116 protein-coding genes (2 of these 116 running past the window's edge) are annotated in these 112,898 nt (G+C 72.8%); 40 read left to right on the forward strand and 76 right to left on the reverse strand.

Annotated elements, in window-relative coordinates:
- From AAFN69_RS23340 to AAFN69_RS23390, 11 genes are all read left to right on the forward strand, one after another.
- On the forward strand, positions 1–822 hold the 3' portion of the coding sequence (locus tag AAFN69_RS23340; RefSeq protein WP_347730643.1) for a peptidase M23. The gene continues 354 nt to the left of window position 1, outside the view; 822 of the gene's 1,176 nt are visible here — the last part of the coding sequence; its start codon lies beyond the left edge, outside the window; its stop codon occupies positions 820–822.
- A 1,537-nt stretch (positions 823–2,359) separates the two neighbouring features.
- Positions 2,360–3,178 (forward strand): hypothetical protein, encoded by an 819-nt coding sequence (locus tag AAFN69_RS23345; protein ID WP_347730644.1) that lies wholly within the window; start codon positions 2,360–2,362, stop codon positions 3,176–3,178.
- An 89-nt stretch (positions 3,179–3,267) separates the two neighbouring features.
- Positions 3,268–3,600 (forward strand): SH3 domain-containing protein, encoded by a 333-nt coding sequence (locus AAFN69_RS23350; RefSeq protein WP_347730645.1) that lies wholly within the window; start codon positions 3,268–3,270, stop codon positions 3,598–3,600.
- A gap of 262 nt (positions 3,601–3,862) precedes the next feature.
- Entirely contained in the window at positions 3,863–4,393 is a 531-nt protein-coding gene (locus AAFN69_RS23355) for a hypothetical protein (RefSeq protein WP_347730646.1), read from the forward strand.
- A 365-nt stretch (positions 4,394–4,758) separates the two neighbouring features.
- On the forward strand, positions 4,759–5,592 hold the full coding sequence (trpA, locus tag AAFN69_RS23360) for a tryptophan synthase subunit alpha (RefSeq protein WP_347730647.1): 834 nt from the start codon (positions 4,759–4,761) through the stop codon (positions 5,590–5,592).
- A 59-nt stretch (positions 5,593–5,651) separates the two neighbouring features.
- Positions 5,652–6,392, forward strand: a complete 741-nt coding sequence (locus AAFN69_RS23365) for an HNH endonuclease family protein (RefSeq protein WP_347730648.1) — start codon at positions 5,652–5,654, stop codon at positions 6,390–6,392.
- A gap of 318 nt (positions 6,393–6,710) precedes the next feature.
- Positions 6,711–7,544, forward strand: a complete 834-nt coding sequence (locus AAFN69_RS23370; RefSeq protein ID WP_347730649.1) for a helix-turn-helix domain-containing protein — start codon at positions 6,711–6,713, stop codon at positions 7,542–7,544.
- A 276-nt stretch (positions 7,545–7,820) separates the two neighbouring features.
- Complete coding sequence (locus AAFN69_RS23375) at positions 7,821–8,585, forward strand: hypothetical protein (RefSeq protein ID WP_347730650.1); 765 nt, start codon at positions 7,821–7,823, stop codon at positions 8,583–8,585.
- Positions 8,582–8,800, forward strand: coding sequence for a hypothetical protein (locus AAFN69_RS23380; protein ID WP_347730651.1), 219 nt, complete (start codon positions 8,582–8,584; stop codon positions 8,798–8,800). The genes AAFN69_RS23375 and AAFN69_RS23380 overlap by 4 nt, the downstream gene beginning before the upstream one ends.
- A 284-nt stretch (positions 8,801–9,084) precedes the next feature.
- The gene (locus AAFN69_RS23385) at positions 9,085–10,329 is read left to right on the forward strand and encodes an MFS transporter (RefSeq protein WP_347730652.1); all 1,245 of its coding nucleotides are present in this window, start codon (positions 9,085–9,087) and stop codon (positions 10,327–10,329) included.
- A 270-nt stretch (positions 10,330–10,599) separates the two neighbouring features.
- Positions 10,600–11,406: a hypothetical protein gene (locus AAFN69_RS23390; protein WP_347730653.1), complete on the forward strand. Its 807-nt coding sequence runs from the start codon at positions 10,600–10,602 to the stop codon at positions 11,404–11,406.
- A gap of 74 nt (positions 11,407–11,480) precedes the next feature.
- Here the strand turns inward: AAFN69_RS23390 and AAFN69_RS23395 are convergent, their stop codons facing one another.
- The 14 genes from AAFN69_RS23395 to AAFN69_RS23460 form a co-directional block, all read right to left on the reverse strand.
- On the reverse strand, positions 11,481–11,699 hold the full coding sequence (locus AAFN69_RS23395) for a hypothetical protein (RefSeq protein WP_347730654.1): 219 nt from the start codon (positions 11,697–11,699) through the stop codon (positions 11,481–11,483).
- 447 nt (positions 11,700–12,146) lie between these two features.
- The gene (locus AAFN69_RS23400) at positions 12,147–12,758 is read right to left on the reverse strand and encodes a cell envelope biogenesis protein OmpA (RefSeq protein ID WP_347730655.1); all 612 of its coding nucleotides are present in this window, start codon (positions 12,756–12,758) and stop codon (positions 12,147–12,149) included.
- Complete coding sequence (locus AAFN69_RS23405; RefSeq protein ID WP_347730656.1) at positions 12,755–13,093, reverse strand: hypothetical protein; 339 nt, start codon at positions 13,091–13,093, stop codon at positions 12,755–12,757. The genes AAFN69_RS23400 and AAFN69_RS23405 overlap by 4 nt, the downstream gene beginning before the upstream one ends.
- Positions 13,094–13,138: 45 nt before the next feature.
- Positions 13,139–13,441 carry a hypothetical protein gene (locus tag AAFN69_RS23410; RefSeq protein WP_347730657.1) on the reverse strand — a complete coding sequence of 101 codons (303 nt, stop codon included), beginning with the start codon at positions 13,439–13,441 and terminating at the stop codon, positions 13,139–13,141.
- Positions 13,438–13,641, reverse strand: a complete 204-nt coding sequence (locus AAFN69_RS23415) for a hypothetical protein (RefSeq protein ID WP_347730658.1) — start codon at positions 13,639–13,641, stop codon at positions 13,438–13,440. The genes AAFN69_RS23410 and AAFN69_RS23415 overlap by 4 nt, the downstream gene beginning before the upstream one ends.
- Positions 13,642–13,939: 298 nt before the next feature.
- Entirely contained in the window at positions 13,940–15,157 is a 1,218-nt protein-coding gene (locus AAFN69_RS23420) for a phosphoadenosine phosphosulfate reductase family protein (RefSeq protein WP_347730659.1), read from the reverse strand.
- Positions 15,158–15,196: 39 nt separating this feature from the next.
- Positions 15,197–15,988: a hypothetical protein gene (locus tag AAFN69_RS23425; protein ID WP_347730660.1), complete on the reverse strand. Its 792-nt coding sequence runs from the start codon at positions 15,986–15,988 to the stop codon at positions 15,197–15,199.
- A complete protein-coding gene (locus tag AAFN69_RS23430; RefSeq protein WP_347730661.1) occupies positions 15,988–16,263 on the reverse strand; it encodes a hypothetical protein in 276 nt (91 codons plus the stop codon). Before AAFN69_RS23430 ends, AAFN69_RS23425 begins: the two co-directional genes overlap by 1 nt.
- A gap of 566 nt (positions 16,264–16,829) precedes the next feature.
- Positions 16,830–17,795, reverse strand: coding sequence for an AAA family ATPase (locus tag AAFN69_RS23435; protein WP_347730662.1), 966 nt, complete (start codon positions 17,793–17,795; stop codon positions 16,830–16,832).
- 174 nt (positions 17,796–17,969) lie between these two features.
- Positions 17,970–18,680, reverse strand: coding sequence for a hypothetical protein (locus AAFN69_RS23440; RefSeq protein ID WP_347730663.1), 711 nt, complete (start codon positions 18,678–18,680; stop codon positions 17,970–17,972).
- A gap of 276 nt (positions 18,681–18,956) precedes the next feature.
- A complete protein-coding gene (locus AAFN69_RS23445) occupies positions 18,957–19,673 on the reverse strand; it encodes a VWA domain-containing protein (RefSeq protein WP_347730664.1) in 717 nt (238 codons plus the stop codon).
- Between the two features lie 39 nt (positions 19,674–19,712).
- Positions 19,713–20,393 (reverse strand): DUF6884 domain-containing protein, encoded by a 681-nt coding sequence (locus tag AAFN69_RS23450; protein WP_347730665.1) that lies wholly within the window; start codon positions 20,391–20,393, stop codon positions 19,713–19,715.
- Positions 20,394–20,446: 53 nt separating this feature from the next.
- Positions 20,447–20,881, reverse strand: coding sequence for a hypothetical protein (locus AAFN69_RS23455; protein ID WP_347730666.1), 435 nt, complete (start codon positions 20,879–20,881; stop codon positions 20,447–20,449).
- Positions 20,882–21,225: 344 nt separating this feature from the next.
- Positions 21,226–21,696 carry a hypothetical protein gene (locus AAFN69_RS23460; protein WP_347730667.1) on the reverse strand — a complete coding sequence of 157 codons (471 nt, stop codon included), beginning with the start codon at positions 21,694–21,696 and terminating at the stop codon, positions 21,226–21,228.
- A gap of 653 nt (positions 21,697–22,349) precedes the next feature.
- Here AAFN69_RS23460 and AAFN69_RS23465 point away from each other — a divergent pair.
- Both AAFN69_RS23465 and AAFN69_RS23470 read left to right on the forward strand, forming a co-directional pair.
- Positions 22,350–23,549, forward strand: coding sequence for an RNA ligase (locus AAFN69_RS23465; RefSeq protein WP_347730668.1), 1,200 nt, complete (start codon positions 22,350–22,352; stop codon positions 23,547–23,549).
- Between the two features lie 109 nt (positions 23,550–23,658).
- The gene (locus tag AAFN69_RS23470) at positions 23,659–24,174 is read left to right on the forward strand and encodes a hypothetical protein (RefSeq protein ID WP_347730669.1); all 516 of its coding nucleotides are present in this window, start codon (positions 23,659–23,661) and stop codon (positions 24,172–24,174) included.
- A gap of 664 nt (positions 24,175–24,838) precedes the next feature.
- Here AAFN69_RS23470 and AAFN69_RS23475 read toward each other — a convergent pair.
- From AAFN69_RS23475 to AAFN69_RS23505, 7 genes are all read right to left on the reverse strand, one after another.
- Complete coding sequence (locus AAFN69_RS23475; RefSeq protein ID WP_347730670.1) at positions 24,839–25,819, reverse strand: hypothetical protein; 981 nt, start codon at positions 25,817–25,819, stop codon at positions 24,839–24,841.
- On the reverse strand, positions 25,816–26,280 hold the full coding sequence (locus AAFN69_RS23480) for a hypothetical protein (RefSeq protein ID WP_347730671.1): 465 nt from the start codon (positions 26,278–26,280) through the stop codon (positions 25,816–25,818). Before AAFN69_RS23480 ends, AAFN69_RS23475 begins: the two co-directional genes overlap by 4 nt.
- Before the next feature lie 22 nt (positions 26,281–26,302).
- Positions 26,303–27,532 (reverse strand): hypothetical protein, encoded by a 1,230-nt coding sequence (locus AAFN69_RS23485; protein ID WP_347730672.1) that lies wholly within the window; start codon positions 27,530–27,532, stop codon positions 26,303–26,305.
- Positions 27,525–29,054 (reverse strand): DUF2637 domain-containing protein, encoded by a 1,530-nt coding sequence (locus AAFN69_RS23490; protein WP_347730862.1) that lies wholly within the window; start codon positions 29,052–29,054, stop codon positions 27,525–27,527. The genes AAFN69_RS23485 and AAFN69_RS23490 overlap by 8 nt, the downstream gene beginning before the upstream one ends.
- A gap of 233 nt (positions 29,055–29,287) precedes the next feature.
- Positions 29,288–29,461, reverse strand: a complete 174-nt coding sequence (locus AAFN69_RS23495) for a hypothetical protein (RefSeq protein WP_347730673.1) — start codon at positions 29,459–29,461, stop codon at positions 29,288–29,290.
- Complete coding sequence (locus AAFN69_RS23500) at positions 29,458–29,961, reverse strand: hypothetical protein (RefSeq protein WP_347730674.1); 504 nt, start codon at positions 29,959–29,961, stop codon at positions 29,458–29,460. The genes AAFN69_RS23495 and AAFN69_RS23500 overlap by 4 nt, the downstream gene beginning before the upstream one ends.
- Positions 29,961–30,131, reverse strand: a complete 171-nt coding sequence (locus AAFN69_RS23505; RefSeq protein ID WP_347730675.1) for a hypothetical protein — start codon at positions 30,129–30,131, stop codon at positions 29,961–29,963. The genes AAFN69_RS23500 and AAFN69_RS23505 overlap by 1 nt, the downstream gene beginning before the upstream one ends.
- A 568-nt stretch (positions 30,132–30,699) precedes the next feature.
- Between AAFN69_RS23505 and AAFN69_RS23510 the strand changes: the two genes are divergently transcribed.
- From AAFN69_RS23510 to AAFN69_RS23530, 5 genes are all read left to right on the forward strand, one after another.
- Positions 30,700–31,479, forward strand: coding sequence for a GntR family transcriptional regulator (locus AAFN69_RS23510; RefSeq protein WP_347730676.1), 780 nt, complete (start codon positions 30,700–30,702; stop codon positions 31,477–31,479).
- 3 nt (positions 31,480–31,482) lie between these two features.
- Positions 31,483–32,124 carry a GNAT family N-acetyltransferase gene (locus tag AAFN69_RS23515; protein ID WP_347730677.1) on the forward strand — a complete coding sequence of 214 codons (642 nt, stop codon included), beginning with the start codon at positions 31,483–31,485 and terminating at the stop codon, positions 32,122–32,124.
- Positions 32,125–32,202: 78 nt separating this feature from the next.
- The gene (locus AAFN69_RS23520; RefSeq protein ID WP_347730678.1) at positions 32,203–32,898 is read left to right on the forward strand and encodes a SpoIIE family protein phosphatase; all 696 of its coding nucleotides are present in this window, start codon (positions 32,203–32,205) and stop codon (positions 32,896–32,898) included.
- Positions 32,899–33,435: 537 nt separating this feature from the next.
- Positions 33,436–33,795 (forward strand): hypothetical protein, encoded by a 360-nt coding sequence (locus tag AAFN69_RS23525; protein WP_347730679.1) that lies wholly within the window; start codon positions 33,436–33,438, stop codon positions 33,793–33,795.
- Positions 33,792–34,562, forward strand: a complete 771-nt coding sequence (locus tag AAFN69_RS23530) for a DUF6624 domain-containing protein (RefSeq protein ID WP_347730680.1) — start codon at positions 33,792–33,794, stop codon at positions 34,560–34,562. Before AAFN69_RS23525 ends, AAFN69_RS23530 begins: the two co-directional genes overlap by 4 nt.
- Positions 34,563–34,683: 121 nt before the next feature.
- On the opposite strand, the gene AAFN69_RS23535 is transcribed toward AAFN69_RS23530, so the two are convergent.
- From AAFN69_RS23535 to AAFN69_RS23545, 3 genes are all read right to left on the reverse strand, one after another.
- A complete protein-coding gene (locus AAFN69_RS23535; protein WP_347730681.1) occupies positions 34,684–35,004 on the reverse strand; it encodes a hypothetical protein in 321 nt (106 codons plus the stop codon).
- A 65-nt stretch (positions 35,005–35,069) separates the two neighbouring features.
- Entirely contained in the window at positions 35,070–35,543 is a 474-nt protein-coding gene (locus AAFN69_RS23540; RefSeq protein WP_347730682.1) for a GNAT family N-acetyltransferase, read from the reverse strand.
- Positions 35,540–36,973, reverse strand: a complete 1,434-nt coding sequence (locus AAFN69_RS23545; protein WP_347730683.1) for a hypothetical protein — start codon at positions 36,971–36,973, stop codon at positions 35,540–35,542. The genes AAFN69_RS23540 and AAFN69_RS23545 overlap by 4 nt, the downstream gene beginning before the upstream one ends.
- A gap of 178 nt (positions 36,974–37,151) precedes the next feature.
- Between AAFN69_RS23545 and AAFN69_RS23550 the strand changes: the two genes are divergently transcribed.
- Entirely contained in the window at positions 37,152–37,658 is a 507-nt protein-coding gene (locus AAFN69_RS23550) for an NUDIX domain-containing protein (RefSeq protein ID WP_347730684.1), read from the forward strand.
- Here the strand turns inward: AAFN69_RS23550 and AAFN69_RS23555 are convergent.
- Complete coding sequence (locus AAFN69_RS23555) at positions 37,618–38,319, reverse strand: PIG-L deacetylase family protein (protein ID WP_347730685.1); 702 nt, start codon at positions 38,317–38,319, stop codon at positions 37,618–37,620. The two genes, AAFN69_RS23550 and AAFN69_RS23555, sit on opposite strands and share 41 nt — an antisense overlap.
- A 98-nt stretch (positions 38,320–38,417) precedes the next feature.
- Here AAFN69_RS23555 and AAFN69_RS23560 point away from each other — a divergent pair, with 98 nt between their 5' ends.
- Positions 38,418–39,470: a hypothetical protein gene (locus AAFN69_RS23560; RefSeq protein ID WP_347730686.1), complete on the forward strand. Its 1,053-nt coding sequence runs from the start codon at positions 38,418–38,420 to the stop codon at positions 39,468–39,470.
- Between the two features lie 29 nt (positions 39,471–39,499).
- Here AAFN69_RS23560 and AAFN69_RS23565 read toward each other — a convergent pair whose 3' ends face one another.
- The 6 genes from AAFN69_RS23565 to AAFN69_RS23590 are packed head-to-tail and all read right to left on the reverse strand — an operon-like array spanning position 39,500 to position 45,624.
- The gene (locus AAFN69_RS23565) at positions 39,500–40,411 is read right to left on the reverse strand and encodes an aldo/keto reductase (protein ID WP_347730687.1); all 912 of its coding nucleotides are present in this window, start codon (positions 40,409–40,411) and stop codon (positions 39,500–39,502) included.
- Positions 40,412–40,458: 47 nt separating this feature from the next.
- Complete coding sequence (locus AAFN69_RS23570; RefSeq protein WP_347730688.1) at positions 40,459–41,373, reverse strand: NAD-dependent epimerase/dehydratase family protein; 915 nt, start codon at positions 41,371–41,373, stop codon at positions 40,459–40,461.
- A gap of 22 nt (positions 41,374–41,395) precedes the next feature.
- Entirely contained in the window at positions 41,396–42,025 is a 630-nt protein-coding gene (locus AAFN69_RS23575; protein ID WP_347730689.1) for a hypothetical protein, read from the reverse strand.
- A complete protein-coding gene (locus tag AAFN69_RS23580; protein WP_347730690.1) occupies positions 42,012–43,592 on the reverse strand; it encodes a class I adenylate-forming enzyme family protein in 1,581 nt (526 codons plus the stop codon). Before AAFN69_RS23580 ends, AAFN69_RS23575 begins: the two co-directional genes overlap by 14 nt.
- Positions 43,589–44,719: a hypothetical protein gene (locus AAFN69_RS23585; protein WP_347730691.1), complete on the reverse strand. Its 1,131-nt coding sequence runs from the start codon at positions 44,717–44,719 to the stop codon at positions 43,589–43,591. Before AAFN69_RS23585 ends, AAFN69_RS23580 begins: the two co-directional genes overlap by 4 nt.
- Positions 44,716–45,624 carry an NAD(P)H-hydrate dehydratase gene (locus AAFN69_RS23590; protein WP_347730692.1) on the reverse strand — a complete coding sequence of 303 codons (909 nt, stop codon included), beginning with the start codon at positions 45,622–45,624 and terminating at the stop codon, positions 44,716–44,718. The genes AAFN69_RS23585 and AAFN69_RS23590 overlap by 4 nt, the downstream gene beginning before the upstream one ends.
- Positions 45,625–45,804: 180 nt before the next feature.
- Here AAFN69_RS23590 and trpD point away from each other — a divergent pair, with 180 nt between their 5' ends.
- Positions 45,805–46,863, forward strand: a complete 1,059-nt coding sequence (gene trpD / locus AAFN69_RS23595; protein ID WP_347730693.1) for an anthranilate phosphoribosyltransferase — start codon at positions 45,805–45,807, stop codon at positions 46,861–46,863.
- An 8-nt stretch (positions 46,864–46,871) separates the two neighbouring features.
- On the opposite strand, the gene AAFN69_RS23600 is transcribed toward trpD, so the two are convergent.
- The gene (locus tag AAFN69_RS23600; protein WP_347730694.1) at positions 46,872–47,747 is read right to left on the reverse strand and encodes a nucleoside-diphosphate kinase; all 876 of its coding nucleotides are present in this window, start codon (positions 47,745–47,747) and stop codon (positions 46,872–46,874) included.
- Between the two features lie 555 nt (positions 47,748–48,302).
- Here AAFN69_RS23600 and AAFN69_RS23605 point away from each other — a divergent pair.
- From AAFN69_RS23605 to AAFN69_RS23615, 3 genes are all read left to right on the forward strand, one after another.
- Positions 48,303–49,691: a tetratricopeptide repeat protein gene (locus AAFN69_RS23605; RefSeq protein ID WP_347730695.1), complete on the forward strand. Its 1,389-nt coding sequence runs from the start codon at positions 48,303–48,305 to the stop codon at positions 49,689–49,691.
- 62 nt (positions 49,692–49,753) lie between these two features.
- Positions 49,754–50,737, forward strand: a complete 984-nt coding sequence (locus tag AAFN69_RS23610) for a tetratricopeptide repeat protein (RefSeq protein ID WP_347730696.1) — start codon at positions 49,754–49,756, stop codon at positions 50,735–50,737.
- A 78-nt stretch (positions 50,738–50,815) separates the two neighbouring features.
- On the forward strand, positions 50,816–51,925 hold the full coding sequence (locus AAFN69_RS23615) for an NUDIX hydrolase (protein ID WP_347730697.1): 1,110 nt from the start codon (positions 50,816–50,818) through the stop codon (positions 51,923–51,925).
- 220 nt (positions 51,926–52,145) lie between these two features.
- Here the strand turns inward: AAFN69_RS23615 and AAFN69_RS23620 are convergent, their stop codons facing one another.
- The 25 genes from AAFN69_RS23620 to AAFN69_RS23740 form a co-directional block, all read right to left on the reverse strand.
- Complete coding sequence (locus tag AAFN69_RS23620) at positions 52,146–52,430, reverse strand: DUF6087 family protein (protein ID WP_347730698.1); 285 nt, start codon at positions 52,428–52,430, stop codon at positions 52,146–52,148.
- Positions 52,431–52,702: 272 nt separating this feature from the next.
- Positions 52,703–53,446, reverse strand: coding sequence for a type I-E CRISPR-associated protein Cas6/Cse3/CasE (locus AAFN69_RS23625; RefSeq protein WP_347730700.1), 744 nt, complete (start codon positions 53,444–53,446; stop codon positions 52,703–52,705).
- Positions 53,443–54,210 carry a type I-E CRISPR-associated protein Cas5/CasD gene (gene cas5e, locus AAFN69_RS23630; protein ID WP_347730701.1) on the reverse strand — a complete coding sequence of 256 codons (768 nt, stop codon included), beginning with the start codon at positions 54,208–54,210 and terminating at the stop codon, positions 53,443–53,445. The genes AAFN69_RS23625 and cas5e overlap by 4 nt, the downstream gene beginning before the upstream one ends.
- Positions 54,207–55,469, reverse strand: a complete 1,263-nt coding sequence (locus tag AAFN69_RS23635; protein WP_347730702.1) for a type I-E CRISPR-associated protein Cas7/Cse4/CasC — start codon at positions 55,467–55,469, stop codon at positions 54,207–54,209. The genes cas5e and AAFN69_RS23635 overlap by 4 nt, the downstream gene beginning before the upstream one ends.
- 22 nt (positions 55,470–55,491) lie before the next feature.
- The gene (locus AAFN69_RS23640) at positions 55,492–57,570 is read right to left on the reverse strand and encodes a type I-E CRISPR-associated protein Cse1/CasA (protein ID WP_347730703.1); all 2,079 of its coding nucleotides are present in this window, start codon (positions 57,568–57,570) and stop codon (positions 55,492–55,494) included.
- Positions 57,570–59,231 (reverse strand): helicase, encoded by a 1,662-nt coding sequence (locus tag AAFN69_RS23645; protein ID WP_347730704.1) that lies wholly within the window; start codon positions 59,229–59,231, stop codon positions 57,570–57,572. Before AAFN69_RS23645 ends, AAFN69_RS23640 begins: the two co-directional genes overlap by 1 nt.
- A 213-nt stretch (positions 59,232–59,444) precedes the next feature.
- Complete coding sequence (locus AAFN69_RS23650) at positions 59,445–61,190, reverse strand: MFS transporter (RefSeq protein WP_347730705.1); 1,746 nt, start codon at positions 61,188–61,190, stop codon at positions 59,445–59,447.
- Positions 61,187–61,984, reverse strand: a complete 798-nt coding sequence (locus AAFN69_RS23655; RefSeq protein WP_347730706.1) for a hypothetical protein — start codon at positions 61,982–61,984, stop codon at positions 61,187–61,189. Before AAFN69_RS23655 ends, AAFN69_RS23650 begins: the two co-directional genes overlap by 4 nt.
- Before the next feature lie 206 nt (positions 61,985–62,190).
- Positions 62,191–63,444 (reverse strand): tetratricopeptide repeat protein, encoded by a 1,254-nt coding sequence (locus AAFN69_RS23660; protein ID WP_347730707.1) that lies wholly within the window; start codon positions 63,442–63,444, stop codon positions 62,191–62,193.
- Positions 63,445–63,531: 87 nt separating this feature from the next.
- Entirely contained in the window at positions 63,532–64,515 is a 984-nt protein-coding gene (locus tag AAFN69_RS23665; RefSeq protein WP_347730708.1) for an endonuclease/exonuclease/phosphatase family protein, read from the reverse strand.
- Positions 64,516–64,624: 109 nt separating this feature from the next.
- Positions 64,625–65,500, reverse strand: coding sequence for an endonuclease/exonuclease/phosphatase family protein (locus tag AAFN69_RS23670; protein ID WP_347730709.1), 876 nt, complete (start codon positions 65,498–65,500; stop codon positions 64,625–64,627).
- On the reverse strand, positions 65,497–66,729 hold the full coding sequence (locus AAFN69_RS23675) for a hypothetical protein (protein ID WP_347730710.1): 1,233 nt from the start codon (positions 66,727–66,729) through the stop codon (positions 65,497–65,499). Before AAFN69_RS23675 ends, AAFN69_RS23670 begins: the two co-directional genes overlap by 4 nt.
- A complete protein-coding gene (locus AAFN69_RS23680) occupies positions 66,726–67,031 on the reverse strand; it encodes a hypothetical protein (protein ID WP_347730711.1) in 306 nt (101 codons plus the stop codon). Before AAFN69_RS23680 ends, AAFN69_RS23675 begins: the two co-directional genes overlap by 4 nt.
- Positions 67,032–67,092: 61 nt before the next feature.
- Complete coding sequence (locus AAFN69_RS23685) at positions 67,093–68,949, reverse strand: glycoside hydrolase family 15 protein (RefSeq protein ID WP_347730712.1); 1,857 nt, start codon at positions 68,947–68,949, stop codon at positions 67,093–67,095.
- A gap of 39 nt (positions 68,950–68,988) precedes the next feature.
- Complete coding sequence (locus AAFN69_RS23690) at positions 68,989–69,813, reverse strand: hypothetical protein (RefSeq protein ID WP_347730713.1); 825 nt, start codon at positions 69,811–69,813, stop codon at positions 68,989–68,991.
- Between the two features lie 17 nt (positions 69,814–69,830).
- Positions 69,831–70,685 carry a hypothetical protein gene (locus tag AAFN69_RS23695; RefSeq protein ID WP_347730714.1) on the reverse strand — a complete coding sequence of 285 codons (855 nt, stop codon included), beginning with the start codon at positions 70,683–70,685 and terminating at the stop codon, positions 69,831–69,833.
- A complete protein-coding gene (locus AAFN69_RS23700; RefSeq protein WP_347730715.1) occupies positions 70,682–71,116 on the reverse strand; it encodes an STAS domain-containing protein in 435 nt (144 codons plus the stop codon). The genes AAFN69_RS23695 and AAFN69_RS23700 overlap by 4 nt, the downstream gene beginning before the upstream one ends.
- A gap of 531 nt (positions 71,117–71,647) precedes the next feature.
- Positions 71,648–72,082 carry an NUDIX hydrolase gene (locus AAFN69_RS23705; protein ID WP_347730716.1) on the reverse strand — a complete coding sequence of 145 codons (435 nt, stop codon included), beginning with the start codon at positions 72,080–72,082 and terminating at the stop codon, positions 71,648–71,650.
- Entirely contained in the window at positions 72,079–73,245 is a 1,167-nt protein-coding gene (locus tag AAFN69_RS23710) for a GntR family transcriptional regulator (protein ID WP_347730717.1), read from the reverse strand. The genes AAFN69_RS23705 and AAFN69_RS23710 overlap by 4 nt, the downstream gene beginning before the upstream one ends.
- A gap of 121 nt (positions 73,246–73,366) precedes the next feature.
- The gene (locus AAFN69_RS23715) at positions 73,367–73,909 is read right to left on the reverse strand and encodes a hypothetical protein (protein ID WP_347730718.1); all 543 of its coding nucleotides are present in this window, start codon (positions 73,907–73,909) and stop codon (positions 73,367–73,369) included.
- Positions 73,906–74,700, reverse strand: a complete 795-nt coding sequence (locus tag AAFN69_RS23720; protein WP_347730719.1) for a hypothetical protein — start codon at positions 74,698–74,700, stop codon at positions 73,906–73,908. The genes AAFN69_RS23715 and AAFN69_RS23720 overlap by 4 nt, the downstream gene beginning before the upstream one ends.
- A 47-nt stretch (positions 74,701–74,747) precedes the next feature.
- On the reverse strand, positions 74,748–75,227 hold the full coding sequence (locus AAFN69_RS23725) for a LuxR C-terminal-related transcriptional regulator (RefSeq protein ID WP_347730720.1): 480 nt from the start codon (positions 75,225–75,227) through the stop codon (positions 74,748–74,750).
- A 33-nt stretch (positions 75,228–75,260) separates the two neighbouring features.
- Complete coding sequence (locus AAFN69_RS23730; protein WP_347730721.1) at positions 75,261–76,088, reverse strand: SAM-dependent methyltransferase; 828 nt, start codon at positions 76,086–76,088, stop codon at positions 75,261–75,263.
- Positions 76,089–76,195: 107 nt separating this feature from the next.
- Positions 76,196–76,693: a hypothetical protein gene (locus AAFN69_RS23735; RefSeq protein WP_347730722.1), complete on the reverse strand. Its 498-nt coding sequence runs from the start codon at positions 76,691–76,693 to the stop codon at positions 76,196–76,198.
- Positions 76,690–77,031: a hypothetical protein gene (locus AAFN69_RS23740; protein WP_347730723.1), complete on the reverse strand. Its 342-nt coding sequence runs from the start codon at positions 77,029–77,031 to the stop codon at positions 76,690–76,692. Before AAFN69_RS23740 ends, AAFN69_RS23735 begins: the two co-directional genes overlap by 4 nt.
- A 426-nt stretch (positions 77,032–77,457) precedes the next feature.
- Here AAFN69_RS23740 and AAFN69_RS23745 point away from each other — a divergent pair, with 426 nt between their 5' ends.
- Positions 77,458–78,684, forward strand: a complete 1,227-nt coding sequence (locus AAFN69_RS23745; RefSeq protein ID WP_347730724.1) for an acyl-CoA dehydrogenase family protein — start codon at positions 77,458–77,460, stop codon at positions 78,682–78,684.
- On the opposite strand, the gene AAFN69_RS23750 is transcribed toward AAFN69_RS23745, so the two are convergent.
- From AAFN69_RS23750 to AAFN69_RS23800, 11 genes are all read right to left on the reverse strand, one after another.
- Positions 78,622–79,323: a GAF domain-containing protein gene (locus tag AAFN69_RS23750; RefSeq protein WP_347730725.1), complete on the reverse strand. Its 702-nt coding sequence runs from the start codon at positions 79,321–79,323 to the stop codon at positions 78,622–78,624. The genes AAFN69_RS23745 and AAFN69_RS23750 overlap by 63 nt on opposite strands.
- Positions 79,324–79,347: 24 nt before the next feature.
- Positions 79,348–79,878, reverse strand: a complete 531-nt coding sequence (locus AAFN69_RS23755) for an ATP/GTP-binding protein (RefSeq protein WP_347730863.1) — start codon at positions 79,876–79,878, stop codon at positions 79,348–79,350.
- 40 nt (positions 79,879–79,918) lie between these two features.
- The gene (locus AAFN69_RS23760; RefSeq protein ID WP_347730726.1) at positions 79,919–80,296 is read right to left on the reverse strand and encodes a DUF742 domain-containing protein; all 378 of its coding nucleotides are present in this window, start codon (positions 80,294–80,296) and stop codon (positions 79,919–79,921) included.
- The gene (locus AAFN69_RS23765; RefSeq protein ID WP_347730727.1) at positions 80,293–80,709 is read right to left on the reverse strand and encodes a roadblock/LC7 domain-containing protein; all 417 of its coding nucleotides are present in this window, start codon (positions 80,707–80,709) and stop codon (positions 80,293–80,295) included. The genes AAFN69_RS23760 and AAFN69_RS23765 overlap by 4 nt, the downstream gene beginning before the upstream one ends.
- A complete protein-coding gene (locus AAFN69_RS23770) occupies positions 80,706–82,196 on the reverse strand; it encodes an ATP-binding protein (RefSeq protein WP_347730728.1) in 1,491 nt (496 codons plus the stop codon). The genes AAFN69_RS23765 and AAFN69_RS23770 overlap by 4 nt, the downstream gene beginning before the upstream one ends.
- A 351-nt stretch (positions 82,197–82,547) precedes the next feature.
- The gene (locus AAFN69_RS23775) at positions 82,548–84,059 is read right to left on the reverse strand and encodes a hypothetical protein (protein WP_347730729.1); all 1,512 of its coding nucleotides are present in this window, start codon (positions 84,057–84,059) and stop codon (positions 82,548–82,550) included.
- Positions 84,060–84,172: 113 nt separating this feature from the next.
- Complete coding sequence (locus AAFN69_RS23780) at positions 84,173–84,760, reverse strand: DUF6624 domain-containing protein (RefSeq protein WP_347730730.1); 588 nt, start codon at positions 84,758–84,760, stop codon at positions 84,173–84,175.
- A 525-nt stretch (positions 84,761–85,285) separates the two neighbouring features.
- A complete protein-coding gene (locus tag AAFN69_RS23785; RefSeq protein WP_347730864.1) occupies positions 85,286–85,486 on the reverse strand; it encodes a DUF5999 family protein in 201 nt (66 codons plus the stop codon).
- Between the two features lie 8 nt (positions 85,487–85,494).
- Positions 85,495–85,857, reverse strand: a complete 363-nt coding sequence (locus AAFN69_RS23790; protein ID WP_347730731.1) for a hypothetical protein — start codon at positions 85,855–85,857, stop codon at positions 85,495–85,497.
- A 148-nt stretch (positions 85,858–86,005) separates the two neighbouring features.
- Positions 86,006–86,866 (reverse strand): ATP-binding protein, encoded by an 861-nt coding sequence (locus AAFN69_RS23795; RefSeq protein WP_347730732.1) that lies wholly within the window; start codon positions 86,864–86,866, stop codon positions 86,006–86,008.
- Between the two features lie 92 nt (positions 86,867–86,958).
- Positions 86,959–87,474 carry a hypothetical protein gene (locus AAFN69_RS23800; protein ID WP_347730734.1) on the reverse strand — a complete coding sequence of 172 codons (516 nt, stop codon included), beginning with the start codon at positions 87,472–87,474 and terminating at the stop codon, positions 86,959–86,961.
- Between the two features lie 204 nt (positions 87,475–87,678).
- On the opposite strand from AAFN69_RS23800, the gene AAFN69_RS23805 reads away from it, so the two are divergent.
- The gene (locus tag AAFN69_RS23805; protein WP_347730735.1) at positions 87,679–89,061 is read left to right on the forward strand and encodes a Tat pathway signal protein; all 1,383 of its coding nucleotides are present in this window, start codon (positions 87,679–87,681) and stop codon (positions 89,059–89,061) included.
- 101 nt (positions 89,062–89,162) lie between these two features.
- Here AAFN69_RS23805 and AAFN69_RS23810 read toward each other — a convergent pair whose 3' ends face one another.
- Complete coding sequence (locus AAFN69_RS23810; protein ID WP_347730736.1) at positions 89,163–89,618, reverse strand: hypothetical protein; 456 nt, start codon at positions 89,616–89,618, stop codon at positions 89,163–89,165.
- 163 nt (positions 89,619–89,781) lie between these two features.
- Between AAFN69_RS23810 and AAFN69_RS23815 the strand changes: the two genes are divergently transcribed.
- From AAFN69_RS23815 to AAFN69_RS23855, 9 genes are all read left to right on the forward strand, one after another.
- Complete coding sequence (locus AAFN69_RS23815) at positions 89,782–90,879, forward strand: hypothetical protein (protein ID WP_347730737.1); 1,098 nt, start codon at positions 89,782–89,784, stop codon at positions 90,877–90,879.
- 21 nt (positions 90,880–90,900) lie between these two features.
- Positions 90,901–91,566: a YdcF family protein gene (locus AAFN69_RS23820; protein WP_347730738.1), complete on the forward strand. Its 666-nt coding sequence runs from the start codon at positions 90,901–90,903 to the stop codon at positions 91,564–91,566.
- Between the two features lie 398 nt (positions 91,567–91,964).
- Positions 91,965–92,858, forward strand: coding sequence for a helix-turn-helix transcriptional regulator (locus AAFN69_RS23825; RefSeq protein ID WP_347730739.1), 894 nt, complete (start codon positions 91,965–91,967; stop codon positions 92,856–92,858).
- 8 nt (positions 92,859–92,866) lie between these two features.
- Positions 92,867–93,064 carry a DUF397 domain-containing protein gene (locus AAFN69_RS23830; protein WP_347730740.1) on the forward strand — a complete coding sequence of 66 codons (198 nt, stop codon included), beginning with the start codon at positions 92,867–92,869 and terminating at the stop codon, positions 93,062–93,064.
- Positions 93,065–93,253: 189 nt separating this feature from the next.
- Positions 93,254–94,633, forward strand: coding sequence for a helix-turn-helix transcriptional regulator (locus AAFN69_RS23835; protein ID WP_347730741.1), 1,380 nt, complete (start codon positions 93,254–93,256; stop codon positions 94,631–94,633).
- A complete protein-coding gene (locus AAFN69_RS23840) occupies positions 94,630–95,526 on the forward strand; it encodes an aminoglycoside phosphotransferase family protein (RefSeq protein ID WP_347730742.1) in 897 nt (298 codons plus the stop codon). Before AAFN69_RS23835 ends, AAFN69_RS23840 begins: the two co-directional genes overlap by 4 nt.
- A gap of 461 nt (positions 95,527–95,987) precedes the next feature.
- The gene (locus tag AAFN69_RS23845) at positions 95,988–96,668 is read left to right on the forward strand and encodes a hypothetical protein (protein WP_347730743.1); all 681 of its coding nucleotides are present in this window, start codon (positions 95,988–95,990) and stop codon (positions 96,666–96,668) included.
- Positions 96,669–96,675: 7 nt separating this feature from the next.
- A complete protein-coding gene (locus tag AAFN69_RS23850; protein WP_347730744.1) occupies positions 96,676–98,208 on the forward strand; it encodes a DNA polymerase Y family protein in 1,533 nt (510 codons plus the stop codon).
- Positions 98,201–101,347 carry an error-prone DNA polymerase gene (locus AAFN69_RS23855; RefSeq protein ID WP_347730745.1) on the forward strand — a complete coding sequence of 1,049 codons (3,147 nt, stop codon included), beginning with the start codon at positions 98,201–98,203 and terminating at the stop codon, positions 101,345–101,347. The genes AAFN69_RS23850 and AAFN69_RS23855 overlap by 8 nt, the downstream gene beginning before the upstream one ends.
- 111 nt (positions 101,348–101,458) lie before the next feature.
- Here AAFN69_RS23855 and AAFN69_RS23860 read toward each other — a convergent pair whose 3' ends face one another.
- The gene (locus tag AAFN69_RS23860) at positions 101,459–101,899 is read right to left on the reverse strand and encodes an ankyrin repeat domain-containing protein (RefSeq protein ID WP_347730746.1); all 441 of its coding nucleotides are present in this window, start codon (positions 101,897–101,899) and stop codon (positions 101,459–101,461) included.
- A 37-nt stretch (positions 101,900–101,936) separates the two neighbouring features.
- Positions 101,937–102,215, reverse strand: coding sequence for a hypothetical protein (locus tag AAFN69_RS23865; protein ID WP_347730747.1), 279 nt, complete (start codon positions 102,213–102,215; stop codon positions 101,937–101,939).
- Between the two features lie 268 nt (positions 102,216–102,483).
- Here AAFN69_RS23865 and AAFN69_RS23870 point away from each other — a divergent pair, with 268 nt between their 5' ends.
- The 5 genes from AAFN69_RS23870 (at position 102,484) to AAFN69_RS23890 (ending at position 106,417) form a co-directional block, all read left to right on the forward strand.
- Positions 102,484–103,095, forward strand: a complete 612-nt coding sequence (locus tag AAFN69_RS23870; RefSeq protein WP_347730748.1) for a hypothetical protein — start codon at positions 102,484–102,486, stop codon at positions 103,093–103,095.
- Positions 103,092–103,343, forward strand: coding sequence for a hypothetical protein (locus AAFN69_RS23875; protein ID WP_347730749.1), 252 nt, complete (start codon positions 103,092–103,094; stop codon positions 103,341–103,343). Before AAFN69_RS23870 ends, AAFN69_RS23875 begins: the two co-directional genes overlap by 4 nt.
- Before the next feature lie 88 nt (positions 103,344–103,431).
- The gene (locus AAFN69_RS23880; protein WP_347730750.1) at positions 103,432–104,316 is read left to right on the forward strand and encodes a radical SAM protein; all 885 of its coding nucleotides are present in this window, start codon (positions 103,432–103,434) and stop codon (positions 104,314–104,316) included.
- A gap of 23 nt (positions 104,317–104,339) precedes the next feature.
- Positions 104,340–105,482, forward strand: coding sequence for a 50S ribosomal protein L11 methyltransferase (locus tag AAFN69_RS23885; protein ID WP_347730751.1), 1,143 nt, complete (start codon positions 104,340–104,342; stop codon positions 105,480–105,482).
- A 563-nt stretch (positions 105,483–106,045) separates the two neighbouring features.
- Positions 106,046–106,417 carry a hypothetical protein gene (locus AAFN69_RS23890; RefSeq protein WP_347730752.1) on the forward strand — a complete coding sequence of 124 codons (372 nt, stop codon included), beginning with the start codon at positions 106,046–106,048 and terminating at the stop codon, positions 106,415–106,417.
- A 454-nt stretch (positions 106,418–106,871) separates the two neighbouring features.
- Here AAFN69_RS23890 and AAFN69_RS23895 read toward each other — a convergent pair whose 3' ends face one another.
- From AAFN69_RS23895 to AAFN69_RS23915, 5 genes are all read right to left on the reverse strand, one after another.
- Positions 106,872–109,082 carry a hypothetical protein gene (locus AAFN69_RS23895; protein ID WP_347730753.1) on the reverse strand — a complete coding sequence of 737 codons (2,211 nt, stop codon included), beginning with the start codon at positions 109,080–109,082 and terminating at the stop codon, positions 106,872–106,874.
- Positions 109,083–109,404: 322 nt separating this feature from the next.
- Positions 109,405–111,363: an ATP-binding cassette domain-containing protein gene (locus AAFN69_RS23900; protein WP_347730754.1), complete on the reverse strand. Its 1,959-nt coding sequence runs from the start codon at positions 111,361–111,363 to the stop codon at positions 109,405–109,407.
- Positions 111,364–111,520: 157 nt separating this feature from the next.
- A complete protein-coding gene (locus AAFN69_RS23905) occupies positions 111,521–111,946 on the reverse strand; it encodes a lasso peptide biosynthesis B2 protein (RefSeq protein ID WP_347730755.1) in 426 nt (141 codons plus the stop codon).
- The gene (locus tag AAFN69_RS23910; RefSeq protein WP_347730756.1) at positions 111,934–112,194 is read right to left on the reverse strand and encodes a hypothetical protein; all 261 of its coding nucleotides are present in this window, start codon (positions 112,192–112,194) and stop codon (positions 111,934–111,936) included. Before AAFN69_RS23910 ends, AAFN69_RS23905 begins: the two co-directional genes overlap by 13 nt.
- Before the next feature lie 47 nt (positions 112,195–112,241).
- A protein-coding gene (locus tag AAFN69_RS23915) for an asparagine synthase-related protein (RefSeq protein ID WP_347730757.1) crosses the window boundary here: on the reverse strand, positions 112,242–112,898 show its 3' end. 1,098 nt of this gene lie beyond the right edge of the window; 657 of the gene's 1,755 nt are visible here — the last part of the coding sequence; its start codon lies off the right edge, out of view — the gene reads right to left on this strand; its stop codon occupies positions 112,242–112,244.

Genomic DNA, 112,898 nt, shown 5'->3' on the forward strand with positions numbered 1-112,898 from the left:
AACCGCGGTCACCTCGACAGCGTGGGCCTGTTCCAGCAACGGCCCTCCATGGGCTGGGGAACCAAAGCGCAGATCATGACCGTCAGCTTCGCCGCCGAGTCCTTCTACCTCGGCCGCGGCACCAACCAGGGCCTGACCGACATCAAGGGCTGGGACAAAATGCCGCTCGGCCAAGCCGCCCAGAAGGTGCAGAAGTCGGCCCACCCCACCCTGTACTCCGGCCATGAGACCACGATGCGCAAGCTCGCCAAGGACGCCGGCATCAACCTTGAGCGCGGTGGCTCCACCACGCCCGCCGGAAGCGACACCAGCACGCCGGTCACCAGCGACAACACCGACTGCGGCGTGACCCAGCCCGGCACCGGAGGCAGCGCGGGCGGCAGCGCTGGCGGAAAGTTCACCGACGGCAAGCAGACCTGGAAGCTCAACAACCCCCGCTCGGTCGAGGACGCCATCGCCTGGGCCAGGAAGAACTCCGGCCCCGGATCCTCCGCCGACTGGTATCGCAGGTGCCTCGCCTTCACCGCGATCGTCTACGGCTGGAACTTCAGCGGCGTGAACTACGCCATCGACCACTACACCGTCGTACCGAAGTCGATGCGCCACGACCGCGACCGCAATCCGCCCGCGGGCGCGCTGATGTACTGGGACACCGGCAGCCGGGCCGGCCACATCGCCGTCTACCTCGGCGACGGCAAGGTCGCGAGCAACGACATCACCAGACCGGGCTACATCGACATCGTCGACGCCGAGGCGTTCGAGACGAAATGGCGTGCGCGCTACATCGGCTGGACCCCGCCGCACTTCCCCAGGGCCGGATAGCCGCCGCCGTGTGACGAGGATTCGTAGTTGGCACAAAAGAGGGGTAGTTGGCACCGGCGAGCCTCGGGCTCGTAAGTCTGCTGGTCAGCGGCTCGACGGGCTCACGCGCGCGAACCCTACCTGTACGTAAGTGCCAACTATCTCTCTGAACTCGGCGCCATTCCCAGGACGCCTATCTGGCACATGTGCTGGTCAGCGCGCTGACGCGGTGCCGACTACGAGTCCTCGTCACACGCCGGCCCAGGGGCCGCCCGCCCCGGCGGGCGGCCCCTCCTCCCACATTCCCGGGACCACCGCGCGCACCCGCCCCCCGGAGTACGACCAAGGACCCGCCATGCCCACCAGTCACGCTCTGTGGCACCGCCCCCGAAGACCCGCCGTCCGTACGGCACCCCGCTACCGCGACGTTCTGGCCACCCCCTGCGTCACCCGGCTCCTGGTGGGCGCGGTCATCGGCCATCTCCCCGTCGCAATGGCCCGCTGGCGATGCTGCCACCGTTCCCACCACAGCCGTAGGCGTCGCGACCGCCGGGGCAAGCCCTGCGAGCGCGGTTCCGGCGGCTTGGCCCAGGCCCAGAGAGGCGACCAGCCAGGCCGACCTTGGCGAGTGCGTGCGACGGGACGAGAGCGTCGAGTGCGTGGAAGCCGGTGACCAGGAGCGGTGCGAGGAACAGTCCGGTCAGCACCGCGGCCGTGACCGCAAGGGCCGCGGAGGGGTCGGCGAGCATCGGGAGCGAGCCGGGGAACAAGCCGGCGCCGATGAGCAGCAGGTGGCGCGAGGGTGACCTCGGCCAGGTGCGGCGGCCGAAGAGCAGCCCGCCGGTCACGCTGCCTGCCGCGAGCGCTGCGGGGATCAGCGTGGCCAGGTGGTCGGCGTGTTGACGCTCGGATGCCAGAGAGCGCCGTAACGTTCAGTGCTTCCAGAGTGATGCCCGCGCCGAACTGAGCGCCGCTTTCAGCTGCCTCCTGCTCTGGTCTCGATGACACCACCTCACACCGACCGCATCACGACGGCATTCTGCCCCCGTACGGACTTCCCTCGCGCTAGCGTGAATCCGGAGCCCGGCGCACATCCCCCGTGTGTGCGCCGGGCCGTTTTGCGTCCCCGGGCGAGCAACGCGATGCGGGAGCGAGCGGGCGCCGGTCCAAGGCGCTGTGCAGGGCCGGCTTCGCGGCGGTTGACCCGCCGGCAGCATCGTTACGACAGGGCGAGAGCCCTCCGGCGCGCGAACGCCCGGCGGTCGCCTCGGCGCACGCCCGTCCCGGGCCGGGCATACGAGCTCTGGCAATCCCCAGTCCTCGAACTCGGGGCGTCCGGCCGGCGTGACCGGCCGGCGGACTTAGCTTCCGCACAGTCAGTGCGAGGTGCCGCCTCTGTCCACAGCTGCCGTCCTGCGTATCCCGCGAGGCCCGCGAATTCCGGATCTCTGTCCACAGGCCAGCAGATCCAGGATCGGTTCACCAGCAGGTACTTCGCCTCGGCGCAGCGTGCGCCCGACGGTCGAGCCTGCCGTGAATCAGTGGAGGCTCTCAACTCATGCGTCAGACCCGACCGCGCCGGCTGCGCCGCATCGTGGCGACTGCCGCGCTCGTCGCCGCCTCGGGAGCGCTGGCCGCCCCGGCCGCGCTCGCCGTGACCGGCGCACCGGCGCCCACGGTGTCCGCCTCGGCGGCCGACGAGACGGCACCTCCCGCCCAGGACGGGGCCCCGGAGGAAGTGACACCGTCTCCGGACCCGCCCGCGGATCCGGGCACCGATCCCGCCGTCCCGCCGACCACGGACCCGACCGAACCGGGAACGGACCCGACGGATCCGCCGGACCCCACGGACCCGCCGGACCCGACGGATCCGCCGGACCCGACGGATCCGCCGGACCCCACGGACCCGCCGGACCCCACGGACCCGCCGGACCCGACCGATCCGCCGGACCCCACGGACCCGCCGGACCCGACCGATCCCCCGGACCCCACGGACCCCCCGGACCCGACCGATCCCCCGGACCCGACCGATCCGCCGGACCCCACGGACCCCCCGGACCCCACGGACCCGGGCACCGATCCGGGCTCTGAACCGACCCCGGAGCCCACGCCGAGCACCGACGGCACCGGGGGCGCGGGTGGCGACTCGGACAAGAACGACACCGACAAGGACACCGAGTCGCCCAAGGGCGGGGTCACGGAGCAGATCAGCGCCAGCGACACCGTCACGCCCGCCGGCCGCCTCGCCCACACGGGCGCGGACGGCAACACCACGGTGGCTCTCGCCGCCGGGGGCCTGCTCGCTGCGGGCCTGGCGGCCGTGGGCGCCGTCGGCTACGGCAAGCGCCGCGCCGACCGCACCACCACACCGTCCTGAGCACCTCGCTCTGACGCGAGCCCGACCCGGTGGCCCGCCAACTGCGGGCCACCGGGCAGCCATCCCGAACCGAAAGGACCTCGAAAGCCATGGCCGCACTCAAACGCATCGCCGCCGTCGCCCTGTCCGTCTCCCTCCTGACAGGCGGCGCCCTCGTCCTGGCCCCGTCCGCCTCGGCCGACAGCAACTGCTCCACCTACGACCAGGGCGCCGAAGCCAAGAACGGCATCAACTTCCGCACCGGGCCCTCGACCTCGTACGCGAGCAAGGGCCTGCTCTACAAAGCGGACCGCCTCGCCCTCTACTGCAAGAGCGGCTCCTGGTACAAGGCCAAACTCGTCAAGCGGTCCAAGAGCGGCCTGAAGGCCGGGACCACCGGCTGGGTCCGCCAGGACATGATCAGGCTCCACCTCGCCGGATAGCCGGCTCTTCCCGGCCGCTGCGCGAGCCACGCCCGAGCCCCTCTCCTCTCACGAGGCACGTGGGCGGCGCGCTGCGCCCCTGCCGGACCGGCGCAGCGGCCGAGGAACCGGGGCCGGGCGGAAAGACCACACAGCTCGCCGGCCAGAGCGCCCCACTGCACACGCCGATCGGCGGGCACGCCCGCCCACTGCCCCGCCGCCTTCCTGGCGGGGCGGCCGCGAACGGCCCGCCGACCTGACCCACCTTCTGGAGGAATCCACCATGCTCAAGCGCATCACCATCCCTCTGCTCGCCGTCGCTGTCGCCGGCACCACGCTCGCCACCGCCGGCACGGCTTCCGCAGCCAGCTACAAGTGCAAGACCAGCAGCAGCGGCTCCTACGACGACCCGTCGTACAGCGGGCCCGACAGCGACAACTGGGAATTCGACGTCAAGCTGTGCTCGAAGAGGTCCGGGGGCTACATCTACACCACGGCCACGGTCTACTGGGACGGTCCCTATTCGAGTGGCACGAACAATGACTTCACCTTCAACAAGGCGAGGTTCCACCTCGACACGAAGAAGAGCGTGAGCGGCCCGGACCCCGCCGTGAAGTCCGCCAACTACACCGGACTCGAAGCCGCGCTCGAGAACAGCAGCGCCGCGGGCAACGGTGCCTACAAGACGGGCACGCTGAAGTACAAGGCCGGATCGGGCCGCTACTACGCCGACGGCTACATCCAGCTGGACTGGTCGGGCGACGGCAAGGACTACAAGGCGCCCATCCACTTCGCCGCATCCCCCACGGTGTAGGAGCCGCGTCCGTACCGGCAGACCGTCTTCCCCACCGCGGTCGCAGAATCCTCCCGGGACCTCCCGTGCCCCCTGCTCCCGTCGGTGCTGTCCAACCCGCCGCCGGGACACGGGAGTGAAATCCGCCGGTGAACCGCTCCTGCCGCCCCAGGAGCGACGGCGCGGCTGAGGAAGCTCGCCCGTTCGCGGGTGACGGCCGGCGGACCCCGGTCGGGCTGACCACGAAGAAGGAATCCCGTGGTCAGCCCGACCCGGAATCCGCAGTCGCTGCACGCGGCCGGGGCCGATCCTGCTCCCCCTGCTCGCCCTTGCACAGCTACGCCGGGCGACCACCACCCCCACTCCGCCGCGAAAGGCGCTCCGCGATGACCACCCTGACCCCCGCCGCCACCGAACTGACGGCGCTGCTCGCCCACCGCCGGAGCCCGGCCCTCGGCGCCTTCCTGCCCGCCGGCTTCCCCAACTGGACAGCAGGGATAGAGACCCTGCGCGCCTTCACCCGCCACGGAGCCGACTTCCTCGAGATAGGCGTCCCGACGCCCACACCGACCCTGGACGGACCGGACATCACCCAGGCCTACACACACGCTCTCAGCCAGGGCGCGGGGATGGCGCACGTCCTGTCCACCGTCCGTCTCGCCGCCTCCAGCACCGGCGTCCCCGTGATCGTGATGAGCTACTGGGCGCCGGTCCGCGAGTTCGGCGCCACCCGCTTCGCCCAGGACCTCGCCCGGGCCGGAGCCGCCGGAGCGATGATTCCCGACCTTCCCCTACCGGAAGCCGCCGAATGGATCAGCGCCGCACACCACGCGGGGCTCCACACACCGCAGTTCGTCCCCCGCAGCGTCACAGACACGCAACTGGACGACCGTGCAACCGCCGCCTCCGGGTGGCTCTACGCCCCGGCCGTCTCCGCGCCCACCGGCTACCGGGGAGACCTGGACCTGTGCGCTTTCCGCGCCTTCACCGCACAGCTGCGCACGCGCTCCCCGCTCCCGGTCGTGGGCGGAGTCGGCATCTCCACACCCCGTCTCGCCTCGCAGGTCGCTCCGTTCGTGGACGCCGTGGTGATCGGCTCCCCGCTCATCCGCCCCCTGCTCGACCGCTCCGCCGGCGGTCTCGAAGGCGCGCTCGAACAGATCCGGTCCTTCGCGCATGCCCTGCACACGCCCGCGCCGCAGCACGCGGACCCCGCGTGATCCCCCGCGTGCGGGCGCCGCAGCGGACGCCCGCCCGATCAAGAAGAGGCACCGCCGAGTTGAACACCCCCACCCGCGGCACGGCCGTGACCCTCCTCGTGCTCGCCACCGCACTCACCGGATGCTCGCTTCCCGCCGACGACAGCACGAGATCCGCCGCTGGCGGCCCGGCATCGGCCGCCACCGCGCAGAACACCCTGGACCGCCTCACGGTCAAGAATCCCGGCGCGATGTCCGGATACGACCGCGAGGGCGCGTTCGGCCCGGCCTGGTCGGACACCACGACCGCTCCCGGGTCGAAAAACGCCTGCGACACCCGCAACGACATCCTGCACCGCGACTTGGACCGTATCCGCCTCAAGGGCACGTCCCGGTGCGTGATCGCCGCCGGTGTCCTCGCCGACCCCTACACCGGCAAACGAATCTCCTTCGTCCGCGGACCGCAGAGCGCGAGGGTCCAGATCGACCACGTCGTCGCGCTCGCGGCCGGCTGGCGCACCGGCGCCGCCCGCCTCACTCAGGAGGGACGACGGGCGCTGAGCAACGACCCCCTCAATCTGGTGGCCGCCGACGGTCCCACCAACGCGGCCAAGTCCGACGCGGACGCCGCCGCATGGCTGCCGCCCCGCGCATCCTTCCGCTGCGCCTACGTCGCACGGCAGATCGCGGTCAAGGCCAAGTACGGGCTGTGGATCACGCCGCCCGAGAAAGCCGCCATGACCCGGGTCCTGGCTGGCTGCCCCTCCCAGCCGCTGCCCGGCGACACCAGCGAAGGCGTCGTCCTGCCGGATCCGACGTAACCAGGAGAAGCCGTGCAGCAACGAAACGTTCCGCCCGTCAGGAATCAGAGGCCCGTGCGCCGCCCCCGGGCCGAGCCCCTGTCTCCACCCCCGGAATGGCGGGCCCAGTACCTCTTCGTGGAACCCCGATACGACAGCACGGCGTCCACGCCGGACGACGACGAAGACGACGAGGCCGGAGTACCGGACCTCGCGGGGGGGCCGGTCATCCGGCCCCGCCGGCGATACCGACCCTGATCCCGCCGGCCGGGAAGCCGCGCAACGGCATCCGGCTCCCTACCCGTCCGGCGCGCCGCACCTGACCCGGAGGCTCCATACATGCCCAGCACCGTTCCGCCGAGGCCCTCCTCGTCCGCGCCCTGGTCCCCGCCCGCGAACCCGCTGGTCCACACCGCCGTTCACGGCGCGCGCCGGCACCCGCAGTCCGCGGGCCGCGGCTTCCGCGTCCTGCGCGCGCTCCTGCGGCTGGGCCCCCGCGATGAACACCAGCTCGCCGACATCGCCCGCGCCGCCGGGCTGCAACCCTCACACGCCTCCAAGCTCCTCAAGGCCGCCACCCGGGAGCACCTGGTGGAACACGGCATCCGCCGGGGCACCTACCGACTCGCCCCCGCGGCCGAACCCCTCGCACCCTCGCGCACCAGCCCCACCACGCACAGACCGGTCCGCCGCATCCTCGAACACCTTCAGGAGGAGACCGGACTCGCCGTCGCCTGGCACGAACCGCACTACCGGCCCGGAACCGGCCTGCACCTCACCCTCGTCGACCTGCTCTGCCCCAGCCCCGAACTCCGCACCCCCGCCAAGCAGCAGGACCCTGACCCCAGGACCACCGCCGCCGGACGCGCAGCCCTCACCTACACGCCCGCCGAACTCGCCGTCACCGCCGACGACCACTCCCTCCACCTGCCGCCCGGCATCCAGGACACCATCCGCTCCACCCGGATCGCGCTGCGCCGAACCCCCGGCACCTGCACCCTGGCCACCCCCGTCCTGCGCGCGCAGCACCTGGTCGCCGTCCTCAGCCTCACCGGCCCCGACCAACTGTTCCACGACCCTTTGAGGGCCCAGGAGTTCGCCGTCCTGCTGCGCCGGTCGGCCGGCCGCGCCACCGGCCCGCACCGCGAGCCGTCCACCCGCCAAGCCGCCTGAAAGAGAGGTAGCCGCCGTGACCTCACCCCGGCTCCTCGCGAACGGCGCCAGCACCGACCACCCCGCGCCCGGGCTCCCGTTCGTCGACGACACCCACCTCGGCACCCGTGAGCTCCAGGGCTCACCCACACCCCGCCTTCTCCGGAGCCCGGACCCGGCCTGCCGCGGACTGGTGTGGACCGTTCACACCCATCCGCACCTCGGCCGCACCGTCTGCTGTACGAAGCGGGCCCGCACGGCACCGGACCGTGGGACTGGAGCCCGCACCGGCCCCTGGTGGCCCGGGCAGGCGGGTACTGGTGGGACGGCTCTCGCTGGTACCGGCCGGCCCAGCTGTGGGACGAGGCCGCTGACGCGTTCGAGCAGCAGCCCGTGCCCGCCGCGTCCACCGTCACCGCAGCGGACCTGATCGACGATCCCCGGGCCGACCCGGACCGCGGTCTCCTGCACCAGGTGTCCGACCTCCCCGGCCCGAGCACACCGGGCGACGGCCCGCAGTGGCTTCACGACCTGGCCCGCTGGGCGGCCCGCCGCCCAGCGGGCCCGCCGTCCGAGCGGTGCGTGGTCACGGTGGCCGCACCCGAACTGGCCGGAGACCGCCTGATCGGCACCCCCGGCCTCGCCCAGGCCGCCGCCATCAGCCCCTCGGCGTTGCGCGCCTACATCAGCCGCGGGCAGGGCGAGGTACCCGAACCCCAGGCGATCGTCACCGGCCGGCCCATGTGGTCCAGGCCCGTCGCCGAGAACTGGGCCTCCCACCGCTCCCGCCCCGCGGCCGCCCGCTGGCCGTCCCGCCGCAGGCGCCCGCTCCTGTTGCCGGACGCCAAGCGAACCCGCGACCACCTCGGCCCGTCCTGCTCGCCGGGCTGTGGGAGGACCCCGAGAGGCGTGCACGCTGGGCCCTTCGGCACCGCACACGGGAGGCCGTCCAGGAAGTCGCCGACGACCTCGCCCACCTGGCTGCGGACCGGCTGCCCGGCCCTCCGCCCACCCCTGTCCTCGCGGAGGTCCTCACGCAGGCGGCCCTCGCCGGCCTCATGACCGGCACCGCTCCGTCGGCCGCGACCGCCGAACTGTTCGGCTGGCTGTCCCGGAACCACCCTGGCGAGGCCGAGGATGCGCTCACCGCCTTCGCGGAGCACGCCGAGCTGCGGTTCGGCGTCCCGCGTGCCGAAGCCGGCCGGCTGCTCCGCGCCGAACAGCAGCACGCCGGTGTGACCCCGCTGCGGGGAGCGGCGCACCCCGGACATGGTTGAAGCGCGAACCATGTCCGGGGTGCGCCGACCCGGCCGCCGGGGCCCCGCCATGCGTCCTACGTTCACTTCATCCCCGAACCCGGGGTGTCGGCCCAACTGAAGAGGAGACGCTCATGCGCCCCCGTCGCAACAGCACCCGATCCGTCCGGCCCCGCTCCGTGCGCCCGTAGGGTCACGAGCACACGAGCACCACTCGAAGGCGGCCGCACCCCCGGGTACGGCCGCCTTCGGGCTGTCCGCCCCCGTTCACGACGACCGCAGGCCGGGCCTGCAGAGGGACCCGCATGGCCATCCACGCACCCACCAGCGCCACCGCCGCTCCACCCGCGCGCTCGGCACGCTCCGTCGTCCGGATTCTGATCGCCGCCTCCCTCATGGTGAAGGCCGTCGGATTCGGCTGGGACTTCCTCGGCTACTACGTCGCCGACGGGACGGGGCACGGCACCACCGCGGCCGGCGCTGCACTCACGGCGTTCGGGATCGGCTGGTGCCTGGGCCAGGCGTCGGCCGGCTGGCTGACCGACCGTCTCGGCCAGCGCACCGCCCTGGTCGTCCTGATGACCCTCTCCGCGCTCGCGTGCCTGGCCCTCGCCGTCGTCACCTCCCTCCCCGCGCTGCTGGCCGTCTCCGTGTGCCTGGGCCTGACGATGGAAGTCCACCAGCCCGCCGTGTCGGCCGCCATCAACGAGACGATCCCCACCGAGGCGGGGCGCACCCGCGCCCAGGCATGGCTGTACTGGGCGGCCAACGTCGGAATCGCCGTCTGCGCCGCCGCCGGCGGCTACTTCGCCCACCACCACGGCTACCGGATCCTTTTCGTCGCCAACGCCCTGGGCTGCCTGGCCTTCGCGGTCGTCGCCCGCCGCGTCCTCGCCCCCAGACCGCCCAGCCGCGACACCCAGCCGGTCAGCTACCGGCAGGTCCTGCGCGACCCATCCCTGCGCTGGATCACCGCCGTCGCCGTCTGCTCAATGATCTGCGCCTGGGGGCTCGTCTCCGTCATACCCCTGCTGATGACGGACGACGGCCTCCCCGCCACGGCCTACGGCACGGCGATGGCCGCCAACACCGTCGCCGTCCTTCTCCTCACCCCGCCCCTGATGCGCCTGCTCATCGGCCGCGGCGACACCGTCCGCTTCCCCTACGTTCCCGTCCTCGCCACCGGCGCCGCCATCCTCGGCCTCGGCATCACCATCGCCGCCTTCCAGCACACCGCGATGGGCTACGCGATCGCCGCCGTCGTCCTGGTCCCCGGCGAAATCTGCTACAGCGTCGCCATCGGCGCCTACATCTCCACCGCCGCCCCGCCCGCGGCCACCGGCCGCTACCAGGCCGTCGTCAGCGGAGCGACCGCCCTCGCCTCCCTCCCGCCCCTCGGAATCGCCCTGGCGCTCGACGCCGGCGGCCGCCCGCTGGTCGCCGTTCTCCTCGCGTTCAGCGCAGCCCTCGCCGTGGCCCTGTGCCACCCCCTCGCCCGCACTCTCAACAACCCCAGCACCCACCACCCCGACACCTGGAGCCGACCATGACCGCGAAGTTCACGAACCTGCCCTGGCCCGCCCCCGCACCCAGGCCCGCCCCCGCCGAACAGCACCCGGACCCGGGCACACCGGACCCCGACCGCGCCGAAGAGCATCCCGGCGCACCGGGCGCGCCCGGCGCCGACCGCGTCAACCGGTGGAACGCAGGAGGCTCCACACCGCCCCGCCATCCCGCCGGACAAACGCACGGGGTGACGTGACCAACGATCCGGACTGACCAGCAACTCGCCCACGAGCAAACGAGACGTGAGGACGACCATGAGCAACACGCCGACACCGGAGGCCGACACCGCCGCCGCACCGGCGCGCCCCCGATTCCTCCTGCGGGAGATGCGGTCAAGCTGCGCCACCCAGCGGATATGGAAGTGGACAATCCCGGCGTTCGCCGGCAGGCTCCCCGACGGCCGCACATACAACACCTGCCCCTCGGCCGGCATCTGCAAGGACCTCTGCTACGCCCGATCGGGCACGTTCCGCTTCTCCAATGTCCTGCGCCTGCACCAGAGCAACCTGCAGTACGTGCTCGACGAACCGGAGAAGTGGGAGGAGCAGATGTCCGCGGAGCTCCAGCACGCACGCTACCGGCCGCGGGACTCCCGCGCCCACGTGCGTGTCCATGACAGTGGCGACTATTTCAGCGTGGAGTACCTGGACGCGTGGATGCGTATCATGCGCAGCGCGCCGGAGGTGGTCTTCTACTCGTACACCAAGGAAGTCGCGCTCTTCGAAGAGCGCGTACGGCCGGCCCCGCCGGACAACTTCCACTGGCGCTACTCCTACGGCGGCACCCAGGACGAACTCATAGCCCCGGGCCACAACCACGTAGACGTCTTCCCCGACGAGGAATCGCTGGCCGACGCCGGCTACACCTCTCAGGCGCCGTCCGACCTGCGAGGAGCCTACGGGCCCGAAACCCTGGGCATCCCCGCGAACAACATCGCCCATCTGAAGAAGAAGCAGGGCGCCAGCACCTTCCGGGCGCTGCAGAGGGCGGCCAACGCCGAGAAACGGGAACGCCGCAGCAAGCGGACCGGACCGTCCTCCCGCCGGCCGAAGGCGGACTGAACCACGGCGCCGCAGGGCCGGGAGCCAGAAACACGCCCGGCCCTGCGCGGCGCACCGGGCAGCGGCGGTCCTCTCTACCCGCCCGCCGACGGTTCCCGGGAAGTGCAGTCGGGGCAGAGGTCACGGGAGGGCCGGTAGCGGCGGCTCCAGCCGCGTTCGGTACGCAGGAGTCGGCGGAGTTCGGCATGGGTCCAGACCCGGATGGGCCATGTGCCCTCGGCCCCGCAACGGTTGTCGCACTCGCTCGGGTCGGTTCCGTCGCAGCGGATGACGAGATAGCTGTCAGCGGTCATCGGCGGCCTCGTCGTCCGGGGCGAAACCGGCCCCGCAGGATTCGGGGCAGGCGTACGCGCGGGGCTCCGGCGGGCCCGTGGAACGCGCAGGTCTTCCGTCCCTGCGCAGCCGGGTTGCTCCAGTGGTGGGTGACGTGCTCGGTGGTGGTGGACCGTCCGGCCCGGGTGCGGCGGCGGTGAGGACACCGGTAGCGGACGACGGTCAGGGCGATGGGCTGGTCACTCACAGGCGGCTCCTGGGCTCGGGGCGGGCGGGTGCTTGGCTGATCCGGTCGGGAACGGGCAGGCCGCGGTCGGGGTGCGCTTCTGTGGGACCGCGGGCGAACCGGGCGGATCCGGGGGAGCGCTGAGCGGGGTTCCGGTTGGCTGATTGTCGTCGGCACCGCTCGCCTCCTGCCACGGGCCCCGTGGCAGGAGGCGATGGAGAGGGCACCGGGGACAGGGTGGTCACAGGTCCAGCGCGCGCATCCGCCGGGTGTGCACCTCGTCGAGGTGGTGCCGAGGGCTGCGGCGCAGCGGCCGGATACGCAGGACGGGGACGTCGAGGTCGATGCCGAGGAGCTGTCCGGGCTGCTGCGGGTTCTGCTTGACCCGGTAGTGCCGTCTGTGGATCATCCAGGAATCCCACGCGTCGGCGGGCCGGCCCGAACGGATCTCGTGGTGGGGGTCGGGCAGCATCCGCGGGCAGGGGCAGGCTGGATCCGAACATGGCTTTCCTGCAGGGTGGTTGACGCTCGCCGCGGTGGTGCGGTACTCGGCGACGGCGCCGCTGAGCATCGGGCACGCGCGTGCGGAGTACGCGAGGCATTCGGGGTGGAGACCGGGTTCGGGGGCCGCACCGGCCTGAAAGTCCATGGGCCGAACGGTGAGGCAGAGGCGTTCATCGAGTTGCTGACCGCATATCTGGCACAGCGCCCGCAGCAGCGCCAGCGACCGGCGCCGGGGGTTGATGGCCCCGAACACGGCGTGCCCCGCGTGCTCGTAGGAGATGAACGGGACCACGAGGCCGCCGGCCTGGGGACGTTCCCGGCAGCGCACGGGCACGGGAGGCTGGCTCACGGGCGCGCCGTCCCTTCTGCCGGGGCGCGAAGCACCATGCGCTGTGCTGCGGAGTCCCAGTCGCATTCGGCGTAGAGCCGGTTGAGGTCCGTGAAGGGCGGGACGCCGGCTGCTGCCTCGGCGTCGCTGGGGAGAATGAGGAACCCGTACTCCCAGCACTCGGCGTCGCCGGGCCACTGGCCGGTCCAGACGGTGTTGCCGCAGGCGGTTCCCGGATGACGGCAGTCCGAGAGCTGTCGGCCGGTTACCGCGCAGCGCGCGACGTCGCAGCGCGGGCGGTGGTAACTGCCGGGGCGTACAGAGCAGTCGGCGCAGACGGCGGGATTGTCGGGCATGACTCCTCGAAGGGGATCGGGGAAGGGGGAACTGGGGAAGCGGGCTCAGCTCTGGTGCCCGGCGGTGTTGCGCGGCAGCCGGTCTGCCAGGTCGGTGGCCCAGGCGGTGAAGGCGGTGGGCGGGCGAAACCGGGCGGACGTCATCACCGACCACAGCTCGTCCGTGGTCACCAGGACCCGGGGAACGGCAGACGAAGCGAGCGGCGGGCGGAAGGCCAGGGCGCGGGCGACGTCGCGCAGGAACCACCGCAGCACGCCGTCGTGCACGCGCACCCGCAGGTACGCGGTTTCCCAGACGATGGTCGTGGTCCTGTGGCTGCGCCTGCCGGGCACGGGACGGCTGCTCACGAGGTGACGTCGCTGGTGAGGCCCTCGCCGTTGAACGGCCGGTCGACGGCAACCGGGTCGGGCAGCAGGCCGCTCGCGTCGTCGTGTTCGAGATCAATGGTGCTGGTGATGCTGCCGGAGGAGAGGACCACCGGCCAGCGGGAGTCGGATCCCTGCGCCGGGTCCAGGAGCCCGGAGAGTTCGGGGTCTAAGTCGCTCATTCCGGCGAGTGGGAGCAGAGCTGTGGGCGAAGGCGCGAGGGTCAAGAGGGAAGAGCCTTTCGTGAGGCGAGGCGGGCGGTTGGGCGGTGGACTATCCGCTGCTGGGTAGGCGGCGAACCGGTGGGCGTCTGGCGGTGGGTGCGCCGGTGGCAGGGGAGGAGCGTCACCGGGGTCGGGGCACCGGGTGGTGTCCGGTGGGCGCCTGCGGGGGCACTCGCCCACGTGACCGGGGCGAGGGGCGGGGTTGGCTGGGGAGCCGGAATGAGCATGTTGGGGCGGCGCTTCTTTCGGGCGGGCGTCAGGCGGCCAGGGCCAGTCGGCGGAGGTAGTCGGTCGCCGCGTCGTCGCCGAGGTGGTGGCGGATCGCGTCGCCCCGGCGCCAGGTGATGGGCCCTTCGGCTGCCTCCAGCCGGGCGGCTTCCTCGACGACCTGGGCGAGGCTGAACTGATTCTTGAACCGGTGCCCGATCCGCCCCTCCAGGTCGACGTACGTCTTGGGGGTCGGGAGCCCGAGGACCCAGCACAGCCGGACGGCCCTCACCAACACGTCGAAGGACGCCAGGATGCAGAAGATGCAGCTCAGGCGGGGAATGAGGGTGTCGTACACCGGGTGGTAGTCGAGCGCGTTGTCCGCGATCTCCTTCCAGATTGCGGTTTCGGAGAGATGGAACACCGGATGCCACGTCAGTACGAGGCGGCGGCTGCTGCTGGCGCGGTGGTCGATGGCGAGTTCGTGCTTCTGGCGACGCGAAAACGATTCAGAGGCCCGGATGCCCAGGCAGTTGACGAGCAGCGCCTGTTCGTCGAGGCCGAGTTCGTCGACGATCTGGGTGAAGACCTTGGCGGCTTCGTCCCGCTTGAGGGTGGAGGTGCACAACCGGTTCTGGGCGTCGGGCCACAGGCCCCGCTTCTCGACCATGCCGAGGAACCCAACGGGTGCCTTGACCACGATGAAGCGCACACCGTACCGCTCCGCCTGCTGCCGGGCGAGGTCGAGCACTCCCGGCCATTCCGCGTCCTGGCCGATGTCGGCGTGGACCACGACGACCTTGTCGAGACAGCCGACGGAATCTGCCCACCGCACCACACGGTCCACGGTCACGATCGAGTCCTTGCCGCCGCTGCTCTGCACCAGAAGGGCGTGAGCGGCCCGGATCAGCGTCTTGGGCATGGCGGACAGTTCGGCCAGCAGCGCGGTCTCGGCGGCCCGCCGGGCACCCTTGGTACGTGGCTGTCCGGAACCGGCCAGTTGCCGGGTTCGGGCGAGTGCGGTGCCGAGGGTGGTGTCGGCCCGCTCGGTTGCCGTGAAGGCGCGACGCCACCGGACCGTGGCCGGGGTGACCTGTGCGGCCCGGGAGGTGTACTCGGCTTCGGCGCGGGCGAGTTCGCGCACCGCTTCCTCGACGCGGGAGCTGGGAGCGGCCCGCAGGGCGAGGCGGAGCCGGCGGCAGTTGCTCTCTGCGCTGGCCGAGAGCCGGATGAGCTCGAGAAGGCCCAGACGGGCCGGGAGGTCCATGACAGCAGGTCCTTGAGGCGGGAAGGGAGGTGTTCGGCGTCAGGCGGTGAAGGCGCAGTCGTTGCGGTCGGCGAGCCAGGTGACGAGGGAGAGCGCCAGGCGGGCGCTCGCCTGCAAGACGTCGAGGCCGCCGGGAGGGCGCCTCTCGACGACGACGCCGCTGTGGATGAGCCGGGCGGTCCAGGGCTTGCTGTGCATCCAGGACGGATGCCGGGCGCTGTAGGTGTAGCCGTCCGGGTTCCAGACCTCGCGGAAGAACTGCGCCTCCACGCCCCGGCACCGGTAGACGACGTAGGTGTTGTCCAGCGAATCGGTCTCGACTCCGGCGCTCAGCCCGTATGAGGCGAGCGCGGCGATCAGATGGTCGCTGGCCGGTGTGTCGTCGGCCTCGGGCAGGCCCACCAGGCGGCGGCCGAGGTTGGTGATGTGCGGGTGCAGCTCACGGTTCCCGGTCCGCTCGCCGTGCCGGGTGAGCTGGACGGCCAGTCCCTCACGGAGCAGTGAGGCGAGGATCCGGTCCTGGACCATGGTGTCGATCCGGCCGGGTTCGGTGGATGTGAGCACGCTGAGGAGTGCGGTGGCCTTGGCGGGGCTGAGCAGCGCGTACCGGCCCTTGGGTGTGATGCGGTAGCGGATGAGCAGAGGACCGTCGTCGGCGGCCGGCGCGGTCGTGAACCACCCCCGCTGGCGCAGGACGTTCAGCGAACGGGTGGGCACTCCAGGCGGGAGCAGACCGTCCGCAGCGCGCAGGGCCGCGAGCAGCCAGGCGCGCTGGCGGAGGTTGGGTACGGGGGCGTCCGGGTCGGGGGCGAGGAAGGTGGGCACGGTCATCACACTCCGGAGTCCAGCGCGACCCGCGGGTGCTTGCCACGCTCGGAGGCCCGGCCGAGCCCGGTGAGGCCCGTGTCCACCCCGTCGTCGAAGTCGTGAGTCTGGGCGCGGCCGCCGTAGTGGAGCGTGGCATCGTCGCTGCGCCAGCTCTCCTCGAAGCTGAGGCTGAAGGTCACGGCGTCGGGCAGGCCGGTGCCGGTGCGGGCGAAGTGTTCCTTGAGTTCGGGGATCAGTGACCTCCCGGGTAGGGGCGAGGGGTGGCTGCACCACCCCATCCATCAATTATTGTACCCCAAAAGGGGGTGTGAATAAAGTGAAAGACATCTTCAAGGGTGTGTCGGGGGTCGGTCGCTGGTGAGGGCCTCGCCGGGCCGGAGGGAGCTGCCGGCCTCGATGAAGTGCTGCCGTGAGAGGGAGGATTCGGTGTCGTAGTCCCCGTAGGAGCCGAAGCGGTGTCGCACCCGTCGCACAGTGCGGAGCCCTCGGCCTGGTCATCGGTGAGAGGTCCGGCGGAGGTGTTGCACAGTCCGGCGGGCCAGGGGAATGCGAGCTTCCGCAGCGACCAGGTGAGTTCGTCGTGCACGTCGGTGTCCGACAGGTGGTGGCCGGCGAGGACGGTCAGGGGGCGAGCGGAGAGGGCCGCCAGGAAAGCGAAGGGGCGGGTCGCGCGTGGGGCGCAGGGGTGTCGTTCATGGTGCTCCGCGAGTCGTGGCTGCGGTGGTACGCGGCCTGGCCCGGATGGTCGCACGGGTCCTCTGCTGAACGGTGGGGGCGGGTGCCCGCGGGTTACGGGCCGGTGCCCTGCCCCGGCGGGCCGTTGCGGCGGCCCGCCGGGCGGAGCTCAGACGGTGTGAGTGTCCTGTCGGGCCGTTGTCTTCAGGGCCCTGCCGCGCCGGATGATGTAGTCGTCCAGGCGGATGAGGCTCTCGGCGTCGTCGTCGGTCATCAGGACGTCTTCGAGACAGCGTCGCCGTACCGTGTTCCGCAGCTGGATGAGTTCGGCGTACGTCGTTTCGTGGCGGCGGGCCTGGGCGACCAGCTCCGCGACCGGCTCCGGCGGGGTGGCGGGCTCGCCGTCCTCCAGCCAGGTCCGGACCCGGGCTGTGAACTCAGGCCCGGGCCGGGGCACGACGGTTCCCGACAGCTCGGGGGAGAGCGCCTTGACGACCACGAGCGTGTTGTCGGAGTCCATGGCGCCGACGAAGTTGAACTCGTATTCGGCGCCGTCGCGGTGTTCGGGGCGGCCGCCGAAACGGCGCATCGCGTGACGGCCCTGCTCGTCGGCTTCCAGGTGGTAGTCCGTCTTGGTGCGCAGCGTCGCGATGACGTGCCCCGGGTAGGCGAACAAGGCGTCCCACATGCGGCGTTCACGCGGCCGGACCTCGTCCCAGCCGGACTTGGCGCCGCCGGAGCCGCGCTTGGACGCGTCCCCGACCTGTTCGAGGATGCCGCCGTGACCCGACCAGAACAGCGTGTAGGTGTCGACGACGACGGTTGCGTACTCCTGGGCCGCGCATTCGGCCAGTGCGGCGACCAGGGTCTCCGGTGAGCAGTAGGTGAGCGGGGGGCAGGTGTGGAAGTCGAACCGGCCGGCGTACTGGGAGGCGTGGCCGTGAACCGATTCGATGACGGCAGTGGACGGGCCGAGCCCGGTGGCCATTTCCAGGGCGGTGTACGTCTTTCCCGAACCACTGGGCCCCAGGAGAACGATCCGGCCCGGGGACCGTGTCTTGACCGCGCGGGTGAAAGAGAATTCCGGGTGACGCGAGCGCGAAGCGAGGCTCGCGCCTTCCTGTGGATGCGCCATGGTGTCCGTCAAGCTTCCTCCGGGAACACCTCGGTGGATACAGGGCGGAGGTCCGGTGACTCTCGCGGAGGGCGCCGAAGCGCCCTCCGCGAGGCCGGAACCAACCCCTTCTGACGTCTATAATAATACCACAGGTACATCAGAGAATTGCAGGTGGGAGACGGTTCCCGTCAGCTACGGGAGGTCTCGCCCCTGAGACTCGGCCGCCTTGCGGGCGTAGTAGTTGTCCCCGGGCAGGAGCCGGAAGGGCTCGCCCTCGGCGGTGTACCCGTCCGGCCTGCGGCCGGCGTACCGCCGGGCCTGCCTTTCGGGGGCGTCCTCCTTCCACTTCTCCAGGGTTTCCAGCCACCAGAAGGGCCGTCCGAGCTCGTCCGTTCCATCCTGTTCGGGTGCGCGGCCGTAGCTGCGGGAGGAGGTGAAGCTGACTTCGCTGCCGAAGCCGGCGATCGACCAGGCGTGGGGCACGTAGTAGCGGTACCGCCCGCCTGTTCCGGGGCTGACGCTGAAGGGCTTCCGGCCGGAGTCGGGGTCGGGTTGTTCAGCCCGGTTCGGGTCGACCGTCGGCTTGACGGGAGACCATCTTCCGGGGCCCTTCTTCTGGATCTCCTCGACGGGGTTCCCGTCTTCGTCCATGTAGCCCACGGCCTTCAGCAGGGCGACGACCACGCTCCGCGGGTATCGCGGGGTTTTGTCGTCAGCCTCCGGTGTTTCGACCTTCATGGCCTTGGCGACCGACGGCAGCGGCGGCAGTGCTTCCTCTGCTCCACCGTCCTTGGGGCTCTTGCCTTTGCCCTTGCCTTTGTGCCAGTTCTGAGCGGTCGTGCGGTTCACGCCGGCAAGTTTCGCGATGTCGGTCAGATTCAGCAGTTCGTCTGTGCGGGCCATGACGGCTCCCTTGATACTAAAATTCAACGTATGACGGATGTTACGTCAAAGTAAATGCGGCAGGATGGTGATGGGACGCAAAAAGCCCCGGGATCCTCCCGGGGCCTTCCGAGAAGCGCGCCGGATACTCCGGCGGCGCTTGGTGTGATGGAACAGATGGACTCGGGGCGGGCCCGCAGCCGCTTCCCCTCCGGAATCAGACGGGCACCGCGGGCAGCGGAGGCCCGCCTGGGGCCAGGGCCCGCTGCGCGTCACCGCGAGCGGGCCCGGACACGCTCAGGTCAGGCGCTGCTGGCGGGCCAGGAGCCAGGGGATGAACTTCCCGGTGATGCCGTCGTAGAGCTCCTCGTCCGCGATGTGCTCGGGGTCGTCGGCCTGGAAGAGCGAGACGTTGTCCGCCTTCAGCACAAGGGTGTGCAGGAAGTCCACCTCCTTGCCGAAGGCGACGAAGGCCACGAACACGGGCTCGTCCCGCCCGGCGATCTCCTCCAGGAGCGCGACGACCTTGGCGCGGTCGTCCGGGTTGCCGTCGGTCTGGAAGACGATCAGCGCGGGCGCCGGGGATCCGGAGCCCTGGTGGTCTTCGATGACCGTGGACAGAGCCGTGCCGTAGTTGGTGCGGCCCATGCGCCCGAGCGTGTTGTGCGCCCGCTCGATCCGGCCCGCGTAGTCGTCGACCCGGACGGTGACGGAGCCGTCCACTCCGGTGGAGAAGAACGTCACGGGCACCGAGCCGTCGTCGTCGAGCCCCTGAGCCAGGCCGAGGGCCCTTTCGGCGAGGTACTGGACGGTGCCGTCGCTGTAGTACCGGCGCATGGAGCCCGAGCGGTCCAGTACCAGGTACACCGCAGCCCGCTGCCCGGAATGGCCCGACTTCCGCAGGCTGTACGCGGCCTTCTTGGTCAGATCGGCAACCGAGGCACGAGCCGGGGCCGGGGACTGCGCGGCGGGCTCAGGGCGGGAGTCCGAGCGGGCGAAAGGATTCTTGAACATGTGTACTGCTCCTTGTACGGGGCCGGAACGGCCGGATGGTTACTGAACGGTGCGCGAGGCGGCCTGTGGACGGAGTCCTGCCGCGGGGTGTGGGCGGGCGGGCCGGTACAGGTTGGCGAAGAAGGCCAGGTGCTCACCGATCCCCCGGCCTGCGAGTGGGTGTTCAAGCCCCGGCCAAACGGTGCGCGCCAGGTCCGCGTACGCCTTGCCGGCGAAAACCGTCACGTGCGCGGCACTCACCCCGAGGAGATGAGCCTGGACTGCCAGCACTCTCGGTGACACGGTGCCGTCCTGCCCGGCGCGCAGGTCGTAGTGCAGGACCCGGTCGTCCTCACGGAGCAGCCCGAACTTCGCCGAGAGGATCAGCAGGAGGGACGCGCCGTCCGCGGCCACCGCGTCTGCGGCCCGACGGGCCGCGACATGGTACGGGCCCACGTACATCTCACCGGCCGGTGCGACGGCTGCATCGGCCTTTCTTCGGGAGCAGGGAACCACCAGGACCTGCGGCAACTGCTCCTGGCGGGCCCGGCGGAGGCCGACGCCGGTGATGCGGTGACGAGCGGCGCGGGTCAGCGGGCCGGGGCCGGCGGGAACCGCGCCGGACAGTGAGCGGATGAGCCCCAGCCCGACCAGCGCCCGCACGTCGGGCGCGGGCACGGACGGGGGGAGGTGCCCCTCGGAGTGGACCGCGGCGGCGTGCAGGCCCGCGCGCTGCGCCAAAGTGAGCGGAACTCCGCCGCCGGGCTGTGAAAGGGGCATGCCCGGTGAGAAGATCACGGGCGCCGCCCCCCGTCGACGACGGCGACAGGCATGGGCAGGCCGTAGTGGTGGGCCAATGCCTCGATCGCGTCATGACGGCTCGCGTAGCCGCGCCCCACTTCTGCAACCGCAGCGTCGGTGACGATCAGGGTTGAGGTCGGAGAGGGCCCGTGCGAGGCGAGGGCCACCTCGCCGCCCACGGCCTGTGGTGAGAAGCCGTCGAAGGTCACCGCGCGGCGGAACGCGTCGAGCGGGCCGACACGTCGCACCCACGCTGTGCACTGCGGCTCATCCGGCATCACCGCGACTGCGGAGACCCGATGCCGGACGCGCCGGATCTCGGTGAACTCGCTTCCTCGGAGCGCGTCTTCGGCCGACGCCAGCGCGGAGTCCCACTGTCTGCGCGCGTTGGTGCCGCGCCTCGGCAGGGTGAGCCCGCCGTTGTGCACCCGCAGTATCTGGACCTGCGGTCCGTCGGCACGCAGGAGGAATCCGCTCGCGGAATCGCTCTCGGGTTCCGGGCTGCACAGGCCGGTGCGCTCGGTCAGAAGAGTGCGCGCGAGCCGGATATCCCACCGCTCCGCGCGGGCGGACGGCGTGTACGAACTCGCGGAGAGGACTGAACGGGGCAGGGCTCCTCCAGAAGGCCGGCGGTGCCGGGGCGGCAGTCAGCTCGGAAAGCCCCTGCGGCCCCGGTGTTCGGGGAGGTGAATGGCGTCCTTACCAGGCGAGATAGCGCCAGATGGTGAGTAAAATATAATCCAAAGGCTGCATGTGCGTCAAATTAGAGACCTCACGTCGAGGGGAGATCCTCTTCGGTCGCTGCGCGGGAGAGTTCGACCACCGTGACCTCGCGCAGTGCTGTGCCGACGGACGTGTGACGCATCCGATCCAGATGAGACCTGGCCTCGTCGGCGTCGAGCATTCCACCCGGCCTCCGCCCGTCGATCTCGTAGAAGTGAGCCGCCACGCGGCAGCCAGGACCGGCGGAGAGGTGAGGTGCGGGCCGTCCCGCGGCGGGCAGGTCCCGCTCGCTGACGATGCGGCACCGCTCTTCGCGGACATGCTCGGTCAACTCGACGCGCGACACCCACGGCCGCTCCCGGGCCAGGTTCATGTGCTCCCGGGTCAGGTCGGGGCACTCAAGGCGGTGGCTCGTGTACTCGTGGACCTCGGCGCCGCCGGACCGGCGGAAGACCGACACCGACCACATCACCCGCCGCGCAGGGCACGGGCCGCCTTCGGGTGGCGGGGTGCCGGTCATGGGGCCGGCGCCGTCTGCGCCCGGCGGGGGCGCGAGGGGGCGGCAACGGAACCGGCGCCCCGGGGGCGGCACCATGAGCACCGCGCGTGCCGCTCGGCGGGCGCTGCCGGGCCGGTGGCCGCGATGCGGTACAGGCGGGAGCATCCGGAGCAGGTGACCCATCCCAGGGTGTTGAAGCCGCGCTCGGTGATCACGTAGCGGGACGTCGCGCTCGTCCGTGTCACGAGACCGCGCCGCACCAGGGTGTCGAGTACGCGGGCCGTGTACCTGGCGGAGCGCAGGTGCCAGCTGCAATCGGGGTGCCAGACGCCGCCGTTGAGGCGGGCCAGGGCGTCGAGGGCTGTCAGCTGGTGACGTCCGAGCGGGCGCGGCAAAGGGCCTCCAGAAGGTCGGGCTGTCGGCGGCTCGCAGGCCGTCAGGGGCCGAGCACGCCAGTGTGGTGTCTTTAGATTGATTCACACCACCATTTCAGGTAACATTAGTGGTGTCAACGGGTGAGGGTGACGCCCTCACCGACGGCCCAGCCGCGACAGACCGCGGCCCCGGGCGACCCGCAGAACGTCCGCCCGGGCCGCCGATCCGGCCCCACCGTTCTCACCGCCCCGGCACCCGCGCCGGTGGCCGTGCTTTCCCCGTGCCGACCAAAGGATTCCGTGCCGAGCCTGAACACGCTCTTCGCGCCCGACGACCTCGCCCGCGCTCTCGCCGACGGGCACGTCACCGCCACCCCGCACCCCGAACTGCCGCTCACGATCTACACCTACACGCGGACCTGCCAGTACACGGGCGCTTGGACGCCCGTCACTCTCCGCTGCCGTGGCCTGATCGTGGACGACATCACCGGCGAGGTCTGCGGCTGGCCGTTCGAGAAGTTCTTCAACGCCGACGAGCACGGGCTGGGCCGCCCCTACGCCCCGCCGCTGCCGGACGAGCCCTTCCGCATCTACGACAAGGTCGACGGCTCGCTCGGCCTCGTCTTCCACTACGCCGGGAAGTGGCGCGCGGCGTCCCAGGGCTCTTTCACGTCCGAGCAGGCCATCTGGGCACAGCGGTGGATCGACACCCACGACACCAGCACCCTGGTACCCGGCACCAGCTACCTGGTCGAGCTGGTGTATCCGGGCAATCGGATCGTCGTCCACTACGGCGACCGCCGGGACATGATCCTGCTCGGTGCCTACGACCGTGACGGCACCGACCTCGAACTCCACCGCGTCGCCGCTCACTGGAACGGCATCGGCAGCGTGGTGCGCACCTGGCCCGCGATGCCGCTGGCCGACCTCCTCAAGCACGCCGAGGCTGACGAACTGCCCGACGGCACCACGGTCTCCGGCGTCCAGTCCGAGGGCTACATCCTGCGCTTCGCCTCCGGCGTCCGCACGAAGGCCAAGCTCACCGACTACGTCCGGCTGCACAAGAGGCTCAGCTGCCTCGGCCCGCAGCGCGTGTGGAAGGACTACGGCCTTCAGAAGTTCGCGCACCTGCCGTCGAAGAAGGTCGCCAAGGCGTTCTCCTGCGACGTCTCCGAGGCACGGTGGGACCGCGAGGGCCCCGGGCCGCTGGACGCCATGCTTCAGGACGTCCCCGACGAACTCGACGCCTGGGTGCGCGGCGTCATTACCCAGCTGGAAGACCAGGCCAGCACCGTGTACCGCGCCATCGACCGGGCTTTCGCCGCGCACGCCCACCTGAGCGGTGACCGCCGGGCTTTCGCCCGGGCCGTTACCCGCATCGAGGACGCGACGATCCGCGCCGGAGTCTTCCACCGCCTCGACGGCCGGGCGGCGGACCTCACCGTCTGGCACTCCCTCAGGCCCCGGGCCGGGACGTTCGCGGAGCCCGGCAGCAACTGACCTCCCGCAGGGCGGCGGGTCACTGTCCACAGCCCGTCCCACGGACAGTCGAAACCGCCGCCCCGCTCAGCCAGACCCGTCCAGCACACGAAAGCGAGACCACCCCGCAATGACCCGCACCGTCCGCCGCCTCACGATGACCGCGACCGCTGTCACCGCCGCTCTGCTGCTGTCGTCCTGCACGTCCAGCGAGACGAAGCCGCTGGAGCACGGCACCGTGAAGGAGAAGAACCACGACCCCGCCTACACCACCCCGGTCTACAAGAAGCAGTACCGCGAAACCAACTGCCGCAACGACACGACGAACATGCTGACCCTCAGCGCGGGCGAGCAGCTGCAGGGCAAGAGCTCCGGCGGCACCGGCGGGCGGTCCTCCAGCAACAAGGGAGGGAAGAGCAAGAAGAGTTCACGCAACGAGGTCGACCCGGGCACGGCCAACGGCGGATCGGGCGGTCGCGGGGGCAGCCGCCGGGTCTGCGACCGCGAGTACCTCGGGCGGGTGAAGACCGGTGAGCGCAAGCACCCGGAGGTCTGGGAGGTCCTGATCACCAAGGGCGACCGCTCCCGCTGGCTGCCCGTGTCCGAGGAGCGCTGGAACGAGATCACGGTCGGCGACGACATCTGAGGCGTGGCGAACGCGCGCTCACGAGCGCCGGATTCCGCCCACAGGCGGGGCTCGGCGCTCCGTGCTCTCTCGGAGCCACCGCAGCCGGGCCCACCACCCGCCCCGTAACCACCACCTCCCGACCGCAGCGCGTTGGCGGGCTGACGCGGGGACACCACGGTGTCCGCGTCAGCCCGCCAACGCGCGCGAGAGGCTCCACAGGACGAGAAGAGCGACAGCAGTCGCCGCAATGACGTCACCCGTCGAGGGCCGCCACGACGTGGCGCGCACCATTGCGGCATCCAGCGCGATGCGCTGGACGCTCTCGCCGGCGGGGTAGTCGCCGTCGTGCCGCCGACGGCGGTGACGCGCACCGTGCCTGTGCGCCCCGAAGCGGAACGTGTAGGGCCTCGACGACGTGGCGCACCGCCGGCAGTTGTACGTGTACGGCACGGCCGCCTCCGGGTCCGATCGTGAGTTCCTCGGATGGTAGAGGCGAGCCGCGCGCCCAGGTGCGGGACAGGGCGTTTCCCGCCGTTCCTGAAAACCGCTCCCCCAGTGGGCTGCCGTGGTGTCGACGGCGTGGAGACGAGCGTGTCGAACGGGCGTAGACGGCGGACAGATAGACGGTAGATGCGCAGGTAGACAGGGGTGTCGACGGTATCTGCGGCCTTACGGGGAAGGGTCAGGCGGCGGTCTCGGGGGAGGAGGCCGTGACCGTGTGGAGAGGCGCCCGGGCGGGGGCGTCCCCGGCGCCCTCCACGAGGGCCTGTGCGGGGGGCGCCGGGGAGAGGGTGTTGTCGCTGCTGGGGACGGCCCCGCCGGGGCCGGGAACGGGGGGCCCGGCCGGGGCAGGGCCGAGGGGCTCGGCGAGGGCCTCCAGAGCCTCGTCGAGGGAGGTCCCGAACGCCTCCCGCAGCTCACCGGCCCGAACTCCCCATGTGGGGCCTTTCCCCTTGGCGCGCAGGGTCCTGCTCACGGGTATTCCGGCGGCGATGCACCACTCCCTCAACCGGGTCTGGTCCCAGGGTCCGAAGCCGTGGGCCTCGGCCTGCAGCCGCTCCAGGAGTTCGGCGATGTGCACGCCCTTGTAATCGGGTTCGGCGTCCCGGACAGCGGCCACCACGAACAGGACGAGCTGGCGGGCGAACCGCTGCTCCGCGGATTCCGGCCCCTGCTCCCCCGCAGACATTTCATGATCGTTTTGGGTGGCGGCCTCCGGGACCGGGGGAGCGACCATCCACGCCACGGCGATCCACACCGCGGCGAGGACGATCCCGCCCACTGGTGCGATCGGCGCGATACGGGGCCAGGCGAGCCACCAGAACAGCCAGAGGAGACCCGCCAGGACGACGAGAGCGACGGTGACGATCATGCAGCCCAGGCCGACCCTCTCGACCGCGTCCCCGGCGGCTACCCTCCTGCCTGCCGCAGTGCCGGGGACGCCCTCCCCGGCGGCGGAGCCCGCGTCGGCCGGACCGGTGCCCTTCTCCTGGGCGGGCGGCGGGGCGCCGAGGCCCATAGCCGCCCGCCAGCCGAGCGTGACGACCCGCGCCAGCCGGCGCAGGAGAACCGAGACGATCAACCGCGACCCGGTCAGCAGCAGCCGCAGCGCCTGCCCGCTGCCGGAGAAGGGGATACCGAGCTGCCGGAGAAGGGCTTTCACGCGAGCTTCTCCAGCACCGAGCCGATGACCTGGAAGAGGATTCCCCAGAACGCGCCCGCGACGCCCCACGCGACACCGGCCCCCATACCGAAGAACGCCGGGGGCACCCGCTTCTCCCATTCGGGCAGGAACGCCATGATCGTCAGGACGAGCGCGATCCCCGCCGGCGTCATCCCGCCGACGATGTTCGGGTCGGTGAGCGCCGAGGCCGCCAGGCCGTGCGCCCCCTCCGCGATCATCCGCCAGGTTCCCCCGGCGAGGATGAAGAGGATTCCCGTCACGGCCGCGAGCGCGGCAAGGTGCCGCCGGTCGGTGAAGACCGGCTTGGTGTACTTCGAGCGGTTGCGGATGGCGATGACCAGGACGATGAATCCGGCGACGGCGAGGGACGAGAGACCGACAGCGCCCAGGCCCTGTGTCAGACCGCTCCCGAGGGCGGGGGCGCTGAGGACGGTGTTCATGGGGGTCACTGGGTGGTGCCTTTCATATGACGGGGCCGTTGGTGTAGAGCGCGCAGACGAGGAGAGAGGTGGCGAGGGGGACACGGGCCAGCCAGCGCTTGAGGAGACCGCCCTCGCGGGTGCGCCACACCAGCCAGCCCGAAGCGCCGCACAGCGTGAGCCCGACGATGAGCAGCGAGACGTCGGCCTGGGTGAGGCCGGTGTGGCGGGCGATCGCGCCGGACGTGTACGGCAGGAACTCCTCACCGAGGCGGCGGCCGAGTTCGGCCGTGAAGAACACCGTGCCGAGCCGGCCCCACCGGCCGAACGGGACGTACGGCGCGAGGAGTTCACTGCCCGCGACCTTCCACGCGGTGAACCCGCCGGCGAGCGCCAGACCCGCGCCGATCAGCCCGCTCGCCGCGGCGGTGGCGGCGGGCGGGAACTGGGACAGGTACGTGTTGAGGCCGATGACGCTGCCGGCGGCCGCGGCTGTGCCGTTGAAGGTGAGAACGCGCCAGAACCGGCTCGGCCGCCACCGCAGCACGGGCTCGGGACGGGCACGCAGTGTGGGCTGCGGCCTTGGCTCGCCGACGGACTGCGGACGGGTTGCGGCTGCGTCGTCGTGCTCGTCGCCGGGACCTGGACCATCGGAGCTGTCGCTCTTCTGGACCTGGATGAGGACCGGCCCGCCGTCCGCGGGGACGGTGAGGATATGGCCGGTGTGGGTGTCCAGGTCCGCGTTCTGGTCCCGGTAGAGGCGGTCCCACCAGCCGGGCCTGGCGTCACGGACCGCGCCTGCGGTGCGAGGCTCGGTGCGTGCCCCCCTCGGGGCGGTGCGCCACCAGTCCGTACTCGTCGGCGGGGCGGTCGGCGGGGGCGGTGCGGCGGGCTCCGCTCCGCTCCCCTGGGCAGGAGCCTTGACCACTTCCGGGGCGCTGACCTGCGCATCTACACCGTCGACAGGGTCGTCGACAGTCTCATCCGCAGAGGCTGAGGCATCCGCTTCAGCCGGTGTGCTCGCACTGGTCGGCGGGACCTCCGCCGGGAGAGCCCCGGGGGGCTCGGGCCTCGGCATCGGCACCTCGGCGGGCAGCGGCACATGGTACGGATCGTCGTCTGCGCTGGTCACGGTCCCTCCTTCCTCGAAGGCGCCGGTGATCTGCTCGCCTTCGAGGGCGAGGTGGATCAGCATGCGGATGAACTGCTCGTCGTGGTCGTCGCAGGCCAGGGCCCGCACTGGGTGCGGACGCCCGCGGTCCGGATCAGTCACTGGGCGCGGCGTCGGCGGTGCCAGCCGCCTCTTTGAGCGCTTTGGTCAGCCAGGCCGGGGACCGGCCGATGCTCCGCGCGAAGGAGCTCTGGGTCAGGCCTGGTTCCGCCTTCTTGGCCAGGCGCCACTGAGCCGCGGCCCTGGCCCTCTCCCGCTGCGGGCCCGGCGAGGCGACGGTGGCGTGAACCGATCCCGGCTTCCCCCGCGCTGTGGCGTGCGCCCGACGGGAGCGGCGTGAACTCCCCGGGCGCGCTTTCACGCCCGGGGCGTCGTTCACGCGAGGCGCTTCACGGTCACCGCGATCTTTCACGGACACGGTTCGCACCGGATTCACGGTGCGCGTGTTCACGGTCTGCGTTTCACGCCCGGACGGCCGGTTCACGGTCATCGCCACCCGGTGGTTCACGCCCCAGCCGGGCGGGTTCACGTTCACGCCTTCACGCGTGAACGACGCTCCTTTCACGATCCGCGTGAACGCTTTCACGCTATGGGTGACCTGCGCGTTCACGCTGCTCATGCCCTTGGGGGGTGTGTGGTTCACGGTGCGGGCGGGCGGGGCGGAAGGGAGACGGTTCACGGCGGACGGGCTGTTCACGGATCCCTGTGAACTCCGCGTGGTGCGGTGTTTCACGGCGGTCTGCGGGCCGGCCGCCGGAGCGTGAAGCGGCTGCTTCACGCTTTCGGGATTCACGACGCCGTCCCCGCGCGGCGTTTCACGGTCCCCCTCGTTCACGGGCACCGCGGCGGCTGTGGCTTTCACGCCGGTGCCGTTCACGGGCACCGGCGCGGGAACGTATCTGCCCGGGGAGGGGGCGACGAGGGCGAGTGCGTCACCGAGGTGGGATTCCAGCGCCTGCACGGCTCCGGGCTCCGGCGCCGCGTCACCGCGGTCGAGAGGGATGCCGTAGCGGGCGAGCCGCAGCGGCATGAGCTCCTCGGCGGGTGCCTTGCGCCTCCAGCCGCGGCCGTACTTGGCGCGCAGCCGGGCCTGGTAGACCAGCCGGTCCCGCTCCAGGGCGATGACCGTGTCGTACGCGCGCAGCTCCCACAGCTTCATCCGCCGCCACAGCTTGAACGTGGGGACGGGGGAGAGGATCCAGCGGATCAGGCGGACCGGTTCGATGTGCCGGTCGGCCGTGATCGCCGCCAGGCGCCCCACCGCGTGCCGGGCGGCTTCGACCGTCACGACGAACAGCAGGGGGATCACCCCGTGCATCGCGACCCCCAGCGGGTCGGGCCAGGCGGCCGCCGCGTTGAACGCGATGGTCGCGCCGGTGAGCAGCCAGGCGGTGTGCCGCAGCAGCGGGAATGGCATCCGCAGCCAGGTCAGCAGCAGATCGAGCGCGAGCAGGACGACGATGCCCGCGTCGATGCCGAGCGGAAAGACGTGGGCGAAGCCTCCGAAGCCCTTGGCGGCGGCCAGGTCGCGGACGGCGGCGTACGAGCCGGCGAACCCGATACCCGCGATGACGACGGTGCCGCCGATCACGATCCCGGTGATCACGCGCTGCGGCCGGGTCAGTGCCGGCCGTCCGGCACCGGATGCGGCGTCCGGGCGTGTGGTCGTGGGCGTGGTGGGGCTGGTGGTCACCGTGCTGCTTTCCTGTGCGGAGCCGGACGCCGGAGAAGCGCGGCCTCAGATGGACGGGCGGGCAGAGAGCCCCGCGCGGCGGGGCCGGAGCGTACGGGCGGCAGTTGCTGCGCCGCCGGGCTGACCGGCCCGGCGTCCGCCGGGCCGGTTGCTGCGATTGCCGGTCAACAGACGCCGGCCGCCCGGCGCCACTGCTTGAACACGGTGTCCCGGTCGGCGGCGCCCGCTGCAAAGTCCTCCTGGCACCCCTGAACGGTGGCCGGCTCGGACAGCACCCGGTTCTCGCGGAACCCCGGCCGTTCGGGCCGGTCCGGTTCCTTCTGGTCGTGCCGGGTCACCGGGGGATCTCCGGGACGGCCAGGGTGGTGATCTGCACGGTGGAGGTACCGCAGTGGCCGCGTGCCTCGACGAACTCGCCTGCCGCATGGGCCCGGGGGGCGTTGATGCCCTTCAGGAGCGCGGCCTGCAGCGGATCCGGGAGCGACCTGCTGATGCGCAGGCTCACCTCGGCGTGCAGCGGTGCCGCGTCGCTGACCAGATCGAAGACGTGGGCGACGAGGTCCTCGTCGTCCAGCGCGCCGGACTGGGGGATCGCGGCGGGGATCGACAGGCTCAGCAGCAGCGCCAGGGTGCCGCGCAGTTCCATGAGCTCCAGGACCAGATCGTCCGGGGACAGGCGCCGAAGGTCGAGACCGAGGCTGTGCCGCAGCGCGGCCCGGCCGGCCACGGCGGCCTCGATACGGGACGCGGCCGGGCCCAGCTTCCCCAGCCGGCCGCGTGCCATCGCCACATACTGCGGCAGTCCGGCGTGCGCGGGTGCTTCCGCCGGCCCGGACATCACCGCACCCCCGGTACGGCCGTCAGCCGGGTCAGAAGCAATCCGGCCGCTTCGGCCGCACGGGCACGGGCCCGGGGCGAGAGGGCATCGGCGATAGCCCTGCGGTAGGCGTTGTTCGAACGTCCGGCCCGCGCCGGGGCGCGGGTGGCGTGCTGACTACGGTGAGACACAGTGCGGACTCCTCGCGTGTGAGGTGTTCGGATCAGCCCGCGCGACGGAGTGGCGACTCCTGGCAGCGGGCCGGAGCGGCCCTGGACCGGAGAGACCTCCGGCCAGGGCCGTTGTGCTGGCCAGGCGGCCAAGGCCGCGGCGCACAACTTTCGTACGCCGGACCGTGGTTGCCTGGATCGAAGCGCCCGGACGGACGCCGACGGCGGTGATGCCGCCGCGCCGCGCCGGACGCTCAGTGCCGCTGTGCAGTTCTCAAGGGACGCCGCCGAAAGGCGCTATTCGCACACATCTGACCTGATGTGCACCCTCGCCCGGGCACCCGAAGTGCCCGGATCTCGCGAGGATGAACAGCCGAGTCAACTTCACTAGCATCACTAGCTTCACAAGTGAAGTTGGATGTGACCGTAGTCCGGACCGAGGGGCGCCGTCAACAGCACTTTCTGACCTGGGAAGTTGAGAAGAAACTGATCGCGCGAGGCGCGGGCGGTCATCGAGCACATCGGTGCTGAACCGTCTGGAAGAGCGCATTCGCTTGCTTCACTAGGTAGGACGGATACGCTGACCCGCATGACAAGCCGACCCAGAGGGCAGCGCTGGAGCGCCCAGGAGATCGCCGAGGCCCTGCGGCGCCGGATCCAGGAGGGTGAATTCGCCGCGAGCGGTCAGCTCCCGTCCACGCGTCAACTCGTCGCGGAGTACAACACCTCCGCCGAGACACTGCGCCAGGCCGTCATGAAGCTGAAGAGTTGGGGAGTGGTCACCTCACAGCAGGGCAAAGGGGTGTTCATCCGGGTCATCGACCCCATCGAATGGCCCATCCACGCCTTCGAACGCGGCTCGCGGCGTGACGACCCCGCCCGCGGGGTGGACGACTGGAAGGCGTCCATCGAGGAACTCGGCCGCGTCCCGAGCCAGGACACCCCCGTCGTCACCGTCGAACGGGCCCCGGACGACATCGCCACATGGCTCGAACTCGAACCCGGAACCTTCGCCGTCGCCCGGCGCCGGCTCCGCCGCGTCGACGGAGTCCCCTTCCAACTGGCCGACTCCTGGTTCCCCATGGAGATCGCCATGAACAGCCCACTCATGGAAGAACGCGACGTCACCATGGCCGGCGGCATCCTCAAGAACATCGGCCACCCCCAGGTCCGCCGCCGTCACATGCAGCGCGCCTGGCTGCCCACCGACCAGGAAACGCAGCGGCTCGAACTCGACCCGGACGCCACGAACCCGGTCATCCGGTACGTCATCGTGGGGTTCGGGGCCTCCGGTACGCCCGTCCGCTGCATGGTCACCATCGCCCCCGGTGACCGCAACATCCTGATCTACGACGACTACGAGGAATGAGACGTGCCGCACCTGATCCGCCGCGCTGCGGAAGCCGACGCCGACGCGCTCATGAAGCTGAGGCTGGAAGCCGAGGACTGGCTCGCGGCGAACGACATCGACCAGTGGCGCAGCCCCGGCTTCCGCGACCGGGCCCTGGACAAATGGATGGTGGATATCGCCGCCGGCCGCACCTACGTCGCCGAGGACGACGACCGAACCGTCGTGGGCACGGTGACCCTCGCCCGGCCCGACACCGACTTCTGGACCACGGCCGATGGCCTCGACGACGCCGTCTACGTGGCCAAACTCATCAGCACCCGCAGGCCCGGCAGCGACCGGCTCGGCGCACGCATCATCGACTGGGCCGCCTTGACCGCCCGACGCCAAGGCCGTGACTGGGTGCGGCTCGACTGCGACCGCGCGAACAGACGCCTCCAGACCTACTACCTTGGCGAAGGCTTCGCCCACGTTCGTACCGAAAGCCCGCCGCACCGGCTTTCCGGATGGATGGCCCAGCGCCCGGCGAACGTCACCCGCCACCCTTCCCTTCCCCTGAAGGAAGAGGCGCGACCTGAGCAGCTCGCCAGGGTGGGTGATCCGGCGGCCCCGCCGCGCCGGCACCGGGCCCGGGGCCAGCACGTGAGCACAACTGACCGCCGCTGACAAGGTGCTTCCGTTAGCCGTACGTTACGGCGGTCTTCCCCGCAGGCTCTACGGTCGATGTTCATGAAGAGCTTTCAGATGGGAACCGCGTCTCGCCAGGGAGACGGCACGAATCTGGCCGACGCGGCGGCTTACTTCGTCTCGGAGACCGGTCGGACGGCCGCTGCCGTGGTTGACATGATCGGACATTCACGCCTCGCCCCCGTATGGGCTGAGCGGTGCGCGACCACCGCGGCCATCGTGGGCGCGCAGGACGGTCAGCACGCGGGGCTCCTCGCCGCCGCCACACTGGTCCGGGACGTCGGCCGCGGCCCTGAACCAGTGCCGAACGGCGTCGCTGTCCTCGCCGTGACGGGAGAGGAGTACATGCAGATCACCTGGCTGGGCGACTGCGTGGCCTACAGCTGGGACGGGGTGCGCCTGCGGTTGATGACCACTCCGGAGACGGTCGGGGAGTTCCTCCGGTACAACGAGGAGGCCGACGACGACGGCCGGCCGGTCCGGCACGCGAACTGGGTCCTCCAGACGATGCGGCGCCTGACCCCCTACTACATCGCCATGGCCGAGGTGCCCGTCGGGCACACCCTGATCCTGGGGAGCGACGGCGTCGCCGATCAGGTCGACCACGCTGTCCTCGAAGAGCTGGCGCGTGAGCACCACGCCCGCCCGGAGCCTGATCCCCAAGCCCTGGCCGAGGCGATCGTCGCGGCCGCCGAGCGCCGCGGGCAGCGCGACCTGGACGACGTCACGGCCCTGGTGATGATCCCGGCGTAGCCGCGACCGGAGCGCGGTCCGGCCACGGTGGCGATCCGACCCTCTGCCCCGGAGAAGCCCGGCGCTCCGGAATCCGCCGGCAGACGGGCGCCGCGTCAGCCTGCCGCTCCCTTCAGCGCAGCAAATGCCCGAGCAGGTGAGAGATTCACCCGTTCGGGTGAGAGGTGCAGCCGCCGGGCCCCTTCGGGAGAGTCCCGGTGTGCGACACTGCGGCAACTACGTTGTTGGCGACTGGATTTGGGGACCATCGGGTGGGCGGAGCGCTGGAGCACGCCGCCCTGTTCGTGCCCGGGGACCCGTCCCGGACGGGCCATGTCGCCTTCTGGACCGCAGGCCCGGTTCCCGGGGACGCGGAGTTCCCTGACTTCCCTGCTTCGGCTGCCGAGGGCAGGATCACGGTGGTCCGCAACGGCCCGGCGGGGCTGCGGGCCGAGACCGTTCCCTGTGTGCGGGTGCCGGTGATGGACGCGGTTCCTCTCCTGGCCCGTGCGCGGACGACCGGCGCCGGGCACCCGTCCGCGGTTGCCTGGGGCGCTGTTGGGTCTGCAGCTCCTCTCGCGCGGCCGACTGGTTCCGACCCTGAGCCCGCGCAGTGTCGACGCGTGGCGGGTCGGCCCTCTCGACACTGCGGACGAGGAGATCCTCGACCGGATGGCTGCCGCGCTTCCGGCCGAGGCGTACGCCGCCTCCGTGACCGGCGTCCCTCCGTTCCTTCTCACTGAACCCCGCTACCTCGTCGGGGCGTTCCTCGACGCGCTCGCCGACGTCTACCCCCGGACCCCGGCGGCCGAGGGGCTCGGGGGCAGGGCTGGTTCGCCGCGGGCCGCGAGCACTTTCTGCCGCAGCTGCGCGAGTGGGCCGACGGCGCCGCGCCGCTGGCTCCGGGGGTGCGGGTGAGCCTGAAGGTGGACCTGGACCGCATGGAGCATCTCCAGGGCCCGGGCGGGGTGCCGGTCGTCGTGCTGGTGGGGGAGAGCGGGACCCCGCGATTGCACGAGTGCGGTGCCCTGTGGTCCAAGCCGGACCGGACTGTGGACGGGCAGCGGCTGCGGATGCTCGCCCTGGTGGAACTGCGGCGCGCGGCCCGGATCTGGCCGGCCCTGGGATTCTTCATGATCTGCGTCGTGCCGCACGCGGTGAGACCGGCGGAACCACCCCCCGGGAACGACTCCCTGCGCCGGGAGCTCCTGGAGCGTCAGGCGCAGGACCAGGCGGTCCGGCTCACCCCGGAGGCCGAGCGGACCAAGGGGTTCTACGAGCGGTGGCGGGCCGTGGACGAGGCGAACACCGCCTGGCTGCGGGGTGTGATCGCCGAGCACGGCTGGCCCGGCCGCGCTCTCGTCGGCGAGGAGGCCTCGGGTGCTGTATGGCTGCTTGCCCAGCACGCCGACCGGTCCCCCGAGTTCCAGGCCGAGTGCCTCGATCTGCTCGCGCGGGCGGTGACGGCGGGGGACGCCGATGTCCGGCACGGCGCGCTGCTGGAAGACCGGGTCCGTGTCCACCGAGGCGAACCCCAGGTCTTCGGAACCCAGCTCGCCGGGCAGGACGACGGCAGCCTGGTGCCGTTTCCGATGCTGGACCCCCCAGGCGTCGGAGCACGCCGGGCCGCCTGGGGTTTCGAGCCGCCGGACGAATACATCCGGTCCGTCTCTGAACTCCGGTGACCTCGACCGACTCCGTCCGCCGTCACTGTGGTTCATCGCACGCGGCGGGTGTCTCACCTCGTCCCGTCCGGGGTTCTGCCGGGATCGGCCCGGGCCTGGGCGGGTGCCCCTGGGCCGATGGCTACTCGGCGCGCTGCCGCTGGCGGATGATCAGCTTTTCGGCGAGGCGCCGGGCCGTGTCCCCGGTGGGCTCGCCGGGCTTCTCCTCGTACAGGCACCACACGTAGCGGCCGTGGCTCATGACGAAGTCCTTTTCCGGGCCTTTTCGCCAGGCCCGGTTGGCGCCGCGGAAGCCGCTGTCCTCGCCGGTGAGACGGTCCAGGGTCTCCTGCACGTCCAGACGGGCCGCCTCGTAGATGAGGCCACCGGGTCCGCAAGCGAACTCGGCTGCCTGGCCCAGCTTTTGGGCTCCGAGGTCGAATGCCAGATGGTTCCAGGTCATGGGGATGACTCTAGGGCCGGGTAGGTCCTGTGATGCGGTGACGGCACTGGCGGGCCGTGTGAAGGTCACAGCAGTTTGTGAAGCGCTCGGTTGACCGAGGGGTTGCGGCCCTTGCGGTAGGAGGGGACGGGGCTGTAGCCGGCGGAGTGGTAGAGCGCGAGGGCGGCGGTGTTGCTGACGCCGGTTTCCAGCAGGATGCGGGTGGTGCCGCTGTGCCGGGCGTCGTGTTCGAGTCGGGTGAGGAGGTGTTGTCCGAGGGAGAGTCCCCGGGCCTCCGGTTGTACGTACATGCGTTTGATCTCGGCTGTACGGCTGTCGATCAGGTGCCATCCGCCGCAGGCGACGGGCTCCGTCGCGGGGTGGATGCGGGCGAGGAGGAAGAGCCCCCGGGGTGGTGCGAATTCTGCGGCCGGGGTGTCGGAGGGGTCGTCGGCGTAGCCGTAGAGGGATATCTGTTCGGCGTGGAGCTGCCGCATGAGCCGGTGCGCGTCGGGGTGGTCGTAGGGGACGACCGAGAGGTGGGGGTGGGGGTCGGTCATGGGGTTGATACTGCCCGTTCCAGGGCCTGGATCGCAGTGGCGCGGTCGGCTGAGCGCAGGTGCCGCCGGGCGTGCCGGCCGAGCTGGGTGAGCAGGAGCCGGCAGCGGACCGACTGGACGTGGGGGAGCCGGTCGGCGACGGCGGTGAGGGACTGTGCGGTGGCGTGGGGGTCTTTGCTGAGGAGGCGGGCCCGGGCGAGGTGGATGGAGTGGAGAAGAGCGGAGCGCCGGTAGGCGGAGGTCTGGTGGGCGAGGGGGGAGAGGAGTTCGGTGGCTTCGGCCAGCAGGCGCCGTGCGCGGCCGGGGTGGGCGGCGGCGAGGTCGACGAGGGCCTGGCCGGACTCGGCGGCGACCTGCTCGGCGGTGAAGTAGTAGAGGGACGGGGGGTCTGCGGGGCTTCGGCGCTGGAGGAGGGTGTGGCACTGGTCGGTGGCCCGGCGGAAGCTGTCGATGTCTCCGGCGCTGGCGTGGGCGGTGGCCAGGCGTCCCAGGGCGCGGGCGCGGACGAGGGGCAGGCCGCGGGCGGTGTGCTCGACGGCTGCGGCGGCGAAGCGCAGCGCGGTGTCGGGCTGGGCGTGGGCGGCGTGCTGGTAGGAGAGCATGCCGAGGACGTTGGCGACGGTGTCGTGGTCGCCGGCGGCGCGGGCGAGGCGGATGGCGAGGAGCTGGTAGCGCTGGGCGGCGGCGGTGAGGTCGGCGTCGAAGGCCATCCAGCCGGCGAGCTGGGCGTGTCCGGCGGCGGTGCGCAGGAGCCGGGTGCCGGTGTGGGCGTCGTAGCGGCAGGTGCGCAGCAGGTGGATCACTTCGCCGAGGGCGAGGCGGACGTGGCGCTGGGACAGGGGGCCGCCGCCGGTGCGGTCGTCGAGCCGGCGCAGGGAGCGGAGCTGGTCCTCAAGGACGTCGGCTAAGGGGGGTGGTACGCGGTCCGGTCCGCTCGGGCGGGGCGGGGGCGGGATGGTGTCGTGGTGGGTGGCGTCCCAGACGGCGGTGGTGAGGCGGTCGGGCGGGGCGGGGTGGGCGGTGATGTGCTGGTCGGGGCTGGTGACCCAGGCGGCGGTGGTGTCGAGGACGGCGGGCAGGGTCCGGGATCCGAGGAGGTGGTCGGTGGCGGTGGGTTCGGTGACGGGCTTGTGGTCGGGGCCCCACAGGGCGGTGGTGCACGGGGTGCCGGTGGCTTCGGTGAGGACGGTGGTGGTCAGGCGCCGTACGACGGGTGAGCGGGGGGTGGATCCGCGGAGCCAGCTGTAGGCGGCGGTGGGGTGGAGCCGGGTTTCACCGGCGGCGTCGAGTCGGGGGTTGAGGGCGCGGATCAGGTCGCGGGGTGTCCAGCCGGCCTGGTCGAGGGCGGCGGCCAGGAACTGGTTGTGGCGCGGGGCGGGTGTGGTGGCGGTCGGCGGGTGCGACCGGGGGACTCGGGGAGTCGTCGTCACGGTGGCGAGGCTAGGCCGGTTGACGGGCGGGGGCGGGTTTTCACGGCTTTTCACACGGCCTCCTCGAAGCTCGCGTTCTTCACGGTCTGCCGGGTCGCGGGGCCGGCGGATTCTGCGGTGTGCTGGGGACGGCCCGCGGCGCCGCCAGGGCCGGTCGGCGCACTCCCAGGGGGCTCTCATGACACCCGACTTCGTCATCCGGCTGCGTGAGCGGGTGGGCAGTGACCATCTGCTGTGGCTTCCCGGGGTGAACGCCGTGGTCCGTGACGGAGAGGGCCGGGTGCTGCTGCACCGGCGTTCGGACACGAGCGAGTGGTCCCTGCTGAGCGGCATCCTCGACCCCGGGGAGGAGCCCGCCGACGCTGTCGTCCGCGAGGTGTTCGAGGAGACCGGGGTCCGGGTCGTGGTGGAGCGGCTGGCCGGGGTCACCGTCTCCCCGCAGGTGCGGCACCCCAACGGGGACCGCGCCCAGTATCTGGAGCTGGTGTTCGCGTGCCGGCCGGACGGCGCCGGGCAGGCGGCCCGGGTCAACGACGACGAGTCCGTCGAGGTCGGCTGGTTCGACCCCGACGGACTGCCGCCGGTGCGCGACAGCGTCCGGGAGCGGATCGCCCTGGCCCTGTCCGGCCGGGAGCGGGCGTGGTTCACACCACCGGGGGCCGCGGCGGCTGACGGTGGCGGATGAGCTCGAACGCCTCCGCCTCGGGCACCCCAACCTGCGCGCCCCGCACCGCCGTCTGGGCGTCGAGGGCGCGGGTGGAGCGGGTGTGGGGCCAGGGCCGCATCTCGGAGCCGTACACCGCCAGGGCCCGGCGTTTCAGCTCTACGGCTTCGGGCGTCAGCGTCTGGAACCAGGTGGGAGAGAAGGCGCGTCCGCATCCCCATTCGGTGGCCGAGCGGACCTCGAAGGCGAGGACGGTCCGCACGGTGCTGCCGGGCTGGGGCCGGGTGGCGGCGGCCACCGCTTCGGCGGTGAGGCGGTGGTCGTGGCTGAGGTCGGCGGTGCTGTGGGTGTAGACGACGGTCGGCGACCAGGCGCGGACGGCGTCCTCAACGGTGCGGGTGATGGCCAGGCGCGGGACGGTGTCGAAGGCGTTGTCGGGGAAGTCCGTCAGGCGCAGTTCGGCCCCGTAGAGGCCGGCGACCTTGCGGGCGCTGCCAGCGCGGTGCGCCCGGACCTGCTCGTCGCCTGTGGGGCGGCTGGTGGCCGAGTGGCTCAGGATCAGGATCATCAGCGGGTCGCCGGCCAGGGTGTGGACGGCGAGGGTGCCGCCCGCGCCGAGGATCTCGTCGTCGGCGTGCGCCGCGACGGCCAGCACGCGCTCGGGCCGGTGGGTGTGGTCCACAGTTCGCTCTCCCAGGGGGTTCGGGCATCGTGCCCGCTGCTGAAAAAGAAGGGTGATGTGCCGTGTTCGGTGATCGGAAGACTGAAGAGGGCCGGAGTATGACGTCGGACGAGGACTTCCCGGGGGTGGTGTTCCGGGTACGGCGGCGGCGGATCGGGGCGGGGGTGCGGATCGGCGCGGGCACGGTGATCGTGGCGGACGACCTCGTACTGGACGACGGGGCGAGCATCGGCGAAGGCTGTGATCTGCGCTCCGCCCGCCTGCGGCTGGGGCCCGGGGCGGAGATCGGCGCCTCGGCGCGGGTGCTGGTGGCGGACCGGTTCACCGTCGGCGCCGGGACCCGGGTGGATACCGGGGGCGAGGTGGTCTGCCGCGAACTCGCGGTAGGGGCCGGCTGCTATGTGGGGCACCGGTGGCGGGTGGGGGCCGGGGCGTCGATGGAGGAACGGTCCACGCTCACCGTGGGGGACCGGTGCCAGATCGCCCCGGACGTCGTCTTCAACGCGACCGAGCCCATCACGATCGGGTCGGACGTGGGGATCAGCGCCGACGTGGCGATCTGGACCCACGGCTACCACGCGGGACACTCCGTACGCGACGGGCACACCGCGGCCTTCGAGGGCGTGGTGGTCGAGGACGGGGTGTGGCTGGGCTTCCGGTCGGTGCTGCTGCCCGGCGTGCGGGTGGGCGCGGGAACCGTCGTGGCGGCGACGGCGACGGTGACCTCCTCCCTCCCGCCCGGGGTGCTGGCGGCCGGAGTCCCCGCGAAGGTCAAGCGCACCCTGCGGCCGCGCGCACTGACCGCCCCGGAGCGCGCTCAGGCGGTCGGAACGCTCCTCGCCGGGTGGCTTGAGCACCTGGCCTACAAAGGACTGGCCGTCGACGGCGACCGGGGAAGCTGGACGGTCACCTCGGGCGGTCGGCGGTGGCGGGTCCGTCATCTGCCCGCAGGGGGCGGCGAGGTGGTCGTCGAACCGGCCGCGGGGATTGCGGCGGTGTTCGCGTTCGGCGAGCCGCTGTCCGTTCAGGGCGAGCTGGACGAACTGGGCCACGACTGGAGGGACTTCTGCCGCCGCGCGACCTGGCTCTTCCCCTATGCCGGGAACTCGACCGGGATCGTGCCGCACCGCTTCGCCCGCCTCCTCGACTGACCCGCCCCCGCTCCGGCGGCCGGTCCGGGTCACGCTTCGTTCCCGGCCAGGTGGGCGCACAGGTCCGGGGACAGCCGCCCGGCCCGCCCGGTGTCGGTCATGACGCTGGTGAGCTGGCGGATGCTGGTGGGCCCGATGACGGGAACGACGTGGGCCCGGGTGGCGGAGCGCAGGTAGGCGAGCGCGAGAGCGGTACCGCTGATGCCGAGCCGCCGGGCGGCGGCGCGGAGCCGGACGCGGCGCCCGGCGTTGCCCAGGGTGTCGTAGGTGGTGGTGTGGTGGGCGTGGTGGCGTCCGCTGTGCCGGTCGGCGAGATATCCGGCGGCCAGCGTCCGGTAGGGCATGACGGTCAGCCCGTACTGCTCGGCGAACGCGAGGTGTTCGGGGTCGGCTTCGGTGAGCCAGGGCTCCGGACACGGCGCGGTGCGGCGGGCGAGGCTCCACAGCGGCTGGGTGATCCGCGGCCCCGTCCGGCCGGCCCCGGCCGAGTGGGTGCACCAGGCGTGCAGCCGGGCGGTGGTCCAGTTCGACGCCCCCGCCGCCTGGATGGTGCCGGTGTCGATGAGGTGCTGGAGGGCGTCGGCGACCTCCCCGACGGGGACGGCCGGGTCGTCGCGGTGCAGGACCAGAGCGGCCGGCGGCGCCCCGAGGCGCTGTGCGGACTGTTCGGCGGAGCGGATCAGCTGCTCCGGCCGCAGATCTGCCTGTCCGGGCCGGGCCGGGGCGAGCCCGGCCTTGGTCACGGTATACATCCGGGCGCCGGTCGTGGCGAGCCACCGCCCGATCAGCTGCTCGGCCCGCGGCCCGCTCGCGGTGGGGCCGTAGGTGGGGGCGGTGTCGAGGACGCGTCCGCCCAGGTCGTGGAAGGTGTCCAGCAGCTCGAAGACGCGGCGGGCGGACAGGGCGGATCCGAACTCGAACGTCCCCAGCGCAAGCCCCACCGCCCCCTCGCCCGGGAAGGCGGCGCCCTGGGGTGGGGTGGGCCGGTTCACCGGGCGCCCGCGGGGACGGTGAGGGCGCGGCGCAGGCGGTGGGTGTCGGCAAGCGTGTCGGCCAGGGGCCGGTGCGGCAGGGGCCCGTAGACGCGGGTGAAGCGGGTCATGTCGGCGACAAATGAGGGGATTTCGTTGGGCCGGCCCGCGGTGTGCCGGATGCCGGCTGTGCTGCCGGTGATCGTGAGGATCGCGTCGGCGAGGTCCCGGATCGAGGTGGCGCGGCCGGAGCCCGCGTTGACGACGGGCAGGAGCCGGTCGCGGTCCAGGATGCGGGTGAGCATGGTCAGGGCGTCGTCGATGTGGGTGAAGTCGCGGGCCTGGAGCCCGTCGCCCTCAACGGCCAGGGGGCTGCCGGCGGTCGCGGCGTCGAGGAACGCGGGCACCACCGCGTCCGCGCCCTCGGCGGGGCCGAAGGTGTTGAAGAAGCGGACGATGCCGATCTGCCGGCCCGCGGGCAGCAGCGGCCGGCATACGGCGGCGAGGTGTTCGGTGGTCCGCTTGCCCACCGCGTAGGGGGAACGGGGGGAGCAGGCGGTGCGCTCGGTGAGCGCCCCGGAGCGCGGGCCGTAGACCTCGCAGGAGGACGCCAGCAGCAGACGCCGCGCGCCCGAGGCGCGGAAGACGTCGATCATGTGCCGGTCGACGGCGGTGTTGTGCTCGAAGGCGCCCGGCAGGAACGAGCCGGGGACGGACTTGTGCGCGGCGAGGTGGACGACGGTGCCGAACGGGTCGAGGTCGGCGGCCTGAAGGGTGCGGACATCACGCTCCTGGAGCCCGCCGGGGGGCGGGCACAGCGAGGGGACGGACAGGTCGTCGACCGCGGTGACCTTGATGCCGGCGGTGCGCAGGTGGTGGGTGAGGGCGGAGCCGATGAAGCCGGCCGCGCCGGTGATCAGAACAGGATCCATCCGAGAAAGCCCCGATCAGGGTTCAGAGGGTGGTCAGGAAGGCGGCGAGCTGGTCGGCGCCGGTGTAGTGGTGGGAGGTGATTCCCAGCCGTCCGGCGTCGGCGGTGACGGAGGCGATGTCGTCGGCGAGGACCAGGGAGGTGCGCGGGATGTGGTGGAGGTGGGCGACGTGGTCGAAGAACGCCGCGCGGGGCTTCGTGGTCCCGATCTCGTGGGAGCAGACCACCGTGTCCAGGACGGTGAGGTCCTCGCGGTACAGGTCGCGCCAGAACGGGGCGTGCAGCGCGTTGGTGTTGGAGACGCCGACGACCGCACGGAAGCTGTCGCGCACCAGGGAGGAGCTGAGCAGGGCGGTGAGGCGGGTGTCGACGCCCTGGTAGATCGCGTTCCAGCCGTCCGTCATGTCCCGGTCCGTCAGGGTGAGGCCGAGGCGGTGGCGCAGGTGGGCGAGGTAGGCGGGCGGGGTGATCTCGCCGCGTTCGAAGGCGTCGAACGGGTCGTCGATCTCCCACGCGTCCAGCAGCCGCTGCGGGTCGTCGCCCGCCAGGCGGGCCCAGTGCTCCAGGGCGCGGATGAAGGAGTAGGAGAAGAACACCCCGCCCATGTCGATCATCAGGACTGCAGGCTCGGTGGTCGTGTCAGGCGCGGGCATGGCGCTCCTCAGGTGTCACGGCAGCGGTGGGGTGGGGGAGGAGGTGGGCGTAGCGGTCGGTGATCTTGTCGCGGCGTGGTTTGGCGGTGGCGGTGAGCAGGCCGGTGCCGGCCCACGGGTCGGGCAGGGCGCGGAGGGTGTGCAGATCGGCCCACGGCAGCGCCCCGGATTTCTGCGCGCGGGCGACGGCCGCGAGGAGGTCCCGCTCCAGGTCGCGGACCCTGTCGGGCGGCCAGTGGGCGGTGCCCGGTGCGGAGACGAGGGCGACGGTGTGGGGCAGCCGGTGGCCGGTGACGCAGGCGTGGTCGACTCCCGGGCGGGCGGTCAGGAACGCTTCGATGGGTTCGGGGCTGACCAGTCGGCCGCGGGCGGTCTTGAACGCGGCGGACAGCCGGCCCGCGAGCATGATCTGCCCGTCCCGCGTTTCGGTGGCGCGGTCGCCGGTGTGCCACCAGCCGCCGGTGGTGACCGGGCGGGTACGGGGCCAGCGGGTGACGTACCCGGGGGCGAGGTGCGGGCTGCGGATCAGCAGTTCCCCGCCGTCGCCGACACGGTGGGCGGCCGTGACCGGGATACCGAGGTGCGGGGCCGTGGTGTCGGGTTGGTGGTAGACGGGCACGGTGGTCTCGGTCGCCCCGTACGCCCCGGCCACCCGCAGTCCGGCCGCCGTCAGGGTGCGGGCGGTGGCGGGGGCGAGGGCGGCGGCGCCGTTGACCGCGAGGGTGATCCCGCTCACCGCCGTCCGCAACTCCGCACCGCCCGCTTCCTCTTCGGCGGTCAGGGCGTGGGCGAGGCGGGTGAGGGTGTGGGGGACTCCGAGGAGGACGTCGGGCCGGTGCCGGACGATCGCGCCGGTGAGATCGTCGGGGCCGGTGGTGTGGACGGTGGTGCCGTACAGGCACATCAGGCTGTGGCCCATGATGCGCTGGGCGATGTGGGAGACCGGCAGATACGCCACGGTCCGCTCCGGCCGGCGCGCCGCGCTGGGCCAGTGCCGCATCCAGGCGGTGATGCCGTCGGTGAGCGCCCGGTCGGTCACCACGACCCCGCGGGGCGTGCCGGTGGTGCCGGAGGTGAACACCACGGCGACGGCCGTACTGCTGCGGGCGCCTGCCCAGCGCCGGGCCTGCTTCCGCAGCGAACCCGCCCTTGGCGGCAGCTGCGCGTCGAGGTCCTCGGCGGTGACCGGGTGGACGGGTATCCCGGCGGTGCGGGCGGCTTCGACCACCTGGTCGTCGTGTCCGGGGAGGGTGTCGAGGACCGCGGACGGGCGGAGGGACCGGAGCACCGCGCGGGCCTGGCCGGTGGTCAGATGTTCGGGGACGACGGCGGGCACGGCTCCGGCGAACAGGACGGCGAGGTCGCAGGCCGCGAACAGCGGCCCGCCCGCGGTGCGCAGCAGGACGGTCCGCCCCTCGCACCCGCCCGCCCGGTGAAGGAGGTGGGTGAGGTTTCCGGCCCGGGCCAGGAGACCGGCGAACGACCAGAGGGTTCCGTCGGGCGCGGTGGCCGCGATCCGGTGCGGGTCCTGGGCGAGGAACCGCTCCAGCAGCCGGGAGGCCGTCACAGGTCTTCCGCCGCGATGCCGGACAGCAGGTACGCGCCTGCGAGCTGCCGCCCGCGGCCGGCGACCAGGGCGTGCCGGGAGATCACCAGGGCGTCCCGCCAGCAGCCCTCCACCTCGCTGGCGCGGTGGACGGCCGCGGATCCGGCGGCCTCGAACAGCGTCCGGCACACCGCCTCGGCCGTCTGCGCCATGTGGCAGCAGGCGGCCCGTAACCGGGCACGCTCCTCCTCCCCGACCGGGCCGTCCACGGCGGCGGACCAGGCCGCCGCTGTGGTTCGTTCCAGCAGGCCGGACGCGGCGGCCAGCTGTGCGCCGGCCTGCGCGTACGCGTCCTGGGCGCCGCCGAGCCGGTTGAGCGGCCCGTCAGCGTGCCGTGGCCGTACGGCGGGGGCGAGGCGGGCGAAGGCGTTCAGGGCACGCTGTCCGGTGGCCTCGGCGACCGTGGCGATCGTCGCGGCCATGAGGCCGTACAGCGGGAACCGGTACAGCGGATCGTCGACGAGCGCGGGCCCGGTGAGCAGGACGCTGTGCCCGGCGGGCACCGTGGTGTCGCAGCTGACGGAGCAGGAGGCGCTGCCGCGCAGCCCGAGCGCGTCCCAGTCCTGGTGGACCGTCACCTCATGACGGGGGAGGAGGAACCAGACCGGGCTCCCGCCGTCCGGGGTGCGGGCGGCGAGCGCGAGGAGCGACGCGTGCTCCGCGCCGGTCACCAGCGGCCACCGGCCCGACAACCGCAGCACGCCCCCGGCCTCGCGGATCGTTCCGGCCGGCAGGGACGATCCGGCGATCACCGGCCGCACCCCGCCGCCGAGAACGGTCCGGGCGGTGGGCTCGTCCAGGCGGGACAGGAACGCCCCGGCCGGGGCGTGGACCGCGGCGGCCCATCCGGCGGACGGGTCCGCGTACGCCACCTGGCGCACCGCATCCAGGATGTGCGGGACCGCCGACTGTAATCCGCCGTGGACGGCAGGCAGCGCGGCCGTGGTGATCGCGCTGTCGGACAGGTGCTGCCACACCGACGGGTGAAGGGTGCCTCGTCGTTCGCCGTGTTCGCGGTGCTCGCGGGCGGCCGCGCACAGCGCCGCGGTGTCCACGGCCCGCCCAGTGGGGGAGAGGAGAGGGGTCATCGGTCACGGTCCCATCGCTCGAAGAAGGACAAAGACATAGGAAAGGTGAGGAGTCGGGTCAGGGCGTGGGAGGTGTGGAGGTCGCGTACGGGGCCGGTGAGGGCGGTGATCAGTTCGCCGGGCAGCCAGCCCGGACCGGCGCGGGCGGCGAGACGGGCCCCGGCGGTGCCGACCAGGTGGCAGGCGAGCGCGGCGGCTTCGGCGGGCGGAAGATTCTGGGCGAGCAGGCCCGCCGTCACTCCGGCGACGACGTCGCCGCTGGAGCTCTTGGCCATGGACGGGTGCCCGGCCCGCACCCGGAGCAACACCCGGTCGGGGCCGATCACCAGGTCGTGGGGGCCTTTCGCGGTCATCACCGCGCCGGTACGGCGGGCGAGCCCGGCCAGCGCGGCGACCGGCACACGGCCCTCGCGGCCGGCAGCGTTCTGGGTGAGTCCGGCCGCTTCGGTCCGGTTCAGCAGCACCACGTCGGGAGCCAGTCCGGTGATCCGGGCGATCCCGTCCGGGCCGCCGCCGAGATGACCGTCGACGACCACTCCGACCGGGCCCGCCGCGGCCCGCGCCGCGGCGAGCGCGTCCAGGACCGGACCCGGCTGCGGGCTGCCGCCCAGCCCGGGGCCGATCAGCCACACCAACCGCCCCCGCGCCCCCGACCGGGCCCGCCCCGCCAGCAACCGCTCAGTGACCTCCGCCAGCAGCCGGACGTCCCCTCCGCCGAGTTCCGGGCCCGGCACCGTCAGCAGGTGCATCTCCAGGGCGGCCGCGCCCGCCGCCGGGCCCGCCGGGGCGAGGACCCGGACACCGTGCGCCCCGGCCCGCAGCGCCCCCAGCCCCGCCAGGAAGGGCGGCGCACTGTAGGCCGAGGATCCGCCGACCACGATCACCTGACCGCCGTCGCCCTTCACCCCGCCGCCCTGGGCCGGCCGACACCACCTCGTCGCGGTGCGGCGCGCCCACCACCGCCCGGCCACGGTCACCCGGCGACCGGCGGCCTGGTTCCCGGATCGCGTAATGGGCCGCGCCCCGGCGCGGGGGTCGATACGCTCAACACCACCGCCCGGACCATCTGTTGTGAGGGAACCGCTGTGACCGAGCCCGCCCGCTCCTGGCCGCGCCTGCTCGCGGCCCTCCTCGCCGGACGCGACCTGACCGCCGGCGACACCCGCTGGGCGATGCGGCAGGTCATGGACGACGCGGCCGCCCCGGCCGAACTCGCCGGCTTCCTCACCGCCCTGCGCGCCAAGGGCGAAAGCGCTCCGGAGCTCACCGGCCTGCTGGACGCCCTGATGGAACGCGTCGTGTCGCTGCCCGGCATCAACGGCGCCGACGTGGTCGACATCGTCGGCACCGGCGGCGACGGCGCGCACACCGTCAACGTCTCGACGATGTCGGCGATCGTCGTCGCCGCCACCGGAGCCCCGGTCGTCAAACACGGCGGCCGTTCGGTGTCCTCCAAGGCCGGGTCCGCCGACGTCCTCGAAGCCCTCGGCCTGCCCCTGACCCTCACCCCCGCCCAGGTCGCCGCCTGCGTGACCGAGACGGGGATCGGGTTCACCTTCGCCCCGGTCTTCCACCACGGTCTGCGGCACGCCGCTCCGGTCCGCAGAGCGCTCGGGGTGCCGACCGCGATCAACTACCTCGCCCCGCTCACCAACCCCGCCGGTCCCGCGACCGCGCTCGTCGGCTGCTCCAGCCACGTGCTCGCCCCCCACCTTGCGACGGTCCTCGCCGCCCGGGGCACCCGCGCGTGGGTCGCGCGCGGCGAGGACGGCCTCGACGAGATCACCTGCGCCGCCCCCACCCGCCTGTGGATCGCCGGCCCGCACACGGTGCGCGAAACGGTCCTGGACACCGCCGGCTTCGGCCTCGCCCGCGCCGGAGCGGACGCGCTGCGCGGCGGTGACGCCGCCTACAACGCCACCGCCGTCCACCGCGTCCTCGGAGCAGAACGGGGCGCCGCCCGGGACGCCGTCCTCGCCAACGCCGCCGGAGCCCTCGCCGCCCGCACCCCCGACGCCGACCCGCGCGACGCGTTCGCCCACGGCCTGGACACCGCCCGGGCCGCCATCGACACCGGAGCCGCCGCCACCGTGCTGGACCAGTGGATCAAGCTCGCCCAGTCCCTCACCGGCCACCCGGCCTGACCGGCCGGTCACCGCGCCGTCCCGTCGTTCAGCTGCGGCACCTGCCGCGCCCACCCGCGCACCGCTCCCCAGCGCCGCGCCGGATCCGGCGCGCGCAGGTCCCGCATCAGACGGGTGAAGTCCCGCTCCCGCCCGCCGCCCGATCGCACCGGCGACCCGGTCATCTCCGCAGAAGCGGGGCAGGCGGACCGCACCGCCGCCACCGGCGGCCCCAGCACCCCCGAACCCCGCCCGACACCGCTCGCGCCCCGGCAGGCCGCGGCGACCAGCGCAACCCGTTCCTGCCAGGGAAGGAACACCGCCAGCTCCCGCACCACGTCCGCGCCGTCGTCGCTGGTGTGCACCATCGTCAGGATCCGGTTCTCACTCCCGGCCACCGACCGCAGCGAGTCCCCCGCCCGCCCTTGAGGGTCGTTGCCGCCCTTCAGCCGGGTCAGCCGCTCGGCCGGCCGACCCCCGGGGTGCCCGTAGAGCACCAGCAGTCCCGGCCCCAGCTCCGCCACCGCGTCCAGCAGCAGCAGCCGCTCCGCCGTGGCCCGTTTCAGCTGCCACCACCACAAACCCCGCACCCCCGCCCGGTCCAGCACGACCGGCCGCGCCGCCCGGACGACGAACCCGTCCTCCTCGATCCGCACGAGCACCCGCTCCAGCCCGCCGGACGCCACCAGATCCGGCCGCAGCCACACCAGCCCGGTCTCCGTCGCGAACGTGTACGCGCCCGCCTCGCCCAGCAGCCCGCACAACGACGCCCACCCCTCCCGCACGAAGGGATCGAGGCCGTATACGGCGTGCTTGTCCGTACTGTCCGTCAGCCGCTCCAGAGCCGGGGCTTGTAAGTCGGCCCACACCGCCTCCGTGTTCACGGTCGCGCTGCTCGAAGTCATCACCACGCCCGTCCTCCCCTCCGGCCGGTCCCGGCCTGGACCACACCCAGGCGCCCGGGCCAAACCCGGTGCCGAGCGCGGACACCAGAACACAGCGCCCGCGCGCCGCCCGGCACCCGGCCGGGCGTGAACGTCGTGAACATCCCGGCCGGCGTGCGAAGCGCCGAGAACACGCCCCAACCCCACGCCGCCCGCACGTTCACCGGTCCGCTTCCGCAGACCGGCGCACCACCGGACCTCTGCTTCCCTCGGAGATGACCTGTCGTCACCGCGCCTCCCTCACCTGGTCGCAGCCCCGCCGCAGCGGCTGAACGAGTCCCCGGCCGGCGCACCGCAGCACACGGCGGCCCGGACGGCCCCCGCCTTCCGGGGCTGCCCCGCCTTCCCGGCCGGGGGACTCACAGGAAACCGCCGGACCCGCTGCGGCAGGAGGGCACACGAGGGGGCATACACATCGCAGAGAGGCTGCGCTCCGTGGGCCCCTGCCCCTACGCTCGAAACCCGGACGGGGAAACGACCGACCACCGGGGCGCCGCCTCGTGAGAGGGGTCCGAGATGCCCGCGGAACACCGCCGGCCCAGGAATCCGAACCGCGACCTCGAACAGCTCCTCGACGCCGCCGCCATGAGCAGAAAAGGACTCGCCAAACGGGTCAACGACCTCAGCGCACTGGCCGGAACTCCACGGGGATACACCCATACGAGTGCTTCGAACTGGATAGACCGCGGGATGATCCCCCGCCCGCCCGTGCCCGCCCTGATCGCCGCCACGCTGGGGGAACGGCTCGGGCGCCGGGTCACCCTCCACGAGATCGGCATGGGCGCGCCGGACACCTCGGGCCCGGACATCGGATTGGATTTTCCCCGGGACCCCGAAGAAGCACTACGCAACGCCGCCCAGTATTGGAGCACCGTGGACCGCCGAACCCTCCTCACCCGCAGCGGCCCCTTCGCCGTCGCCGCGTTCACCAGCCCCGTCCACCGGTGGCTCGCCGACCCCGCCGACCCGCCCACAGCGCGAGAGGACGGACGGCGCGTCGGACGCGCCGACCTCGACGAGCTGTGGGACGCAGCCGAGGAAGCCCGCCGCTGGGACTCCAAGTACGGCGGCGGGAACTGGAAATCCAGCTCGGTCCTGGACTGCCTCCAGCACCGCGCAGCCCCCCTGCTCCGCGGCTCCTACACCGAGCACATCGGCGCGGAACTGTGCACCGTCACCTCCGAACTCGCCCGGATCGCGGCCTGGTCAGCCGTTGACATGGGCCAGTACGACGCGGCGCAGCGCCACTTCATCCAGGCCCTGCGCCTCGCCCGCAGCGCCGGCGATGTCCAGGCCGGCTCCTACGTGCTGGCCACCATGGCCCTCGCCAGCTTCCTGCGCGGCCACACCGCCGAAGCGATCGACATGGCCGAAGGCGCCTACGAACGGGCCAAGCACCAGGCGGCCCCCCGTGTCCTCGCGTTCGCGAAACTTGCCGCCGCGCGCGCCTACGGCCGCGCCGGGGACGCCAAGCGCGCCATCACCGCCCTGGCGGCCTCGGAGAGGCTGCTGGACTCCATCCAGCCCCACACCCGCGACCCCCAGTGGCTCACCTACCTCACCCACGCCCGGCTCAGCACCGACGCCACCGAGATCCACCACCACCTCGGCAACCCCCAGGCCGCCCTGCGCTGGAGCCGCCAGGCCCTGCCGATGCCCGCCGGCGTCTACACCCGCGCTGTGGGCCTGCGCACCGCGGTCGTCAGCGCCACCCATCTCCAGGCCGGCGACCTCGACCGCGGCCTCGCCCTCGGCGAACGCGCCGTGGACATCCTCGGACAGGTCCGCTCCGCCCGAGCCCACGACTACATCCGCAACATCAACCACGCCCTGCAGCCCTGGCAGAAAGACCAACGCGTCACCGCCTTCCTGACCACGAGCAACCAGGCGCTCGCCGGGGCATGACACCACAGACCACCCGGCCAAGACTCCCCCTCCGCCCCCGCCCGTCCGGGAAGGTGAACCCCGTGAAACGCCGCTCCGCCCTCGCCGCCATCAGCGCCACAGCGCTCGCCCCCCTCGCAGCCGGCACCGCCCCGGCGCACGCCACACCACTGGGCCCCACGGACATCACCGACCTCGAGTCAGCCATCCACACCTACAGCGCCCAGTACTCCGCTCAGCCCCCGCACACCCTGCGGACCGCGGTGGCCGCCCACCGCCGCCACGCCCGCACCCTCCTGCGCGAACGCCGCCATACCCCGCGCCAAGACCGCGAATTGGCCCACCACGCGGGCATGCTCACCGTCACCGCCGCCTGGATCGCCCACGACCACGGCCACCGCCCACTCGTCCAGCAGCTCTGCGACGAGGCCCGCGAACTCGCCGACCGCGCCCGCGCCCCCCAGGTGGCCGCGTGGGCCGAGGACGTCCGCGCCACCGACGCCCTCTACGCCGGACACCCCCGCCACGCGCTCACCGCCATCACCCGCGGCCTCGCCACCGCACCCCGCGACAGCCACCCGGCGATCCGCCTCACCGCACAGCTCGCCCGCGTCCACGCCCGGCTCGGCAACCGGGACGCCTTCACCGAAGCAGCCGCGGCAGCGCACCGCCACCGCGCCGCCCTTCCTCTCCACGGCGCCGGGCTCTTCGCCGTCGACGCCGTCCGGATCATCTCCTACGACGCCTCCTCCCATCTCTGGCTCGGCGACCACGAACGCGCCCGCACTGCTGCCACTGAAGCCATCACCCATTACCAGGCCACACCCGGCCCGACCCGCGCGCCGACCCGGCTCGCCATCGCCCAGCTCGACCTCGCCACGGCCCAGACAGCGCTCGGCGAACCCGAAGCAGCCGTCGCCACCGCCCGCCAGGCCCTCACCGGCGACCGGACCGTCCAGTCCGTCCGCGGGCGCGCCCGGCAACTCGACGCCCACTTGCACCGGCACCACCCTGGCCTCCCCCTGGTCAGGGACTTCACTGAGGAAGTCCGCGCCCTCGGCGTCTGACAGGGCCGCGCCCGCACCGTGCCCGCATCGGAAGCCCGAGAGGGATTGGCCGCTGCCGGATCCGGGGAATGAAGGGCCATGGCGCCAACAGAAGAACGGGTCCACGAGAACGCGTCCGCTCGGATCTCGCACGCGCAGTACGGGGCATCGCGTACGGACGCGGCACTGTGGGCGGGCGTCTGCGTCCTGATCACGGACACCTCCGGCAGGATCCTCCTGCAGTCCGTCGACTACAGGGACGTCAAGCTCCTGCCCGGCGGGGCCGTCGACCCTGGCGAGCCGCCATCCCGCGCGGCGAGGCGCGAGCTTCTGGAGGAACTCGGGATCGACCAGCCGGTGACCCGCGGGCTCGCCGTCGACTGGGTGCCGTCCACTACCCCCGGCTTCCACCCGGACACCCGATTCCCCGGCGAGATCCTCCACGTCTACGACGGCGGCACCTGGAACGCCGACCGCATCGCGTCGATCCGCCTCCCCGACAGCGAGATCACCGCCGTCCACTGGGCCGAACCCGCCGACCTGGAACGCCACATGGAACCGGGCGACGCCCGCCGGGCCCTGTCCGCCCTCCGCGCCCGGGTCGCCGGAACGACCGCCCTGCTGGAAGACGGCACGCCGACCGCACCCGGGGTCCTGGACCGGCTGGAAGTCCTCCGTACCGCCCGCAAGCCCCAGCGCTGGCCATGGAGAGACGGCCCGCCGCCGCCTGAGCTGCCCCCAACACAGTGCTGGGGCTGGCTCTTCGCCCCGGACGGCCGCGCACTCGTCCTCATCGGCCGTGACACCGGATCCGCCTGCCTGCCCGGCGGAACGCTGGAGCCCGGTGACGGCGGCGACCCGGCAGCGGCGCTCCGCAGGGAAGCCCGAGAGGAAGCCCACGTGGAGACCGGTGAGCTGATCGGCCTCGGCCACCTCCACGACGACGGCGCCTCCGGCGGCCGGCCCCGGGCCCGGATCCGGATGGCGGGACGGATCACGTCCTTCGGCCCCGAGCGCCGCGACCCGGTCTCCGGCCACTCCTACGCCCGCCTCATGGCCACACCAGAGCAGATCGCCGAGCTCTTCGACTGGGGACCCGAAGGCGACCGCCAGCTCGCCGCCGTTCACCGCGCCCGCGAACGGCTCGGACTGCCCACGGCAGCCCGGCAACCGGTCTCGGAGCTGTCGCCGGAGGGCGGCCGGCTGTAGGCGGCTCCCGATTCCCCCTTCTACATCACCGGTTCGCGGAGGTCACCCTGTACGGGCCGCTGACGCGTGCGTAGTACTCGGTGCCGATGATGCGGGTCCGGGTCTCGGAGAAGGGGCCTGGCCACCCCAGCATGTCCGCCTCTGCCCGGGCGTCAGCCCATGTGGCGGTACGTCACCCTGCCGGTCTCGGTGCCCGGCCGGTGCCCGGTCAGGAACGGCGTCATGCCGTGGATGTCCGTTCAGAGAGGGTTCGCGCCCAGGTCCGGGCCGCGTCGAGGTCGGGCGCGATACCGATCGGGAGGTAGCGGAATCCGTCCCAGCTGTCGAGGATCCTCGGTTCCTGTGGCCGGACGTGGACTCCGCCCCCGCCGGCGGGCCGGTGCCGGTGGTAGACGTTCTCCGGAGCGCGTCTGCGCAGGTAGTAGAGGGTGAGCGGGTCACCGGGGGTGAGGCGCGGGGGCTGGTCCGGCGGTCCGGGGCGGGCGTGTCTGCCCACGGTGGGCACCTCGCTTCCTTCGCGGCGGCTCCGCCCGGGCGATGCGTCTGGCGAGATGGTCGAAAGCCCCCACGGGGGTGGGGTGCCCGTGTGCCACGGAACGGTTCACGGGGAGCCCCACAGAGGGGTGGGGTGATGTGTGGCGGCTTGCTGACGCGCTTTGTCCGCTTGGTGCAGCCCCACGGCCCGACGGGGCCTGCTGGTGGGGTGGTCCGGTGCGGCGGTGGCCGTACGGGACGGGTGGAGCGTAGTGGCCGCGGGGCGTGGCGGGCAAGTCGGCGTCACGTGGGCGTTGTTGGTGTCCGGGGTGCGTGCTCGGCGGGGTTCTGGGGGCCGGGTTCCGGGGTCTGGGTGTGGCGGGTGAGGAGCAGTCCGCAGCCGTACGCCTTGGACGGTCCGATGCCGCTGGTGAGGGCGGTGTGCAGGGCGGCGGGGTCGTGGAGGGTCCCTTGGGCGCGCAGTTCGCGGCAGGTGAGGTGGAGGATGCCGTTCTTGCCGGTGAGGCGCTGGGCGGGGCCGACGGCGATGTGGTGGGGGGCGATGGCGAGCGCGGGGCCGAGGTGGCGCTGGAGCCAGGCGCCGCATTCGGCGGCAGTGGTGAGGGTGGCGCGGCCGGTCGTGCCGCGGGGGCGGCGGCTGGGGTTGGCGATGAGCCGGATCTCCACGGTGTCGCCCGCGGTGAGGGGGGTGCGGACGTGCTGGTGTTCGGTGCGGGTGACGGCGCGGGTGTCGAGGAGGTGCTGCCAGTCGAGGGGGATCGGGGACTGGACCAGGAGTGTGTCGGGGGCGGCGGCGATGTGGTGGCCGGTGCCGGGGTCGCGGGCCGGTGTGGGGCGGCGGGCGGCGAACAGCAGCCGGACGGCGGGCGGTCCGGGCTGGGCGGTGGTGAGGTGGGGCGGGCGCAGGCCGGTGGTGACGAGCTGGTGGAGGTGGTGGACGTCGAGACAGGAGGCGCGGGTGGCGGGGCTGAGGGTGAGGGCGTAGCGGTGGGCGGTGAACACCGCCGGGGCGGGGCTGGTGGTCATGGGGTGGTCTCCGGGTGGGGTGGCGGGCTGGTGGTGAAGGCGCGTATCGGCAGGACGGGGTGGTCGCGGACGGTGAACGAGGTGGGGGCGCCTTCGGGGAGGAGGGTGGTGGCGGTGGCGGGCGGGGTTTCGGTCCAGGCGAGGGGGGTGGGGGTGGTGGCTCGGGGCAGCAGGGGGAGGGCGTTGGGCCAGTCGGCGGCGGTGTCGGGGGTGGTGCCGTGGGCGACGGGGTGGTCCGGGGGGCAGCAGCGGCGGCCGAGGTAGAGGAGACGGGCGGGGTGGTGGAGAGCGGCGTCGATGCGGCGGACGAGGGCGGCGTCGCCGGTGAGTCCGGCGATGAAAGCGGCGTCGGCGAGGTAGTGCTTGGTGACGAGCACGGACCGGCGTTCCTTGGGCTGCCAGGGGGCGCGCAGGACACCGTCGGGGCCGGGGGCGGGTTTTCGGGGGACCGCGTAGGTCCAGGCGTCGGGGTGCTGGACGAGGTGGGGGTCGGTGGCGAGGGCGTACGGGTCGGGCGGGAAGGTTCCGGCGCCGGTGGTCTGCTGGTCGGTGAGAAGGTGTCCGGGGCGGTCGGCGCGGACGGTGAAGGTGAGCTCGGCGAGGTCGGTGAGGGGTGTGCCGTGTTCGAGGCCGAGGGCGTTGGCGACCAGGCCGAGGACGGCGGACTTCGTCGGCCGGGCGGTGGTGGCGCGTTCCTCCCAGCGGGAGAGGGTGCCGTAGGACTGCAGGGGTGCGGACAGGCGCAGCAGGACGGTCCCCATCATCGGGCCGTCTCGTGGGTGAGCCGGTCGGGGAGGGCGGGCGGGGGTGTGTGCCCCATCCAGCGGGCGGTGCCGGCGCGGGGGCGGGCGGCGGGCGGCAGGCGGGTGAGGAAGGCGGCCAGGGCGTCGGCGGCCGGGCCGGTGGCGGGCGGATGCAGGGGTGTTTCGAAGGCGGGCATCGCGGTGGCGGGAATGTCGCAGCCGGCGGCGATGACCAGGGTGGGCAGGACGGCCGAGCCGGTGCGGGAGGAGCGGGCGGCGGGCATGGCGTAGGCGGCCGCGGTGACGAAGCGCCGTTCGGCGCGCTGGGCGGCCCTCTCGGTGTCGGTGTCGGGAGCGGTGCGGGCCAGGTGGGTGCGCAGCGCGCGGCGGTCGAGGGCGGCGTAGCGGTAGAGGGTGCCGCCGGCGAGGTAGTTGACGCCGCGCATGGGGGAGCCGAAGACGCCGAGGTCCTGCCAGTCGTCGGTGAGCGCGAAGTCGTCGGTGAGGATGTCGAGCGGGTCCACGGAGAGGCTGTGGGCGATCTGGACGCTGGAGGGCTGGGTGCCGTGGGGGAGTTCGGCGAGCATCCTCCCGAACAGGGCGATCTCCTCGCACGAGCCGGGGGCGAACGCTCCGCGGGCGAGGTCGGCGAGCGGGGCGGGGACGAGCGCGACCGGGCCGGCGGTGGCGGAGGTTTCCTTCGCGGCGGTGCGGGAGGGGGCTTTGCGGCGGGCCCGCCCGGTGAACGTCCTGTCGGTGAGCGAGGTGGTGATGAGGTCGTCCATGGCGGTGATCGCGTCGGCGAGTTCGCCCTGGTGGGTGTGGACGAGGTGGGCGAGGTCCTTCGGCGCGGTGGTGGGGATGTTGATCGGCGCCTTGGTCTGTCCGGGGCGTTCCAGGCTGACGCCGATGCCCGCGGCGGCGGTGATCAGCACGGCGGCCGGGAGGGCGTCGGCCGGGTCCATGCCGTGGTCGTCGGTGAGCCGGCGGGCGGTCTGCTCGGGCAGGAGCCGGCTGGTGGCGGCCTGCTGGTCGGGAGCGGTCGCCGCCCGGACATGGACACGGGCCGCGCGCGTGAGGGACTGGGCGGAGACGCGCAGCCGCTCGGCGCCCCCGTACAGGGCGCGTTTGGGCAGTCCGTCGAGGTCGGCGTTGAGGTTGACGCCGGTGACGGTGGTGAGGGTGTGCACGACCACGTACGGGCCGGGAGCGGCGGTGGTGTCGATCTCCAGGGAGAGGGGGGCGGGGGACAGGTCGGTCGCCGCAGCGGACTCGTTCATCACAGAGGTGGTGCCTTCTCGGTCAGATGGGGCTGGTGGTGTGGAAGAGGCGGGTCCAGCGGGCCCGGGTCGTCTCGGTCCAGTCGGCGAGGTCGCGGTGCAGCGCGGGCCAGGAGGGGGTCATGCCCTGCTCGGCGGTCAGCCGCAGCACCCGGATCAGGTGGGGGCGCGCGGCGTCCGGATCCGTGGTGCGGGCCAGGCGTTCGATCAGGAACCGCAGCTCGCCGCTTCCGGGCCCGTATCCGCCCGCGGCGGTCGCCGCGCGCAGCAGGCGCGGCAGCGGTGCTCCCCCGTACAGCGGGGTGCCGGGGCGTGCGCGTGCGCGGTGGTAGGCGAAGAGGGCGGCGGTGAGCATCGCGGCGTCGTGTTCGCCGGATGGGACGAGGCGGGTGACCTGGTGGCGGGCCGGACTGTGGGGGCTGGGGTCGAGGGCGTAGCGGGCCAGGGCCGTCAGAGTGTCGCGGCGGCCAGGGGCGTTGGCCCAGCGGCCGAGGTGCCGGGCGAGGATGATGCCGCTGTCCTCCTCACCGTCGTCCACCGCGTCGGCGTCGGCGGGGTCGGTGTGGTGGGCCGGGTGGGGGCGGGCGGTGGCGGCGGTGGTGAACAGGTCCTCGTCGTCCCAGGCGGCCGGCTGCGCCGGGGGCTTGTCGCCGGGGTGGGGCAGGGGGAACAGGGTGAGCTCCTCATCGGGTGCGGCGACGGGATCGGCGGCCGGTGAGGGAGCCGGCGGGTCGGGGGCGGGCGGGGTAGGGGTGAGGCGTGCGGCGGAGCCGCAGCGGCGGGCGTGGAGGACCGGGTCACCGCCGGGCGGTGGGGTGGCCAGGCGGGCGAGCGTGCGGGCGCGGCCGTCCGGGCTCGCGGACAGGAACCCCTCGTCCGTGAGCAGGTGCGAGCCCGCCGCGGGCGGGGTCTGGAGCCCGGTCGCGGCGTTCTCCCCGCGCCCGGGACCCCGCTCCCACAGGGCCTGGCGCCAGCCCATCACGGCCCGCGCCGCCGGGCGGACACGGCCGTCGGTGAGAGCGTCGGAGGGCAGCCGGATCTGCCGCTGGAACTCGGTCTTCTTCTTGTCGACGGCCAGCGCGGTGACCACCACCCGCGGCGCGCACCCCGTTTCACGGGCCGTCTCGCGGACCGTGTGGGCCCAGTTCCCGGCCGGGGCGCCCCACCAGGCGTCCAGCAGGGGGGCGACGTCGTCGTCACCGGTGACCGCCTGCGCGTTGAGCGGTTTCCCGTCGTCCCGCGGGGCGAGGTGCCGGGTGGCGTGCCCCGTGGTGTCCGTGGCGGCGGGCTGACGCCACCCCTGGCAGACCAGGATCCGGCCCACCTGCCCGGCAGGGCCGTCGGGCAGAAGGAGGATGCGCCGCGGGTGCCAGGTCAGCGCGTCGAGCTCACCGTCCGGGATCAGCCGCTGTTCCGCGCCGCCCCGCACCCGCCAGGTCCACTGACCCGTTCCCGGCCCGCCGGGCAGCGGCACCAGCGACCAGGCCAGGATCTCGGCGGCCGTGCCGTCCGGCTGCCACACCGCGTGCCCGCACGCCGGAGCGGGGCTGCCGAAGTTCGCCCCCGGGCCGAAGTCCTTCTGCGACCCGGCGAGCCGCCCGCCCAGGCACCACATCTGCTGCACCAGCAGCAACCGGGCCGCCCGCGCCGGCGGCACCGGACAGGAGGTGTGCAGGTGACGGCGGTCGGACAGCAGCGGCCGCCCGACCGCCGCCGACGGATCCAGATAGAGCACCGGCTGCCCCGCGGCCTCGGCGAGCGGGGCGAGCGAGGCGTCCTGGAACCACGGCCGGACCGGATGGAACAGATCCAGATGGTCCCCGGATTCGGCCCAGGCGGCGGCTGGCCGCAGATCCACCCCGTCCCGCACCCTGCGCGCGTACTCCTCCCCGTCCCCGGGCGCGCACCCGGCCGCGCAGGCGATCGCCGTCAAGAGCCGCACCGTCGCCGACCGCACCAGCGCGTCCGCCGCGGCGAGATACACACGCCCTGCGTGACGCAGGACCTCCCCCGTGGACAGCACCCGCCGCCGGCCGCGGGCGTCCATCACCTCGATCCACGGCCTGCGGCCCGCGTGCCACGACCTCGCATCCGACGTCATCAGCGCGCGCCCGCCGCCGGGGAGGCGCGGAGCGCGCCGAGTTCGTCGGCGAGCGACGTCAAGTCCGCGGCGTCCTTTGGGGCCTGGGCCAGGGCCTGCGTCCCGGCCGCCGCCCGGAACGCCTGCGCCAGCCACTCCGTCTCCGCCGTGTCGAGCACCACCACGTACACCGCCCGCGCCCGCAGGCCGTCGCGCTGGGTGCGGCCCTCGCCCTGCAGCAGCTTCTTCCCGCCGGTCAGGACGTCCGCGAACACGGTGACCCGCGGCGTGGACGTGGCGTGCACGCCCGGCCCGCCGACGTCCTTCTCCCCCGCGTGGAGGTTGATGCCCTCCACCGCGTTGACGACGACCACCTGGCAGGCGCCGAGCTGGAACGCCTTGCGGCGCGGCTCCCGCAGCCCCGGTTCCTCCCCGGTGATCTCCGCCACCCGGTCGCACAGCCCCCGCGCGCCGAGCTCGCGCGCGATGGCGGCCGCGAGCGCCCGCACACTCTCCAGATACCACGCCGGCACCGCGACCTGATGCCCCTCGGCGACCAGATCCGCCACGATCCGGGCGACGTACGGGGCTTTCAGCAGCGACGCCCGCTGCACCTGCCGCAGCGCCGCCGCCTGCCGACCGTCCCCCGCTCCCGGCTCGTGCACGGCGTCCGGATCCTGGTCCGCGTCCATGCCGCGGACGCGGCGGAACTCGTTCCAGGACAGCCGGTAGTGCTCCAGCTCCTTCGGCGTCAGCTCCACGGGCAGCAGCTCGCGCGCCTGGGCGGGCAGCCCCAGCTCCTGCGGTGTCGCGGTGGCTCCGACACCGCTGGAGTACAGCAGCTCACGGACCATGCTCACGTCCCCCGGGTTGAACTGGTGATACCAGCGCCCGGCCGCGTTCGTGTTCAGCGCGAACCCCAGCTCGCGCAACCACTCCTTGTACGGCCCGCGCGCCAGGTCGGACGGCTCGTCGACCCCCGCGACGTGAGCGATCAGATCGGCCAGATAGGCCGTCTCCACGGGACTGGAGAACCCGGTCGCCGACATCCGCAGCCACCACGGCCGACGCCCGCCTGCCGGGTGGGTGATACGCCGCAGCAGCCGGGAGCGGATCGACTCCGCGTCCGCCAGGACCTGCGACTCGTCCACGATCACCCCGTCCCACGCCACACGCGACCGCCCGCCGTCCGCCGCCAGCCGCGCGGCCTGCTCGGCCGGCAGCCGGGACAGATCCACGCGCGGATGGGCCAGCAGCCGCACCAGCCCCTCCGGGTTGACCACCACCCACCGCTGCCCGCCCCGGGCGAACACGTCGATCGCCGCCCGCCACGCGGGCACCACCGACAGCTTCGTCACCACCAGCACCGCACCCATACCCGGCAGCGACGTCAGCGCCGAGATCCCCGTCGCGGTCTTCCCCGACCCCGTCGGATACGTCAGCATGAACCCCGGCGCCCCGGCCGCGTGCGCGGCCCGCATCTCCGCCACCCGCGGCACCTGATACGGGCGCAGCGGCGGCACCGCCTCACGGCCCCGCGTCACCACCGCGCCCGGTTCCCCGTTCAGCTCCCCCTCCACCAGCCGCTCCCACGAGTGCGGCCGCGCCCCGTGCTGCGCCAGCGCCCCGGGAAGCCGCCGCCCCCGGTACACCCACACCCCCCACTCCGGGTCCCGCACCACTCCCGCAATCCGCGGGGCGCTCCCCGCAACCACGAACACCCGCCGGGCCTGCGCCCCTTCGGCGACGGCAGGCGACGGCAACACACCACTGAACGACAACGAGCTCTCCACACATGGCTCTCTGGACAACCGGCCGGGCCGGCTCCTGAAACGGACAAAGACGAACGCGAGGACCGCCCCGGGGGCCGCCCGGACAGCCGGCCCGCAGTCGGGTCACGCACCGTTTGCGGCAGCGAGCCCCAGACCGTCCAGCGCTGCCGGGCGGAAACCGGTCAGCCAGCCGGACCAGCCGTACGGGGACGGTCCGCATCCGGACGGGTACGCCAGCGCGGCGACCGCCCAGAGCAGGAGCAGGGACCCCACCAGGCCGATGAACAGAGCGAGAACGGGCCGGTCGGGAGCCACCGCGATCGTGGCCGCGGCCCACCACACCGTCGACGCCAGCAGCAGCGGCACGAACAGCAGGACGACCGGCCGCGCCCCGCCGGCGAAACCACACCCCGAGGTGAGCAGCCCGGCCCCCGCTGCCGTGGTCAGCACCCCGGCCAGCGGGCTGACCAGCCAGGCACGCCGCGTCGGGACCGGCCCGCCGCCCGGACCGGAAAACCCCCGCCGCCCCGCCCCGCCGTGTGCCGCCGGTGCCCTCACGCCGCTCGTCACCGGCCGCACGGCCGGCACGGGCCCGGAACCGGTCGGCACGGGCATGGCGGTGAGGGTGCGCACCGGGGACGCCCAGAGCCGGATGACGGGAACGACCAGGAGCACCACACCGGCCGTCAGAGCGGCCCGCACCCCGACCGCGGCCGCGACCGCCCCGGCGGCCACCGCCGCGACGGGCCGCACCCCGGAGGTGAGCCACATCGCCGTCTGCTGCGCCCGCGACTGCAGGCCGGTCGGGGTGAGGTGCTGACGCAAGGTGCGCTGGGTCGCCCCGGCTGCCGTCACGGCGATGGCCTGCGCCGCTCCGGCGACGATGAGAACGCCGAGCCACACCGGGCCCGGGCGGGCAGCCAGAAGGAGTGCGCCGTGGAGCGGGTAGACGGCGAATCCGTACAGGATCACCGGGCCGGGCCCGTGGCGGCGCTGAAGCCGGGGCGCGGCGAGGGCGCCGGCGAGGCCGCCGGTGCCGGCCGCGCCCATGACCAGGCCGAGCCCGGTCGTTCCGGCGTTCAGCTCGGTGAGGAGCCAGTAGGCCGAGTACGTGGTGATGATGCCGAACGCGAAGCCGTGCAGCGCGAGGGCGACGGCCTGGGGCCCCAGCAGCGGGTGCCGCAGGACGAAGCCGAAGCCCTCGCGGATCGCGGACAGCGTCCCCTCGCCGCCGCTGGGCCCGGCCGGGGCGGCGGGGGTGGTGCGGGGAAGCCGCCACGCGCACCAGGCGCTGATCAGGTAGGACAGCGAGTCCAGCATCATGGCCCGGGCGGCTCCGGCCGCGCCGACGAGGGCGGTTCCACCGTAGGTGCCCGCGGCGTCGGCGGCCGCGTAGGAGGCGACCATGCGGGAGTTCGCCACGGTCAGGTGGTCCGCGCCGACGAGCTCGCGGACGATCGCGATCGCCGCGGCCTGATGGAGCACCGTCAGGCTGCCGAGCGTGAAGGCCGCCGCGTACAGCACGGTCATCGACAGGACCCCGGCCGTCCAGCACAGCGGGATCACCGCCACGACGGCGGCCGCGGCCAGGTCGGTTGCCAGCATGACGCGCCGCTTGGGCCGGCGGTCGCCCAGGACCCCGGCCGGGAGCGCGAGGAGGAACGCCGGCGCGGTGGCCAGCGCCGCCAGGGCGGCCACCTGACCGGGGCCGGCCGACAGGTCGCTCACCGCGATCACGGGCAGCGCGACGGCATGGAGAGCGGAACCCGCCCACGACGCGCTCTCGCCGATCCACAGCGGCCGGAACCGGGCACGGCGATCGCCGGCAGGACGGTCGCCGACCGGCGCCGGGGCGTTCACGGCGTTCACCGGCAGACCTGCCTCGCCGCGCGGGCGAGACCGTTCTCCATCAGGACCTTCAGCGCCTGCGCCTCCCCGGGCACGTCCCCGGCCAGACGTGCCGTCTCGAGAGCCTCGCCGGCCCAGACCGCGGCGTCGTCGTGCGCACCGGCGGCCGTCCAGGCGGCGGCCCCGGACAGCAACGCCCGCCGCACCAGATGCCGGTCGCCGCCGTGCCGGGCCGTGTCGAGCGCGAGACGGTGGACGGCCCCCACGCCGTCAGGGTCCCGCGGATCCAGCAGCGGCCGCCACGCCTCCACGATCCGTACGACGCGGCGGTCCCATCCGCATTCGGCCAGCGCCCGTACCAGCGGCACCAGATGCACTCGGTGGTCGCGCACCCAGCCGGCCGGGTCGTCCTCCAGTTCGGGCGGAAGCCACCCGCCCAACGCCTGTGCGGCGCCGCCACGGCGGACCGGGCGCGGCGAGCGGGTAGATATGGCGCACCAGAAGGCCCAGTAGGCGAGGCGGCGTAACGCGGGGGTGACATCGGCGGAGGCGCACAGCTGCTCGGCGCATGCCCGTGCGGGCGCGCTGAGCCGGTACCGGGGCACCGCAGTGGGCGGCTCTTCGGCCACCAGGTGCTGTTCGAGCAGGACTTCCAGAGCCCAGGCGGCCGTTCCGGGGTCGATCGCGCAGGCGGCGGCGGTGATGTCCGCGCTGGTCCACTCGAGAGGGAGAGCGCCGACGGCTCGGAAGACGCGCCGGATCCCCCCTTCGAGCGACTCGTAGGCGTCCAGGACGGCGGTGGTGTCGGTGTGCACGGTTCTCCAAGGGCGGGCCCGCTGACAGAAAGGGGCCGGAGGGTCAGGAAGGGCTACGAGGGGGCGGTGAGTTCGTCGGCCGTTGGCGGCAGCGCTCGCGCCGGGTCTTCGGCCCTGGTGCGGCAGTCGCAGGCCGGGCCCGGGGCTCCGGCCCTGTCCGCCGACCGTCGCCCCGTTCCGGGGCTGGGCGCCCGGAACGGGCGGGGTCACAGGAGGTCCGTAAGGGTCTCGGCGAGGTCGGGGCGGTGGGTGCCGGGCTGGAGTTCGCGGGCGGCGCCGCGGTACACGGCGGCCCGGTCCGTGTCGTGGGCGTCCTGGTGGGCGTCGGCGAGCCAGCCGAGCAGACGGGCATGGTCGCGGTCCCGGTCACCGTGCGCGAAGCCGGACAGGGCATGGGTGAGGTCGTCGAGGCCGCCGGGAAGATCTGCGGTGACGTGGCGGGCGTGGCCCCGCAGGGCGAGCGCCCAGGCCGTCTCCAGGTCCTGGCCCCGTGCCTGAGCCGCCGCATGGGCCGCGTCGGCGGCTTCGAGCGCTCCGGCCGGGTCCCCGGCGGCGAGCGACGCCTCCGCGGCGGCGTTCAGTGCCGGGGCCGTGCCGGGTGCCGTATCGCCCCACAGCCTCGCGGCGCGGGCGAACCGCTCCCGCGCGGCAAGGTGTTCGCCCTGGCGGGTGAGGATCTGGCCGAGGCCGTACGCGGCGCACGCCTCGTCCCCGCGGTCACCGTCCGCGCGGGCCAGCCGGTCGAGGTCGGCCAGTTGACGGGCCGCCGCCCGGCTCGCGCCGTCGGCGGCGAGGGCCACGGCGAGAGAGCGGAGCATCCGCCGCTCCGCGCCCGCGTGCCCGGCACGGCGGGCGGCGGCCAGCCCCCGCTCGGCCGTGTCCCTCCACACCTCGACGCCGATGGGGCACTCCGAGGCGAAGTGGACGTATAGGACGTCCGCGAGCTGCCAGCACAACACGTCCCACCGGGCGTTCTCCGCCAGGGCGAGCGCCGTGGTCACGAGGCCGGGCCGCTCCAGCAGCCAGTCCTGGCCGATGCCGTCCGGGACCGGACCCTGCGGTGTGGGGGCGAGGGACCCGCGGCGACGGGCGTCCGGGCCGTCGCAGGCGGCGGTTGCCAGCGCGAGGACCCACTCGCACAGCCTCAGCGCCGCACCGGTCCGGTGCGGGTCCGCGCCCTGCGGCAGGGCGCGGCGGGCCCGGATGTGCGCGGTTTCGGTCAGGCGGTGCCGGGGCGGACCGCTCGCGGCGGGCACCGGGTCGGTGAGTCCGGCGTCGGCGAGTTCGCCGAGCGCGGTGTGCGCCCGCTCCCACGACCCGCTGCACACGGCGGCGGCGATGTCCGCGTCGACGGCGAGTTCCGGGGGCAGAGCGCCGAGCGCGCGGTACAGCTCCCGGGCGTCCGGACTCAGCGGCGCGCCCGCGTCTGCGGCGGGGTCGGGGAACGGGACGGTGGACATGAGGGGCGACTTCTTCCGCGAGGGCATGGCAGTGGTGGAACGGAGAGGGCCCCCGGACTGCTGCGGGGCGGCAGCCGGGAGGAGGTTTCAGCGCACGAGCTCCCACGGCGCGAGTGGTTCGGTCCTGCGGTGCAGGGCCTCGACGAGCTTCTGGCGGGAGAGGGTGATCTGCAGGGCGTGATGGTCGCTGATGCCGGTCATGTCCACGACCTCCACGTCCTCGACCGCGGTGACGGTCCAGGGGTCCATGTAGGCACGGTCGATCCGGCGTGAACCGTCCTGGTGCGGGTCGGCGAACCCGGCAGTTCCGGCCAGCGCGTCCTTCTGCCCGAGGCGGCGATCCGCCCAGCGGGCCGGATCGTGGAGTCCGCAGTCGTGCAGCACCTCGTCGGCATAGGTGCACGAGACCCAGGAGCCGTCGGGCCGCCGTTCGGCCCGGTGCCGGCGGTGGACCGTGTCGGCGACCGTCGTCCAGTCGATCGGCGGCACCTTCTCCCCGGTGGGGAGCGGGTACTCGTTCATGTCGCCGAAGATCCACGCCGCCCGCGGCGGATGACCGGGGCGGTGGAGTTTGAGCTTGTCGGCCAGAGGGGTCAGCTCGTCGGCCTCCAGGCGCCGCTGGTGAGCCGAGCAGTACGACAGGTGCACGACCATGGTCATGATCGGCACCCCGGGCACGCCGTCCAGTTCGAGGACGAGGTTGGTCGGCGGGGTCCGGAACCCGGGGTGCTCGTGCTGGCCCACCACAGTGAAGGTCTCCTCGCGGACGAACATCCCGGTCGGGTTCCTGCCCCTTCCCATCGGGGCGCGGAAGCCCCGCATCCCCAGAATCTCCTTGGCGGCGCGGAACCGCCGGTCTGCGGCGGCCATCGCCTCGGGGGCCGCGCCCGGGCGGGTCTGGGAGTACGTCATCTCCGCGCGGGCCAGCAGATCCGGCTGGCGCGGGACCAGAATCTCCTGGTGAGCCCGCAGCCACCTGTCCGGGAAGCCTCCGGGCGCGATCTCCCGGCCGCCGTCGTGCTCCAGGTTGAGGAACAGCAGCGTGAGCGTCTTGCGGGTCGTCGTGGTCATGGGCTGTGCGTCTCCTCATGCGATCGTCGGTCGAGGGCAGCCGGGGCGGCGATCACCAGGGCCGGTGTCCCGTGGGACCGGCGTGCTCGTGCCCCGCACCGGTGGGCGGTCACGCCGCGGTGGGCGTCGCGGCGGGGTGCAGGCGGATGACGAGTTCGATGGGCCGGTGGTCGGACAGCCGGTCCAGCTCCGGATCGACGTGGGTGCGGTAGTCCACGACCTCGACCCGGTCCCCGGTGACGAACGCCTGGTCGAGGCGCATCGGGACCTGTTCGTTGTCGTACCAGTAGCCGGTCGTCGGTTCGCGCACGGCGGGCACATCGCCCTGGGGGTCCCGCCAGCCGGAGTTCAGCAGGAGACGCCGGGGGCTGCGGTCGTAGTCGTCACCGAAGGTCCCGTCGGCGAGGACGGGGCGGTAGCGGTGCTGGAGATTGAGCGGAATCGCGCCCCACTCGTCGGGCTTCAGGTCGGTGTCGTCGGCGCAGTTCATGTCCCCGAGCAGCACGCCGTCCTCCGGCCACGAGCCGAAGCGGCTTCCGTAGTCGGCGAGGTGATGGGCCTCGGCCAGCCGGGCGGCGCCGGAGGCGTAGGCGAGATGGGTGCCCAGGAACAGAAACGGCGTCCCGTCGACGTCGAACTGGGCCCGCATCCACCCGTGGTGGAAGGAGCCGACCGCACCGGGGCCGCTCCGGACCACATGCATTAGATCGGCCCGGTAGTACAGGACGGACTGGTTGTAGCCGTCGCCCACATGCGTGGCGATCGGCGGAAGGAAGGCCAGGCCCGTCCGCTCGGCGAGCTCCTCGAACCGGGCACCGTCGTCCCGGTGCCAGCCCGTGGCCTCGGTGACCCACAAGCAATCCGGACTCCAGGAGGACATCCAGTCGAGCTGCGCCAGCCGGCGCTCCTCGTTGTCGCCGTCGACGCCGCCCACCAGGAGGTTGTACGCGCCGAACGTGAGTTGTGTCGCCGTGCCCTCGCTCATGTCCTGTCTCCTGCTTCGTGGTGGTCGTACGGGATTGGGGAGGGAACGGGCGGCAGGCCCGGCACTCGGTCCGCGCGGGCCCACACTCCGGGAGGGCCGGGCTCGTGCTGCGGGCCGGGCACGGCGCACAGGACATAACCGGCCGCGTGCGCTGGGCTGCTGAGGTGGACGGTGGCGACGGCGGCGTACCCGGTCCGGTCGAACACGGCCCGGACCGCGGTCTGGGAGACGCTCTCCCGGCCGCAGATCTCCGCCGACGGCAGCCGCAGCAGCCCGTCCGCACCGCGAACCGCCAGCACGTCCTCCCCACGGCGGACCACCGCGAACACCTCACCGGCCGCCCTCCCGTCCAGCGCGCCGACCGGTGCCGCCGGGCAGCCGCAGCCCGCCGGGCCCTCCGTGGTGGCCCACTGACACTGGGTGGCCGCGTGCAGCTGGGCGGCTGTGCGCAGGGCCCCGACGGCGTCCCGGCCGCCGGCGGTCACCGCCAGGACGCCGTCGACGGCCTCGCGCAGCACCGGGTCGGGTGCCCGGTAGACCGGCGCGTGCGCCTCCGTCACATACACGGTTCGGCTGCCGGGCAGGGTGAGGCGCGAGCCCAGAGCCCCCAGCGCCCGCCCCAGCAGACCCAGTTCGAGGGCGCGCACCGGCGCGATCCGCACATCCACCACATCGGCTTCGGCCCGGGCGGCGAGCACGGCCAGCCGGTGGGCCGTCTGCCGGGGGCAGTGCGGTGACCGTTCCAGGAGCAGGTCCGCGAGTACCAGGGTGACCCGGCCGGCGGGCCACGGCCGCGGAAGACGGCCGCGGCCTGCCGGGCCGGCGCGGTCGCCGCCAGCGATCGGGGAAGGCCACACCATGCCGGGGGCGACGATCTCGGCCCGGACCGCCATCCCCTCCAGCGCGGTGAGGCGTTCGGCCGCCCCCGGGTCGTCGTCGGACACCACTGCTCCGCAGTGTCCGGCCAGAGCGGCGACGACCCGGTGTTCCCTCTCGCTCGTGATCCCGCACCGGGCGGCCAGCGCGAGCGCCCGCTGGATGGACACCGGGGTGTGGCCCAGCTCGATCCTCTCCAGCTGCCCGATCCCGCGGGCAAGGCCGCAGGCCGCCTGGGCCGGGCCGATGCCGGCGGACAGGCGGCGATGGCGCAGCCACGCCCCGAGAAGCAGCGCGGCGGGCGGCCGGTTCCCGTGCAGCGGCAGGACCGGCGCCGTCTGCAGGCGGGTCACCGGGCCGCCCGGCCCGTGGCCGGCACCGCGCGGACACGGCAGGCATCCGGTCCGGGCAGCGGGGCGCCGGTGCTGTCGGTGAAGCCGTGGGCCCGCAGCATCGCCCGGATGTTGAGGTGCGCCCGGTGGTCTCGCTCCCGCAGCGAGGCGGAGAACGTCACCCACCGCGAGCAGGTGGGGCAGGTGAGCCGCAGGTGGCCGGAGTTGGCCCTGTCGAGGACGAATCGCTGGGCGAGCGCGCGGCGCGCGATCCGCCGCAGCGGCCTGCTCCGTATCCCGCGCACGCGAGGCCGGCTGCCCATCAGCGATCAGCTCCCGCGCAGCGCCGCACCGGGCGCGGGAGCCTGCCGGATGGGATTCGCTTCACGGGGCGGCCACCGCCAGCGGCGCGCTCTCGGCGGACCTGGGGGCGGGGATCCGGGGGCAGGCCCCGGCGGCGAGCCGCCGCGCCGCGTCCAGAGCGGCCCAGTGGGAGAGGCCCTGCGGGTAGTTCCCGAGCTGCCGTTTGGCTGCGGGGTCCCATTCCTCGGCAAGGAGTCCGAGGTCGCTGCCGAGACCGAGGAGCCGGTCGAACAGGGTGCCCGCGGCGTCCTGGCGGCCGGTCATCGCGAGGGCTTCGACCAGCCAGAACGAGCAGGCGAGGAACGCGCCCTCGTCGCCCGGGAGTCCGTCGCCCCCCACGCGGTCGCCGGAGGTGGTGTAGCGCAGGAGGAACCCGTCGCCGGTGGTGAGCTCGTGCTGGACGGCAGTGATGGTGCCCAGGACCCTCGGGTCGTTGGGGGGCAGGAACCCCACGGAGGGGATCTGGAGGAGAGCGGCGTCCAGCCCGGTGGAGCCGTAGGACTGGGTGAAGGTGTTCCGGACGGTGTCGAAGCCCTTCTCGCAGACCTCGCGGTGGATCTCGTCGCGCAGCGTCCGCCACCGCTCCACCGGGCCGCTGGCCTCCCCGGCCTCGATGAGCCGGATCGTGCGGTCGAGGGCGACCCACACCATCACCTTGGAGTGCACGAAGTGCCGCCTCGGTCCGCGGACCTCCCAGATCCCCTCGTCCGGCCGCTGCCACAGCTTTTCCAGCACCCTCACCAGGCGTACCTGCAGCGCGGCCGCCTCGGAGCAGTGCTCCAGCCCGTTCGCGCGGGCGGTGTGCAGGGCGTCGATCACCTCACCGACGACGTCGAGCTGCAGCTGGCCCGCGGCCGCGTTGCCGACCCGTACGGGCCGGGAGGCCTCGTACCCGGGCAGGTGCGGCAGTTCGGTCTCGGCGAGGTCCCGCTTTCCGTCGATGCCGTACATGATCTGCACGTTCTCGGTGTCGTGGCCGATCGCCGCCAGCAGCCACCGCCGCCAGGCCCGGGCCTCGTCCACGTACCCGTTGCGGGCGAGCGCGCCGACGGTGAACGCGGAGTCCCGCAGCCAGGTGTAGCGGTAGTCCCAATTCCGTACGCCGCCGATCTCCTCCGGCAGCGACGTGGTGGGGGCGGCGACGACGGCACCGGTGGGCTCGTAGGTCAGCGCCTTGAGGGTGATCAGCGAGCGGATCACCGCGTCACGGCCGGGGCCCGTGTAGGTGCAGCGGGCGGACCAGGTCCGCCAGAACGCCAGCGTCGCGGCCAGCACTGTCTCGGTGTCGGGCACCGGCGGCGGAGCGTGGTGGGACGGCTGCCAGGTCAGGGTGAAGGACAGCCGCTGGCCTGCGGCGATGGCGAACTCGGAGAGCATGCTGCCGTCGTTGTGGAACGTGGGGGGCTGGGCGTCCAGCCACAAAGCGTCCGGCCCGGCGGTCAGCACCGTCCGGTCGCCCTCGGCCCGGACCCGGGGCCTGGTGGTGCCGTACCCGTACCGTGCTGTCAGCTCGGACCGCATGGGCACCCGCCCCCGGATGCCTTCGGCGATCCGCACGAGCTGCCCCGGCCGGCCGGGGTCTGCCCTGGTCATGAAGTCGGTCACCCGCACGACTCCGGTCGCCGTGGTCCACTCGGACTCCAGGACCAGGGAGTTCCCCAGGTAGCGGCGCCGTGTCGCCGGCGGGGGAGGGGTGCCCGGCGCGGGGGAGGGCCCCAGGGTCCAGCTGCCGTGCTCGGGACCGCCGAGGAGCCCGGCGAAGACAGCCGGCGCGTCGAACCGCCCCGGGCACAGCCAGTCGACCGCCCCTGTCCGGGATATGAGGGCGGCGGTGCGCATATCGCCGACGAGTGCGTAGTCCTCGATCAGTGATGCCATGTGTCGTGGTGCTCTTTCTGGGAGGAAGGGGGAGGCCGGTCAGTGCCGGGGGGACGAGGAGGGCTCGCGTTGCTCGCGGCCCGGGGGCGATTGCGTTTCCGTGAGGGGGATGCGCATCCAGGTGCGGCGGCCGGTGCCCGGCCGTGTCCTGCTTCCCCACGCCACGGCGTGGGGAAGAGTGAGGGGACGGCGGGGGTCGAGCGGCAGGGTGCCGGGGTCGGCCACGGTGACCAGCACGCCGGCCGGAAGGCGGTTCACCGTGACGCTGAGCCGGGGGCAGGCTCCGGTGTGGTGGTGCAGACCCGTGATGCAGTGAGTGACCAGCGCGTTCAGGGCCGGTATGAGTCCGCCGGGAGGTGCCGTGTCCGCGGGCGTCGCCCAGTCGAGGAAGTCGCGGGTCAGCGTCAGCAGCGCGGGGACGCGGGCGTGCTCGGCCGGGATGACCGTGTGGCACATCCGCTGCGGGACGGTACCGTCCGGGACCGTGGCGGGCGATGCCTGCGGGGGTGACGGCGGCAGGACGCGGACGGCGACGTGATGCCGGGCGAGCCAGTGCCTGATCCGTGAGCGTTCACTGCTGCCGTCGCCGATATCGGCTTCGGAGGAGATGAGGAGGACGTCGGTGCTGGGGAGGAAGCCGGCCAGTTGCCGCATCCCCGGGCGCTTGCGCACCGGTTCACCCGGGGCGTCTGCGCTCGCGGCGAGGATGTGGTGACCGCTGGAGACGGCCGCTCGGGTGAGAACGGACAGTCGGTGCAGGCTCCCTGCGCCGCTGGCGTAGACGAGCGCGCGGCGGTACCCCGTGGCGGCGGGACCGGGCATCGCGACCGTGGTGCCGCTCCGGGCCGGAGCAGTCAGAGTCAAGGCCGCTTCCATGCGGGTCATGACGCCCTCCGGCGGCCGGGCCGGACACGCGTGTACGCGTCCACGGCGGTTTCGATCCGCTCGTTCAGGGCCCGGATGCGGTCAATCGGCGCGGCGCCGACCGTGATCCGGTGCCCGTCCGCGTCGCTGCCGCATATCGGTTTGGGGACGACGGCGACGCCGGGCAGCACCGTCCGCAGCCGGCCCCTCAGAAGCCGGGCGACCTTCCCCAGATAGGGGCAGGTGCAGCGGGCCCTGGTCGCGCGCGGGACGGTCCCGCCGAGCAGCCTTACGAGCAGGAGGGCCTGCGTCACCGTCAGGTCACCGATCTCGACCGCGTCGCCGACGACGCGCGGGCGCAGGAAGTCGCCCAGGCCGCCGCTCCTGTCGTCCATCGCCTCCAGGATCCGGCGCAGCCGGTGGGCCGTCCGATAGGTGTCGGGCAAGTCGCGCCACACCAGGTCGGTCATGCGGTGTACGTCGTCGAGCGTGGGCAGCGAGATCAGCGGGCCGGTGACGCGGGTGACCTGAGCGGCGATGCCGTGCCTGCGCAGGCCCTGCTTGAGGGCCTGCGCCGACTCGTCGGTGCACTTGCCGCCGACGTCGACCCCGGCGAGCGTGTAGGTACGGAAATCGGTGATGGCCATCGTGCACACGTGCCCGTCCCGCGGAGTGTGCGAGAACGGCTGCAGTTGGTGCGCGGTGAGAGCTTCGGTGAGGTCGCGGACCGCTTCGATGACGGCGCGTGGGGGAGGGCGGCGGAAGGCGGTCACCGCCTCGGTGTGGGTGAGCGGTTCGGGGACGGGCCAGGCCCTGCCCGGGCCGGCGGGACCCTCCGGGGCGGCGGAGCGGGACGGGGTAGGGCGATTCACGGGGAGGTGTCCTTCACCTGAGGTTGGGCGGGCGCGCGGGCTGCGAGGGCGTCGGCGACCGTCGCGTACACAGGGATGACTTGGTCGAGTCCGGTGAGTTGCAGCACCTTGCGCACAGGGTCGGTGGGGGCGACCACTCGCAGCTGCCGCTGACCGGGCCGGGTGCACACGTTCTTGAGCGCGCCGACGAGAACGCCGATCGTGGTGGAGTCGAAGTAGGACACGGTGCTCAGGTCGCAGACCACGTCGGCTTCCGACCTGGCGGCGGCCTCGGCAAGCCGGTCTCGGAAAGCGGGAGCGGTGTAGACGTCGAGCTCCCCGGAGACGGTGACGACGCCGTTCCCGCAGAGCATGCGGCTGGACATCGTGGCGCTGCCGTCCATCACAGTCGTCTCCGCGCCGGGGTCGTCGTTCTGGGAGCCGGGTGTCATACGGGGTCCCCGGCCGCGGGAGTGTGCGGGGTGGTGCTGGTGGCAGGCATCAGAGGGTCCTCAGAGGTTCCGGGGGTCAGAGGTGGGTTTCGGGACGGATGAGGTAGAGCCCGCCGGTCGCGTTCTGAACGCGGGCGAGTTCCCGCTCGTAGAGGCCGGGGTGGGCGGTGATCGTGGGCTGGCTGACCACAGCGACGGCGTGGGTCCAGCCGTCGGTGATCGCCTTGACGGCGCGCCCAGCCAGGCCGGACCGGATCGGTGGTGTCGCAGTCGTCGCTCTCGCGACCGGCGACCGTCCATCCGGAGCGGTCCGCGGAGCTCGGCGAAATGGCCCTGCTGGGCTACGGCCAGGGTGGGTGCGGACATACAGGAGTACGGCCCCGCTGCCGACGGGTATGCGCTCTTCGAGGCCGCGATTCATGCGATCGCGTCGACCGTGGAGGGTCGCCGGGGCGGTGCCGGGTGCGATGGTCATCGGCATGTGATCGTTCCTTCGTACCGTGAACGGAGCTTCGGGCGGGGTGGTGGCGGCTATGCGGCGCCGGCGAGGTGCTGACGCACGGGCTCGTAGAGGTCGGGCAGGTACGCGTCCAGGGCGGCCGGGGTCCGGACTATCCACGCGACCTCGGCGATCTCCCGCCGGGAGGCGACGTGGGCGATGCCGCTGACGGGGGTGCAGGCGATGTAGACGATGTGCCGGCCCGTGTCGGGATGGACCCGCGCGCCGAGACGCGCGCTGGCGGCGACGGTGAGCCCGGTCTCTTCCCGCGTCTCGCGGACAGCGGTTTCCTCCGGGGATTCGCCGGGCTCGGCCTTCCCGCCCGGGAATCGCCAGCGCGGCCCGCCGGCGTCGGTGCGCGGCCGGATCACCAGGGTCCGGCGGTCACGGCTGATGACGGCGACGACGACGGGGACGGACTCGGCCAGCCCGGGACCGCCGGCGTCGGCAGCGATTGCGGTGCTCATGACGGGGCTCCAGGAGTGCGGGTCGGGCCGAGGCGGACGGAGATCGCCACGGTCGCGTGCTGCCGGGCAGGCAGCACGGCGCGCAGGGCGGCGGCGAGGACAGCCAGATGCCACGGGCGCAGCCACGCCGACTTCGGCAGCGGGGCGGCGGCCAGCTGTGCAAGCAGCCGGTGCGCGGGAACGGTGTCCGGCGCCCAGCTGTTGCGGCGCGTCTGGGCGTGGGCGAGCGCGCGCAGCTGACCCCACTGGTGGGTCAGTTCCGCGGGAGGCACGGTCGCGCGGCGGATCCACTGCCGGTGGACGTCGCGCAGCAGCGGGTCGATCGCCTCGTCGGCGGGCGCAGGGATCTTGCGGGCGAGCCGGGCGGCCCGCCGTGCGGGCGGCAGGTTCCGCGCGGTGTCGAGGACGGTGGCCCGGCCGGCGGGCGGGACGCGGATCAGGCCATCGGCGGACAGGAGCGCCAGAGCCCGGACGATGACGGGCTGTTGGCAGACGAAGCGGCGGGCCAGGCTTGACGCCGCCGGGAGACCGGTGCCGGGCGGGTGGAGGCCGGCGCCGATCTGCGCGCGGAGCTGTCCGGCGACATAGCGGGCCTGCTCGGTGTGCTGGTGGTCGGTCGTGGTGATGACGAGCCGCGCCCCTCGGGCGTGCAGGGCGCCGCGGGCCGTCAGGTCGGTTAGCACGTGCCTCACCCGCTCGCTGGGGCAGTCGAGCTGGGCGGCGATCCGGTCGGGTGACACCGCCGATCCCGGGAGGTAGACGGCGGTGGCGATGCTCTCGGTGAGGTGCTCGGTCACCTCGGCGATGGAGGGGCCGGGGCCGGCGGCGCGCAGGACGCCGCGCAGCATCTCCCGCAGCGTGACACTGAGGCCGATGGCGTACTCGATGGACGGCGCGGGGCTGAGTGGCTGGCTGGCGGTGTGCAGGAGCTCGTCCCACCGGGCTCGCGCCGACGGGGAAGTGTCCTCGGCCCGGCGGCAGGCCTCCGCGGTCGGCATCCAGTGCCGCAGGCGCCGGTGCAGTTCGGCGGCGTCCCGGGCGAGGGCAGCCGCCGTCCTGCTCTCGGGCACGGGCAACTGTCCGGCCCGGGACAGGTCGGCACGGATCGCGGTGCGCACAGGGCTGCTGAGAATCAGGCCAGCGGCGGGGGCGGTGGTGTTCACGCGGCGGCTCGGACGGTTGGCGTGGTCATGCGAAGTCCTGAGGAAGCGGGGGCGGGTCCGGACGGCGTGGCCGTGGCCGTGAGGGCCGGTATCCCGGCCTGGGGCGTGGTGCTGGTTGTCCTCACGGCGCGCCGGTCCACGGCGGGGTGCCGATGGGGGTGTGCAGCAGCAGTACGGCCGCGAGGTGCGCGCGGGTAAGGGAGGCCGCCCGCTGCCACAGGTCGCTCAGCGCCGCTTCGAGCACGGAAAGCGGATACGTCCCTTGTTGTGCGGCCTGAAGGTTGGTGAGGTCGCTGAGGACCGCGCGTCCCGCCGCCTGGTGCGCGCCGGTGGGTGTCCAGGGCCCGCCCGCCGGCGCGGGAACGTGGTCGGCCGTGATCAGGCCGCGCGTCACGGCCACGGTCACGGGGCGGATCAGCGGGAGCGCGGCCACGTCGGTGGTGTCGGGCGGGGCCAGGCCGGGACAGAGCGTGTGAACGGCGCGGTGACGGGCGTCGCGGGCGTCCCAGTACGAGACCTGGAGTGTTCTCGCTGATTCCCAGAGCGTCCGTCCCGCCGCACTGTCCCGGAGTACGGCCAGTTCGACCGGCCCGGGCTCCGGCACCCGGGCCGGGGCTGCGCCGTCGGGGCGGGGATGAGGCGTACGGCTGGGGCTTTTGATCATGAGAGTGCCTCCGCCCGGACGGTGGGCAGCAGCAGGCGGGAGGTCGCTGTTTTGATGGTGTCGGCGAGCTGTACGGCCCGTTCGGGCATGACCTCGCCGAGGGCGATGCTCGGCTCGCAGGAGCAGTCGACGCCTTCGGGCTGGGCGTACACCCGGATCGCGGGTCCGGCGGGCAGCTCGGTCGTCAGCGCGGAGGTGAGCCAGGTCGCCAGGACGGTGGCGCGCTGCCAGGGGTGATCGGGCAGGCCTTTCGTGCGGCCGCCGAGCAGCCGCAGCAGGAGGAGCGCGTGCGGGATGGCGATCGTGCCGATGGTGACCACGCCCAGGACCGCGGTCGGCGCGATGGTGGTGATCCCGGCAGCTTGCAGGACGTGGCGCAGCCGTTCGGCCGCGCGCTGGTCGGCGGGCAGTTCCCGCAGGACGAGCTGGGCGAAGGTGTGGGCATCCACCGGGCCGGTGAACGTGATCTGCGGGGCGGGGCCTGCGGGCAGCTCGATCACGGTGACCCGGGCGCGGATGTCGTGGAGCAGGAGTGCCTGCTCCAGCGCGCGTGCGGTGCCCTCGCCCGGTCTGGGAAGAGGGATCGCCGGGACGCCGGCGAGGATGGTGGGGAGGGTGTCCGGGATCGCGACCGCGATCACGGCTCCCGTGGCGAGCACCGGGGACAGGCCCCGGTGCCGCAGCGCGCGGGCGACGGCCGCTCCGGCCGCGTCCACCTCGCCGCCGTCGAACCGGCGCCCGCCTCCGGGCGCGGACGGGCCCCCGGCACGGCGCGTACGGAACAGCTCCATCACGTCTTCCTGCTCTTCTTCCGTGGTGCGGTCTGCTGGTCGGAGGGTCAGGCAGCGCCCGACCCGGATCCGAAGTCGGGGTGGAGGATGCGGTGGGCGTAGGCGAGCATCACGAGGTGGACCCGGTCGCGGGCTCCGGTGCGCCGCATCAGGTCCCGCAGGGCCGAGCCCACCTGGCCGGGGTCGAGTTTCAGGGCCCGGGCGATCTCGATGTTCGTGTTCCGGGTTGCGGCTTCCTGCCACAGGCGGCGCTCGTCGTCGCTGAACTCCATGCCGGTGACCGCATCGGGAAGCGTGATCTGGCCGGTGCGGTAGGCGGCGTTCAGGGTCGCGGGGGCTCCGGAGGTGACCAGCTTCCCGGCTGCCCTGGAGACGTGGCCGGACACGGTGCTCTCGGCGATCCCCAGCGCGGCGGCGGTCTCCGCTTTGGTCCGGCCCTGCGCTCGGTGTTCGAGGACGGAGCGCTCCGTGTCGGACAGGAGTGTGGTCTGGAGCCCTGATTCGTGGTGGCTTCGGCGGGCGGGCATGAGCCCCTCTCTCCAGTGGTGGCGGTGCGGGTTTCAGGTCAGGGCGATACCGGCGTAGGTGTGGACGTCGGAGTCGGGGATGCCCAGGGTCTCCGCGTCGCTCTGGTGCCAGCGGTGCACCGGTACCAGACCCGGCTCCACGGGGGTGAGCCCGTCGAAGAAGCGGCTGATGCTCTCGTGGCTACGAGTGCGCGCGAGGACCTTTTCGCCGCGGAGCAGGTCCTCGGCCGCGCGCATGATGTCGGGCGCGAAGGCGTCGGTGACGTGGGAGAAAACCAGGGCACTGCCGGGCGGAAGCGCGTCCGTCAGATACCGGACCGTGGCGTGCGGCTCGTCGGAGTCGGCGAGGAAGTGCACGACCGCGATCAGCAGCAGGGCGACGGGCTGCTGGAAGTCGAGGAACTCCCGCGCCTGGTCGAGGATGCGGTCCGGGTCGCGCACGTCCGCCTCCAGCACACGGGTGGAGCCGTCCCGGCTCCCGCGCATCAGGGCCTCGGCGGGCGCGCGGACCATCGGATCTCGGTCGACGTACAGCACCTGTGAGGTGTCCGGGTGGTGTGCTTCGGCGAGGGTGTGGGTGTGGATCCCGGAATCCGACGGCAGTCCGCAGCCGATGTCGAGGAACTGGCTGATTCCCAGCTCGGCGGCGGCGAATGTCACCGCGCGGTTGTGGAAGAGGCGGTTCTGCCGGGCGATCACCGTCGGTTTGAGGCCGAGCTCGGCCACGCGCGCGGCGATGTCGCGGTCGATGTCGTACGCGGCCCGTTCCTCTCCGCCGCCCTGGTAGGCGGCGTAGAGGCGGGCGGTGCTGGCGGCGGGCCGGTGGGGCGGCGGGATGGTGGGGTCGTGAGGGTGCGTCATGTTCGTGTCCGGGGCTCAGGCGCGGGCGGGGGACAGAGGCCGGCTCATGAGCCGGTGGTGACGGAGTCGCGGGTTCTGTCCGGGACGACGGTGATGCCGCTTCTCTTTCATGCCTCGCGGATGGCGGCGGCCTCGGGTCTCTCCTCCGGTTCGATGCGTCCGGCGGCGGCGGAACTGCCGGTGGTGGCAAGGGCGCGGAGGGTGGCGTGCAGTACGGCCGGGTCGGTGAGGACGGGGCCGGTGTCGGAGTGGCTGATCCATCGCAGGCGATCGCTCTGAGGGTGTGCGGGGTGTGCGGGGAGGGTGAGCCAGGGGCCGCTGATGCGACGGCCCGGCTCGGGCCAGATGGTCTGCTCCGGACCGGTGGGGACCAGCACGTACAGATCGTCGCCTTCGGCCCAGATCGCACCCGGCCGGGCGTGCTGGCGGGCGAGCTCGTCGAGGAGCGGGCCGGTGATCGCGGTGGGCAGATGGACGGCTTCCGCGTGCTGTCCGGTGCGGACCTGGGCCGGGGTGGTGCTGTCCCAGGCGGCGCCGAGGAGCCCGGGACCCGTGTCCTGGGCGCACCCCGATAGAGGGACGGTGGCCGGTGGGGTCGGGGTCACGGCTGTCTCCCGCGGTCGGCGGCCGGATACCCGGCGGTGAAGACGGACAGGGGCAGAGCGGGGAACCGGTCGTCCGCGGCGGCGCAGTCGACGCTGTCGGTCGGCAGGGCGGCTGCGGCGAGCTGGGCGCGGCCCCGGGCGGTGAAGTCGTCCTTGAGACGGGCCAGCGCGCTGATCCGGCCGTTGATCGTCACGGCCGCGACGCCGAGCCCCTGGGCGATGTCCGGGGCGGGCATTCCGGCGGTGAGCTGCCGCAGCAGGAGTGTGGCCGCGAGGTCAAGGCCGGGGGGCGCGGGCAGTTCACGGACAGTCTGGGGGCAGGGGGCGGCAAGGGACACGAGGGGCTCCAAGAGCCGGTGAGATGAGGAGAGGAAGGCGCGAGCGGGCGCGGGGCGCCCTGGGAGGCCCGGCGGCGCGCACCTCCCGGGGGTGCGTTCCCGTACGGGGGTGACGGGGTCGCCGCCGGGCCGGAGCGTCACTGTGCCTGTGGTGGGGCGGTCGGCGCCACTGCCGTGTCCGGTCGTTTCCCGGTCGTCCGGGCATCCGGCGGAAGCCCCGTGCAGGTGCGGTGGCTGCCCGGCGGGCCCGGGGCGGCCGGGAACGACGGGGAATCGACCGCTGGCAGGTGGTGCGGCGATGGGTGGCCCCGGGGCACGGTGTGCTCGCCCGGGAACGGGCCGCCGGCGTCGGCCTCGCTGCGCTCTCCGTCTTGCGGGGGCAGAGGTGGGCGGAGGGCGGCCACGAAACAAGTTGGGGAGTGATGGATGGACGCCTACTTTCTCACCAAGCGGCACCGGACTCTGAGAGAGCGGGTGCGGGACTTCGCCGAGACGGAAGTACGGCCGCTGATAGCGGAGATGGAAGCGGAGCGCCGGGTGCACCATGGTCTGTCACGGCGGATCGCCGAACAGGGCTGGCTGGGCGTGACGATCCCCCAGGAGTACGGCGGGATGGGTGCGGGGCATGTGGCGAAGACCGTCATCGTCGAGGAGCTGGCGCGGGTGAGCGGGGCGATGGGGGCCATGGTCCAGGCGTCGCAGCTGGGGGTCGCCAAGCTGGTGCACTTCGGGACCGAGGAGCAGAAGCGCCGGTGGCTGCCCAGGGTCGCGTCCGGTGAGGTGCTGCCGACGATCGCGGTGACCGAGCATGAGTCGGGTGGGCATGTCGCCGGGATGCGGGCCACCGCGGTCCGGGACGGGGACAGCTACGTCCTGACCGGCCGGAAGGTGTATGTGGGCAACTCGCATGTCGGCGATGTGCACGGGGTGGTGGCCCGGACCGGGCCGGGCTCGCGCGGCCTGACCGCGTTCCTGGTGGAGAGCGGCCGGGACGGGTTCGCCGTGGCCGGGCAGGAGAGCGCGCTCGGGCTGCACGGGTTCAGCTTTGGCGAGCTGGTCTTCACCGGGTGCCGCGTTCCGGTGGAGAACCGGATCGGGCGGGAGGGCGACGGACTGTCGGTGGCCTACTCGTCCAGCATCTTGTACGGGAGGCCAAACTTGACCGCCGTGGCGCTGGGGGTCCACCAGGCGATCCTGGAGGAGACCGTGGCGTTCTGCGCGGAGCGTGAACGGTACGGCAAGCCGCTGCACCATCAGCCGGTGGTCCGTGACCGGATCGGGCGGATCACCTCCCGGCTGATGACCGCCCGTCTGGCCGCCTACCACGCGGTGCATCTGCTGGACCGGGGCCTGGCGTGCGACGCGGAGCTGATGAACGCCAAGCTCGTGGGCGTCGACTCGGCGGTCGACTCGGCGCGGGAGGCGCTGGAGATCCAGGCGGCGGCGGGCCTGTTCACCTCCCGGGAGGTCGGGCGGTATCTGCGCGATGCGCTGCACCTCTTCGCCCCGGCCGGTACGTCCGACGTGCAGCGCCTTCGGCTCGCCCAGATGTCCATGGGACTGGGGGGCGAGCCATGGTCGGGGCGGTTCTCACCGGCTGTCCGGCTCGAGGGGCACCGGCGGACCGAGGAGGAAGCCGCCGTACCGGCCTGATCCGTCGGGATGCGAGGGTGTCTCGCCCCGGCCCGGGTCGTGGTGGGGGATGTCCGGGGGCCGGTCGCCGGGCTGCGCCGGGCGGGTGTGGTCCATAAGGAGTTCCTGGGCTTCCCCGGCGGCTTTCATGATCGCGTGCCACAGAGGGCGGCCGTCCTCGGGGGGCCTCGCCTCGATGTCGATCGCGCACACGGTGCCCAGGACCATCCCGGTGTCCGGCTCCGTCACGGGGGCGCCGACGTAGGAGCGGACGCCGATGCGGTTCGCGGCCTCGTTGAACGCGAGGCGCGGATTGACGCAGACGTCGGGGAGGGTGAGCGACTTGCCGCGGTCCACGACCAGGGAGCAGTAGCCGTGGTCGAGGGGCATGGTGCGGCCCACCGCCGGGAACGGCCGGCCGTCGGGTGTGTGATTGGGTGCGTGGAGGCCGACGAACCGCTGCTCGTCACCGATGAGGTTGAGCATCGAGACGAGCATGCCGGTGCGCTCGGCGACGTCGGTGGCGAACGCGTCGAACGCGGTCAGGGCGGCCGGGGTCGGCTCGGTGAGGCCGAGGGCCTTGAGCCGGGCCATGCGCAGCGGTGTGGCGTCGAGCAAGGCACGGATCTGGTTCAGGCCGGTGCGTGGGTCGAACAGCAACAGGGGCTCCCGGAGAGGGTGGTTTTACAGGGCGCGGGCGCGGGTGAGGGTGTGGCGGACGAGGGTGATCAGCACGTGGTGGGCGGAGGTGCGGTGGCGGGCGTCGCACAGCAGGACCGGGACATCGGGGCCCAGTTGCAGGGCGTGGTGGATCTCGTCGGGGGTGTAGCGGTCGGCGTTCTCGAACTCGTTGACCGCGACGACGAACGGCAGGCGGCGGTCCTCGAAGAAGGCGACCGCGTCGAAGCCGGCCTCGAAGTCACGGGTGTCGATCAGGACCACGGCACCGAGCGCACCGTCGGCGAGGTCTTTCCACAGGAACCGGAACCTCTCCTGTCCCGGCGTCCCGTACAGGAGCAGGATGAGGCCCTGGTCGGCGAGGGTGATGCGTCCGAAGTCCATGGCGACGGTGGTGGTGGTCTTGGGTTCGGGTCCGCGCAGGTGGTCGATCCCTTCGCCGGCGGCGGTCAGGTACTCCTCGGTGCGCAGGGGCTCGAACTCGCTGACCGCGCGGACGAAGGTGGTCTTCCCGACGCCGAACGGGCCGGCGACCACCAGGCGGACGGGGACCATGTCGTAGATGCCATAGGCCGCATCAGAAACGTTCGAGGCCGGCAAGGACGCGCTCCATGAGGCTGATCTCGACGGCGACCGCGGGGGTCTGCCGGGCGGATAGGTGGATGAGGAGCCGGACATCAAGGAGATCGCCGACAAGAATCTTCACCGTCTGGACCGGCAGGTCCAGACGCCCGGACAGCTCGGCCACCGGCATCGGCAGTTCCCGGCACAGGCCGAGCAGCCGGGTGTGCTCGCTCTGCAGGCCGCCTCCGGGGTGGAGGTCGGGGTTGGCGATGACGAGGCTGTCGCGGCCGAGCCCCGCGGGGGCGCTGGTGCGGCCCTGGGTCAGGGAGTATGGCCGCGGGGTCACGGCGTCCTGCTCGACCCAGGGCCGGCTGTCCGGGCGGCCCTTCATCCGGCCTTGGTCTGCCGGACGCTGGTGCCCAGGTGCTGGGGAAGCCGGGCGGCGAGCTGTTCCATCTGGTAAGCGATGGCGGACATGTCGGCGTCGGGGCGGGCCAGGGCCGACAAAAGCGCCTGATCGCCCGCGCGGCCGATCAGGAGAAGGGCGCTGCCGTGGCACAGGATCACCTGTTCGAGGCCGCCGCCGCCGGGCAGGTCCAGGCCGGGGATCCGGTCGAGCCCGCGCCCCAGGGAGGCGACACCACTGACGATGGCACTGATGCGCTCGGCAGCCTCCTGGGCGAGCCCGTGCATCTGCAGGGGGAGCCCGTCGTTACTGGTGACCAGGGCGGCCACGGCGCCCGGGGCGCTGGTGACGAACCCTTCGAGCAGCCAGGCCAGATTGTCGTGACCGGCGTCGGTCATCGCGATTCTCCTCGGGTCGGTGGGACGGAAACAGCGGCGCCCCGCAGCACCTCGGCCGCGGCGACGGCCTCGGCGAGCCCCCGCCTGACTCCTGGCACGCGGGCGGCCTCGGGGGTGGCGGTGGGCGGCGGGGCCGCAGTACGGGTGCGAACCGGCAGCGGCCGGCGCCCCGGCGTACGGGCGGGCAGAGGGGCCGGGCCGGGCGGTGAGGGACGCGGCCCGGACCGCTCCGGAACTGCGGCGTGGGACATGGGCGCGGGAGCGGACGTTGCGGGCTCCGGGGCCCGCAACCCCTCGTCGGGGTCGTCCGGGGGTGGGCTTTTGATCAGGCGCGGGGGCAGGGTCACCGTGGCCCGGTACCCGGCCCCGTCGGTGCGGGAGTCGAGGTGCACGGTGGCACCATGACGGTGGGCGATCACCGCGACGACGATCAGCCCGGTCCGGCCCTCGCGGAGCTGGCCGGCGAGGTCGGCGTTCTCCGGGTGCGCGAGCAGGTCGTTCATCTGCTCGAGCTGGCCTTCGGCCATCGCCAGGGCCCGGTCGTCGATCTCGATGGCCAGTCCGCCGTCCTCGGCGCGCTGCGCCCGGATCTCCACCCGCGTGTCGGGGCGGGAGTAGTCGGCAGCGTTCTCCAGGAGTTCGGCGAGCATGTTCGCGATCTCGACCATGGCGAATCCGGGGATGGTGCCCGGCGGGCAGGAGGTGACCTTCATCCGGGCGTACTGGGCCGTCTCCCCCATGGCGGTGCGCAGGACTTCCTGGATCTCGACCGGGTTGCGGATCTGACGGGGGTGTCCCCCGCCGAGGACCGCGAGGTTCTCGATCGAGCGCCGCAGCAGGGTGACGAGGTTGTCGAGGGCGAACAGCTGGGTCAGTTCGTCCGGGTCCTCGACCGACCGCTCGATCCGGTCGAGCTGTTCCAGCGCGCGCAGCACCAAGCCCTCCAGACGGCGGGCGATGTGCACCAGGATGTCGACCTGCTGGCCCGAGGCCGCCGCCGCGGTCCTCCGGTCCTGGGCCACCGACGCGATCACCGCCCGGGCTTCGTCCTGGCCGCGCATGATCTGCCGCTCCAGCTTGATGAGCGGCTCGTGCCCGGCGGGCAGCACACGCGGCCGGGGCAACGCCGGCTGCTCCCCCTGCTGGATTCGTTCCGCCAAGTGGCTCACGTCCCAGCGGCCCTGCTCGGCCAGGGTCAGCAGACGACGGACCGTGTCCCGCTCCTGTTCCTGCTCCTGTTCCTGCTGGGGTGGGGGCGCGGGAGAGGGCGGTGGGGAAGCGGTCCGCCGCCAGGATGTCAGCAGTGCCGCCCCGCTCAGGCCCGACACCAGCGTCCACGCGGCCGCCGGAGGCAGAAGATGCGGGGCGGCCAGGGACAGCCCGGCAGCGCCGATGGTCCCGGCCAGCGACACCGCGGCGGGGGTGATCGCCGCAGAGCGGGCGTCGCCAGTGCGGCGGTGGCGTGCGCGCGTCCGCGGCTCAGCCATGCCGGCCCCCGGAACCGGCAGCGGGCGGCCCACCAAGGGCCAGCGGACAGGAGGAAGGGAACATCACATGCCTCAAGAGGTGACGGGAGAACGGCTGAAGACACGAGCAGCACGCCGTGAGCGCGAAACGCGGACGGTGCCCGGGGTGTCGGGGCACTACAGCAGGAACGGTCCGATCGCCGCCACGGCCCGGGGCGGTCGATTCCCGGTCGCCCCGCACCGGCCCGACGGCCCCGCACGGCCCGTGCGCTGGGCCGACAGCCGTCCGGGAGACCCGCCGGGACGCGGGGGCGACGCCGATCCGACCGGTCACAGCCCACTCGGCGACTGCTTCGCGACGGTCTCTGTTCGTCATGGTTCGAGGTCGCCGAGCCGGGCCAGGGACGCCTCCAGTCCGCCCGTGTGCAGGAGATGGCTGCGGGTGCGAACGAGCCCCCCGATGCCCGTCGCGGTCAGTTCGCGGCACCGCCCGGCGAGCCACGCGCCGTCCAGCTCCAGATACTCGGCCAGGCGCCGCAGTCGGCCCGTGCTGTCGTTGGCCGCGATGACGCTGTGGGCCCGCGCGTGGGCGACCGCCCCCGCGTACAGGCCGACCCGCGCCGGATCCTCCGCCGTCGCGGCCGCGCAGATCCCGTCCCCCCTCGGCATCCAGTTCCCCACCACCGCCGTACGCTCCGCCACCACGAGCACCTCCTCCATCGCTGTGTAGGCCGGGTCGTCCGACACTGCTATCGCGATCCCCCGCGACTCCAGAAGCGCGGCGAACAGCAGCAGCAGCACCCGCTCGTACGGTTCGCTGCCCTTCACCGCCTTCTCCGGCAGACACACCGCCACCTGCCCCGGACCGGACCCGCCCGGTGGCCGCAGCAGGTCGAGCACCCGCATCCGGTCCTTCAACAGCAGCCACGCCGCCGCTTCCGGCCCGCTGCGGCACTGCGACCACAGCACCGGCACCACCCCGCTCCCCGCGAGGTGCCGCTCGGCGTGCACCGCGCACACATGGGATCCGAGCCACACCGCGCCCGCCGACGACAACCCCGGCAGCGCCGACCGGGCGAAGCCCGTCCGCACCACCGCGCCCCGCTCCAGCCGCTCCCGTTCCCCGGCCAGCATCACGTCATCGGCCTGGAGCCAGTCGTCGAAGCAGAGCGCCGCCCACATCAGCGCGTAGGTGAGGTGATCGAGCCGGTAGGCGTCCGGGACCTTCAGATCACGGACGAACGGCAGCGCCGTCGCCTCCCGCGCCGCCGTGCTGTCCATCAGGTAGAAGGCGTCCCGGCCCCGCCCGCCCAGCGACGCGAACACCAGAGCCCGCCGCGCGGGACGGGTGAACACCCGCACATGCTCCAAGTCCTCCTCACCGATGACGACCACCCCACCGGCGGCCGGCCGCGCCTCGTAGGCGGCGGCCGCCACCTGCGTCCCGTCGAAGACGCCTCCGTCTCCGCCGTTCAGATGCCATACCCCTCCGCCCCCGGGCGGCGCCGCCAGGAACAACGAGGACGTCGGCATCCTGTGGTCCAGTTGGTATGCGGCCGACAGTGTTTGTGGATGCGGAGCCCGCAGGGCGGTGTACTCCACGTTCACCGGCGCCGGCTGGAGCAGCGTCGTCACGTCGACGCCGAACAGGAACTCCAGCACGCTGGCGAAGTCCCCGGTGGGCTCCTGCTTCCCCTGCCGCCAGCGCCGGTAGGTGGTCTCCGTGAGCTCCAGACCCCGCAACCTGGGGTTCTTCAGCTCCCGAGCGGCCTTCTGCCCGGCGTCCTTGAACTGTGACCGGAACACCCGGTACGGCGTCCACTTGTACTTGTCCAACAGCGCGTCCAGCAGCGTCGGCGGGCGCGTCGTGTCGGGCGGGTGCATGAGCGAGACGATCCTTCCTCAGCCCCACCTGCGGGCGGGACACATGTGTACGAACGAGAACCCGGGCCGAAAGCCTGGAGGCAGGAATCGGACGACGCGAGGGCCCGGAGAGTTCAGGCGGCCGTCTGCGCGGCCGGTTCATGGAACACGGCTCCGACCAGGGGCTCGAAGCCCGCGTCGGCACGCCGTACGGCCAGCAGGCCGGGTTCCTCCACCGGCCACAGCACCCCCGCCCCGGGCGGACGCACCTGCTGCTGGGTCCCGTACCACTGGCGCTGCCCCTCCAGCACGCACGCCCGGTCGTGCAGCAGCAGCCGGAACACCGGCACCGCTTCACCGTTCCTCAGCGGCACCTCCATCACCCGCAGCAGCCTTCGAAGGAACGTGGCCTCACCGCACAGCAGCGCGATCTCCAGCGCCGCCAGCGACCCCTCGGCCCCGACCAGGCCGAACCCCGGCCACCCGTGGACCTCGATGATCCGCCGCAGCGCCCGCACGTGAGACGTGGTCAGCATCGTCAGCGCGGGCTGGGGACCGTCGCCGTCCTGCCGCGCGTCGGCCCGCCAGGCCCTCGCGGCCTCCGCCCGGCCGGTCAGATCCGCCGTGATCCCCGGCCTCGGCGGCTGCCGCTCCGGTAGACGCCGGCACGCGGTGCGGGCCGCCGCCAGGTCGACCGGGCGGACCTCCCACAGGTCTCCCACCTCCGCAGCCGGCTCCGGGCTTCCCGGCGGAATCGCACGGCCGGTGGCACGGCGGGTGTTCTCGCCGCCGCATACCGGGCCCTGGGCCGCATGAAGGGAGCGGAACAGGAGCCGGCGGATCCATCCCCTGCCGCACGATCCCGGACACCCCCCGGACGCTGCAGACATGAAACCACTCCAATTGCTATTAAATGGGGTGCTCAATGGCGAAGTTGACCCGCGCGGCCTGTCAGCAGCGTGGGGAATCAGAGAGGGCGGGCCGGTGCTTGCGCCGGGATGTGCGGGCCCGTGCGCAAGCACCGGGAGCGGATGCTCGTCCGCCGGGCACCTTGCCCGCTTCTCCACCCTCAAGGAGGCGCGGGACAGGACGAACGGCGGACCCATGTGAAAGGGCCGTGCTGGCAACGGCTGGGGTGGCTCCGGACCGGAACGGGTCCGGGCCCCGCGCCGGTACGGCCCGTGGCTTCTACGGCGGCCGACCCCGGTAGCGGACAGAGGCCCGGGGCGGCGGCGCGGGCAGGCGCCTCATACCGCGGCCACCGACCGGGGAGGAACACGCAGCGCGCCTTCAGCCGGGCCGTTCGGGAGGACGCATCCACCGTCGTCGAAGCAAATGACCCCGTTGCAACGGACCGCCCAGCCCTGGGACTCCTGGGCAGCCACCGTTTGAGCAGCACCCCGGTCCGGGGCGTCCGCCGCCGGGCATCGGGGCTGGTGCCCGCACACGTCGCCGGTCACCGTGCACCACCCGCGACCGCCGGGCGGCACGCGGACCGCAGCACGCCCGGCTCCGGATACGTCAGCACCGCGAGCTCCCGTATCTCCTCCGCGCACCGCACCACCGCGATCAGCGCCCGCAGGCCCCGGCCCCGCCGGCACCGGGCGAGCAGCAGCTCCGCACGCTCTGCGACCTCCCTCGCCCGTTCGGCGAACGGCCCTCGTTCCGCGATCGGGAGCAGCCGGCGCACATGGCGCGCGAGTTCGCGGCGCCGCCGCGCGATTCCCCACCGGGTGCAGGACAAGCGGTGGTCAGGGTCGAGGATCCGTGCGGTGCGGGCCAGCGCCCACCGGGCGGCCGGCTTCACCCCGGGGGGCATCACCCTCGGTACCACCGCAGGCGGCGCGGGCAGCGGCCGAACTGCCCAGTTGGCTGTCGGCACGAGGGCCGGCGGCGGAGTGACGGGTAAGCGGGCGGGGAGAAGGGCGGGCATGCACATGCGGAGGGCTCCCTACAGAGGAACGTGATCAGTGGTTCGCCGCGGCTCGCGCGGGCGGCGGCGACAGGACGCTGGTGGGGGTGGGCGCGGCTGGGGCCTGGCCGCAGTGGGGGATCCGCATCCAGACGCTCTTCCCGGGACGGGAGGCGAAGCGGGTGTAGCCCCAGCGTTTGGTCACTTCGGTGACCAGGCGCATGCCCCGGCCGCTGTCGTCTCCGTGGCCGGGGGACCGCAGGCAGGGCGGTTCGGCGGAGGAGTCCTCCACCGCCACGCACAGCATGTTGGGCCCGCGTTCGAGCGTCAGCGTGACCAGGTCGCCAGGCCGGGAGCCGTGGATGATCGCGTTGGTGACGAGCTCCGAGACGGCGACCAGCAGGTGAAAATGCAGAACCTCGCCCAGGCCCTCTTGCAGCGGTTCGAGAAAGCGCTGGGCCAGGTGCCGGGCGTGCGTGACGTGGACATCCAGTGCCGGGAAGACTGCGCAGCACATCCCCGGGAATTGGCCGCCGCCCTGCGCACCCGCCAAGGTTGCAGACGGCTCGGGAGCACGCCACTCCCGGATCCAGTCCTGGTCCTCCCACGGTTCGGGCCGCAGCGCCGTCACCCGGCTGTCGTACAACCGCCCCAGAGATGCGGCGTGGCGGCCCTCGCTGCAGCCGAGATCGGCCCGGGAACGGACGACGAGCGTACTGTCACCGCTCGTCAGCAGGGGTGCGACGGAGGCCCAGCCACGGCGGCCGTCGAGCGGGCTCCTGCGAGCGGCGGTGTCGGCGACCATCGCCCGGACTGTCATCCCCCGCGCCTCCGCAGCGCCGACCAGGTCGTCGGCAGCCACTATCGACGCGGCGGCATCCGGCTCGCAGACGTACACGATTGCGGTTGTCGACATGGTGGTCATGGCGGTCCCTCCGGAAAGCGGGCGAGGTTCGGGAAGCAGCGCGGCCGCAGGTCACGCGGGCCAGGGGGCGTCCCGGAGCGGGGCTAGTGGCGGATGGCCGGATCGGCGAGGAGAGTGAGGTGCCGCACGAGCACCCGGGCGTCCGGCGGGACCACCGGACGCCGTGTCGAGACGTCCCACGGCGGCGTCTCCCAGCGGAGCCCGCCCGTCGGCGGCACCGGCACGAGCTGCTCCCCGGACAGCACCCGGGCACCCGGGACCGTGACGCCGGTCCCGGCCCGCACGAAGAAGATCCTCTCCGCGCCTGCGATCAGGCACGGGACCACGGCACCGGTGCGCCCCTGGTCCTCGTCCCGCTTCAGAGCCAGGACCGCCCCCCGGCCCACTGCGGCAGGGACCGCCACAGCGTCGAATCGCGTCCCGCACACCGTGCTCCACACCGCGCCCGGCAACTTCGCCTGCACGGACAGGACATCTTGCGGCGCCACCGGCTCACGGTCGGCGAGCAGCGGCCAGCCCAGCACCCCGATGCAGGCGGTCAGGAGACCGTCGGCGTCGGCGGAGCGCGGGGGCCAGGGGGACGTCGTCGTCGTTTCCATGCTGTTCCTCAAGGGAAGGGTCGAAGAGCCGTATTCGGAGCTGTGACTGCCATGCGGTAGCGATGAGTTTCCGCCACGGGCGTCACAGGAATCGTGTGGCGCCGCTACGGTGAGCAAACCGTGGCCGGGGGCTGCCGGGTACCCCCGCGAGGGCACGGGTGCTGCTAAAGCTGCTAAAGATCGTTTTCTGCACGGGGGTGAACCGTGGCACGCACACGCAATACGCTGCTGGCAGCCGTGATCCGGGAAATCGGCTGGTCCCAGGAACAGACAGCAGCCCACTACCGCCGGGTGGCCGCGGAATCCGGCGTCGTCGAGCTGACAGCCATCACGCGCTCGCACATCTCGCAGTGGGTCCTGGGCTCCCGCCCGGAGCCCAAGGCAGCGGGCATGCTGCGCGAGACGCTCTCGCGAGGGCTCCGGCGCGGCCTTACCCTGGCGGAGATCGGCCTCGAAGACGCCGGCCACGCAGAGCCCGACTGGAGCTCCGACACCACGAGCACACTGCTCGAACTGGGGGACATCGAGATGGACATGGGACGCCGCAAGGCCCTGGCGACCTCCGCGTACTCCGTCGCCGCACTCGGCCTGCCCCTCAGCGCCTGGTGGGACGCGGCGGCCGAGCGCGCCGGACAGCGCCGTCCCCGCTCCGGCTCCACGGTGACCGCCGCCGACGTCGACAGCGTCCGTGAGATGTCCGCGTTCTTCTCCCAGCGTGAGCAGAAACGCGGTGGCGCGGACGGCCGCACGGCCCTCGTCGCCTACCTCCGCACCGAAGTCGCAGCCCACCTCAACCGCCACCCGGCCAGCGAGCCTATCCGCCGCAGCCTGCACTCCGCCGCCGCCGAGATGGCCTACCTCGCCGGCTGGACCGCCTTCGACACCCGCGAACACCGGGTCGCGCAGAACTGGTTCACCCTCGGCGTCCGACTCGCCGCCGAAGCCGACGACCCCGCCCTGGCCGGCCACATCCTCCGGGCCATGGCCCACCAGGCCGCCGACCTCGGCCACGGCCACGAAGCCGTCAACCTCGCCACCGCCTCCATCGAACGCAAGCGCTACACCTCGGCCGGCCCCCGCGAACGCGCCCTCATCGGCGTCGTCCACGCCCGCGCCCTGGCCGCCGACGGACAACGCCGCGAAGCCCTCACCTCCCTGCGCCGCGCCGAGGACGACCTCACCGCCGCAGACCCCGACCCCGGCGCTGAGCCGAGCCGCGTCTTCTTCTTCGGCGAGGCATCCCTCGCCTCCCAGACCGCGCATACCCTCGCCGCCCTCGGCGACCTCAAGGGCGCCGCCGAGCAGTTCACCCGCAGCGTCAACACCCGCCGCACCAAAGCCTTCGCCCGCACCCACAGCGTCACCCTCGGATACCTCGGCACCGTCCAGGCACGCCAAGGACACCTGGACACCGCCATCGGCACCTGGGGACACTCCCTCGACGCCATGGCCGGCATCAACTCCGGCCGGGCGAAGGAAACGGTCATCCAAATACGCCGCTCCCTCAGCCCCTACCGCAACCGGGGCAACCAAGCCGCCACCGAACTCGACGACCGGGCCCGGCAGGTCCTGCGCACCGCAGTCTGAATCCGGCCAGACACTCCAGTTCTGAGCCGTAGTGGCGAGAGTGCCGACCACGCGACTTGACCCCGCAGCGTTCTGCTCGGACACAGAGCGGTCCGGAGCCCTCACCACAGAGGGCACGGCACAGCCTCCGTTGCTCGGTCCCGCGCTCCGGAGAGGATCTTGGGAGCCTGGGCTCCGGCGTGGCTTGGTGGACGGCCGCTGGACACGGCGGCCGGGGCGGGGCTGCGGAGGGTGAGTATGTGCGCTCCGGTCCGGACGATCCGTGCGCGCCGGGCGTCGGCCTGGTGCGCGGGTCCGAGATGGGCCGGCGAGGGAAGGACGACGCCGTAGCCGCCGGAGTCGGACAGGGCATCGAGCAGCGTGGTGAACGCGGCTCCCGCAGCGTCCCCGGAGTCGTCGGTGAAGACATCGGTGAGGGCGAGTTCGCGGTCCTGGCAGTAGACGGACAGCGCCTTCCGGAGGGCGGCGTGCCGGGCCGGCGAGTCGCATAGGGTCCCGCGGAGGAAGCCGTAGACCGTCGGCAGCGGAACCGGGCGCAGTTCGGTGAGCGACCCCATGATGACCACCCCGGAGAGTCCAGTAGGAACAGGGGAGATCCAGCTTGGCGCCGCCGGACGCGCCGCCCAATGAACCGGTGTGGCACTTGCGTGGCACTTGCGTCCTCCCCCGGACCGTCGACGTGGTTCGATGACCGCGGTACGAGAGCGTGGGGAGCGGCCTGTGGCGACCGTGCATCACTGGACCGGGCTGGAGGCCCGGGCGCTGCGACTCGCGCTGCGCATGAGCGTGCGGTCCTTCGCCGACCACCTGGGCGTCGGCGTCCGGACCATCTCGAAGTGGGAGAACCTCCGCACCGCGACACAGCCCCGCCCGGACACTCAGGCCATCCTGGACACCACCCTCGCGCGCGCCGACGCCGCCGCGCACCTGCGCTTCGAGACCTTCCTGGCGGAGGAAGCCCCGTCGGCGGGGCCTTCGCCGCGGGCAGGCCGGGTGACGCTCAGCCGGGCGTCCGGCGCGGATCTGGAGGCGTGGGCCGACGACCTCGACCGCACCGTCATCGCCCTCGCGCGTCAGGACTTCACCTTCGCTGACAGCCTCATCCGCCGCTGGACCCACCGCTTCCCGGCCACCGCCCTGGACGACCGCGGCCTCTACCTGCTGGCCCGCTCCACCACGCTCCTCGGTGATCTCAAGCGCGACCAGGGCTCCGTGATCGGCCCGCTGTCCGCCACCAGCGACTACACCGCCGCCCGGTCCCTCTACAGCCAGCTCGGCATCCCGCGCCGGATCGCCCAGATCGACCTGTCGCTCGCCGTCACCACGGAGATGTCCGGCCGGCTCACCGACGCGGCCAGCCAGTACGAGACCCTCACAGCCGATCCACGGCTCGCATCCCGCGACCGGGCCCGCGCACGGCTGTGGGTGGGCACCGCCCTCAGTAAGCATGGTGACAACGCCTACGCCGCCCAGGTGATGACCACGGCCGCACGCGACTTCGAGGCGTTGGACGAGCCGGAGGACTGGTCGACCGCCCACCAGAAGATCGCCCTCGCCCACCGCGGCGCCGGCGACCTCACCGCCGCCCTGCACTGCATCGGCATCGCCCGCACGACCGCCCGCCCCGACGCCCCTCTGCCGCAGGTCCGCCTCGACACTGCCTACGGCCACATCCTTGTCAGCGACCCGGCCACCCGGGAGGAAGGGCTGCGCGTCCTCGACGGCGCCGCGCACACCGCGGCCCGCGTCGGCCTGCGTCACCAGCTCACCGCGATCGACACGATCCGCATCCATGCCCAGACCGGGCTCCGACCCTGAACGACGAGAAGAAGGACACCCGTGAGCAGCACCCGGCAGACGATCACCACCGCGCAGCGGAACCAGGCCCGCCTGATCTGGGACTACCACCAGATGGGCCACGACCTCAGTCCCGCTGACGTCGCGATCGGCCTGGGCAGCCACGACCTCGGCGTCGCCACCACCACCGCCAACCTCTACCACCAGGGCCTGGCGAAGACCATCGTGTTCACGGGCGGGAACAGCGCCACCACCCGCGCCCGGTTCCCCCGCGGTGAAGCGGTTCACTACCGCGAGCACGCCCTCACCCTCGGCGTCCCCGATCACGCCATCCATGTCGAGCCGCACGCCGCGAACACCGGCGAGAACATTGCTCTCAGCCGCGATTTGCTCACCCACGCCGGCATCGAGGCCCGGACGGTGCTGCTGGTCACCAAGCCGTACATGCAGCGCCGCAGCTACGCCACCACCCGGCACGTATGGCCCGACGTGGACATCGTCTGCGCATCGGAAGTGCTGACCTTGGAGAGCTACCTGGAGGCCATCGGCGACCACAAGCTGGTGGTGGACATGCTGGTCGGCGATCTCCAGCGCGTTATCGAGTACCCGAAGCTCGGCTTCGCCGCCCCGCAAGATGTCCCCGCTGATGTCCAGACCGCGTACGCCGAGCTGGTGGAGGCCGGGTTCACCAGCCGTCTCCTGGCCTGATCCCAGGATGCTCCCCCCGCTCCAGTTCGCTGCGGGCTCGGCCGTATCCGGGAAGTGATCTTCCAGCCGAACCGGACAGTGCGGCCCGCTTGACGCCGAAAGGCGGCTCAGGGCACGCGGTTGGTCTGGTGCCACAATCAGCCTCCGCTCTTGACGCGTTCCGCTGCGGGTGTGCCCTTCCCCGTCTTCAGTCGCCAGGCGGATCGGGTGAACAACCGGAGTCTGACGCGCGCACCGCTCACCGTGTAACTCTCACGGCGGGAGTGTCCGCATGAGCGAGCCGGGGCGTATGCCCCTGTCACGGGCGAGCAGTGTTCCGCCGTGTAACTTCCTTATGGCCGTCAACGCGCGCCGGACAGAGGGGCATATGGCCTCAGACACGACTTAAGGGGTACGTCATGACCAGCACGCCCCGTACGCGGCGCAGTCCCGAGCCGGCCGGGCCGAACGCGCGGCGCCGCCAGCTCGGCTACCGGCTCCTGGAACTGCGCAACGCCACCGGTATGAGCGCCGAGCAGGCAGGCGAAGCGGCTGGGATCTCCAAGGCCACTGTCTCCCGGTATGAACGCACCAAGGGCACCGTCCGCTGGAATCAGGTCGACCAGCTCTGCCGGGTCTACGGCGTGTCCGACACCGAACGGGCCCAGCTCGTGGAGCTGGCGAAGAACTCCAAGAACACCGACGGCTGGTGGGTGCCGTTCGCCGGGAGGCTCAAGAAGCCCATGCTGCTGCTCCTGGCACTGGAGGACGAGTCCCTTTCGATCCGCCACCACTCCGTCGGCGTCGTCCCCGGGCTGCTCCAGACCCTGGACTACGCCCGGGGAATCAAAGTCGCTGACCAGGGGCTGACCGCCGAGGAGACGGAGGAGCATCTGCGGATGAGGATCCAGCGACAGCACATCCTCGACCGCGCCTCTCCGCCCGAGTACCGGGTCATCCTGGACGAGGCGGTGCTGCGCCGGGCCGTGGGCGGCCCCGAGGTGATGGCCGCCCAGTGCGAGCACCTGCTGAAACGGGGCCAGGAACCGCACATCACGATCCGCGTACTGCCGTTCTCCGCCGGCGCACTGGTGGCGGGCCTCAGCTCCTTCATCGTCTTCGCGGGCACCGACCCCGCCCTGGACACCGTCTTCGTCGAGAGCCAGGTGGGCAGCCTCTTCCTCGAAACCCCCACCGAGCGCGACCGCTACCGGCGCGACTTCGACGCCCTGTGCCAGGAGGCACTGGACCCCAACGCCTCGGCATCCCTGATCGCCAAGGCGGCCCACACCCACCTTCATCCCAGCGAGTGAGGAACATCGTGCAACCCCTGAACTGGCGCACCAGCAGCTACAGCGGCGCCCCCGACAACGAATGCGTGGAGGTCGCCGCCACTCCCGACGACGTGCACGTGCGGGACACCAAGGACCGCACCCTGCCCGGTTTCGCCGTGCCCGCGACGGCGTGGGGTGCATTCACCACGGCCCTCACAGACGGCCGCTTCGGCCAGGCGCGCTGACCGAACCGTACGGCCACCGGCCCACCGCGTCCCAACTGCGCGGTGGGCCGTACTCATGTACGGACCAGGCGCCCGGGGCGATGCCCACCCTCGAAAGGCCGCCGTGAAGAGCGTCACCCGTGTCGAACTTCCCATGCGGACAACCCAGTTCCGGCATACTGTCCGCATCGGCACGGCCCGAGGAGACGCATGCCGCAGAAGCCCAAGGCCCTCGACCACACCGAATCTCCCCGAGCCTGGTGGGGTGTCGAACTGAGGAACTGGCGCAGAACCCGCAACCTGTCCTCGGTCGCACTCGGCACGAAAGTCGAGCTCAGCGGCACCATGGTCGAACGGATCGAGAAGAACCAGAGATCCTGCACCGCAGAACTTGCCCAGCGGTTCGACACCGCCCTCGACGCCGGCGGCGCCCTGGTACGCCTCTGGGGACACGTAGAGAAGGAAGCGGACAGCCGACGCCATGCGGACAAGGCCGCATCGGATTCCTCACACACCGAGTCGCCCACCTCTCCGACGGGAATCCTCACAGGGGACACCGACGACGGGAGTGACCCGAACGTGATACGACGCCGATTCCTCGCCCTCGGCAGCCTGGCCGCCGCCTCGCCCACCGTGCTCGCCCTCCCCGCAGCGGGAGCCACCCCGTTACCCAAGAACATCCGCCCCCAGGACATCGAACAGATCCGTACCGCCTCCACCACCCTCGCCCACTGGGACAACCTCTACGGAGGCGGAGGAATCGTACGAGAAGCCTTCATCGGCCACCTCAACTGGGCCAACGACCTCCTCACCGTCCCTTGCCCCGCCCAGCTCCGCGAGGACCTCTTCACCGCCGTCGGCCAGCTCGCCATCGCCATGGGCGCCTCGGCCTTCGACGCCTACGACCACCCCACCGCCACCCGCCTCCTCGACTTCGGTACCCGCTGCGCCGAACAGGCCGGCAACTGGCACCTGCGCGCCGTCGCACTCAACTGGCGTGCCCGACAGGCCATCTGGTGCGGGTCACCCGACACCGGACTCACCCATGCCGAACAAGGGCTCGTCCGCTCCGACCGGCTCACCCCCCGCGAACAGGCCATGCTCCACAACGCCCGCGCCCGCGCCTACGCCAAAATGGGCCACCACCGGGAAGCCCACACCGCAATCGGAACATCCGACGACATCTTCGCCCGCGCCCGGCCCGGCGAGGACGGCCCCTGGATGTCGTACTACGACCACGCCCAGCATCACGGCGACACCGGCCACGCCCTCTACGACCTCGCCCTCACAGCCCCCGGCACCGTACGCACCGCCGCCACCCGCCTCCACACCGCGGTCCAGCACCACACCGACGACTACGTTCGCTCCCGCGCCCTGTCCGGCACCAAACTCGCCACGCTCCTCATGACCGCCGGCGACCCCCAGCACGCCACCGTGACCGCCAACCGCGCCCTCGACGAAGCAGGCCGCCTCCGCTCACGCCGCGCCCTCGACGACATCCGGGCCCTCGGCCGCGCGACCCACCCCTACCGACACCACCCCGACACCGCCGAACTCCGCCACCGCATCACCACCCTCATCAACACATGACCCACCCGACACACACCCCCCAGTCCCGCGCCCTCCTCCACGAGCTGACCACCCGCGCAGACCTCTCCGCCGACGGCGCCGAACCCATCCGTCTCGCGGAGAACGCCCTGTGGCGCCTGGCCGCCGGCATCGTGGTCCGGATCGCCCGCCCTGGCCAGGAACAAGCAGCCGCGCGCGAGATCACCGTCACCCGCTGGCTCGCCGAACTCGACTTCCCCGCCGTCAGACCCCTCGCCATCAACCAGCCCGTCCACGCAGCAGGGCGAACTGCCACCTTCTGGGAAGAATTACCCCCACACCACCACGGCACCACCGGCGATCTCGCCCCGCTCCTCCGCCGCCTCCACGACCTTCCCGTACCGCCCACCGTCGCGGCGGCCCTCGGACACATCGACCCCTTCATACGCCTTACCGACCGCATCAACGCGGCACGACATCTCGACGCCCCAGGGCGGGACCTCCTGCTCAGCCGCGCTGCGGAGCTCCGTGCCAGATGGAGTGCGCTCGACCACCGCACCGACCGGCTTGTCCACGGCGACGCATGGACCGGCAACACCGCCGTAACCCCCAAGGGCCACGCCGTCCTTCTGGACTTCGAGCGCACCGCACTCGGCCCGCCCCAATGGGACCTGACCTCCACCGCCGTCGCCACCGATACCCTCGGCAACCTCAGCCCCACCGCCTACCAGCAGTACGTCGACGCCTACGGCCAGGACGTCCGCACCTGGGAGCACTACCCCCTCTTCCGCGACATCCGCGAGCTACGCCTGGTCACCTTCGCCTTCCAGATCGCGGACCAGGACCCCGACGCCATCCCCGAAGCCCGCCATCGTCTCGCCTGCCTCCAAGATGAACGAGGCCCTCGCCCCTGGGGCTGGACCCCCCTCGGCTGAGCACTGGCAGAGCCGACCATCTTCACCACCCTGCCCGGGGCCGTATGACGCGACCGTCACGCAGCTGGAGAGCGGCGTGCCGACCTTGAGCCGGAGCTCTGAGGTGGATCGTCGCCGACATGCTCGACTCTCTGGTGCTGGACCCCGGCAACCGGGTTCTCGATCGAGCTGGGCACCGGCCCCGGCCGGAACGCCGCGCTTGACGCCACATCCGTGGCGCTCTTGTGTCTGGCCGTCCCGTCGGGCGCTCGCCGGCCCACGCTCAGCAGCCCCCGCACGATAGGAGGCCACCGGCGCGGCGACGCACCGATGGCGTGTGTGTCTCCGGGCGCCTGGCAGGTCAGGGAAGAGCCAGGCGCTCACATAGCTCGCCTGTGCCGGGCACGAGCACGGACGGGTTCCGGCCCTGGCGTGGGTGTGATCAATTTGACTGAATCGAACATCTGTCCGAAATTCGATGTGTGCAGGTTGCAGCAGCCGCGGGGCAGACGGAGCGGGCAGGAGCCGGGGCGCCCTCGGGGGCGTCGCCGCTCGGTGCGCTGCTGCCCGGGGGCCGGGTCCGTCCGGGTACCGCGGTGAGCGCGGGCGCTGACGTGCCGCTGCTGCTGGCGCTGGCGGCGGAGGCGTCGGCTGGTTCGGCGGGGTGGGCGGCGGTGGGGCTGCCGGGTCTCGGGCCGGGCGCGGCCGCTGACGCGGGGCTGGAGCTGGGGGCGGGGATGTGGGTCGACGATCCGGGGCGGCGGTGGCCGCAGGTGCTGGCGACCGTCCTGGAGGCGGTTCCGGTGGTGATGGTGGGCGTGGTGCCTCCGGTGCCGGAGCGGGTGACGCGCCGGCTGGCGGCGGTGATGCGCCGCAGCGGCGCGGTCCTGCTGGCGGCGGGTTCCTGGGAGGGGGCGGCGGTCCGGCTGAACGTCACCACGGCGGTCTGGGACGGGGTCGGTACGGGGTCCGGGATTCTGCGGGGGCGCCGGGTGACGGTCGTTGCCGCCGGCCGGGGCGAAGCCGCGCGCCCGAGGCGGGCCGAGATGTGGCTGCCGGGCCCGGACGGCCGGGTCGCGCCGCTCGACCCCGCCACCGTGGAGCAGCCCTCGGCAGGCGGGGAGGCTGCCGGGGGGCGGCCGGTGCTGCGGGTGCTGGGGTGAGGGTGTTATGGGCAGGGTCCTGGCGCTGTGGGTGCCGGACTGGCCCGTGGTGGCCGCGAGTGTTCCCGCCGGGGTTCCGGTGGCGGTCGTTGCCGCCGGGGCGGTGCTGGCGTGCTCGGACGTGGCGCGTACCGCTGGTGTCCGGCGTGGGATGCGCTTGCGGGTGGCGCAGGCGCGCTGCCCGCAGCTGAAGGTCGTCGACCGGGACATCGAGGCGGAGACGGCGGCTTTCGAGCCGCTCGTGCGCCGCCTGGAGAGCGATGTCCTCGCGCGGCTGGAGATCATCCGCCCCGGTCTCTTTGCCGCGCCCGCACGGGGGCCGGCGCGCTACTGGGGCGGGGAACCGCAGCTGGCGGAGCGGTTGCGTTCGGCCGCGGCCGACAGCGGTCATGCCCGGGTGGGGATCGGGTTCGCGGACACGGTGTTCGCGGCCGCGCTCGCCGCCCGCACCAGCCGGAACATCCCCGAGGGCCAGACCGCTGTGTTCCTGGCGCCCTACCCGGTCGGGATCCTCGGCCTGCCCCGGCTGACCGAACTCCTCCAGCGCCTGGGCCTGCCGACCGTCGGCGCGTTCGCCCGCCTGCCCGTCGAACGGGTCGCCGCCCGGTTCGGCGCCCCGGCCGCCGCCGCGCACCGCACGGCCCGCGGCCTGGAGGCACGCCCGCTCACCGCCCGGACCGACACCGGCCAGTACACGGTGGAGCAGGCGTTCGACCCGCCCGAAACCCGTATCGAGCCGCTCACCTTCGCCGCGAAGGCCCTGGCCGACCAGCTCCACGAGCAGCTCACCGGCGCGGCGGTGGTCGGCGCGCGCCTGGAGGTCACCGCCCACCTCGCGCACACCGAGCAAACCCTCGTGCGGGCGTTCCGGCACGAGGGACGGCTGTCCGCGCTCGCGGTGGCCGACCGCGTCCGCGGACTGGTCACGGCATGGGCGCGGGACGGCGTCCTCGGCGCGGGGGAGAGCGGCGGTATCGCCCGCCTGGTCCTGCGCCCCGACGGCCTGGGCCCGGCGACGGGCCGCCAGCAGGGACTGTTCGGCGAGACCCTCACCCCCGAGGAGGTGGAGCGGGCCGCGGCCCGGGTCCAGGCGCTGCTCGGGCATACGGCCGTGACCCGGGTCGAGCTCGGCGGCGGCCGCGGCCCCAGGGAGCGGGCCCGGCGCATCCCGTACGGGGACCACGACACCAGGCGGCCGCTGCCCGAGGGTCCGTGGCCCGGCCGGCTGCCCGCCCCCCACCCGGCGACCGTCTTCCCCCTGCCGCCGCCCGCCGAGCTGACCGACGCCCACGGTGTACGGGTGGAGGTCTCCGCCCGCCTGGAGCTGTCCGCACCGCCGGCGGTGCTGCTCGTCGACGGCCACGGCCGGGCCCCGGTGGTGGGGTGGGCCGGGCCGTGGCCGGTCCTGGAGCGCTGGTGGGAACCGGAACCCGCACAGGCGCGCCGGATCGCCCGGATGCAGATCACCTGTGACGACGGCCGGGCCTGGCTCCTGATCGTCGAGCACGGCCGGTGGACGGCGGAGGCCCTCTATGGATGACCAGGACGCGACCGTCCTCCGCCTCCCCGCGCCCCGGCACCACGACCCCGACAACAGCGAGGCGTCGGGGGAACAGGCGTGGGCCGAGCTCCACGTCCACTCCACCTTCAGCTTCCTGCAGGGCGCGGCCGACCCCGGCGCGCTCGTGACGGAGGCCGCCCGGCTGGGCATCGGCACGCTCGCCCTCACCGACCGCGACGGCCTCTACGGCGCCCGCCGCCTCACCGAAGCCGCCCAGACCGCTGGCATCGCCACCGTGTTCGGTGCCGAACTCACCCTCGGCGACCCCGCACTCGGCACCCCCGTGGTCATCGCCCGCGACCTCGAAGGCTTCTCCCGCCTGTCCACGGTGATCAGCCACGCCCAGCTCGCGGGCACCAAGGGCGCGCCCCGCTACGACCTCGGCGCGCTCACCACCGCCGCGGCCGGCGGCCACTGGACGGTCCTGCCCGGCTGCCCCGCCCCGGAGGAACGCAACACCATTCCGGACGTCGCCCACGTCGCCGACCGCCTTGGCCGGCTCACCGACCTGTTCGGCGCGGGCACGGTGGCCGCCGAACTCACCGACCACCACCTTCCCCTCGACTCGCTCCGTAACGACGCCACCTACACCGCCGCCCGCCGCACCGGCTGTGCTGTCGTCGCCACCGGCGCGGTCCACTGCGCCCACCCCGGCCAGGCCCGGCTCACCCAGGCCCTCACCGCGCTCCGCCGACGCCAGACCCTCGCCGACGCCGCCGGCCATCTGATGCCCGCCCCCACCCACCACCTGCGCTCCGGCGCCGAGATGGCCCGCGCCCTCACCCGCTACCCGGGCGTCCTGGAGACCACCCTCGACCTCGGCCGACAGACCGCCATCGACCTGACCCGGCTACGCCCCGAACTCCCGGGCTTCCCCACCCCGGAGGGGCACGACGAGGACTCCTGGCTGCGACACCTCGCCGAGACCGCCTGCACTCGCCGGTACGGGGAACGCACCGACCCGGGCGCGGCGGTGGCCTGGCGGCAGATGGACCACGAGCTCACCATGATCATCGCAGTCGGTATGTCCGGGTACTTCCTTATTGTCTGGGACATCGTGGCTTTCGCGCAGCGTTCCGGGATCTGGTGCCAGGGCCGGGGCTCCGCCGTCAGCTCGGTGGTCTGCCACGTGCTGGGCATCAGCGGCGTCGACCCGATCCGTCACGGCCTGCTCTTCGAACGCTTCCTCCACCTGGAAAAGTCCGACCCGGACATCGACGTCGACTTCGAGAACGGTCGCCGCGAGGAGGTCATCCAGTACGTCTACGACCGCTACGGCCGAGCGCATGCCGCCCAGGTCGCCAACATCATCACCTATCAGCCCCGCCTCGCGGTCCGGGACTCCGCCCGCGCCCTCGGCTACCCCACCGCCCGGATCAACGAGATGACCCGCCACATCCACCACGAACCCCCCGGCCCCGAGACTGTCCTGCCCGGTGACGTCCGCGCCCTCGCAGCCCAGCTCCACACCCTGCCCCGGCACCTCGGCGTCCACTCCGGCGGCATGGTCCTTACCCGCCGCCCCCTCGCCGAGTTCATGCCCGTGGAATGGGCCACCGCCCCCGGCCGCTCCGTTCTGCAAGGGGACAAAGACGACGCTTCCGCCGCCGGCTTCTGCAAGATCGATCTTCTCGGCCTCGGGATCCTCTCCGCCCTCCACACCGCCTGCGACCTCATCACCCAGCACCACGGCATCACCTACGACCTCGCCACCATCCCCCCGGACGACCCCGGCGTGTACGCGATGATCGCCGCCGCCGACACCATCGGCGTGTTCCAGGCCGAGTCGAGAGCGATGATGTCGATGCTGCCCCGCCTGAAACCGGAAACCTTCCAGGACCTCGTCATCGCCGTCTCCCTCATCCGGCCCGGCCCCATCCAGGGCGGCGCGGTCCACCCCTACCTCCGCCGCCGCGCCGGACGCGAACCCGTCACCTACGCACACCCCCTCGCCCAGCCCGCCCTGGAAAAAACCCTCGGCGTCGCCCTCTTTCAGGAACAGGCCATGCGCCTGGCCATCGACTGCGCCGGCTTCAGCCCCGGCGCCGCCGACCGCCTCCGCAAAGCCATGGCCGCCAAACACTCCGTGGAGCGCGTCGCCGCCCTGCGCACCCAACTCCACGACGGGATGCACGCCCGCGGCATCGACGAAAGCGCCGCCACCCAGATCATCCACATGATCGAAGCCTTCGCCGACTACGGCTTCCCCGAATCCCACGCCCAGTCCCTGGCCCACCTCGTCTACGCCAGCGCCTGGCTGCGCCTCCACTACCCCGCCGCGTTCACCGCGGGCTTGCTCGCGAACCAGCCGATGGGGTTCTACAGCCCCCTCAGCCTCATCGGCGATGCCCGCCGCCGCGGCATCACCGTCCTGGGCCCGGACATCCACGCCTCCCACACCCGCGCCACCCTCGAAGACGACCCGGGCTCCGCCACGGGGCAGCCCGCGATCCGCCTCGGCCTCGCCTCCGTACGCCACCTCACCGACGAGAGCGCCCGGCAGATCATCGACAACCGCCCCTACACCAGCCTCGACGACCTCGCCTGCCGCACCCGCCTGCCCGCCCGCGCCTACGAAGCCCTCGCCACCGCCGGCGCCCTCACCCCCCTCGGCACCGGCCGCCGCGAAGCGCTGTGGAGCGCGAGCCCGCTCGCCCACACCCACGACGGACAGCTCCCCGGCACCGGACAACCACCCGAACCGCCCGAACTCCCCTCCATGACACCCGCCGAAGAGACCACCGCGGACCTGTGGGCCACCGGCGCCTCACCCACCTCCCACCCCGTCCAACACACGCGCGGCCACCTCGCCCGCCTCGGCGCCGCCGCCACCGCCGACATCCGCCTCCTCCACGACCAAGCCCCGGTGCTGACCGGCGGGCTCGTCACCCACCGCCAGCGACCGCCCACCGCGAAGGGCACCGTGTTCCTCAACATCGAGGACGAGACCGGCATGATCAACGTGATCGTCCCGCCGCACGTGTGGGACCGGTACCACCAAGTCGCCCTCGACCACGCCGGACTCCTCATCCACGGCACGGTCGAGCGGGCTGGCCGCGCGATCAACGTCCTGGCCCACCGACTCGAACCGCTGACGCTCACCGGGCCATCACCATGAGGCCGGGCAACGCTGCGAGCCCGGCCAGCCGCAGCCGGGCCGGGGGATGATGGAGTCCGCAGTTCCTCAGCCCCAACGTGCACGGTGGTGGTAGCGGGCAGCTATCCGGCGTCAGGCCCTTCGGCCGGGAACTGCCGAGAGAGGAACGATGCCTTCGAGGAGGGCGGCGATCTCCGGGTGGGCGCCTGCCGTCGCCCATTCCCGCGGCGACCGGCCCTCTCCCGCGTCTTCCCGTCGGCCGGGATCGGCACCGGCCTCCAGGAGTGCGCGGACTGCTTCCGTGTGTCCCCACCAGGCCGCCGCGCACAACGGCGTCCCCTCGGACAGCCCCACGCCGCTCTCCGCATCGGGGTCCGCACCGGCCCGAAGAAGCAGCCGGACCACGGGAGCAGCGCCATGGACCGACGCCGCGTACAGCGGAGTCGTGCCCTGCCCGTCCGGGTATCCGGGATCTGCCCCCGCGCTCAGCAGCTCCTCGATCCGGCTGGTCTCCCCGAACGTCGCGGCCTCGACGAGCCGCCCCGCCAGCTTCTTGCGCATGCGCTGCTTCACACCGGGCGACGATAGCGACCCGGGGGCGTGCCCGCGGTCAGCGGATGCTCTTCACGTCACAGTGTTTCGCCCGGTAGCCGCGGCCGACCTTGTCGTTGGCGTTCTTCTTCGCCGCCGTCACCGCCTTCGGACGCGTATTGCCCCTTCCCGTTCCCTCGACGTGATCGACCGCGTTGTTGTCGCTGATCCGGACCTTCGCGCATTTCACGACAGCGGTGTACGAACGCGCGTGCGCTTCGTCCACCGGGCCGGCCAACCCCAGAAGAAGCGCAGACAGCACCCCGGCGGCAGCCAGGCTCACCCGGTTCACATTCATCACCCCTCCACGAGCCGGAACATCCGGCGTGCCAGCCGGGACCCTCCCCACCCGGAGAAACGGAAGCACCTCCGAGAGCGGGCGCGCCGGTGCACCGCCCCGGCGCGCGGGCTCGGCGAGCGCCCCCGGACGCTGCCGCGAGCCACGCCGTGCGACTCGGGACAGGGGGTCTGGTGGACTCTCCGAGTCTGGGAACGAAGTCACTCGATCGTGGTACTCAGGCCCCCGGCGGACCGGCCCCACCCATCTCAGCCTTTACGGTGAGGACATGGTCGACGACGCACGAGCATCCGCAGAGGCGATGACGCCCGCAGGCCCGGCCTGGAGTATCCCGCTGGCCGGGGGGCGAACGGAGGTTCCCGCGTCCATCGACGGTGTCCGTGCCCTTCTCACCGGCAAGCGCCTCGACGCCTTCGACACTGCCGTGGCCGACACACCGGCCAAACACCTCCTCTACGTGGTCCTCGACCACGCTCTGCCCGCGGACGCGGACGTCCTCGACCCGGCCACCGTGGCGCGCTTGCGCTCCGGTGACTTCACCGGGGTCCTCGACCACGACGGCGCCCCTGTCATCCCCAGAGACCTGCCCCCGAATGAAGGGGAGCTCGTCCCGCCCGTGTGGACGGTGGACGAGTACAACGGTGAACCCCCCACGGAGTTCCCGGCGACCATCGCCGGTATCCGGCGGATCCTGACGGGGGACAAGCTCACGGAGTTCGAACAGGAGACTGGCCGCATCGCCGCGCAGGATCTGGCGATCGCCCTGTTCCGCTGGTCCTACCCGGCCGAGCAACAGACCATGGACGCTGCCGTCTTCGACCGTCTCGCGGCACAGGACCACGCCTCGTGCGGCGCCTCGCGGACGGAGTCGGGATCGTGACCTATCGCATCGCGTATGTCGACCAGGCAGAACGGGCGCGCCGGGCGATGAGTTCAGAGGTCCGGGAGGCATTCGACCGGGCCATGGCCTCCACAATCGGCAAGGACCCCTACGGCCAGGGTTCCAGCCCCGCCGGCACCAAGGACGAGCCCGACCGTCGGTTGGCGACCGTGTATGACAGCTTCGTCTGCTACTACGTGGCCAAGGGCCCGCGAGCCGTCACCGCTGTGAAGATCGTTCGCCGCTGAAACGGACGGCCGACCCGCCCCAAACCGCGGTCCGCCGGTACCCACAAAGCCAACTCGGCTGTGTCCCCGGGCCTCTACGCTGGTCCCCATGACGATCGCACCGGAAGCCCCGGTACCGTTACGGTTCCTGTCGTTGGAGCTGACCGCGCGCTGCCAGCTCAGCTGCCCGTCGCACTGCTACGCCCAGGCCGGCCCCTCCGGCGGTCACGGCAGCATGTCCGTCGCCGACTGGCGCCGGGTCGTCTCCGAGGCGGCCGCCCTCGGCACGACGACCGTCCAACTCATCGGTGGCGAGCCGTTGCTCCACCCGGACTGCGTCGAGCTGGCCGAGCACGTCCTGGGCCTGGGCCTGCGGGCCCGGATCTACTCGAACTTGTACCGGGTCCGTGCCGAGCACTGGGCGCTCTTCGCGCACCCGCTGATCCGACTCGCCACCTCGTACTACAGCGACGACCCCGTGCAGCATGACGTGATCACTGGCCGGCCAGGCTCGCACGCCGCGACGCGCGGGAACATCATCGAGGCGGTGCGCCGGGGTGTGGAAGTGGCGGTGGGCATCGTCGATCTGGGCGGCGGGCAGCGCGTCGAACCGGCGCGCGCCGAGATGGAAGCTCTCGGCGTCCACCAGGTCCGGGTCGACAGGGTGCGGGCAGTCGGGAACGCCGCCCCCGGGGCGGCGGCACCGTCGGTGTCTTCCCTGTGCGGGCGCTGCGGGGACCAGAAGGCGGCGATCCTGCCCGACGGTCGGGTCACGCCGTGCGAGATCGGCCGGTTCCTCAATGCGGGCACCGTCGCCAAGGGCTCCAGCCTGGCCGCGGTGCTGTCCGGCCGGCGCTGGGCGGAGGTGACCGCACGCGTACCGCACCGCGCGAGCGCGGATCCGTGCGCTCCCGAGTGCGCCCCGGCCGACGACAGCCAGTGCGGGCCCGAGAACAGCGGCCCGTGCGGCCCAGTAGGCGACGGAGACCTGTGACAAGTACACAACGGGAGCAGGACGTGGACTGGGAAAGTCGCGCCCGTCGTCTGGCGGATGCGCACCTGCGGCCGGAGTCCCGCTGGTGGGCGCCGGTCGCGTCCGTGCCGCGGCATCTCTTCGTGCCGCGCTGGTTCGAGCGGTCCGACGCCGGGCGGGTGATCCGCGACGGCCCCGCCGACACCGCCGCATGGCTGAGAAGCGCATACACCGATACCACCCTCGTGACGCGGATCGGCACGGTGCACGCCGACCTCGCCGAACCGGGCACCACCGCGCCGTCCGGCGCCTGGCCCACCTCGTCATCGACCCTGCCCACCCTGATCGTGGCCATGTACCGGCTCGCGTCCCTCGCCAACGACTCCCGCACACTGGTCACCACCGGCACCGGATACGGCACCGCCCTCGCGGCGACCCGCCTCGGATCCGACCGGGTCACCAGCGTCGATATCGACCCCTACCTGGTCGAAGCCGCTACCGACCGTCTCCACGCCGTCGGTCTGCACCCGCACACCGCGGTCTGCGACATCACCGGTCCCCTCCCGGGTCAGTACGACCGCATCGTGTCCACCGTCGCGGTGCGGCCCGTACCGCACACCTGGCTGACCGCGCTCCGCCCCGGCGGCCGACTGGTGACCACCATTGCCGACACCGGCCTGGTCCTGGTCGCCGACAAGACGCCGGACGGCGGCGCGCGCGGCCACATCGCCACGTACAAGGCCACCTTCATGTCCGCCCGGCACGGAGATGACGACGAGCGCACCACCCCCGCCGACACGGTGTGGGATGCGCCGGCCGGCGACGGCGAGATCGTGTCCACCAGCCGCTACCCCCTGCTGGATGTCCAGAACTCGTGGGAGGTGCGCTCCATGCTGGAGCTGGAACGGCCCGGGATCGAGCACCGCATGGGGCAGAACGAGAACGGCGGGTGGACGATGCGGATGGCGCACCCGGACGGCTCCTGGGCCCGGGCAGAGGCGGCCACCCGCCGCGAACCGCCGACCGTGCACCAGGGCGGACCCCAACGCCTCTGGGACGCGCTGGAGGACATCCGGGACCGCCTCAACATGTGGGGCGAACTGCCCGTCTACGGCTCCCGGGTCACCATCACCCCCGACGGCCGGACCACCCTCTCCCGCGGGAGAGGGTGGACGGCCACTCTGTAGCACTCCTGGGCCGACGACGTGCAGCCATCTGGCCGGCACCGGTATCCGGCGCCGTGGCCGCCGCCCGGCAGATCATCATCACCGGCGACCTGCCGAGGTCGATAGAACCGACAGGGGCCCAGCAGGCGCCGCACGGTGAGTTCAACGCCCGGTGGCGGCCGTTGAGGTGAACTGCCGAGGCTGTCTCATTCCTGCGGGCCGGCACTGACCGTGTCGGAGATCGCCCCGTCCGCCGCTCGGGCCGGTGCCGCACCCCGCCCGTGATCTACTGGCGAGGACCGGCCGCGCCGCGCGTCTAGTCTGTGGGGACATCCACGTCACGCCGGGCGGCAGCGATCACAATGCAACGGCCGCCGCAGGGCTACGACGGAGGGATGGCGGGATGTTCGGAATCGGGAAACGGCGGAACGATCCGCCGGCCGGGCGCGCCAGAGGCGGGGGCAAGGAACTCGTCACGCCGTCCGCCGACCCGGACGAGCGGGTGCACGTGCTGAGCTGGCTCCAGGAGCACGCGAGCCACTACCTGGACTCCGGTGCCCTCGCCGACCGTGACCATCTGCCCCGTGGCCCACGCCGAGCTCCGCCACGGGCTGCGCCCCGGCGTAGACCCTGCGCCCTTCTATCTGGCGCTCGACCAGGCCTTCGGCTCCGTCCCGCTGCAGCACTTCGACCGGCAGCCCGAAGCCGCCGACACGCACAAGCGGCTGCGCGCACTCGGCGCCGGACCGCTGCCCTCGCTGATGGACATCGTGACCGCGCTCACCGCACGGGACCACGGTCTGACCCTCGTCCACACCGAGGACCGCATCGACGCCATCGGACAGATACACCCCGACATCACCATGATCAAGGTGGCGGCGGCCCGCCCGCCGCGTCCCGCGCCCGATCCGAACCACCAGCGCCGAGGCTTTCTTCGCAGCCTTCTGGACGACTGACCCCCGGCCGACCTGGACGATCGCGGCCCCACCCCTCGGCCACAGGGGCCGCGAAGAGGTCGTCCGCCTGCCAGCTGCGACAGGGGATCGCTTCGCTGTCGACGTGACTTGCCTTTATCCCGGCCAGCCTGCCATCCGTCACCGATACCACTCCTCCGGCCGTCGAACGCAAGCCGAAAGTACGATCAGCCGTGCAATCTCCAAGGCCGCCGGACAGTATCGGTGGCCGAGGCGGCAGCCGTAGACCGCAGCCACCCACCAGTGCCGTCTCCACCACGGGCCCGACCCGGGCCCAGTCTTGTGCTCCCAAGGTGACAGCGTTGGAGGTCGCCGGCATCACCCTGGATCGTGTCTCGTCTCCAGCTGCGCAGCGACCGTCTCCCTCTTCGGCCAGGCACCCGGGAAGACGGCCTTGGCGTTCCCCGGAAGTGAGCCCGCGCGTGCCGCGTCCTGTTCAGTCGGCAACCTGGTCGGCGGTCGGATGCGGCAGGGGCCAGTAGGAGCGGGCGCGGTCACCGCTGAGGCAGGCCAGCAAGGTGTCCTCGGGCATTTGCAGGACGGGTGCGCATCGCACGAGCTGGCCCGGGGAGATCGCGGTGGTGCCGTCGAGCCATCCCTTCATGAGTGCTTCGGGCATGATCGCGCCGGCGGCGAGATCAGCGGCCGTCATGCCGTGCGCGGTGAGCTGGTGGCGCAGGGTGCCGCGGGCGGTGTCCGGGCGGCTGAGAGCGGTAAGGCGTGCGGCGAGTCGGTCCTGGATCCCCGGGGCCGGGCGGGCCGGCTCCGGTCGGTGCGCCTCGTAGGGGGAGCGGGGGCCGGTGAAGTGGTCAAGGGCCAGGGCGGCGCAGTCGTCGAGGAGTTTGAGGGTCCAGGTGCGGGCGTGCTGTTCGCCCTGGTCGGCGCGAAGCCGCCAGTCGTGGTGGCGGCCGCGGATGCTGAAGTCCCGGTCGACGAGCAGGCTTCCTGCGTGGGCGGCGTTGGCCCGGTCGTGCCGGGGCCAGACGGTGCGCAGGGCGTCGGCGGGGATCTCCAGCAGGGTCCCGAGAAGACGCTCGATGCCGACCGCCATGGCCACGGCGGTGGACTCGTCCAGGAACCGGCGCTGGGCGTAGCCGACGAGGGTCTCGAACGCGTCCCGCAGCGCGGGGTCTTCGCCGGCTGGCTCGCCGGACAGGCTCGTGAGGGCGGGCGTGCTGGCGAAGAAGGCGTCCGCGTCCGCTGAGGTGAGGCGGGTGAGGATGTGCGGCGGATAGCCGCGGGCCGGGTCCCGGGGGCGGAGGTTGCCGAAGCAGACGAACCAGGCGTTCGGCCGGAGGTCTCCGGTGCCGAGCTGCCGGCTGGCCGGGTGCTCGGGATCGGTTGCCACGTGGGCCAGATCCTGATCGAAATGAAACAGGATGTCCTCGTCCTGGAGGAAGGCCTCCCGCCACAGGTTGACCGGGCAGTGCCGGGCGGTGAACGCGTCCGCGGGCGGCAGGCCGTAGTCGTCGGCAAGGTCGGGATCGTCCCCGAGCAGTTCGAGCAGGAGCTCGGCCTCGCGCCGGACGAAGTGGAACGCCATCTCCTCCGCGGTGCACCGCGGGAGCGGGGCGCGGCCGGCTCGCAGGTCGCCCGCGAGGTCGTCGACCGCGCGGACCATCGCGAGGCGCCATGCCGCGCTCGCTCCGTCGCAGACCGCCGGCAGCTGCATGAGAAAGGAGTCGTGGTAGCGCCACGCGTCCTTGTCGGACGGACGGTTGAAGACCCGGTCGCCGTAGTGCAGGAGCTCGTGGTAGCCGCGCTCGGCGACCAGGTCCGCCGCCGTGGCCAGAAGCCGGGCGCCGAGCGGGGTGAGAACCTCCGCCAGGTCCTCGTACTCGGCCTGGCCCTCATATGCCTCCCAGCCCGTGGCCGTAGAGCCCAGCCGCAGGATGGCGGCGATCCTGTCCGCGGAGGGCAGCCCGTCGGGAACCAGCAGAGCCCCGTCCAGATGCGCCACCACCCACTGCGGATGCCCGCGCTCAGGGTCCCGCGCGGCGATGAAGCCGTACGGGGAGAACCAGAACTCCGTACTGTCCCAGCCCTCCTCGGGCTCGGGAACCTCTTCGCGATCTTCCCCATCGTCGCCGTCGGCGGCGTGATCGCCGCGGGCCTCCGGGATGGAGTGCTGCGCGCTCTCGACCCGCAGCCGCCACGCGTCCTCCCAGTACGCCGGCCGGTACTCCTCACCGTGCCCGGGGACCTCGACACCCAGCAGTTCCAGCTCCGCGTCCGTGGCCGCGCACACCCGCGACGCCAGCACGAGCATCTGCTCCAGCGCCCATGCCTCAGCACCACACCGCGGCACCGGCGCACACCCACGGGCCAGATCCTCCGCCAGATCCCCGAACGCCCGCGCCACGCCCATACGGAACGCCTGGTCCCTGCTGTCGCACTCTTCCGGGAGAAGGAACAGCACCGTCTCCTGGACACCGGACGCCTCGCGGTCCACCGGCACGTCCCCGTACCGGGCAGCATCGCGGTAGGCCAGCACCGCCAGCATCCGCCCCGCCGCCCCCAGCAGCCCACCGGCGAACGGCGACAGGAACTCCTCCAGCTCCCCGTAGGGAAGCTCGTAGAACTCGGCATCCGCCGTGTACGCCCCGAACGCGTCAGCCACCTGAACCGCGCCCACCCTGCTGCTCATGACGTCCCTGCCCATCCGCCCGGTACATTCCCGGCAGTCTCCCACGGCCCACGAGCGGCCGAAGCCGCCCCGGCACGCCCGGCAGACCGGCCACTTCGCGACTGCCGGGCCGCGCCCGACCACATTGATTCCCCAGGGCTCGCCAGAGTGGAAGACCCCGGTCCTGACAGCACACCCGCTCTTAGAGGCACGCTCCGGAGTCCACCGGGGCCGCGCCGCCCAATGATTTCAGTGGTGGACCACAGGTGGCGCAGCTGTGTTCCTCAGGCACGGGAAACGCGGACGCGGTGATGGTCAACGAGCGGCGGTTACCGGCTGGTGTTCACCGGCTCAAGGCCCCTGCGACAGCGCCGGCCGTGTCGGCTCGGCGATCTTGAAGATTCTTCATCTCCGCGAACTGGGAGCCCTCGGTGGCGAGGAGCTCGTCGTACGTACCGGACTCCGTGATGTGTCCGGCGTGCATGACGATGACGCGGTCGGCGACGGCGGCGTTGGCGAGGCGGTGGGTGATGAAGAGGGTGGCCGCGCGGCCGTCGGCGAGGGTGCGCAGGCGGGTGAAGAGCTGGTTCTCGGCGCGGGCGTCGAGGGCGGAGGTGGGTTCGTCCATGACGACGACGGGGGCGTCCTTGTGGAAGCCGCGGGCGATGGCGAGGCGCTGCCATTGCCCGCCGGAGAGGTCGTGGCCGCCCCACCAGGAGCGGGCCAGAGAGGTGTCCAGGCCATGGGGGAGGGCCGCGAGGATGGAGTCGGCACCCGCGTTGCGGGCGGCTTCATGGACGGCCTGGTCGCCGCCGGGCCGGGGTTGGCCGAGGGTGATGTTCTGGCGGGCGGTGAAGGACCAGCGGGTGTAGTCCTGGGGGACGAGCGCGATGGTCTGCCACAGGCTGTTCGGGTCAAGGTCGGCGGTGGGGTGTCCGTCCCAGGTGACGGTGCCGTGGGTGGGGAGGTAGAGGCCGGTGAGGAGGCGGGCGAGGGTGGACTTGCCGGACCCGTTCTCCCCGACGAGGGCGATGACCTCGCCGCGCCGGATGGTCAGGTCGATGCCGTTGACGGCGGGCGTGGTGGCGCGGGGGTAGGTGAAGGTGAGGTTGCGAGCTTCGATCACGTCCGGCCCGTTGGATGGGGCGGGGAGGGTTCCGCGGTTCATGGCCCAGGCGGGCGCGGTGTCCACGAAGCCGGCCCAGTCGGTGACGTAGAGGCCGGTGGTGAACAGGGAGGCGGAGGCGCGGACGCTGCCGGTGAGGGCCGTGTTGGCGGTGCGGACGGCCAGGACGGTGGTCGCGGCGGCTGCCACGGCCATGTCCCCGTTCAGCAGGAGGAACACGATGCCGGCCCAGACGGTGACGGTGGCGACGGCGGCGAGAAGGTCTCCGGCGCCCTGGACGAGGGCGCTGCGGCGGGCACCGTCGAACTGCTCGGTCTCCAGCCGGTGGGAGGTGGTGCGGTACTGGTCGAGGAGGAAGGCGCCCATGGTGTAGGCGCGGACCTCGGGGGCGGTGGAGCCGTCGGTGGCGTACTGGGCGAGCACTCCGCGCAGTCGGCTGTCGGCGAGGTTCTGGTGGGCGGTGGCGTGGGTGATCTGCGCGGCCCGTACCGCGCCCCACACCCGCGGGACGACGGCCAGGAGCATCAGGGGCAGCAGCAGGGCGTTGAGCGTGGCCACGACGACGGTAGCGGCGGCGAGCTGCGCGGCGGCGGAGATGAACGCCTGGGCGCCGTGGACGAGTTCGCCGCTCTTCTTCGCGCCCTCGGTCGCGGCGAACCGGGATTTGTCGAACTCCTGGTCGAGGTAGGCGCCGAGTTCGGCGCGGGTGGAGGCCTCGATGACCGCGAGGTCGGCCTCCCGGTGTACCCGGGGGGCGAGCCGGGTCGCCGCGAGCCGGACGCCGGCGTCGGCAAGGTAGGCCAGCCCGGTCGCGGTCGCGGCGATTACGAGGGCGGGGGCGGCGTCCTTGAGGCGTCCGGTCGCGCTGCCCTGGCCGAGGAGGTGGGCCAGGAGGTTGGTGGTCGCGTGCAGGGCGGTCGCGGTGAGCAGGCCGCAGGCGAGGGTGCCGGCCAGGAGGATCAGGACGCTGCGCCGGTCGGTGTTCCAGCTCAGGCGCCAGGCGCGGGCGAGGGAGGCCGGCAGCCGGGCGGCGATGGCGCGGGCTGTGAGCGTCGCCTGCCGGGCCTCATGGGTGTCCTCTTTGAGGCGCATCACCGGCGGCGCGCCCGGAGTGGTGCCGGCGCCGGCCGGTGTCTGAGGCTGGGGCTGGGACGGAAGCTGTGCTGGGAGGGTCACAGCGTCATCGAAGTCCGGCCGCGGTGGGAGACTCAACCCGTTTGCCCACGACCCGGGGCGTTGCTGCTGCTCCCGCCACTGCGGCGTCAACATACGAAATGTGAATCCACTCGTTCGGGTGAATTCCATGGGTCGGTAGGGGAGTTGGGCTGGGTGTTCAGGTGCGGTGGACGGCGGTCCAGGGGTGGTCGCCGCCGTTGTCCTCCTCCGTTCCGACCGGGGTGCCGTCCACGGTCTCGACCCACGAGTGGAAGCCGGACGGGAAGGTGCGGGCGCCGTGGACGAGACGGCAGTACCGGCCGGTGAGGGCGGTGGCGAGCACGGTTGCGGCCGCCCGGTCCTTGCAGTCCAGCTGTCCCCGCCACCACCACAGCCGGCAGGCGGCCACGGCACCGTGCAGCGCCCGCACCCGCGCCGCGTCGGCGGCCGGGAGCCGGCGCGCTGTGCGGGCCAGCGCGACACGGGCCCGGACCCGCCGGCCCTGCGGAAGAGCCCGGATGGCGACCACCACTGTCAGGGTCAACGCGGCCGACAACCGCAACGGCCACGCGGGCCGCTCGTGCACCACGATCACACGCGCCACGCCCGCCACCTCCACCACACCGCACGCCGCGCCTGCGGAACTCCGCGCGGAGCCCCGGCGAGAAGCCCCGCGGCCTGCAGCTGGCCGACGGCCGAGGCGACGGCCTCACGCGTGGCCGCGACATCGCCGCCGGGGACGGTCAGCTCGGCGGCCAGACTTGCGGGGTCGGTGCCGGCGGTGACCGCGTCCCAGATGCGGGCCAGGGCTCCGTCGAGGATCCACCAGGTGCCGGTGCGGAGGCTGAGCACGGCCGTAGCCCCCGGCACCGGGGCCCAGTGCACCCCGGGGGCCGGGCTCAGCACGTGATCACCGCCCCCGTGTCCGTCCGGTCGCGCGCGGCCAGCCACAGGCTCGCCATCACCAGGCGCTGCACGCTGTAAAGGGCCCCGGCCCCGCGCCCGGTGATACCGGAGAGGGCGGCCAGGGCACGGGAGTCGTCGACCAGACCGGCGGTGACGAACGGGGAAGCGGTGATCAGGGCGGCGAGTTCCCGCTGCTGCTGGTGGGCGCCCGCGACGAGCTGGCGGGTGAAGGACCCCTTCGACGTGCGGCCGGCCAGCCACGTCGGCAGCTCCGGGATCGCCGCCGCGAGGAGCGGTTTGAACGAGGTGACGCTGCGCCGTTCCAGGGGGTCGATCGCGAACGCCGCCCGCACGACGTGGTTGTCCAGGTAGGGGTGGACCGGCCGGATGCCCCAGTCCGCGGCCAGCGGCAGGGTGTCCCGGCAGTCGGCGCCGACCATCCGCAGTCCGTTCCACTGCGCCGCGACATCGGCCCGCTCCTCGACCGTGGTGTCCGCGGCTTCCTCCAGCAGGGCGGCCACCCGGTCCCGTCCCGCCGGGGTGAGCCACCCGGTGAACGGGGCGGTACGGGTCCACTGCCACACCGCCGACGGCGCCGTGAACACGCCGGGTCCGCCGCGGCGGACCGCTGCCGCCGTCTGCCGCAGACT

The organism is Streptomyces sp. CAU 1734, from assembly GCF_039888735.1.
Classification (GTDB): Bacteria; Actinomycetota; Actinomycetes; order Streptomycetales; family Streptomycetaceae; genus Streptomyces.

Bases quoted from the DNA above. Each gene is read 5' to 3' on its own strand.
- AAFN69_RS23345 (WP_347730644.1), top strand. From the start codon at position 2,360: ATGCGTCAGACCCGACCGCGCCGGCTGCGCCGCATCGTGGCGACTGCC.
- AAFN69_RS23350 (WP_347730645.1), top strand. From the start codon at position 3,268: ATGGCCGCACTCAAACGCATCGCCGCCGTCGCCCTGTCCGTCTCCCTC.
- AAFN69_RS23355 (WP_347730646.1), top strand. From the start codon at position 3,863: ATGCTCAAGCGCATCACCATCCCTCTGCTCGCCGTCGCTGTCGCCGGC.
- trpA (WP_347730647.1), top strand. From the start codon at position 4,759: ATGACCACCCTGACCCCCGCCGCCACCGAACTGACGGCGCTGCTCGCC.
- AAFN69_RS23370 (WP_347730649.1), top strand. From the start codon at position 6,711: ATGCCCAGCACCGTTCCGCCGAGGCCCTCCTCGTCCGCGCCCTGGTCC.
- AAFN69_RS23380 (WP_347730651.1), top strand. From the start codon at position 8,582: ATGACCGGCACCGCTCCGTCGGCCGCGACCGCCGAACTGTTCGGCTGG.
- AAFN69_RS23385 (WP_347730652.1), top strand. From the start codon at position 9,085: ATGGCCATCCACGCACCCACCAGCGCCACCGCCGCTCCACCCGCGCGC.
- AAFN69_RS23390 (WP_347730653.1), top strand. From the start codon at position 10,600: ATGAGCAACACGCCGACACCGGAGGCCGACACCGCCGCCGCACCGGCG.
- AAFN69_RS23395 (WP_347730654.1), bottom strand. From the start codon at position 11,699: ATGACCGCTGACAGCTATCTCGTCATCCGCTGCGACGGAACCGACCCG.
- AAFN69_RS23405 (WP_347730656.1), bottom strand. From the start codon at position 13,093: ATGCCCGACAATCCCGCCGTCTGCGCCGACTGCTCTGTACGCCCCGGC.
- AAFN69_RS23415 (WP_347730658.1), bottom strand. From the start codon at position 13,641: ATGAGCGACTTAGACCCCGAACTCTCCGGGCTCCTGGACCCGGCGCAG.
- AAFN69_RS23420 (WP_347730659.1), bottom strand. From the start codon at position 15,157: ATGGACCTCCCGGCCCGTCTGGGCCTTCTCGAGCTCATCCGGCTCTCG.
- AAFN69_RS23425 (WP_347730660.1), bottom strand. From the start codon at position 15,988: ATGACCGTGCCCACCTTCCTCGCCCCCGACCCGGACGCCCCCGTACCC.
- AAFN69_RS23430 (WP_347730661.1), bottom strand. From the start codon at position 16,263: ATGGGGTGGTGCAGCCACCCCTCGCCCCTACCCGGGAGGTCACTGATC.
- AAFN69_RS23435 (WP_347730662.1), bottom strand. From the start codon at position 17,795: ATGGCGCATCCACAGGAAGGCGCGAGCCTCGCTTCGCGCTCGCGTCAC.
- AAFN69_RS23440 (WP_347730663.1), bottom strand. From the start codon at position 18,680: ATGGCCCGCACAGACGAACTGCTGAATCTGACCGACATCGCGAAACTT.
- AAFN69_RS23445 (WP_347730664.1), bottom strand. From the start codon at position 19,673: ATGTTCAAGAATCCTTTCGCCCGCTCGGACTCCCGCCCTGAGCCCGCC.
- AAFN69_RS23460 (WP_347730667.1), bottom strand. From the start codon at position 21,696: ATGACCGGCACCCCGCCACCCGAAGGCGGCCCGTGCCCTGCGCGGCGG.
- AAFN69_RS23470 (WP_347730669.1), top strand. From the start codon at position 23,659: ATGACCCGCACCGTCCGCCGCCTCACGATGACCGCGACCGCTGTCACC.
- AAFN69_RS23480 (WP_347730671.1), bottom strand. From the start codon at position 26,280: ATGAACACCGTCCTCAGCGCCCCCGCCCTCGGGAGCGGTCTGACACAG.
- AAFN69_RS23500 (WP_347730674.1), bottom strand. From the start codon at position 29,961: ATGTCCGGGCCGGCGGAAGCACCCGCGCACGCCGGACTGCCGCAGTAT.
- AAFN69_RS23510 (WP_347730676.1), top strand. From the start codon at position 30,700: ATGACAAGCCGACCCAGAGGGCAGCGCTGGAGCGCCCAGGAGATCGCC.
- AAFN69_RS23520 (WP_347730678.1), top strand. From the start codon at position 32,203: ATGGGAACCGCGTCTCGCCAGGGAGACGGCACGAATCTGGCCGACGCG.
- AAFN69_RS23535 (WP_347730681.1), bottom strand. From the start codon at position 35,004: ATGACCTGGAACCATCTGGCATTCGACCTCGGAGCCCAAAAGCTGGGC.
- AAFN69_RS23540 (WP_347730682.1), bottom strand. From the start codon at position 35,543: ATGACCGACCCCCACCCCCACCTCTCGGTCGTCCCCTACGACCACCCC.
- AAFN69_RS23550 (WP_347730684.1), top strand. From the start codon at position 37,152: ATGACACCCGACTTCGTCATCCGGCTGCGTGAGCGGGTGGGCAGTGAC.
- AAFN69_RS23560 (WP_347730686.1), top strand. From the start codon at position 38,418: ATGACGTCGGACGAGGACTTCCCGGGGGTGGTGTTCCGGGTACGGCGG.
- AAFN69_RS23570 (WP_347730688.1), bottom strand. From the start codon at position 41,373: ATGGATCCTGTTCTGATCACCGGCGCGGCCGGCTTCATCGGCTCCGCC.
- AAFN69_RS23575 (WP_347730689.1), bottom strand. From the start codon at position 42,025: ATGCCCGCGCCTGACACGACCACCGAGCCTGCAGTCCTGATGATCGAC.
- AAFN69_RS23585 (WP_347730691.1), bottom strand. From the start codon at position 44,719: ATGACCCCTCTCCTCTCCCCCACTGGGCGGGCCGTGGACACCGCGGCG.
- AAFN69_RS23600 (WP_347730694.1), bottom strand. From the start codon at position 47,747: ATGACTTCGAGCAGCGCGACCGTGAACACGGAGGCGGTGTGGGCCGAC.
- AAFN69_RS23605 (WP_347730695.1), top strand. From the start codon at position 48,303: ATGCCCGCGGAACACCGCCGGCCCAGGAATCCGAACCGCGACCTCGAA.
- AAFN69_RS23615 (WP_347730697.1), top strand. From the start codon at position 50,816: ATGGCGCCAACAGAAGAACGGGTCCACGAGAACGCGTCCGCTCGGATC.
- AAFN69_RS23625 (WP_347730700.1), bottom strand. From the start codon at position 53,446: ATGACCACCAGCCCCGCCCCGGCGGTGTTCACCGCCCACCGCTACGCC.
- cas5e (WP_347730701.1), bottom strand. From the start codon at position 54,210: ATGATGGGGACCGTCCTGCTGCGCCTGTCCGCACCCCTGCAGTCCTAC.
- AAFN69_RS23635 (WP_347730702.1), bottom strand. From the start codon at position 55,469: ATGAACGAGTCCGCTGCGGCGACCGACCTGTCCCCCGCCCCCCTCTCC.
- AAFN69_RS23640 (WP_347730703.1), bottom strand. From the start codon at position 57,570: ATGACGTCGGATGCGAGGTCGTGGCACGCGGGCCGCAGGCCGTGGATC.
- AAFN69_RS23660 (WP_347730707.1), bottom strand. From the start codon at position 63,444: ATGTCCACCGTCCCGTTCCCCGACCCCGCCGCAGACGCGGGCGCGCCG.
- AAFN69_RS23665 (WP_347730708.1), bottom strand. From the start codon at position 64,515: ATGACCACGACGACCCGCAAGACGCTCACGCTGCTGTTCCTCAACCTG.
- AAFN69_RS23670 (WP_347730709.1), bottom strand. From the start codon at position 65,500: ATGAGCGAGGGCACGGCGACACAACTCACGTTCGGCGCGTACAACCTC.
- AAFN69_RS23680 (WP_347730711.1), bottom strand. From the start codon at position 67,031: ATGGGCAGCCGGCCTCGCGTGCGCGGGATACGGAGCAGGCCGCTGCGG.
- AAFN69_RS23685 (WP_347730712.1), bottom strand. From the start codon at position 68,949: ATGGCATCACTGATCGAGGACTACGCACTCGTCGGCGATATGCGCACC.
- AAFN69_RS23700 (WP_347730715.1), bottom strand. From the start codon at position 71,116: ATGACACCCGGCTCCCAGAACGACGACCCCGGCGCGGAGACGACTGTG.
- AAFN69_RS23705 (WP_347730716.1), bottom strand. From the start codon at position 72,082: ATGAGCACCGCAATCGCTGCCGACGCCGGCGGTCCCGGGCTGGCCGAG.
- AAFN69_RS23715 (WP_347730718.1), bottom strand. From the start codon at position 73,909: ATGATCAAAAGCCCCAGCCGTACGCCTCATCCCCGCCCCGACGGCGCA.
- AAFN69_RS23720 (WP_347730719.1), bottom strand. From the start codon at position 74,700: ATGGAGCTGTTCCGTACGCGCCGTGCCGGGGGCCCGTCCGCGCCCGGA.
- AAFN69_RS23725 (WP_347730720.1), bottom strand. From the start codon at position 75,227: ATGCCCGCCCGCCGAAGCCACCACGAATCAGGGCTCCAGACCACACTC.
- AAFN69_RS23730 (WP_347730721.1), bottom strand. From the start codon at position 76,088: ATGACGCACCCTCACGACCCCACCATCCCGCCGCCCCACCGGCCCGCC.
- AAFN69_RS23745 (WP_347730724.1), top strand. From the start codon at position 77,458: ATGGACGCCTACTTTCTCACCAAGCGGCACCGGACTCTGAGAGAGCGG.
- AAFN69_RS23760 (WP_347730726.1), bottom strand. From the start codon at position 80,296: ATGAAGGGCCGCCCGGACAGCCGGCCCTGGGTCGAGCAGGACGCCGTG.
- AAFN69_RS23765 (WP_347730727.1), bottom strand. From the start codon at position 80,709: ATGACCGACGCCGGTCACGACAATCTGGCCTGGCTGCTCGAAGGGTTC.
- AAFN69_RS23770 (WP_347730728.1), bottom strand. From the start codon at position 82,196: ATGGCTGAGCCGCGGACGCGCGCACGCCACCGCCGCACTGGCGACGCC.
- AAFN69_RS23775 (WP_347730729.1), bottom strand. From the start codon at position 84,059: ATGCACCCGCCCGACACGACGCGCCCGCCGACGCTGCTGGACGCGCTG.
- AAFN69_RS23790 (WP_347730731.1), bottom strand. From the start codon at position 85,857: ATGCCCCCCGGGGTGAAGCCGGCCGCCCGGTGGGCGCTGGCCCGCACC.
- AAFN69_RS23795 (WP_347730732.1), bottom strand. From the start codon at position 86,866: ATGTCGACAACCGCAATCGTGTACGTCTGCGAGCCGGATGCCGCCGCG.
- AAFN69_RS23800 (WP_347730734.1), bottom strand. From the start codon at position 87,474: ATGGAAACGACGACGACGTCCCCCTGGCCCCCGCGCTCCGCCGACGCC.
- AAFN69_RS23810 (WP_347730736.1), bottom strand. From the start codon at position 89,618: ATGGGGTCGCTCACCGAACTGCGCCCGGTTCCGCTGCCGACGGTCTAC.
- AAFN69_RS23825 (WP_347730739.1), top strand. From the start codon at position 91,965: ATGACCAGCACGCCCCGTACGCGGCGCAGTCCCGAGCCGGCCGGGCCG.
- AAFN69_RS23835 (WP_347730741.1), top strand. From the start codon at position 93,254: ATGCCGCAGAAGCCCAAGGCCCTCGACCACACCGAATCTCCCCGAGCC.
- AAFN69_RS23840 (WP_347730742.1), top strand. From the start codon at position 94,630: ATGACCCACCCGACACACACCCCCCAGTCCCGCGCCCTCCTCCACGAG.
- AAFN69_RS23850 (WP_347730744.1), top strand. From the start codon at position 96,676: ATGGGCAGGGTCCTGGCGCTGTGGGTGCCGGACTGGCCCGTGGTGGCC.
- AAFN69_RS23855 (WP_347730745.1), top strand. From the start codon at position 98,201: ATGGATGACCAGGACGCGACCGTCCTCCGCCTCCCCGCGCCCCGGCAC.
- AAFN69_RS23865 (WP_347730747.1), bottom strand. From the start codon at position 102,215: ATGAATGTGAACCGGGTGAGCCTGGCTGCCGCCGGGGTGCTGTCTGCG.
- AAFN69_RS23870 (WP_347730748.1), top strand. From the start codon at position 102,484: ATGGTCGACGACGCACGAGCATCCGCAGAGGCGATGACGCCCGCAGGC.
- AAFN69_RS23880 (WP_347730750.1), top strand. From the start codon at position 103,432: ATGACGATCGCACCGGAAGCCCCGGTACCGTTACGGTTCCTGTCGTTG.
- AAFN69_RS23895 (WP_347730753.1), bottom strand. From the start codon at position 109,082: ATGAGCAGCAGGGTGGGCGCGGTTCAGGTGGCTGACGCGTTCGGGGCG.